Raw genomic sequence first — 115,343 nt, forward strand, 5'->3', positions numbered from 1 at the left:
TAAAACGCTTTCAGCGTATCGCGGTAATATTCCAGCAACGGCATATTTCCTAGAGCCTGCAAGAGAGGCTTGTCGTATTCGTCGACGAGCACGACCACCCCTCGTCCCGTCTGTTCGCATGCCCGGCGGATTATCCCGAAAAACCGCAGTGAAAGAGTCGTTTCATTCTCTCCTTTCCCGTAATCAGCTTCCCATCGTGTAAGTCGATTGCTTAGTATCGCGTCCAGCGCCTCCGGTCGGTCATACTTCTCCGCGTTCAAATCAAGGTGTAGCACGATGTGCGTGTTCCACTCGCTCTCCAGTTTCTCTACCGCCAACCCTTCGAACAATTCCCGTTTACCCTCGAAGTACGCCTCGAAAGTAGATAATAACAGACTTTTCCCGAAGCGTCTTGGACGGCTCATGAAATAAGGTTTTCCGTTGTTTGCAATTTGCCACATTAGTGCTGTCTTATCCACGTACATGTAGTTTTCGCGCCGGATGTTCTCGAATGTCTGTATCCCTATCGGGAGTTTTCTCTTTAGGTTGATCTCCATAATATACCGTTTAGCTTGTACACAAAGGTAGGAATAACAATTGAAAATTGAAAATGAAAAGATTCACATAAAGTCCGGGATTAAATTGTGGTACTATTCTCGATCATTTTTAAGATCCGTTTGTGATAACCGGAAAAAGGGAATAATAAATAAAATTCAAGCAAATAAAGATAATGTTGATAGTCGCCTTTGGCGAGTTGCAGGTTACAGGTTGCATTTGCCTTCGGCAAGTTACAGGTTACTTTTCTTGCGTTGTAGACTGTATTCCAGCTCCTCCTCTGTTTATAGAGGAGGTGGCACGAAGTGCCGGAGGAGTTTATTAATTAAGTGATTGATTGATTGATTTTAGATTGAATGATTTCTCCCCACTTGCCAACGCTTCGTTAATCGCTAAATCGGCAATCATTGAATCACTAAATCCAAGAACTCCCTCCCCCCTTCGGGGTATTGAGTCCGGAAACCGGTCTCGAACTGGCTCTTGTTCGACAGACAACGAGCAAGCTCTCTGTCTGTTCTCGCTTACTCGCCAGTTGCCCTCTATAAACAGAGGGAGAGCTAGTTACTCTCTCCGCTTTAGGAAATTTTTCATTTATAGCTATCTGGATTAATAATCTCTTTTAACGTGAAAAAAGATGTGTATGTAGCCCTTAATAGCCCGTATCCCAACCCTATTACTAAGGTAATAATCTCTCCTCTCCAGAGCCTCTTCGTTTCTCAAATAGAGCAGAAATATTCCCGTGTATTTATGCTCTGAAGAAGGTCTGGCAGGGCTACGAAAGAGGGGTATTATATCCTTGGAAATGCGATTGATTTTCAGTGTGATTTCATCGAGAAGCTAAGGTAATCCTAGGGTGATACTATCTCAACTTGCTTACAAAACACTTTTAACTCGGTTACAGGATTGTTTACCGACGGGGACGTAAGAGGCTTGTAAGTAGGTTGTAGCTATGTAGAGGTAGTATTACTTTAGGATTACCTTGGGATGATTTTAGGATACTTGTATCAAGAGTTCCAGATTTTCCATGAGTATTCGGCTTGGAGATGCAACATTTCCAGACCGTTGTGGACTTTGGCTCCTTGTTGTATGCCTTTTTGCATGAAAGTGGTAACGGCGGGGTTGTAAACTAGATCGAAAAGATAGTGATTGGGCGTGAGGTGCTCATAGGGGATTGGGGGACAATTTTCCACGTGCGGCCATGTTCCGAGCGGGGTGGTGTTGACAATCAGAGGGGTTTTGTCCAGTTGACGGATGATTTCCGGGTAACCGATTTCTATTCCCGTGGGGGTACGGCTGACGGAAGTGACGGCAACACCCAGAGAGGTCAAGGCATATTTGACGGCTTTTGCCGCTCCCCCGGTGCCCAAGATGAATGCCCGTTCCGGCACATGGGGGATGAAGTGAAGTAATGAATCTCGGAATCCTGCCATGTCCGTGTTGTGCCCGGTGAGGGAGAAGCCGGCAGGCGTATGCTCGACTTTTACCGAGTTGACGGCACCGATAGCCCGTGCCTCGTCGCTGATATTGTCGAGGAAAGGGATGATCTTCTCTTTGTAGGGAATGGTTATAGCGAATCCTTTCAAGTCAGGAGTTTCCTCGATAATTCGGAACATTCGGGAGATATCTTCCAATTCGAAATTCCGAAATTCGGCATTTATTTTTTCTGCTTTGAATTTTTCCGTGAAATAGGTTTTGGAAAACGAATGTCCCAATGGGAAACCGAGGAGACCGAAAAGATTCATGAGTTTGTAAAGTTTATAAGGTTTATAAAGTTTATAAAGTCATATTGCAGTTCGAGGTTTGAATATAGTGTTTCTACTTTACGAACTTTATGAACCTTATAAACTTTATGAACTATTTTTTTAGTGTTACGGCCAATCTTTCAATCCCCCAGATGAGGAGAAAACCGACAAGGCACATCAAGAGTACATGCCACGTGAGCGGATCGTTTCCCGCTTGTTCGAAAGTACCCGGGAGAACGTTTCTCTCGATCTCGAAAGAAGTGCCGTTAATTAATTCCGTGTCGGTAAGTTTCCAAGGCCATATTTTGTTTAAGGAACCTACCATGAAGCCGGTCAATAGGGCGACAGTCATGCTGTGGTAGTTTTTCAATAACCACGAGAGCAAGTGCGAGAAGGATATAATTCCGGCAACAGCTCCTACCAAAAACACGAGTAATATTCCGATATTGAAGTCGCTCACGGCGGTGATGATGTACTCGTATTTACCTAATAATAATAGTATGAACGCTCCCGATATTCCCGGAAGGATCATGGCACAGATGGCGATAGCCCCGGATAAGAGGACGAACCACCATGTTTCCGGTGTGCTGGTGGGGGTTAGCACGGTGATCGTGTACCCGACAACGGCTCCCACGACCAACGAGGTGATGGCAAACAAATCCCATTTTTTTACTTCTTTGGAAACGAGTAGTGCCGAGGCTATAATGAGCCCGAAGAAAAAAGACCAGATGTAGAGAGGATGGAATTCTAGTAGATATTTCATCAATTTTGCCAACGAGAATATAGATATCGCGATTCCTGCGACCACAGAAACCAGAAAATTACCGTTGATATGCTTCCAAAATTCTTTGAATTTGAATGTTCCCAAAAGACGCAATGCCTGTAAGTCAATGGAACGGATGGAATTGATTAATTCTTCGTAGATACCGGTGATAAATGCTATTGTTCCCCCTGATACGCCGGGAATAACGTCGGCAGCACCCATGGCACATCCTCTCAGCACTAGTAGTAGATAGTTTTTTTTCTTCTCCATGAACGAATTTATGATTTTAGATTTATGATTTTAGATTTACGATTTATGATTTATGATTTCATTCAAAAAGAATCGTAAATCATAAATCGTAAATCATAATTATTTTATTCGATTTTGAACACATTGCGATGTTCGAAACGTAACAAGTCAAAGACGGTTTTTACCGGGGTGAAGGTGGATAGCGGAACTTCAACAAACACGGTATTCCAGTTTGCCATCGCTCCATTCCACAACCCGGGAAGTTCTTGTACTTGTATGTCTTTTCCCTCGAAAGATTTACTGGTAATGAATCCTTGCGTGTTATCAATAAAGTCTTTCAGGTCGTACTTTTTACCTTTATAGTTATACGTGCTGCACACGATATCTACCGGGTTAAAGTGGGTCGATTGGGTGAATATTTTTTTCTGGTTCTTGTCTTTTTGGTTCACCTGTGCACTTTCCACGATCATCAAGCGTTTCCCGTGTTCAGCATCTTCCACCCAGAAGGGACCGCCACCGGGTTCACCTTCATTCTTAACCATCCCGCATACCCGTAATGGACGGTCGAGCAGGTTTTTCAAGTATTTTGCCCTTTCTTTCAAATTAGGGTGAACGAGGTCTTCCTTGGGTTTGTAACCGAGATTGTCATAGATAAATTGTTCGATTTCGTTCAGATTCTCTTCGGTAATACTGCTTTTCTTGTTCAAAATCTTCATGTAATCGAAGATTCTGGCTTGTGTTTTTAACAGAACCCCGGCGAGTATCTTTTTGTATTTCACGGTGTCTGCCTTGTTGCGATCGGGAGTAACGTTGTCTATGTTTTTGATAAAGATGAGGTCTTCTTTCAGATCGTTCAAGTTGTGAATCAAAGCACCGTGTCCCCCCGGGCGGAATACGATGTTACCATCGTTGTCCCGTAGCAGGTCTCCTTTCGAATCCAGACTGACCGTATCGGTCGAGGGCGATTGGATGGAGAACGTGATGTCGTACTTGAGATTGAATTTTTTCTGGTAATCTTTGAGCACGTGTTTCAAGAGGGCTTTGAATTTGCCCATGTGTTCTTCGGATACCGTGAAATGGATATGTGCCATTTTGCCGTCATTGGCATAAAGGGCGGCTTCAACCAAGTGTTCTTCCACGGCGGTACGGATGTGATCTTTATATATATGGAAATCGATCAGTCCCTTGGGCGTGGAATTATAGTTTAATCCCTTATTCGTCAAGATATATTCCAATATCGTGATGAGTTCGTTTTTCCAGAGAAGTTTGTCCAGATCGAAACGGTCTTTGTAGAGAGCTTCTTTCAAGTGGGTGTAAAAGGGAAACTCTTTTAGTTTTTCGAAGAAGGAGAATATGCTTCCCGGTTCTTTGTGCAACCGGAAATTCAGGTAGTCTTCGTCACTTCCCGTGTAGGTGTTTAAAAATGAATTTAATGTTTTGAACATGCGAGAAGCGGAACCGGATGCCGGAACCATCTTCATGATTTTCAATGTGTTTCTTTTCTCCTCGAAGATGCGAATGAATTCATCAGCCTGTTCGTCATTCAGACTATGGATCCCGTTACCTATTGTCGCCGCATCTCGGATTTGCACAAAATTGAAACCGTTCTTGAAGTTTTCAAGTTGGCTATCAATTTGTTCGGGCTTAATCCCCCTGCGCTTAAATTGCTTGAGATCACTTTTCGTGTACATAATTTCGGGTTTGTAGGTTATGTAATAATCCGGCAAGTTACGAATTTTTTTACAAAAAGCAATTTATTACTTTTTGTGTTACAGGTTACAAGTTGAGCCTTCGGCTCTGCAGGTTGCAGGTTTGTTGTTATTGTTTTTTGAACTTGTAACTTGTGAACCTGTAACTTGTGAACCTGTAACTTGTGAACCTGTAACTTGTAACATGGCGAAGACGGCAATTAGTTGTCGTCTTCGTCATATAGTTCTTCTTGATTTTCTAGCTCGGTTTCAAAGAAATCTTCTGCTTCTTCAAGTAGAGACTCGATATCGTCCGTGCAAAGAGGTTCTTCGTCAATCCAGTAAATTTTTTGGTTGCTGTAGAAACCGTCTATGTCACATTGGATAATACATTGAGGCTTTTCCGTGTGCACCACGTACACGAGATCGGGTGCTTCTTGGGAATTGTCCGCAATTAGAAATTTTGGTAACATGGTGTTATACTGTTTTAAAGTTTACGCGGCAAATATAGGAATAATTGAAAATCGAATATTGAAAATCGAAAATTATTTTAATGGAGGAGTTGAATAGAGAAAAAAATGTATCTTTAGGGCGAGAAATGGATTAAACGATTTCTTGATTGAGTGATTTGGAGATTTAAAGAATATGATAGCAGAAGGATTATTATCGAATGTGGTTCCGGTATTGAAAAAGAACGATACATGCGCCCAAGCACTGGGGTGGATGGATTTGTTCCGGGTATCCCATTTGCCGGTGGTTGAAGGAAGTTCTTACGTGGGTTTGTTATCAGATGAAATCATGTACGCGCACGGGTGTTTGAATGATCCGATCAATAGTTTGGAGATACCGAGAGAATCGACATTCGTGTACGATGATATGCATATTTATCACGTGATCGAGGTCGCGTCTTCCTTGGGATTGTCAATAGTTCCTGTTTTAAGCCGGAAAGAGGTTTATCAAGGTGCTATTTTGTTGTCGGATATTTTGCATAGCGTGGAAAAAATGTTGTGCGTGGATGATGCGGGTGGGATTATCGTGTTGGAGGTGAATAAAATTGATTATTCGTTGGCCGAGGTGGCGCAGATCGTGGAATATAATGAAGCCAAGGTGTTGAGTTGTTTCGTGACATGCACCCCGGACTCGAACAAGGTTGATATTACTGTCAAGGTGAATACGCCTAGGATTGAACCGATTCTGGATACCTTTGTCCGTTATCGTTACGTGATAAAAAGTACTTTTGTGCTGGGTGAAGATGTCAATGATGAATTGCGTGACCGCTATGGGCAGTTGATTAAGTTTATGGAAATGTAGAAAATTTAAAGTTTAGAATTGAAAGAGAGTTGGTTCGTGGAGGTGGAATCTAAAATTTAAGATCTAAAATAAATTAGATGTGTCTGAAAATTAATAGAGTGGCTATATACGGACGAGTGATCCATGAGGATTTTTTTCCTTATTTCAAGCAAATGTTACGTGATCTGGATGAGCGTGGCGTGAAGTTGTCTTGCTATCGGCCGTTTTTTGATTTCTTGAGTGAGAGGTGGGATGTTCATTCTTATTTTCAATCTTTCTATGATACGGATTTGGAGCCGGATACCGATATTTTATTTAGTGTCGGGGGGGACGGTACTTTTTTGGATTCAGCAGTCCGGGTGAAAGATTCCGGGGTACCCGTGCTTGGTATAAATAGCGGTAGGCTGGGATTCCTTGCCAATATCGCCCAAGAGGAGATTCCTCAGGCTATACAGTGGTTGTGTGCCGGGAAATGCGAGGTAGAGCAGAGAGCTTTGGTGAAATTGGAAATGGAAGACAATCCGTTCTCTAATTTTAATTATTCTCTGAACGAGATTAGCGTGCAGAAAACGGAACGCTCTTCTTTATTAAAGGTACACGCTTATATCGGGGGGGAATATCTCACGACGTATTGGGCGGACGGCTTGATAGTGGCAACTCCTACCGGTTCGACGGCTTACTCTTTGAGTTGTGGCGGTCCGATTATTTCCCTGAGTTCGGATAATCTGATTATTACCCCGGTAAGCCCGCATAACTTGAATATGCGTCCTTTGATTTTGCCCGGTGACGTGAAGATTCGTCTGAAAGTGGAAAGTCGTTCGGGTGATTTTATGGTGAGTGCCGATTCCCGAACTCGGACAGTGCCGGATCATTACGAATTATTTATCTCTTCCGGTGATTTCAAAATAAACGTGGTAAAGATGCCCGGGCATAGTTATTACGAGACGTTGAGAAATAAATTGAACTGGGGGGAAGACAAGAGGAATAAGAAGATTTAGTGATTCAATGATTGGCGATTACGTGATTAAAGAAAAACAAGTAATATAAAGATAAGGAAAACGTTATTAAATAATGAGTTGAAGAACGAGAATGTATGATTATTATGAGTAGAGAGAATATACCAGAGCACGTGGCAATTATTATGGATGGAAATGGCAGATGGGCAAAACAGCGGGGATTGGAAAGATGGGAAGGACACAAGGAAGGCGTGGAGGCCGTGAGGAGAGTTCTTGAGGCTGCCGGGAATGCCGGAGTGAAGTATTTGACTTTATACGCTTTTTCGATAGAGAATTGGAATCGGCCGAAAGAGGAGGTGGATGTTTTGATGGGTTTGATGGTGGATGCTATCGTCGCTGAAACGGATAATTTGATGAAAGAGGGTATACAAGTTCGGGCTATCGGGAATTTGACGGATTTGCCGGACAAGGTGCGGCAAAAGTTGAACGGGTTGATAGAGCAGACTGCTTCCAATCATCATCTGACGGTGGTGCTTGCCCTAAGTTATGGCGCAAGGTGGGAAATATTGAATGCCGCGAAACAGTTGGCAAAAGATTGCCAGACGGGTAAAGTGAAAGATGTAGAGGCGATTACAGGGGATGTTTTTTCCGATTATTTGACAACGGCGGGGATTCCTGATCCGGATTTATTGATTCGTACGAGCGGTGAATGTAGGCTCAGTAATTTTCTTTTATGGCAATTAGCGTATACTGAACTATATTTTCTTGATAAATTTTGGCCTGATTTTGAAAAAGAAGACTTATATTTGGCCATTCGTAATTTTCAAAAAAGAGAGAGACGATTCGGTATGACCGGAGAGCAACTAAAAAAGTGACTCAAATGACAGGAAAAATAACGCTTGTATTAATATTTATATTGTGTATTTGTGGAGCAAAAGCTCAAGTTGCAGATACTGTGCAGCAACAAGTTGATATCTATTATTCTTCCCCGAAGACCTATGAATTGGCAGGGGTAAAGGTTGTCGGCGGAGATTATGACGGGTTGGCATCCATAGCCGGGTTGACGATAGGAATGCCTATTCAAATTCCGGGTGAAACGATAACGAGAGCGATCAAGAGGCTTTACGATCAAGGTTTGTTTTCGAATATATCCATTGCTGTCGACCGGATTGAAGATGACAAGGTATATTTGACCATGTACATTCAGGAACGACATAAGCTTTCGAAGATCAATTACATCGGTTTGAAGAAATCCGAGGAAAACAAGATTAAGGAAAAAATGAACTTGGGGGTTGGGTCGCAGGTCACGGATTTCATGAAGACGACCTTGAAAAGCCAAGTCGAGAAATACTTGAAAGAGAAAGGATATTATAACACGAATATCAAGATTATTCAACGGGATGATCCAAAAGAGAAGAATTACGTGGTTCTGGATGTCATCGTGGAGAAACACAATAAAATAAAGATTGCCGACATTATCATTAACGGAAACGAACAAATGAAAGACGGTCGTCTGAAAGCTGCCATGAAGAAGACGAAAGAAAAATCATTGGTTAATTTCTTTAAATCGTCAAATTATATCGAGAAGAATTATGACGAAGATAAGTATCATCTTGTCGATAAATATAACGAGAAAGGTTTCCGCGACGCGGTGATTGTTTCTGATAGTGTTGTCCAGATATCCCCGAAACGGGTGAAGATCTATATCGATGTGCAGGAAGGAAATAAATACTATTTCAATAATATCTCTTGGGTAGGTAATACAATATATGATTCAGAGACGTTGAGCCGTATATTGAATATCAAAAAAGGAGATGTATATAATAGTAAGTACTTGAACGAACGTATTACCACGGACGAGGATGCCGTATCCAATATATACCAAAATAACGGGTATTTGTTCTCTCGTCTGATGCCGATCGAAACTATCGCGGGTGAAGATTCTATCAATCTGGAAATCCGTGTTGCCGAGGGTACTCAGGCCACGATTAACAAGGTGATTATTCAAGGTAATAACCGTACGCACGAGCACGTGATTCGTCGGGAATTGTACGTGTACCCGGGTGAGTTGTTCAGCCGTGAAGATATTATACGAAGCGCACGTGAATTGGCGAATATGGGACATTTCGATCCGGAACAAATAGCACCGGACTTGGTGAATGTTAATCAGGAAGCGGGAGCAACGGATGTCATATTCAAGTTAGTCGAGAAAGCGAATGATAAGATCGAGCTTTCGGGAGGTTGGGGAGCCGGTATGATCATCGGTTCGGTAGGATTGACCTTCACGAACTTCTCTATCCGTAATATTTTTAATTGGGATACTTATCGTCCTCTTCCGCAGGGTGACGGTCAGACGTTCAGTTTGAAGGCCCAGACGAACGGTAAATATTATACTTCATTCAGTTTATCATTCCGTGAACCTTGGCTGGGAGGAAAGAAACCGAACTCGTTGAGTGTTTCTTTGTATTTCTCTCGTCAGACAGGTTATTCCAGCAGTTACCGGAATTCTTATTACGCTCAGGCGGCGAACGCATCCGACTATTACGACACCCGTCAGTTGATGCTTACTTATGGATTCAGCGTGGGATTGGGACGTCGTATCAAGTGGCCGGATGACTGGTTCACGATGTATAACGAGATTTCATTCCAGAGATATCAGTTGAAGAATTGGCCTTACTATATATTTAGTAACGGAAATTCGAACAACCTTTCTATCGCCACGGTGATCAAACGGAGTTCTATTGATAACCCCTTGTTCACGAAAAGAGGTAGTGAGTTTACCTTCTCGTTGGCATTGACTCCGCCTTATTCTTTGTTCTCCAGCCGTCATTTCGAGGCAGAGAAAGATCAGATTAAATACAGGTGGATCGAGTACCACAAATGGAAATTCAGTGGAAAGATTTTCACTCCTCTGACTCATAGCGAGAAACGTCCTTTGGTACTTTATGCTTCTGCCCAGTACGGTTATTTGGGACACTATGATAAAAACCGGAAGTCTCCGTTCGAGGGATTCGAGATGGGAGGTGACGGAATGTCCGGTTATAGTTTGTACGGACGTGAATATGTCGGTTTGCGCGGTTACGAGAACGGATCATTGACGAATGCGGGTTCCAGCTTTATGGCTCCGCAAGGGTCTGACGCCAGCTTGTATTCCAAGTTCACGCTTGAATTACGTTACCCGATCTCTTTGGCTCAGTCGGCAACGATCTATGCTTTAGGGTTCTTGGAAGCAGGTAACTCGTGGTACGAACTGAAGGATTTCGAACCGTTTAACTTGTATCGTTCCGCGGGAGTCGGTTTGCGCGTATTCCTGCCGATGTTCGGTTTGCTCGGTATCGACTGGGGATATGGATTTGATGATGTACCCGGACGCTCCGGTGTCGGTGGTTCACAATTCCACTTTGTGTTGGGACAAGAATTCTAATATTTTAGATTTACGATTTCAGATTTTAGATTAATTTTTCACTTGAATCATAAATTGTAAATCATAAATTGTAAATTATAGCATACATTATGTATGCAGGCTAGGAATGGGAAATTAATTTTATTATTTTTGTGAGACATTTTAAAGACAAACATTATGAAGAATACAATTAAATTATTTGCCTTGGTGGCATTTATATTTGTAGCATTTGCTACTTCTGCTCAAACGGCAAAACCGATCAAATTAGGTCATCTTGACGTGCAAAAAGTGATGGCGATAATGCCTGAAACTAAGAAAGCTGAAGCTGAATTACAAGCAAAACAGGCAGAGATTGAAAAAGAATTAAGATCAATGACCGAGAATTACCAGAAGGAGATTCAAGAATATCAGGCGAATGAAAAAACATATTCAGAATTGACTCGTGCTAATAAAGAGCAGTCAATCAGAAGTCTGGGAGAGAGAATCCAGAGTTTCCGGGAGTTAGCCGATCAACAAATGCAAGAAACTTACAATAAATTGATGGGTGAGATCATGGATAAAATACAGAAAGCTACACAAGAAGTAGGTAAAGAGAATGGTTTTACTTATATTTTTACCCAGAATGCTTTATTGTATGCCGCTGATAATAGCGAAGATGTATTGCCCTTGGTAAAGAAAAAATTGGGACTTCAATAATCGTATATATAAAGTAAATAAAGTCGCCCGAAAGGCGGCTTTTTTTTTGCATTAATTGCGAATAAAAAGTATATTAGCAGCTATTAATTTAAATAAATTTAGATATATGCATAGTCCGATAGGGGTGTTTGATTCTGGTTATGGGGGGTTGACAATATTGAAAGATATTGTGAAAGAGATGCCGGAGTATGATTATATCTACTTGGGCGACAACGCTCGTACCCCTTACGGTACACGTTCTTTTGACGTGGTGTACAAGTACACGCGGGAAGCGGTGTTGAAATTGTTCGATATGGGATGCCGATTGGTTATCCTTGCCTGTAACACGGCTTCGGCAAAGGCGTTAAGGACAATACAACAAGTCGATTTACCGCGGATAGATGCCGGACGGAGAGTGTTGGGTGTCATCCGACCTAGCGTGGAGGCGGTCGCTGATTTTACGCGTAACGGGCATATCGGTGTACTTGCTACCTCGGGTACGGTGGCTTCCGAGTCTTATTTGCTTGAAATAGCGAAAATCCATTCTGGAAAAGGATTTGAAGTGACGCAACAAGCCTGTCCGATGTGGGTGCCTCTCGTTGAAAATAACGAGATTGATTCCCCGGGGGCAGCTTTTTTTGTGCAGAAATATATAGATCTTTTAATGCAGGCAGATCCCATGATTGATACGGTTGTACTGGCATGTACACATTATCCTCTTTTGCGCGGGGTAATTGACCGTTTTATTCCTCGGGGAGTAAAAGTTATTCAGCAGGGAGAGATCGTGGCCCGGAGTTTGAAGGATTATTTATATCGTCATCCTGAAATGGAAGGAATGCTTTCACGAGGGGGACAAGTGGAGTTCCTTACCACTGAAAAAGGAGGGATGTTTGATAAAATGGCAGCTTTATTTATGCAGGCGGATGTGGTGTCGCGGCATATAGAAATATAAGATTTACGATTTATGATTTACGATTTATGATTTATGATTTATGATTCGAGGGACAGGAGTGGGCAGGAATCTAAAATCTGAAATCAATAAATCTAAAATTGGAGATGGTTATGAACGAGCAGGAAATGATTAACGCGGCTTTCGAGGATTTGTTACAATCTTTGCGAAAGGGAACGACAGAAGAGAGTATAAAATTAATTCGCACGGCTTTCGAGTTTGCCCGGGAAGCTCATCAAGGGGTAAAACGGAAGTCGGGGGAGCCTTATATATTGCACCCGATCGCGGTAGCGAAGATTGCGGCTAAAGAGATCGGTTTGGGAACCAAGTCGGTTATCGCCGCGTTATTGCATGATGTCGTGGAGGATACGGACTACACGGTAGAGGATATTGCCAATTTGTTCGGGGCGAAGATTGCTTCTTTGGTGGACGGGTTGACCAAGATCAGTGAAGTTATGGGAAGTGATACCACCAAGCAGGCTGAGAGTTTTCGGAAAATGATACTGACTCTGGCGGATGATGTACGTGTTATTCTGATCAAGATTGCCGACCGTTTGCACAATATGCGCACGTTGGATGCCATGCCGGAACACAAGCAGGTAAAGATTGCCAGTGAAACCTTATATATATACGCTCCTTTGGCTCACCGGATGGGATTGCACGCCATCAAGACGGAGTTGGAAGATTTGAGTTTAAAATACGAAAATCCGCTTGAATATCAGGAGCTGGAAAAGAAAATTCATGCTTACCGGGACGAGAATACCGGGTTATACCAACAGTTCATAGCCCCCATTCGGGAACGCCTGACGGAAAGCGGTTACCAGTATGATATCACCGCCCGGACAAAGAGCGTGTATTCGGTGTGGTCTAAGATGCAGCGCAGGCATATTTCTATCGAGGAAATTTATGATTTACTTGCCGTGCGTATCGTGTTTGATCCCAAGGACAATCAGCCGGAGAAATGGCAATGCTGGAATATTTATTCTTTGATTACGGATATGTATAGCCCGAAGCCGGAGAGAATCCGGGATTGGGTGAGTGTACCCAAGGCAAACGGTTACGAGGCATTGCATCTGACGGTCATGGGACCCGGAGGTAAATGGATAGAGGTGCAAATCCGTTCCCGTAGGATGGATGAAATCGCGGAAAAGGGGTTAGCAGCCCACTGGAAATATAAAGGTGATAATGCCGAGGCAAGCAACGAGGTGGATAAATGGTTGGCGGGGATTAAAGAGATGCTGGAACAGCCCGGAACGGATGCTTTGGAGTTCTTGGACGAGTTCAAGCTAAATCTTTTCGCTAAAGAAATTCGGGTTTTCACTCCTAAGGGAGATATGAGAACCTTACCGAAGGGAGCGACCGTGTTGGATTTTGCTTATGACATTCACACGGAGATCGGGAACTCCTGTATCGGTGGAAAGGTCAATCATAAATTGGTGCCGATGAGCCACGTGCTGCAAAGCGGGGATCAGGTGGAGGTGTTGACAAGTGATAAACAGAAGCCGCAGAGTGATTGGTTGGACTTTATCGTGACGGCAAAGGCGAGGAATAATATATTGATGATTTTCCGTCGGGAGAAAAAGGAACAGGTGAAGATCGGAACGATGATGTTCGAGAACTTGTTGGAAGATATGAAATTGCCTTTTGGTACGGAGAACCTGAACAAGGCTCTGTTGCATCTGAAATTGGATAATAAAGATGATCTTTATGTCAGTTTGGCGAAAGGGAATTTGAGTGTCGAAGACGTGCGGAAGGCATTGAAGAAAAAGTCGGAGAATAAATTCGTGAAGTACTGGAAATTGCAGTTCTTCAAAAGCGATAAAGAGAAAGCCCCGGTCGAGAAAGAAGAAGGGAAGATCATTAATGACGTGACGGAAGATGCTTCGGATTTTATCATTGCTCCTTGTTGTCACCCGATTCCCGGTGATGATGTAGTCGGGATGAAGATCGAGGGAGATAAGATCACCGTGCACAAGCGTAAATGCCCGGAAGCCATACGACTGATGTCCAGTTACGGGGATAAGATTGTCCCGGTGAAGTGGGTTAGCCACAAGATCATGTCTTTCCTTGCGGTAATTAAATTGAACGGGATTGACAGTATCGGAATCGTCAGCGATATCACGATGATTATCTCGAAAGAGAGTAACGTGAATATGCGTACCGTGCATTTTGAAACGAAAGACGGGATATTCGAGGGAATGATTCATCTTTACGTGCATAACACTGCCGATTTGAACAATTTAATGATGAAAATCTCTTCTCTGAAGGGCGTCGAGAACGTTTCAAGAGTGGAGAATTTGGAAGTCTAAATTAAATTTCGTCTAAATAGTGAGTTTTCTTCGGATAAAAGTTGTAACTTAGCCATGTTGTAAATTGAATTAGCTTTGGACTCAATGGAAAAAATAAAGGAGACGGTAAAAGAGATTTTTACCACTTACCTGCAACAGCAAGGACATCGGAAGACGCCCGAGAGGTATGCCATTTTGGATGAGATTTATTCACATGCCGGGCATTTTGATATCGAATCCCTGTACGTTTTTATGAAGAACAAGAACTACAGGGTAAGCCGTGCCACTTTGTATAACACGATCGATTTATTGTTGGAATGTAAATTGGTTATCAAGCACCAATTCGGGAATAATATTGCGCAGTTCGAACGGGCTTATAATAACAAGAAGCATGAGCATATCGTGTGCAAGATATGCGGAAAAGTGGAAGAGTTCTCGGATTCCCGCTTGGAGGAGATCGTGGAACACGTGGAGGAGAAATATGATTTTTCCGTGCATCATCACATGCTTTATATTTATGGGATTTGTCACGCTTGCAAGTTGGCGGGAAAGAAATAAATATTATTTTTGCATGTTTGTTTTTTAAGAAGTTAAAATTATATCAGATGAAAGTAGATGTATTGTTGGGATTGCAATGGGGAGATGAAGGAAAAGGGAAAGTGGTTGATGTACTGACCCCTAGGTATGATGTCGTGGCTCGTTTTCAAGGAGGACCTAATGCCGGTCATACACTTGAATTTGAAGGGCAGAAATATGTACTTCGTTCCATCCCGTCCGGGATATTTCAAGGGGATAAGGTGAATATTATCGGTAACGGAGTGGTAGTTGATCCAGCTTTGTTTAAAGCGGAGGCCGAGGCTTTGGCCGCTTCCGGACATGATCTCAAAAAGAAACTTCATATATCAAAGAAAGCACACTTGATTCTGCCGACGCACCGGTTGTTGGATGCAGCTTACGAGGCAGCCAAAGGGGATGCGAAAGTGGGGACTACCGGAAAAGGTATCGGACCGACATACACGGATAAAATCAGTCGTAACGGTGTGCGCGTGGGAGATATCCTGCATGATTTCGAGAATAAATACGCTCGGGCAAAAGCTCGTCACGAACAGATATTGAAAAGTTTGAATTTCTCTTATGACCTGACGGGGATGGAGAAAGAATGGATGGAAGGTATTGAATACTTGAAGCAATTCCAACTCGTGGATAGCGAGCATGAAATAAATCGATATTTGGATGACGAGAAATCAATCTTGGCGGAAGGTGCACAGGGAACGATGTTAGATATCGATTTCGGTTCTTATCCTTTTGTGACTTCTTCCAATACGGTATGTGCCGGTGCTTGTACCGGGTTGGGAATAGCACCCCATCGTATCGGTGAAGTGTACGGAATTTTTAAAGCATATTGTACCCGCGTGGGAAGCGGACCTTTCCCGACAGAGTTGAGTGACGAAACAGGCGAGAAATTGTGTGACTTGGGACACGAGTTCGGTTCCGTAACCGGACGCAGACGTCGTTGCGGTTGGGTAGATCTGGTAGCTTTAAAATATGCCATCATGATTAACGGGGTGACTCAACTGATCATGATGAAGAGTGATGTGTTGGACTCCTTTGACACGATACAGGCTTGCGTGGCTTACGAGGTAAACGGGGAGGAAGTTGATTATTTCCCCTATGATATCACGGAAGGTGTAAAGCCGATTTATACCGAATTGCCGGGATGGAAATGCGATATGACTAAAATGACTTCGGAAGATGAATTTCCGGAAGAATTTAATAATTATCTGGCTTTCCTTGAAGAAGAAACCGGAGTGCCTATCAAGATTGTATCCGTGGGACCCGACCGGGGACAAACGATCGAGAGATATACAGAATAGTCCGTAAGGTCTAAAGTCCATAAGGTCTGTAAGGTCAGAAAGATGACTTTATGGACCTTATGGACTTTATAGACTTTCGACTATGTAGTATATACCTATTCCCACCAGATACCCGAGAGTAGCAATCCATGTAATGTGCTTGAGGTACCATGTGAAATTGATTTTTTCCATACCCATAACAACTACTCCCGCGGCAGAACCGATAATCAGAATACTGCCGCCTATACCGGCACAATAGGCGAGGAGTTCCCAGAAAGTTCCGTCCGTGGTGAAATTCATCATATAAGCGGAGAGGTGTGTACCGTCGGCATGAGTAAGCGGGTACATCCCCATGGCTGCCGCCACGAGAGGAACGTTGTCAATGACGGAGGAGAGAAAGCCGATAATCGTGTTGATAAAATAGACATTGTGTATTCGATCATTCAAGAAAGTTGCCATTTGGTCTAAAATTCCCACGACTTGTAATGCGGCAACGGCCATTAATATTCCAAGAAAGAATAGTAGTGTGGAATAGTCGACTTTCGAGAGAATGGAAGGAATGCGATGCGTGTTTTCTTGCGTGACATTCTTTTTGCGGTTGTATAGCATCTCCGTGTATATCCATACACAACCTAATGCAAACATGATACCCATGAATGGTGGCAGGTTCGTGAGTTCCTTGAACACGGGAACGAAGATCAGACTGCCGATGCCTAGAGCGAGAATCGTGATTTGTTCTTTGTGTGAAATACCCGGGAGATTCGAACGAATACTAGCGGATTGATCTTGAATTTCACCTTTCAACCAGAATGTCGCGATGCCGACGGGAATAAGTAGAGAAACCAGACTGGGCAGAAACAGGTGGCGGATAACGTTCATGGACGTGATATTGTTGTGAATCCATAACATGATCGTGGTCACGTCCCCGATGGGAGTCCATGCACCCCCCGCGTTGGCGGCAATAATGATGATACTGCCGAAAATCCAACGTTCTTGCTGATTTGTAACAAGTTGGCGCAGGAGCATAATCATCACGATAGCTGTCGTTAAATTATCCAGAACGGAAGACATGATAAAGGTGATGAATGCGATGAGCCAGAGTAGTTTCCGTTTGTTTCTCGTTGTGATGTGTTTGGTAATCAGATTGAACCCTTCGTGCGTGTCTACCCATTCGACAATCGTCATGGCTCCCAGTAAGTAGAATAAAATTTCCGCGGTATTCCCGAGGTGTTCTATAATTTGAGTATTTACATCCAGTTTTGTTTGAAACAAAGCGAATACCCATAACGTGATTCCCAAGATAAGAGCTATGGCGGTTTTGCTGACGCCGATTTGTCGTTCCAGTGCGATCAGAGTGTATCCGAGGATAAATGTGATAATGATGGTTAGTATCATGTCTGTGAACTTTTTGGACTGAATTGTATCTTTCATACGCAATTTTGCGTAGATTGGTTTATCTTTGTGGTGAACATGAGGTTAAAATAAAATGTAACACGATATGATGACATGGGATTTTTTCTTGCGGTTGTTGGTAGCCGGGATACTGGGGGCGCTGATTGGTTTGGATCGTGAGTACAGGGCAAAAGAAGCCGGATTCCGAACTCACTTCCTCGTTGCTTTGGGAAGTGCCCTGTTTATGATTGTTTCGAAATATGGTTTCTGGGATATCTTGGGGGACACGGGTATAGGACTCGACCCCAGCCGTATCGCGGCACAGGTGGTAAGTGGTATCGGTTTCCTTGGAGCGGGAACAATTATCATACAGAAATTATTTGTACGGGGATTGACCACTGCTGCCGGGATATGGGCAACTTCCGCTATCGGTTTGGCGGTAGGTGCCGGGCAATACTGGTTGGGAATATGCGCTATGTTATTGACATTATTGGGATTGGAAGGTCTGGGGTATTTATTCCAGAAGTTCAGCCAACGGAATGTTTTGTTAGTGTTCACAACGTCAAGTCAAGAAGTCATAAAAGAGATAACCGACGAGATCAAGCGGAAAAAACACCAGATAGGTTCTTACTCCACGGAGTCAGGTAAATTAGGGGATATAACCACTTACCGGGTAACTATGGTCATTCGGACGCATAAGACGGGAGATGAAACTTTATTGTTTCAATTCATTCAGCATCTTCCGGATGTGATTCTGGACAGAATGGAATAAAAAAGCGACCTTTCGGTCGCTTTTTTATTAGTTTCCATGTTTGGAATGTAATTTCAATCGCATCAGTCGGAGATCTTCTTCTGAATAGTCGCCGTCAAATTCATCGTAAGCGTCACCGATATTATCGCTTTTCGCTTCCATGAAATAATCCATGATTTCTTGTTGTTGTTCATCATCCAGAATCTTATTGATATAGTAATCAATATTCAGTTTTGTTCCGGAGAAGACGATGGCTTCCATTTCCTTGATGAGTTCTTCAAAAGTTAATCCTTCAGCAGAAGCGATGTCTTCCAAATCAATTTGGCGATCAATATTTTGAATGATATATACCTTGAATTTCGATTTGTTGGCAACTGTTTTTACAACCAGATCTTGGGCTCTTTCGATCTCGTTGTCTTCAACATACTGTTTGATGACCTCAACGAATTCCTGCCCGTACTTCTGGGCTTTTCCGGTACCGACACCCTGAATGTTGGCTAACTCTTCCAACGTGATCGGGTAATTGGTACACATGTCTTCCAAAGAAGGATCCTGAAAAATGACGTATGGCGGCAGGTTATTTTTCTTGGCAATCTTTTTCCGTAAGTCTTTCAGTATGGCAAACAGAGTGTTGTCAAGTGCTGATACACCTCCCTTTTCCTGAAGTTTCTCTTCAGATTCTTCAAAATTATGATCTTCCATCAGCATAAAGTCTTTAGGTTCCTTTAAAAACTCGTGGCCTTCTTTTGATAATTTGATGACCCCGTATTGTTCAATATCTTTCTCTATATAATTACTAATAAGCGCTCGTCTGAAAACCATGTTCCAGAATTGTGAACTTTTGTCGGAGCCGATACCAAAAGATTCCAGCTCGTCATGATGATACGATTTTATCATTGAATCGGTTTCCCCGATCAAGACTTTAACCAAATGATCGACCTTGAATTTTTCTTTTACTTCAAGTACGGCGTTGAGTGCGTCAATCAAGAATTCCTTGCCCTCGAACTCTTTCTTCGGGTACAGACAATTGTCGCAGGCGCCACAATTCTCCTCGTCATAATTCTCCCCGAAATAGTGTAATAACACTTTTCTCCGGCACAAGGATGTTTCGGCGTAAGAAACCGTTTCCATCAAGAGTTGCTTCCCGATTTCCTGCTCGGCGATAGGTTTGCCCTGCATGAATTTTTCCAACTTCTGAATATCTTTATAGCTATAGAATGTCAAGCAGTACCCTTCTCCGCCATCCCGTCCCGCACGTCCTGTTTCTTGATAGTATCCTTCCAGACTTTTAGGAATATCATAGTGGATCACGAAACGTACGTCCGGTTTGTCGATGCCCATACCGAAAGCGATCGTGGCTACAATCACGTTTACTTCCTCCATCAGGAATTTATCTTGATTGCTGCTACGGGCAGCGGCATCCATTCCCGCGTGATAACTGGCAGCTTTGATGCCGTTCACGCAAAGCAATTCCGTGAGTTCTTCCACCTTTTTGCGGCTCAGGCAATAGATGATACCGGATTTCCCTTCGTTGTTTTTTATAAACTTGATGATATCTTTGGCCGGATCAGTTTTAGGGCGAACCTCGTAATAAAGATTCGAACGGTTGAAAGAGGATTTGAAAACCTGAGCGTCGAGCATATCCAGATTTTTCTGAATGTCGTGTTGTACCTTCGGGGTAGCCGTTGCCGTCAAGGCAATGATGGGGGCTTTCCCGATTTGTTCGACAATCGGTCTGATTTTACGGTATTCCGTACGGAAATCATGTCCCCATTCCGAAATACAGTGAGCCTCATCAACGGCAAAGAAAGAGATTCGAACTTTACGGAGAAATTCGACATTACTTTCCTTGGTCAAGGATTCCGGAGCCACGTATAGTAATTTGGTCTTCCCGCTTAGGACATCCTCTTTTACACTCAAGATGTCACTTTTACTGAGTGAAGAATTCATGAAGTGGGCAACCCCCTCTGACGCGCTGAAGGAACGCATGGCATCTACCTGATTTTTCATAAGAGCAATCAAGGGAGATATCACGATAGCTGTTCCGTCGAGTATTAGTGCAGGTAGTTGATAACATAAAGATTTACCCCCTCCTGTCGGCATCAAAACAAACGTGTTATTCCCGGCAAGGACATTCTTTATTATCTCCTCCTGATTCCCTTTGAAACTATCAAAGCCGAAATACTCTTTTAATTTAGCATGTAAATCTATCTGCAATCCCATTGTTTTATTTAAATTTTCACACACCCTGTTTTTAGACGGGTGCGCAAATTTATAACTTAATTTGTTTTTCCAAACAAAATATTCAATAATAAATCTATCACCACTCGTTTTTAAGCTATCACAAAAAATGATACTTTTGTCCCTAGTAAAGTTATAGCAAAAAATGATAAGTACAATAGTTTTTTGTTTTTTTTGCTTGGTTCATGGTGTTAAATAGAATAATTTTAATCGAAAGAGATGGTAGATATAAAAGCATTTGCGCGAAAAGTAATTCAGGATGAGACAGAAGCCATCCAAAATCTGGCAAACTACATAGATGATGATTTTGAGGCTGTCGTTAAGTTAATTTATGAAAGTAAAGGGCGTGTCATCGTTACCGGGATAGGAAAGAGCGCGATTATCGCGACAAAAATCGTGGCAACGATGAATTCCACGGGTACTCCGGCGGTATTTATGCATGCCGCGGATGCTATTCATGGAGATTTGGGAATGATTCGGGAGGAAGATGTGGTGATTTGCGTGTCCAAAAGTGGAAATACACCGGAGATAAAAGTATTGATTCCTCTGATCCGTAACAACGGAAACAAGAATATTGTCGCGATGGTGTCCAATACAGACTCGTTTCTGGCGAAAAATGCGCTCTATATATTGAAGGCTAAAGTAGAAAAAGAGGCTTGTCCTTTAAATTTAGCTCCCACAAATTCAACTACGGCACAGTTAGTGCTGGGAGATGCATTAGCGATGTGTTTGATAGAATGTAGAAGTTTCTCTAGTAGGGATTTTGCCAGATATCATCCGGGAGGGACTCTTGGGAAACGGCTTTATACGCGGGTTGCAGACGTTTATGATGGTAACAATCGACCGAATATCAAGATCGAAGCCGGAATACGTCCGGTAATTCTAGCCATGTCGAAAGGGCGTCTGGGAGCCGTGGCGATCGTGGACGACGAAGAACATTTGCTCGGAATTATCACGGATGGGGACTTGCGACGGATGATGGAGAAGTACGAGGATGTCGACGGTTTGACGGCGGGAGATATCATGTCCGGTGCACCCAAAACGATTTCCGAGGAAGAGTTGGCTTATAATGCTTACCGGATGATGGAAAAAAATAGTATCACGCAGTTGGTGGTGGTAGATCGGGAGAATCACTATAAAGGAATGGTACACATACATGACATATTGCGCGAAGGAGTGGTATAATATTTGATTTTAAATTTTGAATTTTAGATTGAACGGAAGTCAGTTTGAATTTAAAATTTAGAATTTGAAATTTAAAATGAATAATTTCATGGGACGTGTAAAGTTGTGTTTATTATTTTTCTTGATGATATGGGTTTCTGTGTTGAACGCCCAGACAACAAAGGTGAGGGGAACCGTGACAGACGCGGAAACGGGCGAGCCGTTACCTATGGTGACATTATTATTCGTGGGTACGACAATTGGCGTGACAACGGATTTTGACGGGAATTACTATCTCGAAACGCGGGAGAACGTGAGCGAACTTATGGCAGCGTATGTGTCATACGAGAAACAGACGAAGCCGGTCAATAAAGGTGCTTTTAACACGATTGACTTTAAACTGGTTCCGATTGTCACCGGTTTGGACGAAGTGAAGGTGACACCGGGAGAGAATCCCGCCCACGCGATATTACGCAACATTTCAAAGAACAAGAAAAGAAATAATCCGGCAGAAAAAGAGGCTTACAGCTACTCCACGTACACGAAAATGGAATTGGATGTGGCCAACTTGAAACCCCAGTTCAAGAATAAAAAGTTACAGAAGAATTTCGGGTTTATTTTCCAGTACATGGATACGTCCGCGATCACGGGAAAAGCTTATCTGCCTGTGATGATCTCGGAGGCTTCGGCGGATTATTATTATCGGCGGTCACCCCGTTTGTCCCGGGAGATCGTGAAAGCGAGCCGGATTTCCGGTATTCAGGAGGATTACAGTCTTGCGCAGTTCACGGGACATTTACACGTGAACGTGAATTTGTACGATAACTATATCAATATTTTTGAAGTGAATTTTGTCAGTCCCTTGTGTGATCACGGTTTGCTGTATTACAAGTATTTTCTGGTAGATAGCTTGCAAAAGGAAGGCAGAAAAATATACAAGATTCGTTTTCATCCCAAGGGAAAATCTACGCCCGTGTTTGACGGGGAGGTGAATATCGACTCCACGACTTGGGCGTTAGAGTCTGCCCAGATGCGCATGATAAAAGGTTTGAACGTGAACTGGATTAAGGATCTGGCGATAGAAACGACGAATGAATTGATCAATGATTCGACTTGGTTCTTGAAACAGGATAAGATATTGGCGGACTTCACCGTGCAAATGCGGGATTCTTCCAAGTTGATTTCGTTCATGGGACATCGGCAGATAGACTATTCCAACGTGACCGTGAATGAAGCGATTCCGTCCGAGATTTTGAAACTGGACAGCGAAGTCACTATAAATAAGAATGTTCTCCAGAATGACGAGAATTATTGGCAGAATGCACGACCTTACCAATTGTCGGAAAAAGAACGGAATATATATAATATGGTGGATTCGATTAAAAATGTTCCTCTCTACCAGAATATATATGACATGATCCAGACGGTATTCCTTGGGTATTATAACACGAAATACGTGGGTTTCGGACCCTACTATAAGCTATATAGTTTTAATAAACTGGAAGGAAACCGTTTCCAGCTGGGGGCAAAGACAACCAGTGATTTCAGTAAGCGTATCCGACTCTCGGGCTACGGGGCGTACAGCACGAAAGACCAGAAATTCAAGGGAGGCGGTACCGTGGAATACATGTTTAATAACCAACCGACCTCGAAACTTACCGTGAGTGGCAAACATGACGTGTTTCAACTTGGTGCGAGCGAGAACGCGTTCACGACAGGTAATATATTGAGTTCGATTTTCTCCCGCGGGAATAACGAGAAGTTGACGATGATTAATGAATTTGATTTCCGTTACGAGAAAGAATGGTGGCAAGGATTTTCCAATAGTTTCGCTCTGGAATATCGTCAGATGTACCCGACGAAATATGTCGATTTTATTCGTCCGGACGGGAAGGAACTTAACCAGATACATACCACGCAATTCCGTTTGGGAACCCGTTTGTCGAAGAACGAGATCGTGGTGCGGCAGGATTTTGACAAAGTGTCCATGGGGTCGGATTTCCCGATCGTGGGTATTGACCTCGTGGCAGGCTTGAAGGGTGTACTGAACAGTGATTACGAGTATTACCGGGCGGAAATATCCGTGCAACATGACATGCATATTGCTCCTATCGGGTATAGTGACTTTATGATTACGGGTGGAAAGATTTTCGGGAAAGTGCCTTATCCTTTGTTGAAATTGCACGAGGGAAACGCTACCTATTTCTATGACCCGTATGCGTTCTCGTGTATGAATTTTTACGAGTTCGCGTCCGACCTGTGGGCGGCGGTATTCTGGGAACATCATTTCAGGGGATTCTTCTTGAGCAAGATCCCGTTGATGAAACGGTTGAAATGGCGTGAGGTCGTCACGGTGAAAGCGTTGTGGGGGCGGTTGTCCGATAAAAACAACGGTAGTTTATCCGATACCCGGGCTATACTATTGTTCCCGGAAGGTATGTCGTCCGTGTCCAAGCCTTATATCGAGGCGGGTGTCGGGGTGGAAAATATCTTGCGTCTGATCCGGGTGGATGCCATCTGGCGATTGACACACCGGGGCGACCGTTCGGGACAGAAAGTGGATAATTTCGCCATAAATTTCTCGATACATCTAAATTTCTAGTAATTTTCAATTTTCATTTTTCAATTTTCAATTGTAAAAGACTATCTTAGCGCGGTAAAACTGAACGATATGAAATTAAGAGCCGAGGACCTTGTAAAAAGATACAAAAGCCGAACCGTTGTAAAAGGGGTTTCCGTGGACGTGCAGCAAGGAGAGATCGTTGGTCTGTTAGGACCTAACGGGGCAGGGAAGACCACCTCGTTTTACATGATCGTGGGATTGATCAAGCCGAATGGCGGGCGTATTTTTTTGGATGACCGGGAAATCACGAAAGAGCCGGTGTACCGTCGGGCACAATTGGGAGTGGGGTATCTGGCGCAGGAGGCTTCCGTCTTCCGTCAATTAAGCGTGGAAGATAACATCAAAGCGGTGCTCGAAATGAGTACTTTCCCGAAAGATTACCAGCGCGAACGTCTGGAAGAGATGCTCGACGAGTTCGGTCTGCAACATATCCGGAAGAGTAAAGGGATACAATTGTCGGGAGGTGAACGTCGGCGCACGGAGATTGCCCGGGCATTGTCGATTGCCCCGAAATTTATCTTGTTGGACGAACCTTTTGCCGGGGTAGACCCTATCGCGGTGGAGGATATCCAGAGTATCGTGCAGAAATTAAAAGAGAAAAATATCGGGATTCTGATCACTGACCATAACGTGCAGGAAACATTATGTATTACCGATCGGGCTTACCTTTTGTATGACGGTCGTATCCTGCAATCCGGAACGGCAGAGGATTTGGCGAATGACCCGGAAGTTAGACGGGTTTATCTCGGTAAAAACTTCGAGTTGAGAAGAAAGAAATAAAAAAAGGGGCAAATCATTTTGCTTTTCATGAAAAAGCAATATATTTGCACCGTCAAAATAGCAAGCGGGCGTGGCGAAACTGGTAGACGCACTAGACTTAGGATCTAGTGCCGCAAGGCGTGGGGGTTCGAGTCCCTTCGCCCGCACTTGAAGAGAGGACCGCCTTAAACAAGGTGGCCTTTTTTGTTTTGTTTGTTTTATCATAAATAGTTTTATACATAGAGAAGTATGAATGTAACGAAAAACCAAATCGATGATCTTAATGCAACAATTAAGATTCAATTGGATAAGGATGATTACGCAACTCGCGTGAGCGACGCGTTGAAAGAATACCAGAAAAAAGCGGTGATCGACGGTTTTCGCAAGGGAAAAACTCCTTTCGGGATTATCAAAAAAATGTATGGTAAAGCCGTTTTGATTGAGGAAATCAACAAGTTGATAGGAGAGAGTCTGTCTAATTTTATCCAAGAGAACGATTTGCACATCTTGGGAGAGCCGCTTCCGAGCGAAACGGATCAGAAAGAATTGAATCTGGATGCTGAAAGTTTCGAGTTCGTATACGATATAGCTATGGCTCCCGTGATGAACGTGAAGTTGAGCAAACGGGAGAAAGTTCCTTATTACATCATCAAGGTGGACGAGGAAATGATAGACAAACAAGTTGAAAGTATCTGCAAGAACAACGGCGAATTGAGTCCCGTGGACGTGATCGAGGGATCGGAATACGTGAAGGGTGAATTGATCGAGTTGGGCGAAGACGGAAAACCGAAAGAAGGCGGAATCCGCGTGGAAGATGCTTCATTGTCTTTGGCTCACATGAAAGATGAAGAGCAAGTAAAACTTTTCGAGGGTAAGAAAGCAGGAAATGAAGTGGTATTCAATCCTTCCAAGGCTTATCCCAACAAAACGGATTACGCTGCTTTGTTACAAGTGAATAAAGAAGAGGCCGAACATATTACTTCTGATTTCTGCTTTATCATTAGCGAGGTTAAACGTTATATAGATGCGGAAGTAAATCAGGCTTTATTCGATAAAGTATACGGCGAAGGCAACGTGAAGAGCGTTGAGGAATTCCGTGCACGCGTGAAAGAAGATTTGGCTAAACAATTCAAAGCTCATAGCGAATATCGTTTGACGGTGGACGCTCGCGACAAGATGTTGAAGAAGAACGAAGACGTTGTTCTTCCTGAAGCATTCTTGAAACGTTGGATGTTAGCGACCAATGAAAATATGACTCCCGAAGCGGTCGAGCAGGATTTCAACGCTTACCGTGACGAGTTCAAATGGCAGTTGATCAAAGGCGACATGATCAAGGATAACAACCTTCGGGTAGAAGACGAGGATATGAAGGCTGTCGGTCGTGAAGTTGCTGCCGCTCAATTGCAACAATACGGGTTGTACGGTTTGTCAGACGAGCAATTGGACGGTTTTGCCGCTCGTTTGTTGGAGAACGAAAAACAACGTTCCAGCTTGTATGACCGTGCCTTGGAAAACAAGATTTTCGACACGATTAAAGAGAGCGTGAAATTGGAAGAACAAGAAATCTCTATGGATGATTTCGGTAAATTGTTCGAGAAGAAATAGATTTAATCTTTTCCGATATAAAACCCCGTCTGAGAAGGCGGGGTTTGTTTTTACCGGGCGATAAATGGAAAATATCGGTCACGTGAAAATCCACAAATCAAGCCAGAACATCCCACCACACGAAGTCCTTTTTCTACCGAAATCGACTCCTTCTCTCGATATTCAATCGTTGTTGAACCGTTGTTAGCACGTTTCGAAATGTCTGAACCCCGAATAAACAACAAACGAATGACAATATCAGCACCCGGGTGCTTCGTGTTCGTGTCGCTACTTGTACGAATTGCGTGAAGGAATATTCCTCTTGAGCGGAAGTTTGGGGAACAGTTTCCTGAAACGAACCAGATAAGTGGTTACGTTACTTCCGGCAATGATTAATGTTACAGCCAAAATGATCATTAATATACCGCAACTTAATCTCAGTGTCAGAGATTCCCCGAAAACGGTGACGCCGAAGAAGACTGCCGTCAGGGGTTCCAGAGCCCCAAGGATGGCGGTCGGGGTGGAACCGATGTATTGGATTGCCTGCGTGGTACAGAGGAACGATATAGCGGTGGGAAAAATGGCTAACGCGACCAAATTACCCCACAGGTACCATGTGTCGACAACATGAAGGCTTTGCCCGAAATCTACGCGGACGAAGAATAGCGAAAGCCCGAAAAGCAATACATAGAAAGTCAGTTTAAGGGTTGCTATGTCCTTTAGTTTCGGTCGGTTCACGCTTACGATATAAATAGCATAGGAGAGAGCCGATACCATAACCAACATGATGCCCGTCAGGTTGAGGGGGGTACCGTCGCCCCCTTTGTAAAGCAAGCCGATACCGCCCAATGCCAGCATGATACATAGGATTGTCTGTATGGTTAATTTCTCTTTGAAGAGAATAGCCATGATCAGCGCGACCATGATCGGGTAGACAAACAATAATGTCGATGCGATACCCGCTTCCATGTAGTTATAACTTTGAAACAGGGTAAGTGAGGATAGCGCCACCAGCAGTCCCATGATAATCAACGGTAATATCTCTTGCTTTTTCAGTTTGAAACTTCGTCCTCTCGCTTTGAGCATGATACCTAGCACGGGAATCGCGAACAGGTATCTGAAAAAGAGTACCGAATCCGGGTTCATGCCCGCCTCGTACAAAGGTAGTGCGAACAAGGGATTCATACCATAAGTCGCCGCGGCAACTGCGCCTAAAACATATCCTTTAGCCTTTACATTCATAACATCGGAATTAGGCGACAAAATTACTATTTTCTATTCGTGTTGATATCCTTTTTTGAAATAAAAAAGGCATGCATCGAATGCACGCCTTCTAAATAAGCATTATTGAATGTGAGAGTTATTTCATGTTTAATTGAGCGCGGGTGATGTACTTCTCGATCTCTCTGGCTTCCATGGATGCCGGGTATTCTTTCTCCAGTTTCTCGTACATCGCTAATGCGTTCTTGTAGTCTTTTGCTTTTTCGTATGCCAGTCCGGCTTTCATCAAGATAGAAGGGGTGGTCAACAGATTCGTGTTGTCACTACTTGCTTTCTGGTAGTATCCGGCAGCTTTCTTGTATTCGCCCAATTGCATGTAGGCATCCCCGATATTGGCCTTTGCCAAAGTGGAGAATATCATATCATCGGTCGAAAATTTCTCGAGGTATTTAATGGCATTCTGGTTGTCACCCAAGTATAGATAGCATAAACCAGCATAATATTTAGCGAGGTTCCCGCTGGGAGTGGAACCGTAGTCCTCGATAATCTGCAAGAAACCGGGATTGTTGATGTTTCCGTTAAGGGCCAAATTGAAAGAATCTTTTTCAAATAAAGTTTCTGCCACGAACATTTGCTGAAGAGCCTCTTTTTCGAGGGGTTCCTTGTAGAATTTGTGGTAGCCGAAAATAGCGGCAATAACGATAATAACAACAAGAAGACCTCTGACCAATAATTTTGAGTTTCTCTCGATAAATTGTTCTGTTGAGATCGTGGCTTCCTCAATCTGCTCGAAGCCGTCCGCACGTTTCTGGTTATTTTTTGACATTGTTATATGTTTTTATTATTTACTTTTTTATTCCTACGACGCATCCATCGTCAACGTGCAAAATTAGTTTTTTTTTTGATAACAGAAGGGGGACAGCGAAATTTTATGCAAAAAATTATACATTCGTCGGAATCTAAGCTTCTTTTACTTACTTTTGGTGATCGGTCGCGGGTAGACGTTTTATCTTGCGATTTATAACCAGTAACCATTTATTGGCATGATTTTAAAGGATTTGAATATTGTCAACTACAAGAATATCGCCGAGGCAAGTATCGCTTGTTGCCCGAGATTTAATTGTTTTATCGGGAATAACGGGGTGGGGAAAACGAATATTCTGGACGCCGTGTATCATCTCTCCATGTGCAAGAGTTATTTCAATTTGCCCGACGCGCAAAGTATCCGGCATGGGGAGGCTTTTTTCGTGTTGGAAGGGATGTACGAGCGGGACGGGGAAGACATTGACGTGTATTGCGGGGTGAAGAAAGGGGTGAAGAAAGTATTCAAGAAAAATAAAAAGTCGTACGAACGGCTTTCGGATCATATCGGTTTATTGCCTCTGGTCATGATTTCCCCGGCAGACGTGATTCTGATAGACGGGGCCAGTGAAGAACGGCGTCGTTTTATCGACGGGGTGATCAGCCAGTGTGACAAAGAGTATCTACAAGTACTGATCCGGTATAATCGGGTGCTGGCGCAACGGAACAGTTTCTTGAAAGAATATGCCGGAATGCCGATAGATGCTGATATGTTATCCGTGTGGGATGAACAGTTGGCTGACAACGGTCGGGTGATTCTGGAACGGCGCCTTGCGTTTATCACGGAATTGGCGGAGGTTTTTCAAGTGTATTATGATCGGGTGGCGTTGGGAAGAGAAAAGGTAACCTTGGAGTACTCCACCACGATAAAAGAAAATGATTACCTGCAATCGTTGCGCGGTAGTTTCGAGCGGGATAGAGTGTTGACTTACACGACGGTGGGGATTCACCGGGACGATATCACGCTGAGTATAGAAGGGTATCCCGTGAAGCGGTTGGGTTCGCAGGGGCAGAAAAAGAGTTTTCTCACGGCTTTGAAATTTGCCCAGTTCGCTTATCTGGCTCAACAGAAAGGGGTAAAGCCTTTGCTGTTGCTCGATGATATTTTTGACAAATTGGATGCTGACCGGGTGAGCCAGATTATTCGCATCGTGTCGGAAGAGAATTTCGGGCAAGTTTTTATCACCGACACGAACCGGGGGCATATTGATGAAATATTGCGATTGCACGCTATTGATTATAAAATCTTTAAAGTCGATCAAGGGGTTATCAGTGATTTTAAATTTTAGATTTATGATTTCAAATTGATTAGAAAGTAGTATTTTTGTAGAATAACCAATAAAATAAAGAACGTGAAGCAGGGAAAGACTTTGACAATGGATGAGTTGGTAGAAATGTACTTGGAAGAGATGGGATTATCCCGTCAGTTCAAGGAGAGAGAGGTTTGTCAGGTTTGGCCGGAGGTTGTGGGGGGAATGATTGCTTCCCGGACGAAAAGTATACGGATTACAGACGGGAAGATTTTCGTGAGTTTCACTTCTTCCGTGGTGAAAAATGAAATACTGATGGTGAAGGAAGGGCTGATAAAAGCCTTGAACGACAGAATCGGTAGTGATATAGTGAAAGATATTATAGTGTTCTGAAAGGGACATTTAATGCAAAAGATAAATGAGATTAATTGACGCGAATGATTTATTGACAGCCCCGTGGGGTTTAGAGCGTTTCAGGGGAAGTTTGGTTTCCAAGTTGGTCATGTACCTGTTGCGGCTGAACAAGTTGGATAAGCTGAGCACGAAGGTGAACAGTGATGATCCCGAGCTGGTGATCGATAGTTTGATGGAGGCTCTGGGGGTAACCGTCGAGATAAACGAGGAAGATCTTGAAAAAATACCGAAGGAAGGGGCGTTTATCACGGTGTCCAATCATCCGTTCGGGGGATTGGACGGTATTATTTTGATTAAGTTATTGTGCAAGATTCGTCCGGACTATAAAGTGATGGCGAATTTCCTGCTGAAGAAGATTACCCCGATACAGGATTACGTGCTGGGGCTGGAACCGGCTTCCCGTCGGAAAAACCCGAATACCCGGGTGATCAAGGAGGCCGTGCGTCACGTCATAGATGGTAAACCGTTGGGTATATTCCCGGCGGGAGAGGCTTCTACTTATCAAGTGGATTCGAATCATGTCGAGGATAAGGAGTGGGATACTTCCGTGTTGAAATTGGTCAAGATGGCGAGAGTCCCGGTCATTCCCATTTATTTCAAGGGTTCGAACAGTTTGTTGTTTTACCTGTTGGGACTGATTCACCCGATGTTGAGGAATATGAAGTTGCCTTCAGAATTATTGAATAAGAAGAATCGGGTGGTGAAATTGCGAATCGGGAACCCTATCGGTTTGGATTCGCAGGATTCATTCCATGATTTATCCCAGTACGGGAAATTTTTACGTGCCAAGACCTATTTACTTGGCTCGGCACTAGAGGTAAAGAAGTTTTTCATTAAATCACAAAAAGCTATGCCTAAAGCGGAACCTATTGCGGCGGAAACGGATAGTGCGGTGTTGAAGAAGGAGATCGCGGGCATCGCCGACGATTACTTGTTATTTAACATGAAGAACTACGATATTTATTGCTCCCCGTCCGTGAAGATCCCGAACGTGTTGAACGAGATCGGGCGTTTGCGGGAACTCACGTTCCGTGCTGTCGGCGAGGGGACAAATCGTAGTATTGATTTGGACGAGTTTGACTTGTATTATTATCATCTTTTTATCTGGGACAAGGAAGAGGAGAAGATAGTGGGTGCTTACCGCGTGGGAAAAGGGAAAGAAATTATCGACCGCTACGGGATAAAAGGATTTTATATTCATACCTTGTTCAAGATGCGGAAGGAGATGCTGCCGGTATTGTACGAGTCCATTGAATTAGGACGTTCTTTTATCACGGAGGAATATCAACGGAAGCCTCTTCCCTTGTTTATGCTGTGGAAGGGTATTCTTTATTTCTTGTTGAAGAATCCGGAGTACCGTTATTTAATAGGTCCCGTCACGATTAGCGGGAAATACACGGAAGCCTCGAAGGAGTTGATAATGAAATTTATTCAAGCGAACCATTATAGCCACGAGTTAGCGAAATACGTGGTACCGCGTTCAAAATATCAAGTACATTCGGAGGAACCCGGGGTACAGGTCATGTTGGATGCGGCACGGCAGGATATTGGCGTGTTGGATAAGATGATCGGTGATATAGAGCCGTCGAGTGATAAATTACCGGTATTATTGAAAAAATATATTTCTCTGAATGCTAGAATTATCGGTTTTAATATTGATCCGAAATTTAATATGTGTTTGGACGGTTTACTTATTTTAGATATTTTTGACGTGCCGATGAAGACGATCGAGTCGCTGTCGAAGGAGATTAACGACGATACGATATTGAGCAGGTTCTCATCGGATAACGTGGAATTATAAAATTTATGGATTTTGTGATTGCCGATTTGATGATTCAGTGATTGAAAATCACTAAATCTAAAATCTAAAATCATTAAATCTAAAATTAAAATGGGATGTACGATATATTGTATCTATTCAAGGGAATGCTGGTGGGACTGATGGTATCTATTCCTTTAGGACCCATGGGGGTGTTGATTATCCAAAAGACGCTGCATAAAGGAGCGTTATCGGGTTTTATCGCCGGGATGGGTGCGGCTTCGGCCGACCTTTTCTACGCTGCCGTGGCGGCATTCGGGTTGGGATTCGTGATTAATATCGTACAGGCTCATGAGTTGTTACTACAAATTATAGGAGGGATATTCCTGATCGTGATAGGATTGAAGATTTATTTCGACAACCCGATACGGCAGATTCGCCAGCGTCGTCAGGGACGGGTGAGCAAAACCGGACTTTTGGGTGATTATCTCTCGCTTTTCTTTCTGACGGTTTCCAATCCCATTACGGTGGTGGTGTTCATGGCGGTTTTTGCCGGGATGTCGGTGTTCGGGGAATCGTCTTCTTTGCTGGGAGAAGTGTTGGTGGTTGCCGGCGTGTTGTTGGGCGGTGGTGTGTGGTGGTACACGCTTTCCACGCTGGTGAATATTTTCCGGAAGAAATTCCGTTTGCGCGTACTTATCACTATTAACCGGGTATCCGGGATGATAATTACTATATTGGGGGCTTTGGTTATTCTTTCTGCTTTTGCCCCGTTCAAGAATTTAGTGATTCAGTGATTGCTGATTTATCCTTGCTTGACTGTTAGTTAATGGGTGGGTAACCTTTGCTTAACCTCATGGACGTATCATAGACGTATCATGAACGTAGCATCAACGTAAATTTGCGTTGATGCTACGTTCATGATTGGATAGTGTTTGGTGTTTATGGTTAGGGAAGGGTTAAGCGAGGGGTGGGGACGTGGAGTGTTTCGATTGAAAATGTTGCGAGTCGCCCCATGCGCCATAGGCTACTTCGCAGCCGCTTTTAAGGATGCTTTCTTCCAGTTTGCGCATGGATTCTGCCGCTCCTTCATGGATGCCCGGTTTGTTCTCGTAGAGTTTATAAAGGGTTCGGTTTGTCGTGGGAGTAATATTGGGCATGACAACGTTAGCTCCTATTTCCAGCGCTTTTTCCCGACCGTCCGCTTGTATGGCTTGCAAGGCGGTGGTTGCCGCGATATTGATGTCCGGCATGAGTAGGCGGAGGGCAGCTACCATGTGGATAGACAGGCGTAGGCGTTCTTCCAGGGGAAGTAACAAGTGGCGGTGTTGATATAACGGGGTGGCGTGGTGTTCCAGATAGGGACCCATGCCCACCATGTCGATATCCATGGATTGTAGAAACAATAAATCATTTGCCAGATCGGTGATGGTCTGAAAGGGAAGACCAATCATGACTCCGGTTCCCGTTTGATAACCTGTTCGCTGTAACCTTTCCAAGCATTTTAAACGGGTGGCGTGGGAATGTAGTGCGTTGTTCGGGTGGATTTTCGCGTAAAGTTCCGGGTTGGAAGTTTCGATACGTAGCAGGTAACGGTGTGCGCCCGCGTCAAACCAACGCTTGTACGTGTCTTCCGTTTGTTCCCCGAGGGAGAGCGTGATTCCCAGTTCGTTATTACTGTTTTTTTTGATTTCTTTTAATAAACGGGTGATGCGCTCCGTGAATTCCCGGTCGGAACGCTCCCCACCTTGAAGCACGATAGAACCGAACCGGTGCGTGTACGCGAAATCTGCCGCCTCGAGGATTTCCTCGTCCGATAAAGCATAACGTGCCGTTTCCGTGTTTGATTTCCGGATACCGCAATAGAAACAGTCCTTGGTGCAGATGTTGGATATCTCGATTAACCCCCTCAAGTACACCTTGTTCCCGATGGTTTGATTTTTTATTTCTTTTGCTTCTGCGTAGAGCCGTTCTTCATCTTCTCCCCGGCAAATCAACATCTTTTCCAGTTTTTCTATCATGTGTGAGTTTATAAAGTTTATAAGGTTCGTAAAGTTTATAAGGTATTTTACAAACTTTATGACTGGAAAGGCTTAGCCTTTTCTAAGAACAAATTTAGTAAAATCAACTCTTTTTCCTACTTTTGTAAAAAGGAAAATTAAGGCGATAAGGAACTTTATAGACTTTATGCACCTTATAAATTTTATAAACTGCTTTGACTATGGTGAAAAGAATTGCGTTAATCATATTGGGTGTTGTTCTCTTGGGGGGAATCTTGGTTGCGTTATGGTGGGTGAACGAGCGGGAGCGGGATGCTGATGTCCCGAAAGAGTCGTTTATCCCTTATAATTCTGCCGTGGTGGTTAATGTAAATTCCAACGCGAAGCTGTCACCTAAAATCGAGAAAGCTTTCGAGAAAGAGATAGCGGCATACAAGTCCGGTTTGGCGCACCGGGTGGTGGATACTTTGTTGAAGCAACGTTTGGTTGATTCTGCTTCACACGTGCTGGCGTTTCGGGTAGAGGGGAAACAGGCTGTTCGTGGTCTGTACGTGTTGAGCAGGAGCGGGATGTTTGCTCGCGGAGAGGTAAATAATTTGTTGTCGAAGATGTTTTCGACGGGGGAAATACAGGAACGGAAATACGATAACCGGTATTTGTACTCCGTGAGGCGGGGAAAAGAGAGCGTGTGCTATGCCGTGATTGGCGGTATGGTGCTCGTGTCGGATTCCGAGTTGTACGTGGAGGACGCTGTCAAACAATTGAATGACAAGAGCGAGGGTAAGAAAGATGATGCGCCCCGTTACGCGAACGTGAACCGTTATTTTTCAGCGGGGGCGGGATTGAACGTGTTTTTGAATACGACCTGTTTCACGGATGTATTGCCGCTGTTGTTGCAGAAAGATTTTATATCCAAGCAGACCGATATATCCAAATGGTTTCAATGGGGAGCTTTGGACGGGGATGTCAGTGCTGATGGAATCAGTTTTAACGGGTTCATGCATTGCGACGGTTTGCGAGCCTCTTATCCGGCCGTGTTGAAAGGTCAGACACCTAAAACATTGCGTTTGGACGGGGTGTTGCCTGTCGATGCGAAAAGCGTGAGTTTCTTGACGTTGAGTGACGTGAAACTGTATTTGGATGCTTTGGATACCTATCGTTACGGGGCGGGTAAAGCGGAGAGGGTGCGGAAGCGGAAGCAGGAATTTGCCCGTCTGTTCGGGGAGAAGAGCGAGGCAGAATGGCAAAATCTGTTGAAAGGAGAATGGGGAAAAGGGGTGCTTGCCTATGATGCGTCCCGGAAAAAAGATGACGGGATAATTGTCGTGCACGTGAAAGCGGGAAGCCTCGCGAAAGAGTTGCTCGACAGGATGCTGAAATCGTATGCGGCAAAAACGGGAGTTGGTGATGGTTCTTTAAAATGCACTTTTCAACTGGATAAAGATAAAACGGTCGGTTATTTCAAAATGCCCGTGCCGGATTTTGCCGGGGTGCTGTGGGGCTATATGTTTGACGATATCGCGACGAATTACGTGCTGGTGGAAGATAATTATGTCGTTTTTGCTTCTTCCGAGCGGGCGATACAATCTTTTGCCAAAGATTATATGCGTCGGTTGAGCGTGCGGGATCAGGAATGGTACAAGAAATCGCGAGGCAAGTTGTCGGCGAGGTTCAATTGGATGTATTTGTCGGAGATGACTTCCATGTTGCCTTACTACGAGAATATCACGAAAGGGGTATTGCATAATCTGTTGGAACGGAATAAAGAGAATATGGAGGTATTTTCCTCTTTAGCGTTACAGTGGGTATGCGAGGGCAGTATGTTCTATCACACTTTATTCTTGAGCACGGAAGAGGTGGAGCAAAAGCAGGCTCAAGTGATGTGGCAGACCAAACTGGATGGCAAGCTCACGATGAAGCCCGCTATCGTGACAAATCATAACACGAGAGAACGGGAACTTTTCGTGCAGGACGAGAGCAATACGATTTATTTGATCAATGACGTGGGGCGTATTCTTTGGAAGTTGCCGATAGAGGGGAAGATTAACAGTGAAATTTATCAAGTGGATATGTTCAAGAACGGGAAATTGCAATATCTTTTCTCCACGCCGACTCATCTTTACTTGATAGACCGGAACGGGAATTATTTGCCCCGTTATCCGTTGGTGTTCAAATCTCCTTGCGAGCGGGGTATTTCGATAGCCGATTACGAGAACAACAAGAATTACCGGATTTTTGCCCCGGGAGCGGATCATAATATTTATCTCTACGAGTTGTCGGGTAATTTCGTGAAGGGATGGGATACGCCGAAAAGTGATAATGATATTGTATCGAAGATTTATCATTTTCGGGTAGAGGGAAAAGACTATATCGTGTTTGCCGATCGTTATCGTTTGTATATCCTTGACCGACGCGGAAAAGAGCGGGTGAAGATATCCACCTTGTTGAATTTACCGATGAACACGATGCTCTACTTGACCAAGCAGGGAGGAAATTCCCGGATTGCTTTCCCGGACGCTAACGGAGAGATTTTGTTGGTCGATCTCCGGGGAAACCTGCAACGGGTGAAGGGTGAAAAGATGACCGGCGGTGGCTGGCTGAACGTGGAAGACGTGAATAGTGACGGACGGGACGAGTTCGTGTACACGTCGGGAAATACTTTGCGAGTATATGACGGTCAAGGGAAGTTGCTGACAGAACGCCAATGGGATAATGCCGCGTTGGGCTACCCGTACACCTATCGTTTCTCCGCCAGAGATGCCCGAATCGGTCTATTGGACGAGCGAGGGGAACGTTTATTTCTGCTCGATATGAAAGATATGTCAAAAGGATTTCCTATTCGCGGAAATTCACCTTTTTCGATCGCTTTCTTCGATCAGGGAAATGCTTCCGGGTTCTACTTGTTTGCCGGGAGTGACGGAAATCATATTATAAAGTATAGGGTGCAACGATAAAAGTTATATATTTGTCCGAGTTTTACGAAAGTCGGTGATGTTATGAGTAGTGGTAATAATTTTGATACTTTTTTCAAATCTTTTTTCAATCCGGTTTGTTTGTTTATCGAACGGGTAATGGGAGAGGAAGAAGGAGTTACCGACTTGGCTCAAGACGTTTTTTTGAAGGTGTTCGAACGATGGAAAGAATTTGACTCGGAGGAGAATGCGAAAGCTTTTTTATTTGTTTCTGCCCGTAATATTTGTTTCGATCGGTTGAGGCGAAAACAAGCGGAGAGTAATTATGTTTCCCGTTATTTGCAAGAAAATGAATTTAAGACTTCTACCTTTTTGCAAGAGGTGATGCGTCAGGAAACTTTTCGTATTCTTTATTCAGCTATCGATAGTTTGCCGGAACAAACCCGGCAGGTGATTTTATTGGGGATGGACGGGAATTCCAATCAAGAGGTGGGGGAATTGCTCGGGGTGTCGATTAACACGGTTAAGACGTTGAAAAAAAATGGATATGCTGCACTTCGGGAAATATTATCTAAAGAATATTTAGTCTTGTTATTGATTTTGTTGGAAGAATTTTAAAAAAATTACTTCTTCATTCACCCGTTTTTTTGGAGGTTACGTCTTTACTTGTAAAATAATGACGCATGAAGAAAGATTTAATAGATACGTTTAAAATTTCTCGTTTGGTTGCTGCGGATATAGCCGGATGTCTTGACGATACGGGACGTCGTGAATTGGATGCGTGGCTTCGAGAGTCTGATGAAAATCAGGCCGTTTATCGGGAGATAAGGGGGGATTTCGAGAAAGGAAAAAGGCAATGGCCTTATTCCGAGAGACAGGTGGAGCAACAGTTGGCGATGTTTCATCGATACAGGCGGAAGAAGATTTCTCGTGGAATTGGTGTTTGGTGGCGATATGCGGCGGTGTTGGTATTGCTACTTGGCATAGCCGGAGTGATTCGTTGGCAAGTGGGTAGTAGAGAGAGTGAAAAAGAGCTTGTTCCCATTCAAATGGCTCAAGGAAATGCCGTGTTGGTTTTATCAACGGGTGAGAGAATCGCGTTGGATGATACGTTGCGCTCGGTGAGAGGAGAGGCATCCGTGGATATTCGGGTTGCTGATCAAAAGGTTTCTTACCGGAAAGAGAATGAGTCTGCGCTTGAGCAAGTGTATAATACACTCGTAGTTCCTCGTGCCGGAGAGTTTAAAGTGGAGTTGGCTGATGGGACAAATGTGTGGTTGAATGCGCAAAGCGAGTTGCGCTATCCAGTGCAATTTTGTGGTAAACAGCGGGTTGTTTATCTGAAAGGAGAGGGGTATTTCGAGGTGGCTTCCGATCGGGAGAAGACTTTTATAGTGAAGACTTTTTCGGATGTTGATATAAAAGTGTTGGGGACAAAATTCAATGTATCGTCTTACGAGAATGATGCCTACGTGACGACCACGTTGGCGGAGGGGAGCGTGGAAGTGGTTATGTCGGGTGAAAGCGTGCGGATTTCTCCCGACGAGCAATTGGTGTTCAATAAAAATAATAATTCGTTCCGCCTTCGTGAAGTGGATGCATCTATTTATTCTGCGTGGAAGGATGGTCTTTTTATATTTGAAGATCAACGGTTAGAACAGATTATGGAGCGATTGAAACGTTGGTACGAGATGGATGTATTTTATTCCGGTGAAGAGGTGAAGAACTATCAATTCTCGGGTGATTTGAAAAAATATGACAGCTTCGAGAAGATTGTAAAGATGCTTGAAGAAGTGGCGGGTGTGAAAATAGATATTAAAGGTAAATGTGTAACAATCGGGGCTAAATAGAAAAACGGAAAGGCTCCTACCCCTTTCCGTTTCATGAACATTTAGTCCATAATTATAAATTCAGTATTACAAAACTATGAAAAAAAAGCGAATGTATGCATACCTTCGGGGAAGGTGCGTGTTAAAAATTTGTAAGATTATGAGATTTGGAATTTATTTGTTGTTGTTGACCACGTTTGTCGCGAATGCCAATGGTTTTTCCCAGAATACTAGGGTTACTTTGGATTTGAAACAGCGTTCGATGCTGGAAATTATTCAAGAGTTGCGCAAGACGTTTGATTATCGTTTTCTGTACAGGGGTGAGGATTTGGAAAAGTGTGGAAAACGGGATTTGAAAGTGAAAGATGCCGGGGTAGATGAGGTAATGAATCAGTTGTTGTATGGTACGGGTTTGACTTGGCGGTTAGAAGATGGTGTAGTATTAATAAAAGCATCGCAAGCAAAGGCTGTGGAACCGGAAAAGAAATCTATTCGTTTGAAAGGATTCGTGTACGACACGAAAAAGCAACCGATTCCGGGAGTGACGGTGAAGGTATCCGGAGTGGCCTTGGGAACGTCCACGAATGCAGACGGGTGGTTTGCCTTGGATTTACCCATGCTGAAAGGGACGTTGGAATTTTCTTTTATCGGTTTTAAAAGGGAAACGTTGGACTTTTTCGAGAGAACGGCAAAGGATACACTTCGTGTTACTATGAAAGAGGAGAGTCAGGAACTGGATGAGACTGTGGTCGTGGCGTTCGGTACGCAGAAAAAAGAGAGCGTGGTATCGGCTATCACGACGGTACGTCCGATGGATTTGAAATCCTCAAACAGTGACTTGACTTCAAGTTTTGCCGGTAAAATCGCCGGAATGATCGGTTGGCAAACGGGAGGTCTTCCAGCTGCCTTGACCGAGGAAGAGATGAATACAAAATTTTATATCCGTGGAATCACGTCATTTCAGACCGGGGCGAATATAGACCCGTTGATCCTGTTGGACGGAGTGGAATCTTCCAAGTTGGACTTGGCACGCATTGCCCCGGAGGATATTGAGTCTTTCAGCGTGATGAAAGATGCCTCAGCCACGGCTATGTATGGTGCCCGTGGAGCGAATGGTGTGATTTTAGTGACCACGAAGAAAGGACAGGAGGGAAGCGTGTATGCGAGTGTGCGTTATGAATCAATATTTTCGATGCCTACGAAAGAACTTGATGTCGTGGATCCCATTAATTACATGAAAATGTATAATCAGGCATTATTGTCACGTGATCCGTCAGCGACTCCTAAATATAGCGTGGAACGGATAAATCGTACAATTTCGGGTAAATATCCTTCTTGGGTGTATCCTGCTAATGATTGGTATAAGATGATGTTTAAGGATTATAATACAAATCACCATTTGGGTGTGAATATTCGTGGTGGTGGTAAAGTGATCCAATATTATGCTTCCGTGAATTACAATCGTGATATGGGTATGTTAAAAACAGATAAGTTAAATGATTTCGATTGTAATATCACGAATAACCAAACTTCGTTCCGTGTTAATTTGAATATAGATTTGAAGGCAGGTATCAAGTTGCTTGTGAATTCATCGACGACAATAGACAAATACCATGGACCGTTACAGAATGTTGCTCAGGCTTACCAATTGGCATTTAATGCTTCTCCTGTTGATTTTGCTCCTCTTTATCCGGGGGACGATACATATAATTGGCCACATCTTCGTTTTGGTTCTACATCATCGAATCAAATTAACCCTTATATGCTTTTACAGAAAGGATACTTGGAAAGAACTCGCTATTCGACGACCAATCGGGCTGAGTACATTCATAATCTTTCCACTTTAATTAAAGGTTTGGAGGTCCGTGCGAGCGTGTCGGTTGCACAGTCCGGTTATTATACTACCGGATATTCGACAGATCCGGCTCGGTATTCCTTGTTAGATTATGATTTTGAAACTGGTAAACATATATTGAATGCTATTTCAGCCGGTAACCGGACTTTGTCGTTAGACGATAAATCGACTAAGTCAACAACAGATACGCGGGTAACGTATGAGGCTCGTCTATTGCATACGGCGGCTTGGGATGAACATCAGACGTCTTTAACAGCGGTTTTTCAAGCCACGGAACATACCTATACTCCGATTGAGATGGCATTGGACGGAATGCCTCAACGAAATTTGACATTCTCTATGCGTGGAACTTATGGTTTTAAAGATCGTTATTTTATTGAAGGTAGTTTCGGTTATAACGGTTCCGAGCGTTTTGCCAAGCACAATAGGATGGGGTTCTTTCCTGCGGTAGGGATGGCTTGGGTGACCTCTAGTGAACCTTTCATGTCATCTGTTTCTTCCGTGATAGATTTTTTGAAATTTAGAGCATCTTACGGTAAAGTAGGTAATGATGGGATTATATCTTCTCCTCGTTTTGCTTATGCGCCGTCGTTTGGTGCTTCTTCCGGGTATTTTGATCCACAAGCAGGAAGTGGGGGACGGGCTGAGCTAATGCCGCAACAGGTTATCAATTACGGTAATGATAATATTAAATGGGAAATAGCCGAACAATTGAACTTTGGGTTGGAAACGAAATTTTTTAAAGGGCTCGTGGAATTGAACATTGATGCTTATCAAGAGATCCGGCATAACATTATTGGCTACCGTTCAAACATTCCCGCCAATACAGGTATTGCTTACGAGCAATTGGCAAATATCGGCAAGAGCCGTTCTCGGGGAATCGATTTTTCTGGTAAGATTCAGCACGCTTTTAACAAAGACTTATGGGTGATTTTGAATGGTACGTTTACTTACAATAAAGTGATTTACAGGGCAATCGAGGAAGCAACCGAAAAGCCAGATTGGCAACGAAAAGTAGGTAAGGAGATTTCTCAACCTATGGGGTATATCGCGGAAGGACTATTTCAAGATGAGGCTGAGATAAAGAACTCTCCGAAACAGAACGGGGATGTGATGCCTGGTGATATTCGCTATCGGGATATTAACGGGGATGGATATATTGATGTGAACGATGCCACGTTTATCGGTTTTCCGGAAACACCGGGAATCATATACGGGTTCCAGGGGTTCGTTAACTATAAAAATTTCGAGTTTAATTTTGCATTCCAAGGTGCGGGAAGACGTTCCTTTTTTATGGATCCGCGTAAATTATCTCCTTTTGTTGATGACCATGCCATGTTGACGGCTATTTATAAAGATCACTGGTCGGATGACAATATGGCGAAAAAACCTTTCTGGCCACGTTTGTCCACGTACAATCTGGTGGCTCATAATCCCGAGGAGGATTGGTACAATTCCAAGGCGGTGGAAACGCGCAAGAGTACTTATTTTATGCGTTCGTGTCATTTCTTGCGTTGTACGTCGCTGGAGTTGGCATACAACATGCCGCAAAATTTAATGAAACGTTGGAAGTTGCAGAATATGAAATTCTTTGTGCGTGCAAATAATCCTTTCCTGTTCTCGAATTTTAAAGTATGGGATGTAGAGTTGGGAGAAGACGGATTCAATTATCCGATTCAGAAGACTTATGCGTTAGGTTTAAATTTTAGTTTTTAAATTTTAATACGCAATCGCGATGAAATATATAAATATCATATTATTAGTGGCTCTTTTTTCTGCCTGTAATTATTTGGATGTTGTTCCTGAAAATGATATAGAAACAATTGAAACTAATTTTGAAAAAAGAGAGAGTGCTACCAAGTGGTTTAAATATTGCCACACGTTTTTGAATACTTATAGTTCTTCTGTTATTAATAATCCCGCGTATATGGGAACTGACGAGGTGGTTGCCGGAGATTTTATTCGAAGATATGGTTGGAATTATACCGGTTTGTTTATCGGTGATGGTTTGCAAATGGCGCAGAATCCGTATGGAGATATTTGGAGGAAAGATGCGGTTTATTGTGCTATTCGTTATTGTAATATTTTCTTGGAAAAAGTATGGGGGGTATACAATATGGAAGAACACGAGAAAATATTATGGTCGGCAGAGATTAAAGCGTTGAAAGCGCATTATTATTTCGAATTATTCCGGCGTTACGGTCCGATTATTCTTGTAGATGAAAATGTGGATGCTAATGCCGGTATTGAAGAAATGCAGCAATCTCGCCGTCCCGTGGATGAGGTCGTGGGAGAGATTGTACGTTTGTTGGATGAAGCGATGAAAGATTTGCCAGCAAGAAGTATGAAAGATTTTAGTCGTTGGTCTTATCATAGTTTGGAATCGGCTGCTACGTTGAAAGCGATGGCGTTGTTTTATGCTGCTTCTCCTTTGTTTAATGGTAACCCTGCTTACGTTAATTTCAAAAATAAAGATGGAGAACAATTATTTAACTCTACTTATGACCCGGAGAAGTGGAAAAGGGCTGCATTGGCAATCGATACGGCAATTATTATTTGTAATTCGGGGGGTAGACGTTTGTTACGCGGTGAAACCACTGATTTGAAAAATGTTATGGCGACTATCGAGGAGTCGACGATGGCTCAAGGTTTTCTTAATGATGAGGCTATATTTATGGTACAATATTCTTACCCGGGACGTCAGTTGCATTCTTGGACCGCATGGACAAGACCTCTTTTTTTGAGTGGAGCGCCGGATCATAATAGCGATTTGCTTGGAAGTGTTTCCCCAAGTATGAAGATGGTGGAAATGTATTACACGGAGAACGGATTACCCATCGAGGAAGATGTGACTTGGGATTATATGGGACGTTATCAATTAGGGAGTGAGACAGATAAGAAGTATCATGAGGTTGTGTCTTCGAATGAAGGGGTGTTGAATTTGCATCTTCGTCGTGAACCGCGTTTTTATGCCCACGTGGCTGCTGACCGATGTTATTTCCAACGTGGAACATCAATTTCGGCTGAAAATGATATCGTGCGAGCTTATCAAGGTGAGCGTTGGGGATCACCGTACACGACAATCATAAGTTCTGAGGCGCAGAATTTATCGGGATATTGGATGAAAAAAGGGTCGCGTTCGTCTATCAGTAATGTCGGTTACAAAAATGGAGGTTTCACGACAGAAGAGGCTTGCGTGCTTATACGTATGGCAGATCTTTATTTGATGCGAGCCGAGGCTTGGAATGAATATCTGGATAAGCCGGATGAGGAACATGTGTACGCCCCGTTAAATGAGGTGCGTACTAGGGCTAACGTGTTGCCAGTGGAAGAGGCTTGGAGGCAATATGCGCGTCACCCGGAAAAGGTAACAACAAAAATTGGTATGCGAGAAATTATTCGTCGGGAATGGGATATCGAATTTGCTTTTGAAGGACGGCGTTTTTGGAATTTACGACGTTGGTTGATCGCTGAAAAAGAGTTGAATGCTAAACTTTACGGTTGGAATATCACGGGTACAACGGCAAGACAATTTTATAATAACTTTGACGGTCCTGTTGTGGTGTGGGCGAAACGACAATTTATAGCTCCTCGTGATTATCTATTCCCAATCCGGAGCGAGGAGATTCTTATTTCGGGATGTGTGCAAAATCCCGGTTGGTAATTTATTAAAAAGAAGACTATGAAACAGATATTATTTTTATTATTGTTTGTTTGGGCTTTGAGTGCTTGTCAAGATGACGATGTTTATTTTGATGTTTCTATGCCCGTGGAGGATATTTCCTTTACCCCGATGGCGGGTGGGGCTATCATGCATTATAAATTGCCTTCGAATGCTGATATCCTTTATGTCCACGTGCGTTATAAAGATGTTATGGGACAAGAGGTATTAGTATCTGGTAGTTATGCTTCCGATTCGTTAATCTTGGTGGGATTCAATAAAGCTGAAAAGAATGTACCGGCCCGAGTGACATTATGTAATTATGATGGTGTAGAATCAGCACCCGTGAATGTGACGTTTGATACGAAAGACTCCGGACCTTATGCATTGTTTGATTATTTGGATGTAAAAGCCGATTGGAATGGTTTCTCTGTGGTTTACGATATTCCAGAATCGGCAAATGGATTAGGACATGTGTTTTACGTGGGAGAGGATCCTATGACAAAACAACCGGATACGCTTTTAATGAGTACTTTTGTTTTGTCCAAGAAATGTGATACATTGAAATTTCAATTTCAACAAAGTCGGGAAGACTATGATATCGTAATCCGTACAGAAGATTTTCGTGGTTATATGGTGAGAGAAAAAGTATGGCCCAAGATAAAGCCTTATTTGATGGAAAAGTTGGAACCAGTAGATTTTGATTTTCTTGATCCGGTCGGTTTATCGAATGAGGCTCCTGAATTTAAATTGGGCAAACAATATTTGTTTGATGGTGATAAGAAAGGTGAAGCGGTATTAGGTATGATTGCGACAGATAAAAATTATTATACTTATTTGGCCGGTCCTAATTGTCTAGGTAAGCCTTTATTCATTCTTGATATGAAAGAATCTAAAAATCCAGTGGAATTACGTTTATATGCCATGTTGTTTGTAAGGACGTTCGCTGATAAAACTTTTGATGATGTTTATGGTGATATTTGGCGAATGAATTATGCAACAAAATTGCCTAGTAGTTTAACTCTTTACGGTTCAGATAATATGGATGACGATACTTCTTGGGAGGAGCTTGCTTCTTTCGAACAAGACAGGCAAATGGATGCGTCCAAACGTTGGTGTGAGCGTGCAAATGATGTCGGGTCATTTCAAGAATATAAGATTCAATCTCCAAGTGTTTTGAACTTGGCAGAACCTTGTTATTTGAGTTTGAAGTGTCCGGGAAGTGTTCCCGGTGAAGGAAGAAAAAAATACCGTTATCTGAAACTCGTGGTCAATGAAGTGTTTTATGCATCTCGCGGATTGTCTGAAACAATTGTAGGTAACCCGGAGAAATATGTGACATTGCATGAATTGGAGATTTATACTGAAAAAGAGGATTAAATTATGACAGTAAGAATATATACATGGTTACTTTTAGCATTGTCCGTTATGGTGGGATGCGAAAGTTTGGAAGATACTTATGCGGATCATGCGGGTGTGGTTCGCTATTTGGGAAAATGTCAGAATGTGTCGGTAACTCCCGGTTGGAATAGATTGATAGTGAAGTGGGAGAATCACGTGGATCCCGTGATCGAGAACATTAAAATAGAGTGGAAGCTGGACGAGGAGGTCAAGGAAGTGATATTGGAAAAAGGAACAACAGAGTATAGTATTTCTGACTTGGAAAATGCGGTTTACGAGGTATCTGTTTACTCGGTGGACAAAGATGGAAATTTGTCATTACCGGAAATAGAGCATGGGCGTCCTTATACCTCAGGACATGAAAGCATTCTCACTTTTACTAATCTACTGGAGAAGTATTTCTTTGTTGGCAATCGGTTACTGATTATCTTTACCGATTGGCAGAGTGGCGTGGAATCGGCGAGTTTACATTATTATTCAGGAGGAGAATTGATAACGAAAGTTTTGGATAAAGATTTTCTTGCTGCGAACAAGTGTTGGTTGGTACCCGATAAAATTGACTTTGATACTCCGGTCGTGTTGAAGCGTTCTGGTCGTTTGACTGGTTGCGACGATTTAATAGAATTTGCTCCCTACGAGTTGTCGCACAATAAAATGTTTACCACGGAGTTTCGGCAATTGTGTAAGAGGAATTATGGGGTAAACATGCTTACAGATGAATTTATAAATTCAGTGGAAGAGTTGCATTACGATTACAACGTGGGAACGTTCGAGGATATTCTGAATTTCCCAAACTTGAAGAAACTCGTGTTGGGTAAGAACCGTTATTTGGGGAATGAGTATTTGGATTTGTATAAATCGTCTAGTACGGTGACGGAACGGGAACGGAGTGAATTGGCCATTCGATTGGCTCACGAGGTTTTGGGAATAACTATCGACAGTTACAACGAGCATTATTTTCCGCGCGGGACGTTTGATTTTGTGAATTATTTGGGTAATACCTCTTTGCCAGAATTTTCTTTCTTGGATGCAGCGGATTGGACTTACGAGTCTACACCGTTGGATGGAGTGGAAGGGATCGAGGCTTTGTTCGATGATAAATCAACAGAGGGCTGGGTGAAAGCATTCTTTAGGAGCACAGGACTCACTTACGAATTGATTGTTGATATGCAAGAGGTGCAAGAGGTGAACGGATTGCAAATTTCGCAATTCTCGGCTGATCCTCAAAGTACGAACACTAAGACTCACTATATTGATTATCTTGCCAAGGAAATTACGATAGAGGTAGCGGAATATGAAAACGAATGGTTCACTCCTTTTGACATGGCGGAACAAGAGGTGGCTAACACGAGTGGTGAAACGACGATTTTCAAGTTCACGTCACCTCAACGTGTGCGCTATATGAAATTCAAGATGTCACAACAGCGATGTGGAATTAATAGTTTTTATTACGGGATCTCTTTGGGAAAAATACGTGTATTTTAAATAAGAACATATTTTATTGAAGTGTCCCCTAAAAGTTCTTTGTACAACTTTTAGGGGACACTTCATTTTAAGCACTTTTAAATATTTCAAGTTTGTTTGAAATTACAAAGCCTCGATTTCTTCCAAAGACAACCCGGTCACTTGGGCAATGGATTCCGTGGACATGCCGAGTACTTTCATATTGCGGGCTACTTTTCGTTCACCTTCTTTAATACCTTCCTTGATACCCTTTTTAATACCTTGAGCTAATCCTTGTTGCTCGGCGCTGTAAAATAATGTTTTTTCCGTGCTAATGGTATCCCAGAATTTTTCATAGCCAAGAAGTTGCGCGGGAGTAAATGCCGCTTCCTCGATAGCTTTGACAGCTTTGTTTACCTCTGGGTTGGATAATAAATCTTCAGGTACGAAAACGGTGTGTTCGTCAATTTCCGTGAGGTATCGTAGCCAGAGAGCCTGCATTTTCTTTTCGGTATAGGTGTGCGGTGTAAATTTGGGTAGTTCCACGAACACGAGTTGTAAGCCATTAATCACTTTGTTGGAATCCTTGTCATGCACGAGTTTGTAGTGATGATAATATTCCTTCATCTCCGGTTCGAAAATATCGTTCACGAGATTGAGTGAATAAACAGGTTGTAACAAGTGATAATTTTCCCCGTTGCCGATTTGTCGCACGTAGGCTTTCGAGGCGTTGAATAATACCCTGTACTTGAATTCCGGCGACCATATCATTTGCATCTCGACGATAAATTGCCTTCCCAACTTGTCTTTGCACCTCACGTCAACAATACTGTTTTTTTTCCATGGATTGTCGGGCACCATTTCAGTCGGCAAATACTCTATGTCCGTGATTTCTTCCCCGGGAGCGAGAGGAAGCAAGGCGTTGAGTAAACTCATTACCAAATCGGGATGTTCTCCAAATACCCGTTTGAATGTTAAGTCTGCTTTGGGGTTCAAGTATTTCATGGCGTCTTGTTATTTATTTGTTTTTCAATCAATACAAAATTAAGGATTTAAATTGAATCTTGCAATTATAGCTGGTATGGAATCAGGTATGTTTTTCGTTGAGAACGGGAAGAAAAGAGGGTGAGAATAGGAAGAGAACGGGCTACAACTCCAGAGATACTCTCGAGTACCACCCGACTAACACCGGATACGTCCATTGGAATACGATTTGTATAGTGATGGAGTTGTTCGGGTGAATCTTTATCATATCAAGATTTCTTCCCGTTTACGTGGAAAATTGGACGAGAAGCATGGATGATTTATTTTCTTTTTTTGTTTGCTTGTTTTTTTAGTAGATTTTTTTAATCTTGTGAAGATTACATGACTAACGAAGATACTTATGGAGAGTTGGGGGAAACAGACGTGTAGAATCTTGAAAGAGATTCAGAAACAAATTGCGGAGAGTACATCGTTTTCGTGTGCTGGTATCAAGCTGATTGCTTGGGTACTTATGTGAATGAAGAAATAAAGATACGATAACAGATGAATAATTGGGGATTGACACCAAAAGTTATAGGGATTGAACGCCACCGTTTGCAGACGGACGGGGAAGGGGTTTCCACGTTGGTGGCGTTTCATGGTTGCCCGTTGCGTTGTCGGTATTGTTTGAATCCGCAATCGCGGGATGAGGTTTGTGTGGGAGAGGAGGAGATTGTTGTCAAAGGTCGGGTGACGGATAGTGTGGGGAACCCGTTGGTGAGCGCGCGTATCGTGGAAAAGGGGACAACAAGGGGTACATGTAGTGACAAAGATGGGTGTTTTAAGTTACGGGTGTCGGGCAGGTTACCGATATGCATTTCGTACGTGGGATATGAAACGAAAGAGGTTTGGGTGCCGAAGTGTGGGTTTTCTGATTTGAGGGTTGTGTTGAATACTGAAGTCATAGCATTGAATGAAATTGAATCAGATAATTATTTGCGTGTCCATAAAAAGTATGTTTTAACAGGGGCGGTTGTTACCATGGGGCATCGCCTTTATAAGCAGACGGAACGTTTCGGGTAGAAGGGCGTGTGGTGGATGAGAACGGAATCCCTTTGTTGGGTGTTGAAATCTATCGTAAACGGTGTAAAAAAGAAATCCACGTGTGTTATGTCAAGCATAAGGGAGAGTTTGAGTTTCCCTTGAAACGGCGTAGGCAGCTTTGGTTTGTTAAGGAGGGGTATTTGCCGCAGAAGGTGAAGGTCAAGAAGAAAAATGCCAAAGGTTTGCAGGTGGTGCTGAAAAGAGAAGAATGATTTTGCAGGTGAGTGGATATAAATTAACCCCGGAAGTTCGATAACGACTTCCGGGGTTAATTTGTTTTATTTTTACGGCTTTCGGTAAATATTATAGCGCATTGGCATCAACCACCACGTCTTTGCTGTATTCACCGTTAGCTAATTTTTGAGCCACGTTTTTGAACGCTTTCACCGTGTAGTCCACATCTTCCAGCGTGTGCATAGCGGTCGGAATCAGGCGGAGTAACAATTGTCCTTTCGGGATTACGGGGTAAACCACGATAGAGCAGAACAAGTTGTAATTCTCACGTAAATCCATAGCCACTTGGGTACCCTCGGCAACGCTACCGGACAGGTAAACGGGGGTTACAGGTGAATTGGTAACACCGATGTTCAGTCCGTCTGCTTTCAAGCCGGCTTGCAAGGCACGAACGATAGTCCATAATTTTTCACGTAACTCCGGACGGGTTCTCAATAATTCCAATCGCTTGATCGCACCTTCAACCATCGGCATCGGGAGTGACTTGGCGAAAGTCTGAGAACGCATATTGTATCTTAAATACATACAGATGTCTTCATCGCAAGCGATAAATGCTCCGATACCTGCCATCGCTTTGGCGAAAGTGGCGAAATAAAGATCGATTCCGTCCATTACCCCGAAATGGTCGCCCGTTCCGGCTCCATTGGGCCCCATGGTTCCGAAACCGTGAGCGTCATCCACGAGTAAACGGAAGTCAAAGTCTTTCTTCATGGCAACGATTTCGTCCAATTTACCGAGGTCGCCGGCCATACCGAATAGACCTTCGGTCACAACCAAGATACCGCCACCGGTGTTCTCAACCCATTTGGTTGCTCTTTCCAGTTGTTTGCGGAGGCTATCCATGTCATTGTGCTGGTACACGTATCTTTTCGCGGGAGATAAGCGAAGACCGTCCATGATACAAGCGTGGTCTTCCGCGTCATACACGATACAATCGTGACGGCTGGTCATGGCGTCGATGATTGACACCATTCCTTGATAACCGAAGTTCAGCAAAAATGCATCCGGTTTGCCGACAAATTCAGCTAACTGTGATTCCAGATACTCGTGACGAGAAGTCTGTCCGCTCATCATACGAGCACCCATCGGGTATGCCATCCCGTATTTTGCAGCGGCTTCAGCGTCCGCTTTCCGAACTTCCGGGTCGTTAGCAAGACCGATATAATTGTTCAAACTCCAGTTTAATACTTCCTTACCGCGGAATTTCATGCGAGGACCTATTTCGCCCTCTAATTTCGGGAAAGAGAAATAGCCATGAGCTTGTTTGGCATATTGACCAATGTTTCCCTTCTGTTTTCTTACTCTTTCAAAAATGTCCACTTTGATAATATTTTGAAATTCTTAATTTTGTATTTCTAATATGGAAACAAAGGTAACTAAAAAAATGTATTCCGAATAGGTTCTGCCGAAAAGTTGTGGGGCAGGGAAACGAAATACGCTTAAATACTTAGTCTTTTTTTCGCCGGTGGCGAAAGTTACAAGTTGCAGGTTACAAGTTCTTCATCCTAAATTTTAAATTCTAAATTAAATAAAAATCCTTTTGTAGATTGATTTTATTCATATATCTTTGCCTGATGCAAAAAAGGCACTTTATGATGAAGAATTTTATAGGATTTCTGCTTGTAATATTTTTGATGAGTTCATGTGGTGAATACCAGAAACTTCTGAAGAGCGGTGACAATCAACAGATTTATAAAAAAGCTGTGGAGTACTATAACAACGGGGATTACACGAAAGCGTCCAACTTGTTTGACGCCGTTCGCTTGGCTTTCCGAGGAAACACGAGGGGGCAAAGTGTGGCCTATTACCGGGCGTTCTGTAGCTTCAACCAGAAAGATTATGAAGTTGCTGCCGAGTTGTTCAAAAATTTCGTGTCACAATACCCGGAAAGTTCTTATGCTGAAGAATGTCTTTACATGATCGGGTATTGTAATTACAAGGCATCCCCGAAAGCCCGTCTGGATCAGACGGTGACTCAAAGTGCTATTGAGAGTTTCAATTTGTATTTAAGCCGTTACCCCAACAGTACCCGTAAGGAACAGATTAACGCGTACATGGATGAAATGCGGGATAAATTGTCATATAAAGATTATCTAAGTGCCCGGAATTATTACTTGAGAGAAAGATATAAAGCTGCCGTGGTGAGCTTGGAAAACTGTTTGAGAGATTATCCCGGTTCCAAATACCGTGAGGAAATCATGTACATGTTGTTCAATTCCAAGTACGAGATGGCTGTAAATAGTGTCGAAGACAAGAAATACGAGCGTTACAACGCGGCGAAAGAGGAGTTCTATTATTTCGAAGAGGAATACCCGGAAAGCCGCTATGCCAAAGAGATGGCTAAGAAGTACGAGGATATCAACGAGTTCTTGAAAACGTATGATATCAATGAAGAGGATGATTAACCAGATAAAATAATAATATTCAAATTAACCATGGTAGATTTTAAGAAAGTTAAAGCGCCGAATAATACTATTACTCGCAATCCGGCTGTATTGGCTAGTAAAGCTGATAATATTTACGAGGCTGTTGCGGTAATCGGTAAGAGAGCTAATCAGATTTCGGTTGAAATGAAAGAGGAGTTAAGCAGGAAACTTCAAGAGTTTGCCTCTTATGCGGATAATTTGGAGGAGATATTTGAAAATCGGGAGCAGATAGAGATTTCCAAATATTACGAGCGTTTACCTAAACCGGTATTAATTGCTACTCAAGAGTTCGAGGACGGGGATATCTATTTCCGTGCATCGTCCAAGGACAAGGTTGAGGCAAATAGTGCGGGAGAGGAATAGTTCGATTTTTAAAAGAATAATATACCTGAAAGTGATCCGCTTTCAGGTATTTTTAGTTTTGAACGCGTTATGCTAAAAGGGAAACATATTATACTGGGAATTACGGGTAGCATTGCGGCTTACAAGGCCGCAACGCTAACTCGTTTGCTCGTGAAAGAAGGGGCTACCGTGAAAGTGGTCATGACACCGTTGGCGAAAGAGTTCATCACCCCCTTGACGATGGCCACGTTGTCCAAAAGTCCGATTATGGTCGATTTTTATAATCCGGAAAACGGGGATTGGAACTCTCACGTTGATTTGGGATTGTGGGCGGATCTTTATTTGGTGGCGCCCGCCTCGGCTAACACGATCGGGAAAATGGCGAACGGGATAGCCGACAATCTGCTGCTGACGACTTATCTTTCCGCCAAATGTACGGTGATGGTTGCCCCGGCAATGGATTTGGATATGTATCGTCATCCGGCGACGCAACGAAATCTGGAGATATTAAGGTCATTCGGGAATATTATTATTGAACCGGAAAGTGGAGAACTTGCCAGTGGATTGATCGGGAAGGGAAGAATGGAAGAGCCGGAACAAATTGTCGAATTTTTGAAAAGGCATTTTGAACGGCAGGAAGATTTCAAGGGAAAGAAAGTGTTGATCACGGCGGGACCTACTTATGAAAAAATTGATCCGGTTCGTTTTATCGGGAATTATTCTTCTGGTAAGATGGGAATAGCTTTGGCGGAAGAGTTAGCGGGACGCGGGGCAGAGGTATTGCTTATTTGTGGTCCCGTGAATCAGAAGACAAGTCACCCTGCTATCCGTCGGGTGGATGTGGAGTCCGCTTCACAAATGTGTGAGGTTGCCGTGAAGGAATTTCCCGGTTGTGAGTTGGCTATATTAAGCGCGGCGGTAGCTGATTTTACCCCGAAAGAGAAAGCAAATTGCAAGATAAAACGGGAAAAGGAAGATTTGCTACTGGAATTGATGCCGACTCAAGACATTGCGGCAGAGTTGGGACAGATGAAAAAGGATTCGCAATTGCTGGTGGGATTTGCGTTGGAGACGAATGACGAAGAGAGTAACGCGCGTTCTAAAATGCAGCGGAAGAATTTGGATATGATCGTGCTGAATAGCTTGAATGATAAAGGGGCCGGTTTCGGTGGTGATACCAATAAGGTTACAATCATGCACCGGGAGGGAGGAAAGAACGTCTACGAGTTGAAGACGAAGGTAGAAGTGGCAAAGGATATTGCGGATCAAATAGCTGCAAGATACGTTTAACTCAGTTCGTAATAAAGTCCATAAGGTCCATAAAGTCCGTAAGGTCGAATGTCCATGGACTCCTGCGGGCGCTTTATTTACGGTAGCTTTGCTGCCGATGAATATTATCCGAAGGGCGTCTATGACTTTATGAACTTTATAGACCTTATAAACCTTTGACTGAAAGGGCAAATACTTTTGCCCTTTTCGATGGGTGAAATATTTTGAAAAATAAAAATGAAAATCACTTTGTTCGGATAGAAATTATATCTAATTTTGTATTCCGATATGAAGATAGAACATCAAAATATTCGGCGAAGATTGTTATTATGCCTACAGTTCAGGCAAAAACATGATCGTTGCTGTTTTAAGATACAGAAAACCAACATTGTCGTTAGTTGACAACGTTGGTTTTTTTTTTATGGATGAGAAAGAACATAAACACTTAAATGTAGCAATATGAATAAACGTAGCTTAGTATCCATTACCGACTACTCGAAAGAGGACATTCTGGAAGTATTGAAAATCGCTTCTGAATTTGAGAAAAACCCGAATCGCAATTTGTTGGAAGGGAAGGTAGTAGCATCATTGTTTTTTGAACCGTCTACCCGTACGCGATTAAGTTTTGAAACGGCCATCAGTAGAATGGGAGGCCGCATCGTGGGATTTTCCGATGCATCGTCTTCCAGTACAACGAAAGGAGAATCTTTGAAAGATACGACCAAGATGGTGGATAACTACTGCGATCTGATCGTGATGCGCCACCCGTTGGAGGGAGCTGCCCGTTTCGCGAGTGAAGTTGCCAACGTGCCGGTGATTAATGCCGGTGACGGGGCCAACCAACACCCGACGCAGACGATGTTGGACTTGTACTCGATATACAAGACACAAGGTACGCTTGAAAACTTGAATATATTCATGGTGGGTGACTTGAAGTACGGGCGTACGGTTCACTCTTTGCTACAAGCCATGAGTCACTTTAACCCCACTTTCCACTTTATTTCACCGAAAGAGTTGGAAATGCCTCAAGCTTACAAGTTGTTCCTCGACAAATTGCACATTCCTTATTACGAGCACTCGGAATTGGACGACGTGATTAATGACGCGGATATTCTCTACATGACTCGGGTGCAACGCGAGCGTTTCGCTGACCCGTTGGAATACGAGAAAGTGAAAAACGTGTATATACTGAAGAATTCCATGTTGGCAGGAACAAAAGACACGATGCGTATTCTCCACCCGCTACCCCGTGTGAACGAGATTGACGAGGATGTGGACGACAACAAGAAAGCATACTATTTCCAACAGGCTCTGAACGGTGTGTTTACCCGTCAGGCAATTATTTTCAAGACATTAGGTTTAAAATGGTAATTAAAGAAGAAAAAGATATGGCAGCAAAAAAAGAATTACAGGTGAGCGCCGTGGAAAACGGTACGGTAATAGACCACATTCCTGCTGGTAAATTGTTTGACGTGATCAACGTGTTGGGGATCCAAGATTTGGAGAACACGGTTACTTTCGGGTATAACCTTGTTAGTAGTAAGCTGGAGAAAAAAGCGATTATCAAAATCTGGGATAAATTCTTGAAGGATGATGAGGTGAATAAATTGGCTTTGGTTGCTCCTACTGCCAAAATCAATATTATTCGGGATTTTGAAGTAGCAGAAAAGAAAGCGGTGATGGTACCGGAGCACGTGGAAGGCATTGCTAAATGCGTGAACCCGAAATGTATCACGAACAACCAGAAGGTACGTACGAAATTTGATGTGGTAGGTAGTTCTCCGATCGTTTTGAAATGTCATTATTGCGAGAAATTGACCGATCAAGAGCATATTGTGATTATCTAATATAGACACTCGAAATTGAAAATGAGGCTGACCGCTTGCCGGAAAGCCTCATTTTGTTTTTATCAGACAGGGTTATTCCTTCTTGACCGATTTTTCTTTTTGTTTTATTTTCACGGACTTGCTGGCTGTAAATTTGATGTAATCGTAGGGTAAATAGGTTTCTACTTTGTTCGTTGCCAGGTTGAAACGTTCTCTTTTCTTTTGCTGTTTCACGCTTAAGGTTCCGAAATCTTGAATAGTTATCTTTTCTCCAGCTTCTAAAGATTCCAGAATGCAAGAGATGAAAGTGTTGATAACAAGAGTAGAAACTACTTGGCTTTGCCCGCATTTCTCGGCAACTCTTTTGGCTAATTCTCTTTTGTTCATAATTAATTCTCGCGTGGTATTTGAGTTTATATTTTAATTTTGAATGATTTAACGCTATTTTGGCAATAATCTGTCAAAATATTCGTTCATTTGCACAGACAAATATACCAATTTTTGAAAAAACTGAGTCAATCGTTACTAAAAATATTACGTATAAGTCGTTAGATTGTAAATTCAAATAGCTAAAATATCTGTTATCCACGCTAAAATGGGTGTCCAATTAAACGAACGTTTTTATTGACAACTGTATTGCTGTGTATTTGATGATTATGACTTTGTAGTTATAAAATTGCGACCCTTTGTCTGAAGGTTCATATTTTATTTTTAAAGTTTTGATTATGATAATAGGTTATTTGCGGGTCAGCACGGGGAAGCAACATGTTGAAAACCAAAAAGAAGAAATTCAGAAATTCGCGGCCCGAAGGAATTTGAAAATTGATAAATGGGTAACAGAAGTTGTTAGCGGTAAAAAGAATGAACACGATCGTAAGCTTGGAAAACTATTGAAAAGTTTAAGGAAGGGAGATGTGTTAATTGTGACGGAATTGTCCCGTCTAAGTAGGACTTTGTTGAATATCATGTCTATCCTGCACCGTTGTTTGGAAAAAGAGATTATCATTTATAGTACGAAAGATGGCTACGCTTTTGATAATAGTATAAACAGCAAGGTGCTGGCATTTGCGTTTGCGCTGGTGGCAGAGATAGAGCATAACTTGATTTCTATGAGAACGAAAGAAGCGCTGGCGCATCGGAAGTCGGAAGGTGTTCGCTTGGGACGTCCCCTTGGGGCTATAAAACAGCAAGTTATATTGGAGAACAAAGAAGAGATACATCGCTTGTTGAAGAGTGGAGTTTCGGTTTCGGCTGTCTGCCGGATGTATAACGTATCGCGGGAAACATTCTATACCGTGAATCGGAAACATCCATTGATATAATAAAAAGGCTGCCAAAAAAGTGAATTGGCAGCCTCGTTTTGTTTTACAAACGTGTAAACTTTATTACTCTTCCAAGAAGTTAGGATACATATAATTTGTAGCCGGTACAAATGTTTCTTTAATCGCTTGCGGGGAAACCCAACGCAGTAAATTAAAGATTGTACCTGCTTTATCGTTTGTTCCGGATGCACGTCCGCCACCGAAGGGTTGTTGGTCAACAACCGCACCTGTCGGTTTGTCGTTGATGTAAAAGTTCCCGGCGGTATGTGTCAGACGCTCTGTCATTCGCTCGATATTAGTCCGGTCTTTTGAGAAAATTGCTCCGGTAAGAGCGTAAGTGGAAGTTTTATCCAGAATATCCAGTGTTTCATCCACTTGTTCCGGATCGTAAACATATGTCGTGAGAATCGGGCCGAACAGTTCCTCGCGCATAGTGATATAATCCGGTTTAAACGCTTGGATTACGGTCGGTTGTATGAAATATCCCGCACTCATATCATAATGACCGCCGGCAATAACTTCGGCATCAGACGATTTGTTCGCTTCGTCAATAGCGTTGGCTAATTTAACGAAAGAAGCCTCGTCAATAACAGCATTCACGAAATTCGTGAAATCTTCGACACCGCCTACTTTGATAGCAGCCAAGTCTTTTTGCACGTAGCTTTCGACTTCCGGCCAGATATTTGAAGGTATGTATGCACGCGAAGCGGCAGAACATTTTTGTCCTTGATACTCGAAGGCTCCCCGTACGATAGCGGTAGCTACTTCTCTCGGGCAAGCTGTCGGGTCAGCGAAGATATAATCTTTACCTCCGGTTTCACCAACGATTCTCGGGTAACTCCGGTATTTGTCGATATTCTTCACGATGGTAGCCCAAATGTCGTTGAATACTTGGGTGGAACCGGTGAAATGAATACCTGCAAATTCTCTATGTGAGAATATCACTTCGGAAGCCGTAGGCCCGGAACAGTACACCAGATTGATTACACCGTCGGGTAAGCCTGCTTCTTTCAGGATTTCCATGATCAAGTGAGCGGAATAAACCGCGGTCTTCGAGGGTTTCCACACGCAAACATTACCCATAAGAGCAGGTGCTCCCGGAAGGTTTCCGGCGATAGAGGTAAAGTTGAACGGGGTTAATGCAAAGATAAATCCTTCCAACGGACGCCAAACCGTACGATTCCAGATCCCGGGGGCAGAATTCGGTTGCATGTGATATATTTCATACATATTCTTCACGTTGAAACGGAAGAAGTCGGCTAACTCGGCGACAGCATCAATCTCGGCTTGAAAAGCATTCTTGGATTGTCCTAACATAGTCACTGCGTTCATTCGTTGACGGTAGGGACCCGATAACAAGTCGGCAGCTTTCAAGAAAATTGCGGCACGGCTCTCCCAGCTCATTTTTTCCCATTCCGGTTTTGCCTTTAACGCAGCGTCAATAGCCATTTGCACGTGGCTCGCGTCACCTTGGTGGTAGTGTCCCAGCAAATGATGGTGATCGTGCGGCGGACGGATATCCATTAATTTATCGGTGCGGACTTCTTTGCCCCCGATGATCATTGGAATATCCACAACTGTAGCACGCAAAGCATTAAGTTGTGACTTCAACTCTTTTCTTTCCGGAGAACCCGGCGCGTAGCTCTTGATGGGTTCATTGGTAATGTTAGGTAATTTGAATACTCCTTTGGACATATTTTATTCTTTTTTGTAGTTAGTATTTTTCAAGATTTCCCAAATATACAAAAATATTTTAAGGATAAAACATGACATATGTTAGTTTTCGCATTTTTAAATGTAAATTTAGTTGTTTCGTGCAACAAAATAAGTTTCGTATATTTGCATCCGTTAAATACGGAAGGTTTCAATTTTCAAGTTATTGTAATGATTTCAATTAATAATGTAAGTGTTTTATTCGGAGATTACGCATTGTTGGATTCCATCTCGTTTCTGGTAAACAAAAGGGACAGAATAGGTCTGACCGGACGTAACGGGGCGGGCAAGTCTACTTTGTTGAAAATTCTTGCCGGGGTGCAGGAACCGTCCGAAGGAAGTGTGTCGATGCCCTCCGGTTTGAAGGTCGGTTATTTGCCCCAGACGAAAGTGTACGCGGAAGGGAAAACCGTGCGGGAAGAGGCGGGGACGGCTTTCAATGACGTGTTGGGATTGCAACGGGAAGTGGAGAGATTGCATGCCGAATTGGCGGAAAGGACAGATTACGAATCCGACAGTTACATGTCTTTAATTGATAAATTGAACGAGAAAACCGAGATGTTGCATATGCGGGGAGCCGATAATATGAACGGAGAGGTTGAGGTCGTGTTGAAAGGATTGGGATTTCGTCAAGAAGATATGGATCGTCGTTGTGAAGAATTCAGTGGCGGGTGGCGTATGCGTATCGAGTTGGCGAAGATATTATTGGCACGTCCGGATGTCTTTTTATTGGACGAGCCGACGAACCACTTGGATATAGAATCCATTTCATGGTTGGAATCATTCTTGCAGGGATACCCGGGGGCGGTAGTGCTTGTTTCGCACGACCGGGCTTTTTTGGATAATATCACGAGCCGTACTGTCGAAATATCTTTGAGTAAGATATACGATTATAAAGTATCTTACACGAAATTTACCGAATTGCGCAAGGAGCGGATCGAGCAGCAATTGCGTGCTTACGAGAATCAACAGAAACAGATTAAAGATACGGAAGACTTTATAGAGCGTTTCCGCTACAAGGCGACGAAAGCGGTACAAGTGCAATCGCGCATCAAACAACTGGAAAAGATAGAGCGGATTGAAGTGGAACAGGAGGATTCTGCGCGAATTAACGTGCGTTTCCAACCGGCTGTACGTTCGGGTGATGTGGTGGTGAGCGGTCGTGATTTGACGAAAGCTTATGGCAATCACGTGGTATTGCGGGAAGTGAATTTGGACGTGTTGAGAGGGGAGAAAGTGGCTTTCGTGGGAAGGAACGGAGAAGGAAAAACCACTTTAGTGAAAATGATAATGGATCAGATCCCTTATGAGGGGACGCTAAAGATTGGGTATAACGTGAATATCGGGTACTTCGCTCAAAATCAGGCGGATTTGCTTGATCCCTCGTTAAGTGTACTCGACACTGTGGATCAAGTGGCAGTCGGGGATATACGGAAAAAGATACGGGATATTCTGGGGGCTTTTTTATTCTCGGGAGAGGATGTTGACAAGAAAGTGAAAGTGCTTTCCGGGGGAGAACGAACCCGGCTTGCTATGGTACGCCTGCTGTTGGAACCCTACAATGTACTGATTCTCGACGAGCCGACGAACCATTTGGATATGCGCACGAAAGACATTTTGAAAGATGCCTTGAAGAAATTCGACGGTACCGTTATCGTCGTATCGCACGACCGTGATTTCTTGATCGGGTTGGCTGATAAAGTGTATGAATTCACGAATAAGAATATAAAGGAATATTTGGGTGGGGTGACTCACTTCTTGGAAGCGAAAAAGCTAGAGTGTTTCCGGGAGTATGAACAGATGCATCCCCGGAAAGTGCAGGTGGAAGAGAAGGTGGCAGAACAACCCGTTTCCGAGAATAAAGCTGCTTTCGAGGAACGTAAACAGTGGAATAAGGAAATCAAACGTTCGGAGGTGAAAATTGAAAAATCGGAGTTGGAGATTGCCGATTTGGAACAAGCGATAGTGGATGCCGAGGGAAAAATGGCAACAGGGACGATTAGCGATGAGCTACTGAAGACGTATGATGAAGCGAAAAAACGCTTGGAAGCGTGTATGAGAGAGTGGGAAGAAGAGAACGAACGCTTGGAGATGCTGAAATCGAAGGTCGGGAATTAATCGGCAATCGTCAAATCACGAAATTATTAAATTGTAAATTGAATAGGTAAGATGGCAAAGTTTAAACAAGAATGTATTTTCGGAATCCGTGCCGTACAGGAGGCGATACAGGATGAAAAAGAGATTGATAAAGTAATGTTCAGACAAGGGATAAAGGGTGATTTATTCCAACAGTTGTTCGCGTTGGTGCGTGAACGTCAGATTCCGTTCCAGTATGTTCCGGAAGAAGTATTTAAACCGTTTGCCGGACGCAACCATCAAGGGGTGTTGGCTGAGGTTTCCCCGATACCTTATCAAGATATCGATGAGGTAATCGGTAGCGTGGTTGCGGCAGGAAAGACCCCGTTCGTTTTGGTGTTGGACAGAATCACGGACGTGCGCAATTTGGGCGGAATTGCTCGTACGGCGGAATGTGCCGGGGTGGATGCGATTCTGATTCCCAACAAAAATTCAGCGAAAATATCATCCGATGCCATCAAGACATCAGCGGGAGCGTTGTATCATTTACCGGTGTGTCGGGAGAAGAACCTGAAGAAAACAATCCGGGAATTGAAACGGAGGGGATTGACCGTGTTTGCCGCCACAGAGAAAGCCGATAAGTTCTACACCGAGGCAAACATGAAAGACGGATGCCTGCTTATCATGGGATCGGAGGATACCGGTATAGATGAAGAGTTGTTGGCTTTGGCGGACGAACGTATCAAGATACCCCAACTCGGTAAAATCGAATCGCTGAATGTTTCCGCTGCCGCGGCTATATTGATGTACGAAGCCGTACGACAGAGGTCGTAATTTATTATCGATTGTATAACCTTGAGTCGGTAAAGGATTCCCGTTTGGTCAGTTTCAAGTCTCTCAACATGGAAGAACGCACGTGTATCTCGAAGTTGTAGGACTGGTGCTGACCGAATGGCATACAATTGAATACCATTTCCCAACAATGCAAGTCCCGCGTGATACTGAAACTTGTTGAGGTAACTTCATTGGCTTTGAAATCATATCCCGATTGGAAAGATATTTTCCATTTCGGTGTCAACGAGAGATCTCCGTTGATACTTAAAATTTGTCGAATATCTCCTTTTCCCTTGGGGGAGGCCGAAGAGTAAGTTTTGGTATAATTCAGGTTGTACCCCAGACTCAGGTTCCAAGGAACATCAAAATCCATATAGTCATCGTAATAACCGCCCACCATTTCGTTTTTCTTCTCTTTGTTTTTACCGTTGTCACCCGATAGACTAAAGTTACTGGATATGGTAGCGTTTGTCAATCGCCCGATTCCACCGTGGTATTTATTGATTTTACGTCCGTTCCCATCGACAGCGTAAGGATCCAACGTTCCGGAGAAGTTCAAATCGACCTTATTGTTGAATACTTTGGTACGGGCGCTTAAACCGATAGTGGAAAATCTCATGCTATCCGCGAAAGGATTGTAAGAAACCCTTATCTGGAAACTCTCCAGTAGTTTTACTTTTTTGAATTGCTCATCCCCGGTCGTGTCATTATCGTTACGGACTTTCATCTCGACATTGTTGTCCAAGCTGAAACTGATGCTTCCCGATTGTGTGCCGATAGTCGTCTTCGGGGTATAAGGCAATCCCTCGTGAATAGCGTATTCGACGTATTTTTCCCCGTCAAAATATTCCTTCGTGTATTTGCCCAAAGGCTTTAACGCAGGCGTGTAGGACGCCGAGAAAGACGGGCGTATCATGTGACGGATAGCGGCAACCTTACTGCCCGGTTTGAACAAGAACATACCGTAAATGGTCGGCGTGTAGCCAATGGAGGCACTTGCCGAATAGTCATGCGAATAGTTCATACCCGGTATGACTCTTTTGACAACTTGTCCCCCGGCACGGCTGGTATCCGGTATCCATATTTTCTCGAAAGTCTTCGTGTTGAGGTACCCGTTATAGTTTAGAGAAGGGGTAAATGTCACGTCTTTTGCTATTTTGAAAGACAAGCTAAGCGGGATATTGTGCTTGAATCCGTTGTCCCAATCTCTTTCAAAAGATGATTTGAATAGTTTATCCTCTTTTGTCTGGATATTGTTTCTCAGTTCTGCCGAGTAGGAGATGCCGATATTGTCGTACCATTTCATTTCCCCCACCTTGTCTTTTTTACGGAAAGGATAGATTTGTGTCATGCGCAAGCTGATGTTTGGTAGCGTGAGGGAGATAGAGGTGTCCCGACTGTTCTGGCTGTGGCTGAGTGAGCCGCTTAAACTGAAAGGACTTTCCGGCCATTTCTTGCTCCAAGATATACTGGATTGCTTTCGTTGATTGGCAATATCATTTATATTGTTTCCGTTATAGTAATTATTGCTCGCGGAAGACATATCCACCGATGCCGAGAAAGAACTGTAAGGGTTGGCTTTACCGTCTTGCGAGTGAGTCCAGCGGACAGACCAGTCGGAAGATTCCTGATAGTCGGGCAGACCTTTTTCGCTCACGTGGTTCTTACTCATCGTGGCGTTGAATTGCCCGTTGTATTTATATCTTTTTCTATACGTGGTGGCGTATTGCAATCCCCATGAACCGTTGGTATATATGTCCCCCGTGAGAGTCATATCAATATAGTCATTGATATAGAGGTAATATCCACCACCCCGCAGGTTGAAACCTCTCATTCGTTCTTCCCCGTATGTCGGCATGATGATACCTGACGTCCCCTTGTTCGTGATCGGGAAGAAACCGAACGGGATAAACAAGGGCAGGGGAACATCTTCGAGTTCCAAGTAGGTGAAGCCCACGAAGATTCTTTTGTCTTTAATCATTTTCGCCCGGCTCATCCGAAGACGGAAATGAGGATGGTCATGATTGTCACACGTGGTATATGAACCGTGTACCACGCAATACACCGAGTCGCTCATCTTTTTCGTGGTTTGTCCCTGCACGTATCCTTCGCCTTCTTGCGTGATGATTTCTGTAATAAGTCCTTTTTTCGAATCAAAATTATATCTCAACTCTTTTCCCTCGAATTCTTGTGCCCCGTCTTTGAATTTCGGGGTACCTGTAAGTTCTCCGACGGAATCGGGAACCCCGGTAGCGTATGCTTCTTTTTTTTCCATATCCAGTACGATATAATCAGCCTTCAGTTCGCTCGTGAGGTATTTCACGAACCCGTTACCGTACAAGTAAACTTTCTTGCCGTTGATGGAAAATTTCACGGAGTCGTCCGCGTTATAAGTGATTAAATCATTAAATAACGGTTTTGAAACCGTGGAGTCATTCCGGATCGTGTCAATTGCCATACCTGTTGAATCATACACGATACGAATGCTGTCGCCCGGTTGCCCGGACGTGTCGCGGGCGAGGACGGGAAGTCTTTTAGGAGTCGGAATCGTGGTATCGAGATTGATGACAGGCCACTGATCTCTGACTTCTTTCGTGGTGTCACTGACAAATACATCAATTCCGTCTCCGAAAAGAAGCTCGGATGCAACACCGTTGGATGATAGTATTATCGGCAGGGCGATCATCGTTAAAATGATACATTTCTTAATAAAAAGCCCTGTATATAATCTAATTTGCAATTTAATATATTATTTTTGTGACTAATATTGCATGACGCATATAGCATTTTTGCTTTGCAAATGTAAGAAATAATGGTTGTTAATGGTCATGATTCTTTTTAAAAAGTTTTAAATACATGATAAATCAGTGCAGGTTTGTAGGTTTCTTGTTGGTTATCTTTCTGTTAGGGGGAATAAAAACTCTCGATGCTCAAGATAATTTGGGTAGAATTACTTGTATTTGTATTGACGCGGGACACGGGGGGAAAGACCCGGGTGCGATAAGCGGACGCTTGAGAGAGAAGGATATAACTTTGGCTGTTGCCTTGAAGTTGGGGAAAATGATAAAGGATGCTTATCCGAATATCAAAATAGTGTATACCCGAACAAAAGATGTTGCGGTGGACTTGAGGGAACGGGGAAGAATAGCGAATAAAGCAAAAGCGCAGTTGTTCATTTCCATTCACGTGAACAAGTTTTCCAAGTCTACCGTGCGAGGGGTAGAAACTTACGTGTTGGGATTGCATAAATCGGAAGCGAGTTTTCAAGTTGCCATGAAAGAAAACGAGGCGATTCATTACGAGGAAGACTATTCGGTGAAGTACGACGGCTTTGATCCCAAGAAAGCAGAGTCCTACATCATGTTCAATTTTCTGAAGAACAGTCATTTGAAAAATAGTATGGAATTTGCGGCTCCCGTGCAGAATGAACTGGTGAAACGCACGAAAATGCCGGACCGGGAAGTACGGCAAGCCGGGTTTATCGTTTTGATGGATGTCGGGATGCCTGCCGTGTTAATAGAAACGGGTTTTATCTCGAACCCGCATGACCAGAAAATATTGACGTCGGAATCCGGGCAGACAAATTTGGCGCGTGCTATTTTTTCGGGATTCCAATCGTATAAAAATAATGTGGAGCGGAATAGTGTCGTGATAAAGGTGGAAAACCCTGTCACTCAGTCTGAAGAAAAGAAAGTAACCGGAACGGAGAAGAAAAAAACGGAGAATGTTGTTGCTCCTCAAAATAAAAATGACTTATTTTACGCTGTTCAAGTAGCCTCGTCCAAGACAAGAATCAAGGATTTCGAGTATCTGAAGTTGAAAGAAAAGATAGAGGAGTTGAAAGGAGAAGAGCGTTACCGTTATTACGTTGGGAAAACTTCTACCTACGAAAAAGCGTTGGAAAACCAGAAGAGTACCCGAAAGGTGGTGAAAGACTGTTTTATCATTGCTATATATAAAGGTAAACAGATAACGGTCGCGGATGCAAGAAAAATAGAACAAAAGAAGTAAAGAATAAAATTATACTCATGAAACTAAAAAGAGAAGCCAAACTGGCATTAACTGCAATAGCTGCGGTGCTTATTTTAATCTGGGGAATCAATTTTCTGAAAGGCTCGTCATTATTTGAATCCAAAAGTATATTTTACGGGGTATATAATAGCGTGGAAGGATTGAAAGTATCCAGTGGTGTCGTGTACCGGGGATATCAGGTGGGGCAGGTCATCTCTATTCAGTTCACGGGTGAACGGTATGATAAAGTGCTGGTGAAGTTCTCCGTCAACAAGGGATTGGAGTTACCTTCCAATAGTTTGGCGATGATTCAGAGTGCCGATCTGATGGGTTCCAAGGTGGTGGATTTGATTCCGGGCGATTCTCCCGTTTTTGCCGTTAGCGGTGACACGTTGACTTCTAAAATAGAACAGGGATTGATGGAGCAGGTAAGTCGTCAAATGCTGCCTTTAAAGCAAAAAGCGGAACGTCTTCTGGGTTCTCTCGATTCCGTTATGGTTATTGTACAAGGCGTCTTCAATGAAGAAACCAAAAAGAATTTGAGTAATAGTTTTGCCAGTATAGATCGCACTTTACGGAATCTTGAAGGTGCTTCCGGTAATTTGGATACACTGATGCAGTCGGAATCTGCGCGTGTCAGCGAGATATTGCGGAATATAAATAGTATTACGGCCAATCTGTCGGATAACAATGAAGAAATATCCAATATACTGGGTAACTTCTCGGCGATCAGCGATTCCTTGCGTGGTGCCAGTTTGGGTGAGATGTTGACTAACGTCGATAATATACTTGCACATGTTGATACGATCTTTGCTAAAATAAACCGGGGAGAGGGAACGATTGGTGCTCTCGTGAATGATAATGACCTTTATTATAATCTGAATCAAGTGAGTGAAAATCTCAATCGTCTGTTAGTCGAATTCAGGTATAACCCAAGACGCTTCATTAACCTTTCCTTAATAGATTTTTCTTCCGGCAAGATCGGCTTGGATGAGTACGGAATAGTGATTTTCGAGTCGTCCGAACGTCTGGATATAAATTCGGAATTATATGTACAAAACTCTGGATTAAAGGAGATTAAGTATAAAGATAAGTATCTGTATATAATTGATAGTTTCAAGAAATTGAAAGCCGCGCAACGGAAATTAGATGATGTTATGAAACGTTACAAAGACGCTTATATAGTTAAAATTGACTTTGTCTGAAAAATAGAATGATTCTAAATAATGCATGTAAGGCATCTATTTTTATTAACATAAACCGAAACTTTTTAAAACTCTATTTTGATATTTCGAATCAATTTTTAGACCTAAGACTTAAAGCTTTATCTAGGAAAATCGCTCAAAATATTGTTACGTTTATGTTAAGATTACAAAGGCAATTTTGTAATGCGGTCAATATGTAACAAATGAATTAATCTATTGAGTGTTAGTGTGTTATGTCTAAAAGATTGATACCTAACCCGTAAGCCATTCTTGGTAAAAAGCAAGCAAAAGGCTCATTTTTTTTAGAGAAATATTTTTTCGAATTTAGCGTTCTATTTCATATAGGATGAATAGGGAATAAAACGATATATATAAATGAAAAGGGATTGTAAAAGTGTTTGGTCGGAATGTCTGGACCTAATTAAAGAACAAGTGGCGCCAAGAACATTTAAAACGTGGTTCTTGCCTATACGTGCTTTGAACTTTCAGCAGGACGTGTTGACAATTCAAGTTCCGAGTCAATACGTGTACGAGTGTCTGGAAGAACACTTTGTGGAGATTTTGCGGAAAGCTATTCGTACCGTGATCGGTCCGAAAGCTAAACTGGAATATTCTGTTGTGGTAGAGGAGAGTCACCCTCGTGACCCGATATCAGTGACGATGTCTTCTACGCACGTGAAGAAGGTTGAGCCAAGTACCGTTTATCTGAACGGTAAAACAGGAGATAATGCCCCGAAAAATCCTTTTGAGCGTAATAATAATCGTGTACAGATTGACCCGCAACTGAACCCTTCCTATACATTGGATAGTTATATAGAAGGTAGCTGCAACCGGTTGGCAAAATCTGCCGCGGTAGCTATTGCCCAGAATCCCGGTGGAACGGCTTTCAATCCTTTGTTGATATACGGGGGCTCCGGTTTGGGTAAAACGCATCTGGCACAGGCAATTGGTATGGAAGTAAAGCAAAACCACCCGAATAAGGTGGTGTTGTACGTGACAACCAATGTCTTCCAGACGCAATTCACGGAAGCCGTGCGCAAGAACGAGATTAACGATTTCTTGCACTTCTATCAATTGATAGATGTGTTGATTCTGGACGATATTCACGAGTTGGCGGGGAAGACTGCCACGCAGAATACGTTTTTCCATATATTCAATCATTTGCATCAATCCGGTAAACAATTGATATTGACATCCGATCGTTCCCCGGCAGAATTGAGCGGTTTGGAAGAGCGTTTGCTCTCTCGTTTCCGCTGGGGATTGTCGGCAGAGATAAAAGCCCCGGATTACGAAACGCGGGTAGCGATAGCCCGATACAAAGCCCGTAAAGACGGTATTGATTTCTCCGACGAGATATTGGAGTATATATGTAAATACGTGTGCACCAACGTGCGGGAATTGGAAGGAGCCATGATTTCTTTGTTAGCTCAAGCTACTTTTAATCATCGGGATTTGACGATAGATGTCGTTAAGGATATTTTGGGTAAAATGGTCAAAGACCAGAAAAAGGAACTGACCGTGGAATATATACAGGAAGTTGTTTGCCAACACTTCAATATGGCACCCGAACTGTTGCAGGAAAAAACACGCAAACGGGAAGTGGTGCAAGCCCGCCAGTTGGCGATGTATTTCAGCAAGAATTACACGAATGCCTCGTTGGCTTATATCGGGAAGCTGATAGGACGTAAAGATCACACGACGGTATTGTATGCCTGTAAGGCTGTCACCGACATGATGGAAACGGATCGTGCTTTCCGTGCCCAAGTGGAAGAGTTGCAAAAGAAACTCTATTGCGCGAATTAATTTCTCATGGAAGAGGATAAATATAGAACAGTAAACGCGATTGCCGAAGGCCTGTACAAGGAGAAAGGCAGTCGCTTTATTTCTTTTATTTACCCGGTGAAGACAGAGGAAGAGATTAAAGATATCCTGACAGAGATAAAAACCAAGTATTATGATGCCCGTCATCATTGTTATGCCTATTGTCTGGGGGCAAACCGGGAACGCTTTCGGGCGAATGACGACGGGGAGCCTTCCTCCACGGCAGGGAAACCCATTCTGGGACAAATCGTATCCAACGATCTTTCCAATGTTCTCGTGGTTGTCGTGCGTTATTTCGGGGGGATAAAACTCGGTGTATCCGGTTTGATTCAAGCGTACAGGGATGCCGCCGCCAATGCCATCCTCCATGCCGAGATTGTCGAACGCACGGTGGATGAAGAAATTCGTATCCGTTTCACCTACGTGGTGATGAATGACGTGATGAAAGTACTGAAAGAAGAAGAACCGGAAGTGCTATCCCGGAATTTCGAAATGGAGTGCGAAATGACTCTCTCTATCAGGCAGAAAGATATGCCCCGGTTGAAAGAACGCTTGTTGAAAATAGAGTCGCTCGCGATTGAAGAATAGTTCGTGAAAGCTTATCCGTGTTGTATCGCCATATTTTTTTCATAAAAAAAGCCCCTTGTCTTTGGGAGTTTAAATAGAATTACTATCTTTGCATCCGCAATTGAGAAACACAATTGAAGGATTCAATAGCTCAGCTGGTAGAGCACAACACTTTTAATGTTGGGGTCCTGGGTTCGAGTCCCAGTTGGATCACCGAAGAGTCTGAAAATGACTACATTAAAAAGATAAAGCCTAAGAATTAGATTATTTTTAGGCTTTTTTTTATTTCCTTAAAGACCAAATAAGTCCTTGTTTAGTTCATGATTTCGATCAATGTCGATAGTGTCCTCTGCATAGGTGAATTCGGTGATAATGGGAAAATCTTCCAGCTCAAGTGTGCTGTTTCATTTCGAATCGCGCACGCATCGGATTGGTCCTGCTACTGATTTTACATAGTAGAAATAGAATTGATATTCGAATATATGGAACAGGCTATGATCCTTATGGATATGTAAAATATTCACTCGGTTATCTGTGTCCGTGGTTGCATTATGATAGTTTCCGCAACTATTTGAACGAATGCCTCCTCCATCACCTACACGTGTTCCCTGTACCGGAAAATAAGATGTCGGACCGTCTTTCCATTGCTGCATATACATATTCATTCCATATCCGTCTGGAAACTTGTCGTCATAATTGATATCACTCATAGATCCCGGATTGAGTCCTGTATTTGTAAATTCGAGCCACAATTCACCCGAGGCAACCCTCCAGCCCGTGGGGCAGGGGTCGAAAATGGATTTTTCCGTTCCGTAGTTATCGTATATGTGTACATTATTATTTTGATTAATCGTGTAGCCCTTCATTCCCTCGGAGGCTGGTTCCAGTCCACCCCAAAGTTTATTGTCGCTTTCTCCTACCGGACACCAGTCTCCATTATTGAAATAGCTACTCTTTGTTTGTACATAAGATTCACCTCGCTTCACCTCGTTTGTTCCACAGATGAAAACCGTGGGGTTGGCTATGGCGTGTCTGATGGCTCCGGTTAGGGTATTTCCAATCACCGAATGGAACAGCTTGTTTTCATCGATATCGGATGTCTTGTGCACTTCAATCTGGTTGGAGCTGTCATAGTGTATATCTGTATGTTCGTCATTATAATCCTGATATGCATTTGTAATATTGCGTAAAGGAGGGAACGGATCTTTTCGTCCCCATTGATACAACATACCGAAAGCCTGTGTCATTTCATTCGGATACCGATAAAGACCATTTCCTGTACCTTTTTGATTCTCCGCCAGCGCACCGAGGTTGCATGGCATAACGGCATAGCCTTGAACGCGTGGCTTCTCGGGATATATGCCGTTCTTGTCCCAATCGTATGTGTAATAAGTAACGGCTTTGCCGAGATTGTCCGGTTCATGGTCAGTAACCCAGATGTGCCAAGACCATATAATGTTTCCCTTGCTATTGTAAGCACCGATCAAGGCATTCCCTTTCTTTTGTGTTCTAACATAGATTTTCTGATGAATGTCGCCTGTGTTCTCACCGAGTTGCACCAGCGTTCCATTCGTATTATCACCGATACAGTCTTTGGTTTGCCAGATAATGCCGACACGGGCTATTTTCAGGTTCTCGTCATGAGGGCTTAAATAGTCTGCAAAATTGTATCCGCCTCCTGTCTCTACACGGTAATAGGGTTCAAAAGAGAGGAAACCGTTGGGTTTTACAACAAAACAATTGGACGATGGATTGTTTTGGCCTTTTTCTCCTGTGATAGTCAACGTTATGCGGTAAACTTGATTACGTTGTATATTAAAATTATTAAGTGAGTTTCCCCCGGGATAAGCTACATAGAGATATCTTTCGCCACCGATTTCGGTGGTTATATCCACCACAAGTGCGTTGGAGGGGGCGGCATCAGACTTGTTACCACCCTGAGTTTCTGTTTCCCCTTGCAGGTTTTCCGGGACATAGAAAACAGCCCATTCCTTATCTTCATTCTTTTCCAAGTCCGAAGCGGCAAAGGCTATAGAGCTGAATGTTGTTCCATCAGGGAATGGAACCGCATTCATCGGCTCTTCCTGTCCATCTCCGGCCAGTGTCTCCACCCGGCAAATATTGGGAATTTGTCTTACGTTGACATTGTTCAGTTCCATTCCAGCCTTCAGCATTTCTACTTTTACTTTGAGTTTAGCATACATACGTGTAACCGGTACAGTGACCGTAATACCTGTCGTTATCTCAACCTCCTCGCTTGCTCCGGCCATTGGGATCGACACCTTGTCTATCGACCGAGCCGGGAAAGCGGTAGGCAAGGTTTGCTTTTTCAGTTGTTCCAATTTTTTGAACGTTTGCCATGAAGCATCCGTGCCATCGTTAGCCCAGTTGTCATAGCCCGTGTTGGTTACGACATATACGATGGATGGAACTCCTGCTTTCAGATATACGGGCAGGTCTTGCAACATCGTTTGGTCATTGATGGTGTAGTAACGAGGCTTTATCAACAGTTCTTGTGTTGTTGCGTCATATTGGAATACCCAGATGTTGTGTATCTCTTTTTCTTCCGAAGTCTCCTTTTCGGGAGTGCTGCTTGGTATGGATGCCCTTGTATTTGCTTTTGTCCCAATGACAAATGCATTGACGGACAAATTCAATACAGCTTCCGTCAGTTCGCCCTCATCAAGGACTGTTCCGTTTGTTTCACTTGCCTCCGGTTGAAGTTCGTCTATGCAACTACCCATTGTGATGGTTGCTAATAAGAGTACGAGTAAGAAGTAATGTTTCATATCAGTCAAAAGTATATTCGTTGTCATAAGCATATTTCCATTCCTGCACGTTCACCGAGAGTCTGTTGTTGCGGACAGTGATGGTGAAACGGTAGAGGTTATTGCGGGTGACGTTGAAACGCTGGGCATTGTCGTTATTATCTGTCTTGCCACTCTCGTCGTATCTCGCGAAATAGACTTTGTGCGGTTCGTCCTCACCGGTCTGGGCATCGAGTCTTGCTTCAATGCACGAGTATTTGTCGCCTGCGTTAATGTTTTGGTATTCGGGCAGGTAGGCAATCCATTTCTCGTATTTGTTTCCGTCAGTATCTATCCACCGGTTTGCGAAGTGAAAATTTTGTATTTTTTCTTCCGTGTCGTTGCTGTTCTCCACGAGGTGCAAGTCACTAACATAATCACTGTTCCACTCACCGCCGTGATCGTAGTCCTCTTGCGAGAAAACGTCTTTCGGGGCACAGTATCCCTTTTTATTATAGCGACGGATTTTCACCTCGCTGAATGATAAGTCGAAATGTTCGTCCGTTTTGAGTATCACCTCCACCTTTGCCATGGCACGGAGCAAGGTGACAGGCTCGGGTAGCAATGTGGCCTCTCCGGGCTTGAACTCTATATTATCGTATTCGTGGACACCATAGAAAGGAATTAGCCGTTTCGGTCCCAACTCGAAAGAAGAAAAACTATCGAATTGTCCCCATCCGGCATCACAGATGTCCGCGAGTAACGTTTCTCCGGTCTTCATCATATCATCGCCATATTGCGGCCAGTTGGCAAGTACGACCATCTTGAAGTTTTCGTGATTGGTCAAAGAGGCGGGAGCCTTGCCAAGCACGCTGTAATCCCGGTAATCGCTTCCTTCGGTCACCACGAAACCGGACGGTTCAAAACGGGCGATGAACTTATTGTCTGAAGTGAAGAAATAAATCCTGTAGTTGTTGTTCTCTATGTCTATATAGTTTTCATAGGTATCGCCGACCTCGTAGCCTTCAGTGGCCTTTGGGCTTCTTGCGGGTAATCTGAGGCCGATGCTGAGAGTTGTTTCTTTATCGGGTATATCGAAGGTTTCCGTGTCATGGCTACACGAGGTGTTCCACAACCCAAGAAACATCAGAGTTCCCGTGATGATATGTTGTGCCACATTTTTCATTTGCATTCCTCCTATTACAATTCGCTGTTTTGCAGTACTACTTTCCAAGAGTTGATATAAATGTAGGCATCAAGCCAACGCTCACCTTCATCGAGGAAAAACATCATGTCGTACACGTCCTGCCTGTCGAGATACTCTTGATCGCCCATATCCCGGTTATAGAAACCTTTCACGAGCAAGGCATAATCGATAAGGGGAATGGAGAAAACTGTTTTTCCTGTTTCCTTGTTGGTCACGGTGAGCCGTTTTTCCTGTCCTTTCACTAGGCGCGGCACGGTCAGTTCAGCTATGGTCGCACTGAAAGCGGTACGAGGTGCGGTCTGTGTTTCTTCGGTCTGGGAGTCCATGCCCGCTTCCCCGGAGTCGGTATGCCATGCGTAGAAAGTCACCGGCTCGTCGGGCAGCAGCGTGTTGTCCCAATCCATGCTTCCGTTAGTGCCGGTGATAGTGAAAACGAATTTGTCTTTGTCCACGGCTTCTCCCGAAAGGTGTTGTAATACCACTCGCACGTTGTTGGTGTTCTTCACCAGCGGTACGGTATAAGTGTACGTACCTTCGGTTTCACCGAACGTCTGTTCCGGCAGCCAGCCGTGGAACAAGCGATCGAGATCTTCGGTAACGAATGCCTTGTTCTCGGCATCGTGTTGCCTTTCAAGCGTGCAGGTCAGTTCTTTGCCGACGGTTGTTTCCGGTATCGAGAAAGAGCCTTTGTCGGTAGTACCACACCAAACAAGCAGGTCGTATTTGCCCGGTTCTACATCTACAGTCATGACATAGCCATCGGTTGCAAGGGCTTCTCCTTGTTCTGTACGTTGCCAAACCACTCTGCCGTCGGCAGCGAGCAGGTAAAGTGTCACTACGTTCACCTCGTGGGCAAAAGCATCGGCAAACTTCATGTTGTAATCGTAACGGAACTTCACACGGTAGTTTACCGAGCAATCACCCTCACCGTCATAGATTAAGCTGTTGCAGGCGTATAGCATCGAAGCGCAAGCGATGGCTGCCATCAACTTGCAGCTTGTTTTTCTTATGTAAGACTGTATATCCATTTGACTTATGTTGTTTTATTCTCTCTATAAGCGCTTTTCTAAAACCATTCCATGCGGGGAAAAACCTCATGGAATGGTTGTTTGTAAGATAAGGATTACTTCAAGCAAATTAAAGTTCCACGTTTTGGCTGACAATTTTCCAAGAGAGGATATTGATTTTCGCACCAACGTAATAAGTGTCACCGTCCGGATCGCCGGGAACGATTCTTTCGTCTTCGTCAAAAATACCTTTACCAATCTTTTCCAATTTGTCGATGGTAACTACATAGTGGTGATTGCGCACCACGCCGTATTTGGCTTCTGGAATAGTTCCGTTTGCCGCGATAGCGCCATTGTTGAGGTGTTCGATAGGAATATTGTAGTACATCAATCCGCCGTTGTAAGCAATGGCGCCCGCGGAAGCAGCAGCCAAATTATCGTTAAGACCGGTGATGCTTTGATTCGAGTAAGTGGTGCCGTCTTCTTCATATAACGGGGTTGCATTCTCATTCGTAAATACCACTTTCACTTTCCCGTCACCCACGTTCTCCAACTTCACATACTCTCTGCCAATTTGGGTATATTTAGTATTACCTTTATCATCTTTGCCGTCTTCATACCACACGTTCAGTTGGTTCTTCGTCTTCAGTATGTTAAGCACGTATTCGAGAAAAGAGTCTTGTTTGAAAAGCACACCGTTGTAACGTACGAGGTCTAGTGCATTGCCGCTTGCATCGCAAACCTTGGCTTTCAACAAGATGCTTGTGACGGCAGAAGGAAAGTTGGCGGTAACGATGGTATTCGTGTTGGTGTTCTCGGCGCAATAGGCAGGGGCTTCCAATTCGGTTAAGTCATTTTTCAAATCGACATAGTTCAGGTATTGGGAATTGGCAGGGATTCCTGCGGCATTTTCAGGATAGCCGGAAAAACCGTAGTTGAATGACTTGCTCCAATGGCTACGGTAGTCGGTCGGTCTGTTCCATGTAAAGCCCAAAGCATCATTCGTCCAAGTTACATCCATGTTCTTGACCATGTATGATTTCTTCGCCGTGGCATTCAATTTCCATCCGAGCAATTCCACGTAAAGGTCTTCCGAAGCGATATTACCGCTTCCGGCCGAGTTGTCTTCGCCTGCCACGGTGACTTTTATCGGGTAACGTCCGTTTGCATCCTTTGGGAGTTCTCCGGACACATTCAAGGTTACTTTGGCTGCCAGACGCTCCACGTAGACAGTCATTGCGTTAGTAATGACATTCACGTCCGTTACCGGTTCAAGAGAGAAATTTTCCTCTTTAACTTCCGTCACGAAATATTTTGCCCGATTAGCTTCGGTGTAACTCGTGGTACTCATCGTAAAGTAATTGGTCGTGACGTCATTGGTGGTTGTCGGGTAATAAATGCCTTCCGCGTTATTGTCCGCGAGTGCCGTTTGCATTTCATCGAGCGTTTTCCCATACACGAAGTTATCCGGTTTGTTAAGCACCGTTACCATGTACTTGGGATACTCCTTTTTGTCCAGCCCTTGCAGCACAACAACATTGTTGCTCTTGAATTCAATGTTTTCGGCTGGGGTTGTCACTGAGGCGTTGCCATCCGTCCAAACATCGCCTTGCGTTACGAATACGCCGTCGGCATCATAAAAATAAAAGTAAACGTTTTTTACGGACTGTTCGTTTGTTCCGTATTCAAAGTCACCTTCTTGCGCCCTTGTAAGGGAGCTTGCATCGGCGAGGCGGATATTGATGTACGCTTTATCGCTTGTGAAAACATTCGGCGTTTCATTTAGAATGAGTTCCGATTCATCGTTCGAGCATGCACACAATGCAGTACACGCGAACAGACCTAAAAATAATTTATTCATCTTCATAATGTGTATAATTTGATTTTATTAATGATATATTTTCTTGTTCGTATTTAGTGTTTACCATTTTCAAGCTGTTCAAGCGTGGTGCAGGCTTGCTCTAGTCCTAGTGATTTCGCCTCATTCAAGTAACGTCGGGCATTGTCGTAATCCTTTTGCCGGATGGCCAGTGCACCTCGGGCATAAACAGCTTCGGGTGAATTGCCCGCCTTGGCAAGGTAGCGCTTTGCGCCTGTGAGGTCGTCACGGCGCATGGCGGCATTGGCGGCGTTCAGGTTGGCAATGGAGTCATCCGGGAACATGCGCACCGCTGTCTCAAACACCTCGGCGAACTCATCCGTACCGGGTTCATACTCCTGTGCGGCAAGGTAAAATTCGTTCAGGCTCAGTTTCTGCGGTCGTTCACGCATGATTCTTTTTATCTCCTCCACGTCGCTGTAACTGCGGATGGTATAGGATATGCGGTAGTCGGTGCGGCGCAACGCCGGATAACAATTCTGTAACAGGAAGCGGTATTCCGCCGGATAGTCATGTTTTATTTTCAGTTCTTTGGCATCCGGTTTCAAGTCGCTGTCTATCAAAGCTATGATTTCCGTGCGGTGTTCAAGGTTCGACCGTTCCACGTAGCGGCGCAATCCTGCCCAATCTTCCGGTTCGTGGTCGGTTATTATTACATCACCTTCAAACCGGTAGAGTTGCTGTATATGTTTCTTCAATGCGGCGGTACGTCCGATAGCCAACTCTTTATTATGCGCGTAAGGACTTTCGGGCGAAGCGTAACCTTTCAGCCATACCGAAGTGATGGTTATGTCTGCATCGCTTCGCACGGAGTCTATCGATGACTGTATTTTCTCAAGTTCGGCGGCGTTGTGTCGATAGTTCGGATAAATCACCGTTTGATCTACCGGAAAGTCGATGAATGCCGAGCCTTCGAGTGAATCCCGTTTTTCGATCAGCCCTTGCGGATGTGCATATACCAGTTCGGGGAAAAATGCCTCTGTGTGTCGTCCGAGCGTACCATTTTGCTCTGCCAACAAAGTGTGGCAACACCCGTAGTCGCTGCGGCGAAGCAATAGCACGCAGCCGTTCATCCATTCGGCGTATGGTACCATGTTATGATATTCGATGGTATTGGGCTTCTCCGAGACCTTGTAGCTCTTTTCATCCTTACCCGACAGCATACTCTCGCCGTTGCGTATATAGAAGTAGTAACGGCGTCTGCCGTAGATCCCTACCGATTGCAGGTCGAGCGAGTCGTTACCATTGACTAGCCATGGTGTAAGAAGCACAGCACGATTATTGTCCACGTCGAGTCCGGACAAATCCAAAAGCATATCTATGGTGATGTACTTGCCGTTACGTTCTATTCTAAGATTTTCCACGGAAACATCATCCACGATATCTTCTTTCCGCGTGTCGGTTCCGGTTTGCGCTTCCGTTACCACAACTATGCCCAAAAAGGCTGATAGGATACATAATGTCTTTTTCATTTTGCACACGATTAAAATACATAAACAAGATTAATAGCCGCTTTCGTCGGTCCCACGTAGTGGTGCGGCTTGTTCCTTTCTGTTCTTCTGCCGCACCCGGCACACTCGAAGCGGTCATAGCGTGTATAGGAATATCCAAAGCCAATTTCCGCCTCAAGATTCCAATGCCGTCCCAGTATCCACGTGTAACCATAAGCGATACCTGCACCGACGAACCAGCCCTGATAACGGGAATCCTTCAGTTTGCGGGCATCCGTGCCGAGGAAGTTGATTCTTCCGTCAAAACCTCCGATGTTATACTGTCCGCCATGAATGTGAGCACCCACAAAGTGCCCCGAGAACCGGTCGCAGAACCAGTATCTGACTTCAGGTTGAACAGCCCAGTGTTTCCAGTGCCGGTCGTGCGAGAGCGTCCACGCGTTGAACTGTCCCGTAACGTCCAAAGTCCATTTAGGCGCGAATCCGACCTCTATTCCAAAATTCGGGTTCAGGAAAGCGTCCGCCAGAACATTACTCTTGACAGCCACGTTCTGGGCTTTGACACCCTGCGTTATACCGGCGATGGCAACTACCAGCAGAACAAACATTCGTTTTATAATTCCATAGTTCATACTTTATTGTTATAGTTAATAATTCCATTGCAAACTTTACTGTCTGTCCTTGTATTAGGCTTAAGAGGGCAGTTGCAGTTTCCTTGCTTTCTTTTTTATTCTACACAAAGAAACGATGCGTTTGTTGTCGCGTAATGCCAAAACGTATAAATCATTATTGGTAAAATCGTAATGTTCATTATATGCAAACTGCAATTTTGTAACGGATATGTCAAATCATAAAAGTCAAACTCATTTTTTTAACGTACGGAATCATTATTAACAGTTATAATGCCTATAAGTACAGTAAATTAGATTATCTTTGTATATCACAATGCCGGAGTGTATATGGCTGTCTACCCAAGCAATTTTAGTCACCGGGAAAAACCGGCAGAAATATACATTCGAGAAGAATAATTTGAATTCGATTGACATGGGAGCATTTGTCACATATAGCAACTTGATAACCTATATTTTACCAATATTTTGTTCGGCCATATGTTCAGTCTTTACCTTATTACTGTTATTGAATTATCGTAATCTTGCCGAAAGGAAATTAAGGCGGGTAGTGAGTATTTATTGTATTCTGATAGCCGTATGGTGGTCATCCGTTTTGTGGCATGCTCTCTCTGGCGATTCGATATTCCTTCCGGTCGATATTCCTTTTGCCCTGTCATATATCTACATTCCCGTATTGTTCTATAACATTGTTTATTACTTGACCTATTTAGAGGACAAAAGAAATTTTCCCGTGCTGAATTACCTTTGGCCGGTACCCACGTTGGCAATAATCTTGATAGCGGCAGTCCGAGTATCGCCTCTCGGGGAAGAAATTTTTACCGGATTGTCATTGTTCGAGCGATATATGGAGTTTTTTATATTCAGCTCTTTACTGCGGTTTGTCATGGCGGTTGTCTATATCGTTCCGACCGTCCTGTTATTGTCGCGGTATTATAAACAGACTGTACTTCAAAAGACCGACACGGATCGAAAATATCTCAGTATAAAATCATCACGTTGGCTCATCGTGTTTTTCATACTTTCCATCGCGATATTGCTGATTGCGTTTTTGCCTATGTTGGTCGGCACAAGCCAATGGCTTATCCGGCTGAACGCGTTATGCATTATGGCACAGGAAATATTGCTTGTATACCAAGTTATCCGTAGACAATATCTCTCTTACAAAACATTCGATTTGTTTCCGACCAACGAAAAGAAAACAGGAAACAACGGTTTGAGTGCCAAACAGCGCCTTGCGCCGGACAACGCACGCGGACAATTGAACAAGAGGGTATTCGAAAACTATTTGTCTCAACAAAAACCATATCTCGATCCTGATTTCAAACTGATTGATATGGCTGAGGTGATGGGGGTAAACCGTACTATCATGTCCAATTTTATCAATCAAACTTATGGCATGAATTTCAGGCGTTACTTGAACCAGTGGCGAATCAAGGAGTACCAGATTTTGATAGAGCAGCCTTCGAACGAACGTAAAAATCCGTATCAGGTAATGGTCATGGCGGGATTCAAAGACTCCAGACATTTTCAGCGTGCGATCCAATTGGAGAATACATATAAAGAACAATCTGACCAAGAACCATAAATAAATAGAAAGGATGAATCAAGATATCGGACGTGCAATAGTTTTTTCAATACCCGTGGTAAGCGCTGCGGTCAGCTTGATCATGATTTTGCTCGACATAACCCGCTCTTCCAATACGGTCAACCGGAAGATACATTACAGCATACTCACTGTATACTGTCTGATCATGCTGTACTGGAGCGGACTGGTTATGCATTCCATTGCCCGTGACGCTTTCATAGCATACCTGCCTGTTTTCTTTTCCTCGTTCAGCTTTATTCCCATATTTTTGTACTTGATCACCTATATTATTACGGGAACAGGCGAACGGAAACGTTTCCCCGCATATCATTTCATCCTTCCGTCGTGTTTGACCGTCACTATCTACGTGGTAGCCTTTATAGTGCCGTTCCGGCAACGATGGACAGCTATTTATGATAGCGATACAAGTTTGACAACCGCGATTATTGACATCACGTTTGTCGTCTGTATTGTGCTGAGCGTTTTATACTCCGGGTTGAGCTTGCTCCGCATAAAGTCGTATAAACGTCAGGTAACCGATTATTCCGCTGATATCTACCGGATGTCGTTGGATTGGTTGTCCTTTATTATCCTTTTTAGAGTCGTGCTGCAAACCTTGCCGATAGCCGGATTAATATTGGGCATCGAATTATTCAATAAGGTGGGGGGAATCTGGGCATTTACAACATTGCCGGCGGTCTTTACCCATATCGTGCTGTGCCTGAATATCCTTTCGGAGAATTACGTGATTATCGAACCTATTACTGCCAAAGAAAAGGAAATGACCGCTTCGGGAAATTATGCGCAACTGGGGCGGCAGCGGGTAGAGGAGTATTTGGAGAATAAGAAGCCTTATCTAAATCCGGAATTCAAAATAACCGACATGGCCAAAGACCTTATTTCCAACAGGACATATATATCGGCTTTCATCAACCGAGAATATGGCATGAATTTCAACCGTTTCGTCAATAATTACCGGCTGAAGGAAGTAGAAAGATTACAGTCGGAGGCCGTACAAAGAAAGCAAAAAATATCTTCGTTGGATATTGTTATCCATGCCGGGTTCAGTAATTACCGCAGTTATTTCCGGGCTAAGAAAATGGTGAAAAACGATGCCATTCCCATAGAATAAAATGTAGTTAGATTTTCAGTAACGGTAGCTGATTCAGCATATTTTTGATTTTGATCGCGATACGCGGCATAGGTTCTGCCACGGTAAGGCCGACCAAATCGTATTCGGCGGCGATATCGTTTATTACCCGGACGACTTCCTTTATTTTCATTCCGTTAGGTTCTACTCCCACGCCCGCGATGATTTCAGCGGGATCCAGTACATCCAGATCGAAGTGGACGACTACTTTAGATGCTCCGCTTGCTTTCAGCCATGCCATGATCGCGAGGCTGTTATCTGCCACTTCACCGGGGGAGAGTCCTTTTATTCCCAGTTCCTTTTGCCGTTCCTGCATACCTTTATCCCATGAACGAACGCCGACGCTCAACGCTTTCGAGGTGTCAAATTTACCGGGCAATGTACCGATGATTTCCTCGTCGCCCATTCCGAGGCAGGCCGTCAGCGCCATGGCGTGATAACCTTTGTAGATTATTTTTGTGGTAAAAAGAAATTATGTACGAGAGAAAAATACCTTTTGATATCGACTGCGGGATAAAAATAGCCATGGAAGTCATGGGAGGAAAGTGGAAAAGCTGTATTATTATAGAATTGGACAAGGGAGCCAAACGTCCCAGCGAATTGCATCGGTTGTTCCCGGATGCCAATCCCCGCGTGATTAATCAACAATTGAAGGAACTTGAAAAGTACGGCATTATCGAGAAGAAAATATATGCCGTACTTCCGCCTCATTCCGAATATTCGCTCACGTCGACGGGCAAAACACTTATCCCTGTCATTGACAAGCTGGAAGAATGGGGGGATTTTTTCCGCCCGACGATGAAAAAGATTCTTGAGGCAGAGGGGGGCTTCTAATTCGCGAAACTTGTGTCGGGGAGCGAAGCGGGTGCCGTGCACGAGCGGGAAGCCCGATTATAAAGCTCTTCGCAATGAAAATGAACACAAAGCCATAGCCCATGCAAGTTTGGCTTTCGGTTTAATGAAAACGTTGCATTTCCTCTGTGCCGGCTCCTGTACCTTTATACTTGTTTTCCTTGTGGTTGAACCGGTAACTTACGGTCAATTTGATTTGGCGCGTATTGTCTTTGACAGCCCGATATTCCGAAGTTTTTCCGTCATAGAAATAAGAGGCATCTCGCATGGTATGGAATAGATCGTTGCCTTCGAGCAGAATATTCCATTTGCCTCCTGCAAACTCTTTGTTGAAACTGGCATTCATATACCAAGAAGATTTCATCTTTCTGTTCTGAATATAACCGTCGCTGTCCCAACCACCGTCGATACGAAGTAAAAAAACTGCCGGCAGTGTAATGGCATTTTCCCAGCTCAGATGGAGGAGCGTTCCGTCCATGTTTTTCGGCTTGCCCAGATATTCGATGTCTAACCATTGTGTGTTGCCGGCGACCGACCACTTGGGCTGCCATACCCCGAAAGTAGGGGCATAGGCGGCTGAAAAAAACAACTCGTCGCGCGATTTTTCGTTTCGGAATTTATTGACGGTAATCTTCGGATCGGCGTCCAACTGCTCGAATGCGAAAAAAATATCATCCTTGTAGTGGTTGTAGCCGACCAGAACTTGCAGGTTGTTTCGCCAGATTGCCCCGAAACTTACGGAATTGATATAGGTGGGTTGCAGATCGGGAGTTCCGCTCAGATACGTGAGTCGGTTGCCGTAACTTACCGCACTGTTTAGCATTTCGTACATGGGACGTATCGTCTGAATACGATAGTCCAGCGACAACTGTGTCTTGCCGACGGCGGCATTCAGCGAGACGGAAGGGAAGAAATTGTCGTAAAACTTGCTCCGGTCGGCTTGAAACAGCCCGTTCTCATAAAAATCATACGTCACATGTTCATAGCGGAACCCCGCATTAACGTTTACCGGTCCGAAAGCCGCTTCGTAGCCCGTGAATACGGCCACGTTTCCGTCGGTTATCTTATCGTCGGAAGCTGTGATGATTTCTTCGAATCCGCTCGACTGCGACCGTCTGTACGTGTCGGTATATTCCGAACCCAGCGACAGCTTTCCTTTCCACACGGGATAGGAAAGCACGAGCTTTCCTGCAAACAGGCGGTTGGTGTAGTTGTCGCTCGTTCCTAAGAGATAATCCTCGTGGTTCAGGCTTCGGTCTGCCACCTCGCTGCTCCCGCTGCCGTCGCCCAGCAAAGCATCGGCATTGAAATCGATAGTCAACTTGCCGACCTCTCCTGCATAGTAAGCATTGACGTGATGGGTCGACGATTTTTGCATTGCAGTTTCCGATGTATTCCAACTGTCAAATGGGCGGTCATCGATAAATACGTCCGTCAGATTCCGGTTGGCGGTTTTATAGCGTGGCATCGAGGTCAGTTCGTACATGCTTCCGAGCGAGTGGCGGGAGTTGATTTCATAATTGGTCCCTATCTGTCCGAAATAACCTTGATTAGAGCCTTTGTCTTCCGATGTAGCAGCCTGTGTCCATCGTTCATCAACACGAGTTTCGATGTCGGTGACAGCCGTTTGGTGAGGATGTGTCAGGTCGTAACGGAACGAACCGAAAAGCGAAAGGCCGCCTTGTCGGTAATTCATGTCTAATTGTTGGGACGTGTTGAATTTATCGGCATAATCGACCTCCGAACTGACGCTTATCCCGAAACCATCATCCGAATTTTTCTTTGTCTTGATTTTCAATACCGCTCCAACAGAAGCATCGTATTCCGGCCCCGGATTGGTAATGAGCTGTATATTTTGAATAGCGTCCGACCGAAGTCTTTCGAGTTCCGATTGGTCGCGCACCATGCGGTTGTTGATATAAACGACGGGAGCGCCTTTGCCGATGACCTCGAATGTACCATCGATTTTTTTGCGGATGCCCGCCAGATGTCCGATTACGTCTTTTGCGGTTCCGGCCTTGCCGAGCACATTGTTTTCCACTTGCGTGGAGATACCTCCCGCAATAGCCTTGTATTTTGGGCGGTATCCGGTCACGATCACATCGCCCAATTCCAAAACATCCGGCTTCAAGACGATCGTTCCCAAATCGCACGGAGCGGATTCGAGCGTGCGGGTTTGAAATCCAATGAACGATATTTGCACCATATATGTTCCCGAATCGGCAGCTTTCAATGAAAAACGACCGTCTTCTCCGGTGATTCCTCCTTGAATCACTGAGGAATCGGTTTTATGGTACAGGGCAACAGTTGCATAGCCGACGGGAACGGCTTGTTCGTCTACAACCTTGCCCGTAAATACTTGGGCAGAAGCACCCAATGATAAGAACAGCATCCCTACGGACAACCAAATGCGAATTGTTTTTTTTCTTGGTTTCATAATTGTTGTATTTAAATTGTTTATAGACCATTTGGTCTAATTGTCCCTATGTGAATTTCCGCCGAATACAATTCGACGAGTCTACGATAGGATGATTTTAATATGTATTATTGCGTTATCAGCGCATAAAGACTTTCCCAGTCGCGTTTGATATATTTCAAAGTGTCTATGTTGCAAAGGCTTTTCAATTGTTTGGAACTTACGCCTTCATATACGTCCATAAACAATGCAACGATTTCTTCGTCGGGTAAGTTGGTCGCTATCTCACCACGCTCCCGGCCGACTGCAAGAGCTTTTCCCCATGCCTCGCGCTCCCGCTGTTCCTGATCCGAAATCATCTTTCCCAGTGCCGGTATGCGCATGGAGGCTTGTCCAATCAATATCTGCACTTTGAATTTTTCGCCCAGTCCCGACATTTTGCGGGCTGCTTTTTCACGTACATGGAATAGGGAATCGATAAAACTTCGCACCGACTCGTAAGACAAACGGCTGTGATTGATCGTCATATAGTTCACGATCAAGTATCTGGCCGATTCCTCGAACACAGTCTCCTTGTTCTTGAAGTGATAATAGAAAGTGCCTTTGGCCTGCCCCGAAGCATCCAGAATATCCTGCATGGTGATTTCCCGATACCCCTTTTGGAGGAACAGGCGCAAGGCGGCAAGGAGAATAATATTTTTCGTATCGTTCATATTAAAGAGTGATATAATCTTTATTAGACTGTTTGGTCTACAAAAGTAGAGCGTTTATTTTTATTTTCAAAATAATCGGGCTATTTTTTTGAGAAACAAGAAATTCACCTGCACATTTTTTTTGTGAGCAGGTTTATTTCTTTTTTACTCAATATGTGTCTTCCTGAAGTAGGTTTACTAATTGTGAGAGTAAACTTTTTCAGGATAATATAGATTCGTGTTTGTAACTCTTGTTTATACTTTTGATTTATTTCCCTGAAAGTAGATGGAGGAAGTTCGACATTCTCGTTATATTGGGCGATTGTCAAAATGGAATGGTGAGAAGATTGAACTTTTTCCTCTTGCGTTCAAGCTAAAATAAGTTAAATAATAAGTATATATTGTATATATACATTATAGTTGATTTATAGCATCTCCAATTCAACTCCTATTCATCTCCTATTCATCTCCTATTCATCTCCTATTTTAAAGGTATAGAAATAGAAATTTAATTGCAATTAAATAAAATTTGATAATAGCAAAATATATGGAATATTTATTATTAATTCTTGTTAGATAACTGAATAGGGCAGTAATTTATCACGAACAGAGGAGGAAAACAGTGAAAGGTATTTTGATACCCTGTTTCGTGCAGGTTAGATACCGTTTTTAGGTCGTTGTGTGAAGATTCATAATAGAAGTGCAATCTTCTGGTTGTAATAGCTTTTTAAGTTCTTCCATATCAGGCAGGGCATTTCTTAATCGTTCAGGCATATCTGATGCTGTCTTGTATGTCGCAACTTCCATAGATTTGTCATAATCCTTAACGGCATATTTCACATACGCTTTATCTGCGCTCTTGCATAAAACAATACCAATCGAAGGATTTTCATTTGGTTTGCGGACAAAATCGTCAAGTACACGAAGATATATATTCAGTTGTCCCAAGTATGCCGTTTTGAATGCTCCTGTCTTCAATTCTATTGCAACTAGTGAGGATAATTCACGATTAAAGAAAAGCAAGTCTATTATATGAGTATGCCCTAATGCTTCAACACGGAACTGATTTCCAATGAATGTAAAATCCCTGCCAAATGTCATAGTGAGATTCTTGATATTCTGCATAATCTTGTTTTTTCATAAAATGTCCGCATGTTTTTCAAATTGCGTTCAGAAAAGCCTCTAAGTCCGGGTAATTCCATCTGCAACTTGTTACTGAAATGCTATTCGTGTTCCCGGGTGAAGCGAAAGATCTCTTGCCAACAGTGACTTTTAGGGGATCTTTCGCTTTGCTCCCGGGGTACAAACGGGACTTTCGGGGCAACCTCTTGAAGCCGAGATCAGCGATTCTCTTTCCGCTTCTTTACCTCGTCCACGAGTTTTGAAAAGGTTTTGTCTTTTTTACGCTTTTCGTGCTCGGAAGTAGAGAAATGCCATGCTTCTCGCCGGAGTTTCATGTAGCTTTTGTATGCCTCGATATCTAATATACCGTTGTTTATTGCTTCCAGAACCGCGCAGCCGGGTTCGTTCGTGTGCGTGCAATCCTTGAAACGACACGATTCGGCATAGTCCGAAATGTCCAGCATTTCCGCTAAAGAATCGGGATTGTCAATTGCCAACCCGAATTCCCGAACACCGGGTGTGTCAATCAGTATGCCCGAGCCGTCCAGCAATAGCATTTCGCGGCGTGTGGACGTGTGACGTCCTTTTCCGGTGGATTGGCTTACGTCGGACGTGAGCAATACCGATTTCTCGCTAAGGGCGTTAATCAAGGAACTTTTCCCGACTCCCGAAGAGCCGACAAATACCACTGTTTCGCCTTCCTTTATGGATTCCCGTAACCGGAGTATAGTTTCGGGATGATGAATGCTCGTGAAAAACACGGGCATCCGGCAGGCGCTGTGCTTCAACGCTTCTTCCACTTCCCGTCTGTCAAAACCTAAATCGGCTTTGTTGAGTACCAGCACGGGTTTGATGTTTTCTTCCAGTATTTGAATCATGAAGCGTTCAACCCTGCGGAGGTTGAAGTTATCGTCAAGACTCTGCACGATAAATGCCTTGTCAACATGCGCGGCAATGGCTTGTTTGTCGGCTACTATCCCGACTTTCTTGCGATACAGAGTTCGCTTGCGAGGCAACATATCGACGATTATTCCTTTGTATTCATCGAACGGTTGGAAAATCACCCAATCACCCGTGCAAGGCAGTTCAAAGTCCGATTTGCCGAACATCATGTTTCCCGTTAGTTCACATTGAAATATCCCGTTTTCGGAAATCACTTCATAACAAGTGCGGTGTACGATAGCCACTCGCCCTCGTGGCAGAGTGGCGTAAGTATTTAGATTATTCATTGTTTTATTTTTTTCGCGATGTAAAATACATAACCGTAGAATTCTTTATACTTGCGGTATAGTTCCTCTTCGTGGTGCGAGGAGGTGATGAGTTCTTCGGCGGTTTTATTTCCCGGGTATTTGGCCGTGAATTTTTCTCTTGCTTTTACCAGTGGGGCATAATAATGATCTGTCCAGCAAGTTGTAGGCAGAATGAAGGAAGCGACGAGAAGATACCCTGCTTTCTGTATTCGGGCTACTTGATGGGGAATCGTGTCTATCTCCGGGTAGGCTTCCATCCAGAAATCGTGAATTTCTGCGGGGCGTTCTTCGGTAAACCATGCGCTTTCGGAAACGGCGATGTATCCCCCTGTTTTCAAATATTTGCGCCACTCGTTCAGTCCTCGTTCAAACCCGATGTTATAGATAGCTCCTTCCGACCAGATTAAGTCAAGTTCTTCCTCTCTGAAAGGAAGGTTGTCCATCGAGCCGACGATTCCTTTTACTCGATGCTGAAGATTCAATTTTCCGGCGTTATGGTTGAACCGGTCAATGAATCCCGGGAAGAAGTCAAGACCTGTAATGTGTCCCGGGGCGTGCTGAGCCAATACCATTGTCTGACCACCCGTGCCGCAACCCAAATCGGCGATGCGGGATTGGTCGGAAAGATTGTCTATAAAGCCCAGCGCTTTAAGGGTTGCTTCGGGACTTCCGGGTCCTTGACGTTCTGTACTTAGGAAATATTCGCAGATTAAATTGAAATCGAATTCGTGAATTGTTTTATTTTCGTTACTCATTTTCTTAACGTATACGGTATACAAGCGAAAGCATAATTAATGCTGTCATTATTGTATACGGGTTAAAAACTTAATTAATACAATAGATAATATACTCGAATGGAATTACTCGAGAATAAACGAAGGGGACAACCTGTACGGGAAATACAGATTGTTTACAATACCAAATCCGAAATAATAAATAAACTATTAAACATCAAATAATTTTTAGTGTTACAAATATACGCGGAATTTAGGTTCGTTGCAAGCTAAAACTGTAATAAAATGGAAATATAATGCGGAAACGAGTGTTTCGCCCGTGCTGGGGAAGGGGTGTCGGGATTGTGACCGGATTTGAAGAGAGGCGTTAAAATAACGTGGGGTCGCTTCGCAGGCTTTTCATTTCCCGCTCTTTTATCACGTCGTCTTCCAGAACGTGTCCGACGAGTTTGGGCGAATGTTTGTCGTGCCGTTCCGTGTTGCGTGACAGTTTCCCTTTGCCCGTGTTGGCGTAACAGTATATGCAACCGTTGAGGCAGGAGTCATATGTGCCGATGTCAATGCTCTCGATACATTGGCATATATCCCGTTGATTCTTGTCCTTTCTTGCCGTGATCGGGTAACCGATAATCCTTTCTATCAGTTCTTTGTCGATGCACATTCCGGCGGGAATGCCCATGTCCCGAAGATCGACTTTCACGGTACACGTGTCGAGGTGTATCGTGTCGGGGATTGTCTGCACGAAAGAGGCTGCCATTTCCCGGATTTCTTCCATGGATAGGGGGTGAATGTCATGTCGCGTGACGGCTTGCCGGACGTGGGTGTAGTGATCGATAAAGCCGAGCATGCATCTTTCCGTGTGGTCTTTCAGTCGCGAGGCGATAGATGCGAATGCTTCTTCGTGGAATCGCGTGTTATACTTGGAGTTCGTCAATATGGGATCGTACCGCCATATCACTTTTTCTTTGCCGATCTTTTCGGCAAGGCGTTTGAATGTGTCGATTCTCCGTTCCAAGGTGGGAAGGTTTCCTTCAATCTCTTTCCCGTAAGGGTTGAGCGTGAATTGGAAATAATACTTGAAATCCTTTAAGGCGTCCAGTTTATCGAGCATCGGGGCGGCATTCTTCGTCCAGAAAACCATACAGTCGACGACATCCGGCGTGAGCCGTACTTGGCTGATCTGTTTCGGGTTAAAAGGGTTTGGAACGAGTATGTACCCTTCCTTTACTCGGTTGACGAACCATTCCGAGTAAAAAGAGGGGATGTCTGTTCTTCTGCTGGCACTGATGATCATATAGTAAAATTACTATTTTTCATCGGGTGGTGCAATCTTTCCGGTATAAATAATCTAAAAAGGTCTTTCGGGATTACTTCTTCACGGCGGACACGAGCAGCATCATGGGGCGGCGCAATTCGTCACGCATTTCCGGTATGCTATCCAAAAGGGCTTCGTCCGGTTCCGGTTCGACGAGTCCCGTGATTATGAAACCGTTTTGAATCAGTCCATTCACGTATGTTGTTAGAGTTTTGTGGTATTTGACGACTTCTTCGCCAAGGAAAATTGCTTCTCGTTTCCCTTCCGTGAAATAGCGGTCTACCGGCCAGTGAAGTTTGTTCCTCTCTTGGTCGTGGTACCAATCCTGACTTCCGTGGGCGGTGAACACGGGGTGTTCGACGGAGAACACGAATGTGCCGCCGGGGATAAGGCAACGGTGTACTTTCTCGCAAATATCCTGAAAGGATTCCAGATAATGGAATGCGAGGGAACTGATAACGATGTCGTGGGTCTCAGGAGGGTAATCGTAATCCTCGATAGCCATGCGGCGGTACTCGACACGAGGGGAGTTGTTCCGTTCGCGGGCTTCTTCCAGCATTTTTTCCGAGAGGTCGATGCCGAGTACATGGGATGCCCCGTGTTCAACGGCGTATCGGCAATGCCATCCGAAACCGCATCCGAGGTCTAATACCCGTTTCCCCTTGAAATCGGGTAACATTTTTTGCAGTGCGTGCCATTCTCCGGCGCCTTTCAGTCCGTACACGGAACGGGACATTTGGCTGTATTGATTGAAGAATTTGTCGTTGTCGTATTTGTTTTCTTTCATGCTTACCGGATGAAATTAGTCATGATCTTTTTCTCCCCTTCGGGTGGAGTGAGCGTGTCTTTCGTCTGCTCTCTCATTTTCATCAACCAAGCCATATTTCTCCCTAGTGTCCGCATGATTTGTAGCCCTTCGTTGTCTTGAATGACTTCTCCGGCTTTCAACCCGTGGATAATATTCCAGTAATTGGAGGTCGGCACGAGCATTTCGGAATACGTGAGGTAATGATTCAGCCCGTCCAGCGTGGCAGAACCGCCCGAACGGCGAACGGCAACAATGGCAGCCCCTACTTTATGGCGGAACCAATTACCGTTTGCCCCGGCAACGTAAAAGGCGCGGTCGAGGAAGCATTTCATTGTTCCGGCGATACCAGAATAATGAACGGGAGAACCGAGAATCAGCCCATCGACATCTTTTATCTTTTGCAGCAAGTCGTTAAGCGTGTCCGTGGTAATGACGCATCGTTCGTTATGATTCTTGAAGCACATATTGCATCCCATGCAACCGTGTATCTTCTGGCTTCCGACTTGAAGTATTTCAAATTCGATGTTTTCTTTCTTTAGTTCCTCCCCGATGACTTTCAGGGCTTGAAACGTGTTGCCTTGCGGGTGCGGACTCCCGTTAATTGCGATTACTTTCATTTGTTCGTGTTTTTGTTGTTCGTGAGTCTTTTTACGTGTGTTGTCGGTAAATGTTGGGTTATTCTCTGCCTCCCGAGGCATATTCGCCCGGGCATATATCCATGACTTCCCGTTCGGGTTGGATTAATGCCGATTCATGTTGGCATTTCCATCGGATTTCAGCATCCATTTTTTGCCCGTTGAGTCCGGCTATCGTTTCATCGTCTTGGATCGGGTTGTTTTTGGTAAAGATGTAAGCGGCCACATTATAGGCGTGGTCTACCACGGCATTGGGGTCAAGTTCATGGAAATGGTATTGAACGTCGGGAAGACCGATGGCATACAAGCCGAGCGAGTCGACCAACATATCGTTTGTTCCCTGAATGTTGAAGAACCGGACATTTATCCCGAAATGGAGAAACCGACACTCTTCGTTCCACGGGTTATCCAGCACTTGTTCCCGGGTGAGTAGTTTGCCGCTTGAAGGAACCCATACGGCGATACAATCCGGAAATAGTTCAAGCGTTGTTTCTAGCCAGCCTGTCAATAGTTCGCAGCGTTCTTTATATTCCAGCCCCGAGGCGAGGAAGTCGGAAAGCATGAGTTTGTATTTGCAGGTCGCCAGTATTTCTTCGTTGTTCGGGCAATCCCATAATTGACTGCGTTGCATCTGGTCGATCGTGCCCGCGTCGAAATTTTCAAAGTCGGACATGAGTACTTGCGCGGGTACTTTCTGATTGTCCTTGTATTCTACAAGGAATTTCCACACGGCGAAAGTCGATAATGATTCTTTCACGTCTGCCACGATGTCTGTTTTCCCGAAGCGGGCATTTAAAGCTTCTTGTATTACTTTGCCTTGCGGACGATTTTCCCTCTCCTTGAATAACAGATGAATTTGGAATATGTGCTGAAATTCTCCTTTTGTATCTAAATTTTGTTTGAACACTTCGTTCTTGTTTTCTGCCGTACTCATATATCGTGAATGTTTGTCAATACTTGTTTGACAAACATACATCTTTTTGTGGAAGATTCATAGTTTTTGTCGCTTTAGTCGTTCAACAACTCTTTGTATAGTTCGTACAGGTTGTCCCGCAGGTAGAGTACGGCGTATCTTTTTCGGGATATGAGAGTGTTGACCGGGATTCCGGTCGATGCGGAGATTTCTTTAAAGGAAAAGCCTTGTAGTTCGGTTAGTTCGAATACGGTGCGTTGTTCCTCGGGGAGTTCCGCCAAAGCCTTGTCCAGTTCCTCCCACACGAGGGCGCGGGTGTATTCTTTCTCGGGAGAGGTATCCGAATTGAACAGGTATTCGGATACCTCTTTTAATAGTAAGTGTTCTTCGTATTCCCCGTCTGGGGTTGTCAGTTTTTCTTCCTTGTATTTTCGGCTCCTGTCGATGATTAGGTTGCGGGTGACGGAGTACAGCCACGACGAAATCTGCTCGATGGGATGAGCCACGGGGTCTGTTTGAAGGAGTTTGTAGAACACGTCCTGCAAGATATCTTCTCGGTCTTCTTTGCCGGAAACCCGTTTGGCTATGAAACCTTTTAGTTGCGACTGGTATTTCTTGAAGATTGTCGATATGTCCATTTCGGAAAAGGGTATATATCTGTTCAAACTTGTTCTTGCCCGCCGGTTTGTTCTTTTTTGCCGAAAAAGCGGTCATTGAATAATTCATGATGTTCCTCGAAACGTTGACGGATGAAATCCTTGCGTTCTTCCGGTGACATGTTTTTGAATTTTTCCCGGAAAAGATGAGGATGCTCGCCGTGCGGCATCCCGAATCCGTGGTGCCCGAAACCGTGACGACCGAAGCCCCCGAAAAATAGCCTGCTCAGGATGAAGAGTCCGAGGGCTTGCCAGTAGCTGATGGCAGACCAACCGATGATAGAGGGAATCAGCCAGTTCCACAGCAGCATGATGATGGCCGGAATAGCGGCGAGGGCAAAGAGCATAAACAGCACGTGTAAGCCTTTTCTGTGTTTATTGTTTTTCATGGTATTCGATTTAATAGGTTGTATAAATGTAATATATTTTCGTGAAGTCCTGTAAAAAGTGGACGGATAAAGTGAGTAGGGCGATGACGCCAAGCGTGACGATAAACGGTATCACCGCCCTTACTTCCCGGATTATTACTTTATTATGGTTTCTCATGTTCGTTTCTTTTTTTATAGTTACTCTCGGATTGCAATCCTTTCTATTGTTATAGACGAACGAGAGGAAAGAATATTTTAAAATAAGTCATCTTTTTTTCGTGAAAGGTGTAAAATCTCTTGTAATGTACTATTTTTACACGTGTAAATACGAGATGAGATGAAATACGAATTGAATGATAAACCGGGGCTGTTGCCCATGTTGATGTACGGGTTGCAATGGTGGATCGTTTCTCTGCCTTGCGTGGTGATCATGGGAATTATCGTTTCGAAGCTGCATTACACGGACGTGGCGGAACAGACTTTCTACCTGCAAAAGTTGTTCGGGATCATGGGCGTGGCGATGGTCGTGCAAGTGTTGTGGGGGCATCGGTTGCCGTTGGTTATCGGTCCGGCATCCGTGTTGTTGATTGGGATTCTTGCTACTGTTTCAGCGGGAATTTCCGCCATATACACGGGGATTCTGGTCGGGGGACTGGTGTTGACGGTATTGGCGTACAGTGGTTGGTTGGGAAAATTACAGTTTATTTTCACGCCTCGCGTTGTCACGGTCATTCTGATATTGATTGCTTTCACGTTGACTCCCGTTATTTTGAACCTTGTCATGGGAGATACGGCGCACGGGTTGTTCAATTTGTTTTTCACGTTGCTCATCGTGTTTGCGTTGGTTATCGGGAATAAGTTTTTACGGGGGATATGGAAGTCTACCACGGTGTTGTGGGGGATAGTCGGAGGGGCGCTGGTGTATTATCTGGTGAATGGTTTTCCCGTGTTACCCTCGACGGGGACGGAAAGCCAAGTATCTCTGTTTAATTTTTCACTGGATTTTGAGGCGGGGACGATATTTTCGTTTTTGTTCTGTTACGTGGCACTTATCGTGAACGAGTTGGGGTCGATTCAAGCCGTGGGATATATGTTGCAAGCCGATAACCTGAATAAACGTACAACCCGGGGCGTGGGGGTTGTCGGGATCATTAACGTGTTGTCGGGATTGTTCGGGGTGATTGGTCCCGTGGATTATTCCATGAGCCCGGGAGTGATCGCTGCCACGGGGTGTGCCTCTCGCTATACCTTGATTCCGGCGGGTATCGGTTTGATAGCGTGTGCTTTTTTTCCGGCTGTGGTCGGGTTGTTGGTAACGTTGCCGGGGGTGGTCATGGGGGCGATATTGCTTTACTTGATGGCGACGCAGTTGGCGGCGGGGATGCAAATGTTGGTACGTGAACGGGCGATCACGGATTTCGATAGCGGCGTGGTGGTCGGTTTGCCCCTGATGGTGGCTTTGTTGCTGTCTTTCGCTCCCTCGGAAGTGGTGAATCTTATACCTTCTTTGTTTCGCCCGATCGTGGGAAACGGTTTCGTGATGGGAGTCGTGTCCGTGTTGATTCTGGAGCATCTGATCTTTAGAAAGAGCAAACCCGCGCAAGGGGCGTGACGTATACACGGGGAAAAAGAAGATTTGTATGAAAGGAATTTATATCTATCATAGCGGATTTGCTCTTTTGGACGAGGGCGTTACCGTGATTATCGATTATTATAAGGATTCGGCAAACCCGCCGTTGACGGGTGTTGTGCACGGGGAGTTATTGGGGCGTCCGGGTAAACTCTACGTTTTGGCATCCCATGTCCATGCCGATCATTTTAACCCGGAAGTGTTGACTTGGAAACATTCACGACCTGATATTCAATATATTTTCTCTAAAGATATTCTTGAAGTGGGACATGTCGGTTTATGGGATGCCTGTTATATCGAGAAGGGTAACGTGTGGACAGACGGGATACTGGAAATAGAGGCGTTCGGTTCCACGGATGCCGGGATTTCATTCTTGCTGCGCTTACGCGGGAAGACGGTTTTTCATGCCGGGGATTTGAATAATTGGCATTGGAAAGAGGAGTCGACCGGGGAAGAAGTGCGGGAAGCGGAAAGCGCGTATCTGGCTGAACTCGATACGCTCGTGCGGAGAACGGATAGCATGGATTTGGTTATGTTTCCTGTCGATCCCCGTTTGGGGGAGGACTATATGTTGGGGGCGAAGCAATTTATAGATCGGTTCCGCGTGGGAACGTTTGTTCCGATGCATTTTGACGACGTTTACGATAAAGCGAATGCTTTACGGGAATATGCCGGGGAACGAGGCGTTCGTTTCGTGAGTTTGGAGTATAAAGGAGAGGAGTTTATGATTTAAGATTGGGCGATTTACGATTGCCGATTCTGTGATTGTATGAATTTTTAAATTTTAAATTGTTGTATTATGGAGATTAAAAGTCGGTTTGACCATTTCAATTTTAACGTGCTTGATTTGAACAGAAGCATTCATTTTTACGAGAAAGCCTTGGGATTAAAGGAAGTCCGCCGGATGGAAGCCAAAGACGGTTCCTTTATTCTTGTGTATATGGGTGAGGAAAAGACCGGGTTCCTGTTGGAATTGACGTGGATGCGGGATCGGAAAGAACCCTACGACTTGGGAGAGGGGGAATTTCACCTTTGTATGCGTGTTCCCGGCGATTATGATGAGGTACGGGCATACCACAAGCAAATGGATTGCGTGTGCTACGAGAATACCGATATGGGGCTTTATTTTATTGCTGATCCTGACGGGTATTGGATCGAGATACTGCCGGAATAAGATTTTGTGATGATTCAACCGGAAGTCTATAAAATTTTGCTTCCTTTTATAAATAATTAGGAATATAGGTAATATCCATTCCATAATCGTGCGGTTGCCCGCTTGACGGATCAGCGTGTTCAAGTAACGTAGCGTGAGGTACAGGTGGTCGGCATAAAACGCCACATTTATTAGGAACGAATAAGTTTTATTCGGAAATAAATGTGTTCGGGAATAATATATTTCTTTACATTTGTAATGTGGAATTTAGATAGCTAGTATGACGGAGCGAGTAAAATATGATGTAAATCAGTTGGTACAAGATTTGAAAAAGGGGTACGAACCGGCTTTTGATTACCTGTTTACAACCCGTTACGAGGACTTGTGCCGTTTTGCACGGGCTTTCGTGGGATCATATGACGTGGCGGAGGATATCGTGCAGGATGTTTTTGTCCGGATATGGGAGAATAACTTGAAGATTAGCAGCGATATTTCACTGGATAGTTATCTTTACGTGGCGGTGCGAAACGGTTGTGTCAGTTATGCGCGCCGTCAAAGACCTCACGTGGGGTTGGAGGCGTTGTCGGAGATGGAAACAGAAGAGATTTTGGCGGAGGATTGGAAATACGTGTGGGATGCTGTGGAAAGTTTGCCGGAGCAATGCCGTGTTGTTTTAAAATTGGTCGTACTCGAAGATATGAAGTACGCGGAGGCGGCAGAGAAACTGGATATTTCGGTCAATACGGTCAAAACGCAAATGAAGATTGCTTACCGGGAGTTGAGAAAGAAATTTACGTCGGGAGAGATTTCTGTTTTATTCTATTATTTTTATGTGGGTGAGGGGTTTAATGAGCGGTAATTTATTTTCTTGAAAAATATTCTGTTTTCTTTTCACCCTTTTTTTATTCTTGTGCGTCCTCTCACGAAGAATATAAATCAGCTTGTTATTTTATGAACGAGAGAATAGAAGAATTATTGGTTAAAAAGATTGACGGGGAGCTTTCTGCTGCGGAGGAGAAGGAATTGTCCGGGTGGTTGGCAGAGTCGGAGGTTCACGAACGAATCTTGCGGGAATTTGAAGCGGTGCGGCAGCGGTTGTCCGTGTTGCGGGAAGAATTTCACCCGGATGTGCAAGGACGTTTGCAGTCGGTTAAGAAGCATAAAAAACGACGGGTGCGGTTTGTTGCGGGGTGGATGCGTTATGTTGCGGTCGGTATTTTACTCGTGAGCGTGGGGAGCTACTTGTTGTGGAATGATGGGAAAAATAAAGAGGAGGAACATCGTATTTTCGCGAAAGTGGCGGTGCCCGGGAAAGAACAGGCGTATTTCGAGTGGGCGAACGGGGTACAAGTGGCAATCGACGAAACGATGAAAGATACTTTGCTGACTGGGGACGGGGGAGCGGTAGTGCGGGTGGATTCCAACCGGGTGTTGCGTTACGAGGGAGGGAATAATGATGAAGGATTGGAACGGCGGGTGCATAAATTGGTGATCCCGAATGGAGGGGAGTATCGAATGGTGTTGGAAGACGGGTCGGTTGTTTGGTTGAATTCCGCTTCTTCGCTGGAAATACCGGAACGCTTTGCCGCGGGAGAGAGAAGGGTACGATTGGTGGGAGAGGCTTATTTTAAAGTGAAGAAAGATTCATCAAGACCGTTTTACGTGGCAACGGAACGTGCTGACGTGTGCGTGTTGGGTACGGAGTTCAACGTTTCAGCTTACGAGGAAGATCGTGATGCGGTGATGACGCTCGTGAACGGGGCGGTGCGGGTGGATGCCCGCGGGGGAGAGTCGGTGGTGTTGGAACCGGGACAACAGGCGTTGACTGCGGGTGGAAAAATTGAGGTGCAGGATGTCGATGTGTCGTATGTCACGTCTTGGGTGAACGGGAAGTTTAGTTTTGATAATTCCCGTTTGGAAGATATCGCCCGGCAGGTTTCCCGCTGGTATGACGTGAAAATATCTTTTGATGATGATGATTTGAAAGATATTCGTTTTTCCGGGGCGATGTTGAAATTTAGACCGTTGAGCGATTTGATCGAGATGATTGAGGCAACGAGTTTTGTGCGGTTTAGCGTGAAAGGAGAAAATATTATAATATCTGGAAAATAAAAATCGAGGAAGTGGCTAGACTTCCCCGGTTTTGAGTGGTAATTGCTTTGTTACTGTTTGAGAGAGAACAAAGCTATGTATAACCTTAAATGCAAATATATGGAAAATAATCGAGAGCCTAACCGGTTTACGCGGTTAGGACGAAAAAAAATGTTATCGATGATGCGTTTGGCTGGTTTTTTTTGTTTGTTGAGTATCGTGTGCGGCGTGCAGGTGGCACATGGGCAGGAACGTAGGGTTTCTTTGGAAGTGAAGGATACTCCGATCAATCAGGTGCTGCGTATGTTGGGAAAAGAGTTCGGGAAGGATTTCTTTTACAGTAATGTGCAGGTGGATATGAATGAAAAGGTGAACGTGAAGTTAGTGAATGCCACTATTGACGAAGCGTTGAAACAGGTGTTCGCGGGGAAGCAGGTGCGGTACGAGGAGAAGGAGAATTTCGTGTTGATTTTGGAAATTCGGGAAGTAAAGAAAGACACGAAAGTGCCGGAAGTGCGCGGTGTGGTGTACGATGACCTGAACGAGCCGTTGCCGGGAGTAACGATTATGCTCAAGGGAACAAGTACGGGTTTCGTCAGTGATGCGGATGGAAAATTCAAAAGTGCGTTGACGATGAAATTACCCATAACTTTGGTATTCTCTTTTATCGGTTTCGAAACTCAGGAAGTTGTGGTAACGGATAGCACGCGGGAGGTGACCGTGAAGATGAAACCTGACGTGAAACAAATGGAAGAGGTGGTCGTGACGGGATACGCTAACGTGAAAAAGTCCAGTTTTACCGGAAACGCGGTAAGGGTGGATAAAGAGGAGTTGTTCAAGGTATCGCCGACCAACATGATCGATGTGTTGCAGGTGTTTGATCCTTCATTGCGTATCATGAAAAATAACGAAATGGGAGCAGACCCGAATACATTGCCGGAGTTTTATATCCGGGGACGTTCCGGTATCGGGGTGATGGATTTGGATAAGGAGAGCCTTTCCGAATCGGCTTTGAGTAATAATCCCAATTCACCTATTTTTATTATGGACGGTTTCGAGGTGACGGTGCAAAAGGTGTATGATTTTGACCCGAACCGTATAGAGAGTATCACGATATTGAAGGATGCCGCGGCTACGGCTATTTACGGTTCCCGTGCGGCTAACGGTGTGGTGGTGATTGAAACGGTGGCGCCGAAACCGGGACAGTTGAACGTGATGTATAATTTCACGGGTGCGCTTACCGCTCCGGATTTGTCGGATTATAACCTGATGAGTGCTAAAGAATTGCTCGAGGCTGAGCGGTTGGCAGGGTATTATGAACCGACTTCCAACATTAATTCGTCTTATACTCTTTTAAGCGAGTACGAGGCAAAGTTGTCGAACATTATTCGGGGGGTAAACACGGACTGGTTGTCACAACCTTTGCAGAACGAATTTAATCATAAACATAGTCTTGCCATTCAGGGTGGTTCCGAGAATATGCGTTTTAACGTGGATCTGAATTACGATAACCAGAATGGAGTGATGAAAGGATCTTTCCGAGAGCGCTTGGGAGCTGGATTTTACTTGGATTACCGTATCGGCGGGATGCAGTTGAAGAATCAGATTGCTTATATGGTCACGAAATCAGAAAATTCTCCTTATGGAAATTTCAATGATTACACGAAGAAGTTGCCGTATGATGAGTTGAAGGATGCGGATGGAAATTATGTCGAGCAGACAAGACTTTGGCATGGGGGTATGAGTGGCACGAAAAATCCGTTGTACGAGGCGAAAATGTTGAAGAGTTTTGATAAAAGTAAAATACAGGATTTGACGAATAATCTGAGTTTGAACTGGTATATCACGAAGAGTCTTTATTTTAAAGGACAGGTGGCAGTAACTTTGACCGATACTGAAACAAAAATTTTTAAAGACCCGCTTTCTTCTTCGTTTTACAACGTGGATGATGACAAGAAAGGTTCGTTGAATTTGAGTAAGAGGAAACTGGTGAAATGGAATACCAATTTCGTGTTGAATTACGTGCAGGCGATAAAGAAGCATAATATGAATTTTTCGTTGGGATTGAACACTAACACGGAGAGTACGAATAGTTCGGTGGAGAAATATTTGGGATTTCCTTCGGGTGAATTGAATACCCCGGCTTTCGCGGAGAACGTGGATGATGTACCCACGTATTCGGATAATAAAAAGCGGCTGTTCGGGGCGTTTGTTTCATTAAATTACACGTATAACGATATTTATTTACTTGATGCCTCGTGGCGTCTGGACGGTTCGTCCGAGTTCGGGGCAGACAAGAAATATGCTCCGTTTTATTCCGGGGGTGTCGGTTTGAACGTGCATAATTACGAGTTTATGAAAGTGCAGGATGTAGTGAGCTTGTTGAAGATCACGGGGACCATGGGAGTGTTGGGAAAAACAAATTTCCCCGCTTACGCTGCCAAGCATACTTATGATGTTACGAATTCGTATTATTCCACGGGTGGCGGTATTTACTTGCACTATATGGGAAATGAGAATTTGAAATGGGAGCGGACTTTTTCCCGTGATTTGAAATTGGAGTTGGGTTTCTTGAATGATGCGATTTATACGAAGTTTACGTGGTATAATAAAAAGACCAAGGATTTGATCACGGATGTGACGATTCCTACCCATACCGGTTTTACTTCTTACAAGGATAATATGGGTGAGGTGGAGAATAAGGGATTCGAATTGGATGTCCGTTTTAATATTCTCCAGAATAAAGATTGGATGGTTGCCGTGTTCGGGAATCTGGCACATAACCGGAACAAAATATTGAAGATTTCTGAATCCTTGAAGGCGTATAATGAACGGGTAAACGAGAAATTTGATGAATACTTTGATAACGTTTTCAGCAAACAGGATTTGAAGTATAGCAAACCTTTGCTGAAATACGAGGAAGGTGGTTCTTTGACGGCTATTTACGGGATGCGTTCTTTGGGAATAAACCCGAGTAACGGGAGCGAGTTGTTTCTTGACCGGAGTGGTCAGGTCATTCAGGAGTGGACCTCCAGCCAACAATCTATTTTAGGTGACACGGAACCGGATGCAACGGGTTCTTTCGGGGTGAATTTGCAGTGGAAGCGGTTCACGTTATTTGCCACGTTTATGTATGAATTCGGGGGACAAGTGTATAACCAGACTTTGGTTGATAAGGTGGAGAACGTGAAGTTGTACGAAACGAATGCGGACAAGCGTGTTCTCACGGAGCGATGGGCAAAGCCCGGGGAGTTGACTCGTTTGAAGTCAATTAAAGACCGGAATAACGTGACACTGCCAACCTCTCGTTTCGTGCAGGATTACAATATGTTGAACTTTAATTCACTCACGGTAGGGTATGATTTCGATAAAGACTTGTTGAAGAAAATGCGAATGAGTATGTTGCGGTTATCGTTTAACATGAAGGATATATTCACGATTTCGAGCGTGAAACAGGAGCGGGGGTTGTCTTATCCCTTTGCCAGAACTTTTAATTTGACCTTAAATGCAAGTTTTTAAAATAGATGATTATGATACGATATAATTACTTGTTGTTGTTGATGCTGTTCGGGTTAGCGGCGTGTAATAGTTGGTTGGACGTGGAGTCGGATAATCAGGCGAGTGACGAGAAGACATTTAAGGATTACACGGGATTCCGAAGTGCTTTGAACGGAGTGTATTATAAGTTGTCCGAGCCGGAAATGTACGGACGGGAGCTTTCATGGGGATTTCTCAGCGTGTTGGCACAAACTTATGAGGCTGGGGATGTCAGCCAAAATGATGCTTATAAAGCGGCAGTTGTTTATGATTATAATTCAAAGGATGTCAAAGATGTTATCTCAAAGATCTGGAAGGGTGGATATAATGCTATCGCGAATTGCAATAAATTAATTGCGGAGATAGAAGCTAAGGATGCCTCTTTCTTTCCTTTGGGTGAATGCGAACGAAATTTGATATATGGCGAAGCCTTGGCGTTGAGGGGATACCTGCACTTGGATTTGTTGCGTATGTTTGCCCCGGCTCCGGCGACCGGTGACAACGGGGCGTATATTCCTTACGTGACGGTTTACCCGACGCATTATGAATCCGCTTTGCCGACTTCAGAGGTACTTCGCCTTGCCAAGGAGGATTTGTTGAAGGCAAAGGAGCTTGTGGCGCAGAATGATACATTGAACGATGAGATGGCGTATGCCAATCGTTTTGTCGCGGAGGATTCCGGAAACCGTTTTTTCAGTTTCCGGGGAACCCGAATGAATTATTTGGCCGTGTGCGGGACATTAGCGCGTTTGTGCTTGTACGCGGGTGAAAATGAAGAGGCTAACCGGTATGCGTTGCACGTGTATGAGTTAGTAGAAGCTAAGGAGGATTCGTGGGATATTTATTTTACTTCATCGTCGGATTTGAATGTTTCCGGCGTGAATAAATACGTGAAAGCGTATAATGATATTCTGTTTGCATTTTATAATAAAAAGCTGACGGAAGATGTGGAGGATTTCACGGAGGCGACCGGTAAGCCCAAGATGTTGTTGAAGAATGCCGGCAGTCTGTTCGGGGACAGGGGCGACGGGGATGATTATCGCCAATATCTTGTCGATTGGACTATTGATGCGAATCGTTCACAGAAGTGGTTGGATTTGGGTGCATCGGAAAACTTTTTGAGAGTGCAATATGCTTTGATTCCGGCGTTGAGATTTAGTGAAATATGCTATATCCTTGCAGAAACAACGTATGGTTCTGCTGCCGGTAATGCTGCTGCCGTGAAGTATCTGGAGGAGGTGCGGGGAGGACGCGGGTGTAAGCGTAATATCCCGGAAAGCGTGTCCGCCAGCACTTTCAAGGAGGAGTTAATCTGGGAAGGAATGAAAGAGTATCTCGCTGAAGGACAGACTTTTTTTATGTTTAAACGTTTGAACCATCCGGTGTTGAGCGGAAGTGAATCTGTCACGTTGGGAAATTCGTTCGTGTTGCCTTTGCCGGACGATGAAAAGGTGTTTTAGATTTTAAAAGACGAGTTATGAAAAAGATATATGTATTTATTTTAAGTGTATTCCTGTTGGGAGCGTGTTCAAAGGAGAATATTCCGATGTATGATACCGTGAATTATATCCAGTTTTCGGATACTTACCGGGATTCGATGGATATTTCGTTTTTCTTTTACGGGAATGCGGAGCAGATTGAGATTCCGGTAGAAGTGGAAATGCTGGGAAATCTGTTCTTGGAAGACCGGTCGTTTGTTATCGAGCTGGATAAAGACTTGTCCACGGCAACGGATGAACATATTGTACTTCCGGAGTATTATGTTTTTCGTAAGGAACACGTGAAAGACACGATTTCGTTGGTATTGAATAACCCCGGGGATACTCGCGTGCGAATCGTGTTGGCTATCCGGGGGAACGGGGCGGATGTTTTGGCGGGGGAATACAGTTATCAATACAAGATTATTAATTTGAGTAGTGAGGTGTCGATACCGGAATGGTGGGATGGGGATGTAGAGAAGTCTTTTCTCGGTACTTATTCGATTCCGAAGTATCAATTGTTGATTAAGGTGACCGGGGAGGGAGATTGGACTAATCTGGATGCTTCAACGAGAAGGGCTTACGCGTTACAGTTAAAGTATTATTTGCGTGAGATGGAAGACAAGGATGAAGTTGTGCTGGATGTAGATGGTAAAGCTATGACGGTAACAGTAATTGGATAATAAATCGATAGAATATGAAAATGAAAAATGTAATATATCTGTCTTTGTTAATGATGGTAGGATTGTTTTCCTGTATCAAAGACGAAGGTAATTATAAATACGAAGCGATACGAGACGCGAAGGTTTCGTTTGAAACTTACACGGTGAATTGTTTTGTGCATGATGAAGTGAAGGTTGAGCCTAAAATCCGGTTTGGTGAAGGTGACTCCACGGATTTCTCGTACGAGTGGCGTGTTGATTATGAGGTCGTTTCCACGGAGCGGGTTTTGGAATTTACCCCGGAACAAGCAAAAACGTATGCCTGCCGGTTAGCCTTGAAGGATAACCGTAATGGGAAAGTGTATAGTGGCACGATGTCCATTGTTGCGGCGACGGTGTATCAATCGGGGTTCTCTATCCTGTATGAAGAAGGCGGGGTGTCAAAACTGGGGCATATAAATTTACCTAGTGTTTCCCAAGATGAAGAGTATCATGCTTATTATGATTTGTACCGGGAGGCAAACGGGGAGGATATGGGTTCGGAACCGGTGAAATTGGTTCAGCATTTCTTTTGGAATGCGACTAATTATTGTAAATGGTCGGAGTTGCTGGTTATTCAGAATGGCGGGCAGGGACCCGTGGAATTGAACGGTAACACGAACGAGAAAGAGGTATTGACCCGTGAGGAGTTCGTGGGAGGAAATCCCCCGGAGAATTTTAAATTGGTATCCGCGTTTTACCCGTTCTACATGAATATCGTGTTGAGTGAGGATGGGAAAATTTATACCCGTTTCTTCAACGACCCGAAGAGTATGGGGTATCACTCCGCGGCTTACAATAATGTTCCTGTATATATTAATAAAGGGTATAAAATCGGTCAGATTATTGAAACGGCACACCAGTATCTCAAGCATTTTCTTTTGTATGACGAGTTGAACGGGCGGCTGATTCACGTGAGAAGTGCTTATTACACGACGGCAGAAGAGTACAGGGAGTTGCAGTACACGGGGACTTATCCTGCCGGTTTTATTCCGGTGAATAATTTGGGTGATTATGAGTTGGTATACGGTGCGGCTTACGGTGGCACCATGCAAGGAAGTACAAAGTATGCCTTGATTTTACGGGACGGGGACGATTGGAAAGTGGAAACATTCGGGATTGCAGCCAATGCGTTGGGGGTGATTACGTTGGATGCGTTGGATAAATGTCAGACGTTCTCCGGCAAGACGGATGGATACGTGACGGATAAAAGCATTTTCAGGATATTGAGAAATCGTACCTACATTTTTTTCTCCGGGGGAGCGAATAATGACGAATTGTATTATTACGATCTGAGTACCGGGAAATCATATCATTATACCTCTTTGAACGGACGTGCCATTATGGCTATGCACCCAGCCGAAGGGAATAAGGAGTTGGGTGTAGGACTGGAAGACGGGACGTTCATCCTGTTTAACGTTGAAGATTCGGTATTGAAAGCGGGTGAGCCTGTCGTGCTGTATGAACAGGGCGGTTTCGGTCGGATTGCCGATGTGATTTACAAGTATAAATTATCAGGTCGGGATATGTAATTGCAGTATAGTTTTCTAAAATCGGTTTACCCGATTTTAGAAAACTACTCCGGTATTGTAACACAGTTATTTATACTTTTTATGCTGAATAGTATTTCTATGTCAGAAGGGATTGTTGTGTAGAAAGAGATTTGGAATATAAATGGAATTGTGGTACAAACGGGAGAATCAAAAATTAATTGGGATGTTTAAATATTGAAGTTATGATATTGAAATCAATTGTATTTGTATTAATATTTCTTTCTTTGAGTGTTGTGTCTGCAGAGGGTAAAGGGCGGAAGAAGAAACAAGCGACCAAAGAGGTAAAAACGGAAAGTGCTTACCAACGCTTTTTTAAGGGGAAGTCGTGCGAAACAAAGCGAGGTTTAATCACGTTGCACAAAATGGACGGGAAGATCTATTTCGAGTTACCGTTGAATTTGTTGGGGAAAGAGATGTTGCTTGGTTCGACGATTAGCGAAATCACGAATAATGATTTCGGGAGCGTGGGAGAGAAACCTAAAGAACCGCTGCACGTGGTGTTTACCCGCCAAGACTCGATAATTAGCTTGCGGGAGGTGAGTGCGGTATATTATACCACGGAGGAGAGTATAAGGAAACGTTTGGAAGAGAGTTTCAAGCCGGCTATTATTTTGAATCTTCCGGTGAAGGTGTACTCGGAAGACAGTACGGCAGTCGTGCTGGATTTGACCGATTTTTTATTGAGTGATAACGAGGGATTATCTCCCTTTTCCCTGTTTGCACCGATCAATAGTGGCAGGCGTCGGGTGGACAAGGAGTTTGTGAAGAAAAATTCATTTATCGGGGAAATTAAGGCTTTCGAGGATAATTTTAGCATACGCTCTTCTTTGAGTTATTTGGTTACCGTGCGGAATCAAGAGCGGGTATTGTTTCAGAAAGTACCTTTTACCGCGGTGATGACACGTAGTTTTATTTTGTTGCCGGAAGAACCGATGCGTCCCCGTATGGCAGATCCCCGTATTGCTATATTCTATCAGGCAAAATATGAATTTAATTCAAAAAAGAGTGGTGTCGATTTTCGTTACTATGCTAATCGTTGGCGGCTTGAACCTGCGGATGAGGCGGCTTATCGTGCCGGACAATTGACGGAGGTGAAGAAACCGATTGTGTTTTACGTGGATAACGCATTCCCGGAGAGTTGGAAGAAATACATCAAGCAAGGGGTAGAAGAATGGCAGAAAGCCTTTGAAAAGATCGGTTTGAAAAATGCGATTATAGCCAAGGATTTCCCGGAGAATGATCCGGAATTTGATCCGGAAAATCTGAAATATTCTTGTGTACGCTATTCTCCCTCGTGGACACCTAACGCTATGGGACCCTCGTGGACAGATCCCCGGACGGGAGAGATTATCAATGCTTCGGTTTATTTTTATCACAATATAGCTCAATTGATTCAAAATTGGCGATTCGTACAGACGGCTCAGGCGGATGCTGACGTGCGGAGGATGCAGTTGCCGGAAGAATTATTGGGTGAGAGCATCCGTTACGCTATTGCGCACGAGGTAGGTCATTGTCTGGGTTTTATGCATAATATGAGTGCTTCTGCCGCAATCCCCACGGATTCTTTGCGTTCGCCTTCTTACACGCAAAAGTACGGGACAACTCATTCAATCATGGATTATGCCCGGAACAATTACGTGGCACAACCGGGAGACAAGGAGAGGGGTGTGAAGTTGACGCCGCCTCATTTGGGTTTGTATGATTATTTCACGATAAAATGGTTGTACACGCCTTTGTTGGACGAGAAGACCACGGACGAGGAAGTGCCTGTTCTGGATCGTTGGATTGGCGAGAAAGCGGGCGATCCTATATATCGCTATGGAAGACAGCAGATAAACTCTCGTTGGGATCCGAGTTCTTTCGAGGAAGACTTGGGAGATGATCCGATAAAATCCTCTGCGTACGGGATAAAGAATTTGAAATATATTTTGGCGAACCTGAATGAATGGGTAGAGGCAGAAGATAAAGATTATGCGTTTCGCCAACAGATTTATAACGAGATTGTAATGCAGTATTTCAGGTATTTGAATAATGTTATTTTTAATATCGGCGGTATTTACTTGAATGAAAAATATGCCGGGGATCCGATACCTGCTTATGCTTTAGTTCCTAAAGCCAGACAAAAGGAGGCTTTGGTGTTTTTGTTGGATCAGTTGAAAGAGATGGCTTGGATTGATGCGAAGGATTTCAAGGATGGTCTGCCGTTGATGAGCGATATTTCGGGAGATATGGAAAATGCTATTTTCAGGGGACTATTGTCTCGGTTGAACGCGTTAGCCGTGTGCATGGAACAGTCGAAAGAGGAGGCTTATTCTACTCGGGAGTATATGAATGATTTGTATGAATTTATCATGGCTCCTACCAAGAAGAGAAATTCTCTGTCTGAAATTGAAAAACGATTGCAAATCAAGTATTTATCGTTTTTGGTGTCTGCTTCCGGCGTGGAAGTGAAAGGAATGGGCGGCTCGCCTTTCGCGTTCTCCCGTGACGGGATGATTGAGGTTATGGATTACGTGCAAGAGAATAGCCGGAATATTTATGGCGAGTTGCCTGACGAATATCTGGGTATGTTCGCGCGTAGGGGATGTTGTTTCGCTCCGGAGGAAATTAGCGGTTTCGGTAGAACGACGAACCTGAACAGACCGAATGTTTCTATCGGGACGGATTGTTTCTTGATGTTGAAAAAGACCTTGGCTTTATTGAAAAGCCGGATGAATACGGCAACAGAAGATACTCGATTGCATTATCAGTTGTTGGTTTATAAATTGGAGAAGGTTTTTAAGAATAACTGAGACGGGTGATTATTAACAGTAAACTAGTTGTCATGAAAAATATCATATATATAGTGTTTCTTCTTTCGATAGTTCTGTGTCCGTTCGAGGGCAGCGGGATGGTGCGGGAGAAGAAGGATACGGGTAAGAATAAAAATTCGGCTTATCAGAAACTCTTTGATGGTAAGAGTGTAAAGACGGCAAAGGGTGTAATGACGATTCATTACGCGGGGGGAAATGTATACGTGGAGTTTCCCTTGGATTTGTTGGGCAAGGATATGTTATTCGCTTCGTCGATAGAGAACACGAGTGATAACGGAGAGGGAGTTGTCGGGCAATTTGCCGGGACTCCTCAAGTGTTCGTGTTCACGAAAGAGGGAGAGCACGTGCAGGCTCGTTTGCGGCAAGGTGCTCCTGTCGGTAACGGTAGTGGAGATGCTAACATGGAGAGTGCTTTAGAGAAATCTTTTATGCCGGGGGTGTACGCTACGTTTAAAATAGAGACTTACACGCCGGATAATCGTGCCGTGGTGTTGAATATGACATCTTTTTTCTTGGAACACACGGCGTTCACGAATCCGTTTTCCGTTCAGGCTGCCAATTCTGTATGGGGATTCGTCGGGCGGAATCAAAAGTATAAAGCGAACCGGAATTTGTTTCAAGAGGTCAAGGCGGATGGACGGAGCGTTACCGTGGTTTGTGAATCGGGGTATGATGTGGATCATATCGTGGTAGGCTCTGTAACAAGACAGAATATAAAAGTTTCCGTAACATTTAATAAAATGTTGGTGGTTCTGCCCGAAGATAAAATGACACCTCGTTATGCTGATTCTAGGATTGGGGTAAGTTTCGTGACAATTCCCGAAATCGGGAAAGAAAAATCAATATTGACAAAGAAGCATCTAGCCAGACGTTGGCGAGTGGAGCCGAGTGACGAGGTCGCTTATTGGGCCGGGCAGGTCGTGGAACCGAAAAAGCCGATCGTTTTTTACTTGGATACGTTGATGCCGGAAAGTTGGACGAAATATGTTCGTGCGGGTATTGAAGAGTGGAATAAGGCTTTCGAACGTATCGGGTTTAAAAATGTACTGCGTGCTGTTCCTTTTCCCGGAACTTCAGATTTTGACGCGGGGAATATTCAGCATTCTGTGATTCGTTATTCTCCGACCTCTCCGAATATGTATCGTCCCCAACAATCTATGCTGGTGGATAACCGGAGCGGGGAGATTCTTAACGCATCGTTGTATTTACATCATCATTTTTTGTTCATACTGCATCGGGACAGGCTTCTATACACGATGGCGGCAGATCCGGAAGCACGTAAAGCTGTTTTGTCAGAGGAGGTGATGGGACAATTGATAAAGAGTCAGATGATTCGGGAGATCGGTTCGTGTTTGGGATTGAGATCCAATTTGCGGGCATCTTCTGTTTACCCGGTTGATTCGTTGCGTTCCGCGACTTTCACGAGGGAACACGGGTTGTCACCCTCGATAATGGATATGGTGCCGTATAATTATGTCGCTCAGGAAGAAGACGTGAAAAATGGCGTGATGCTGGTACAAGACAAGCTGGGGGAATACGATTATTACGCCATAGAATGGTTGTATAAACCGATTCGAGGGGTGAAGAATGCGGACGAGGAACGTGATACTTTGGATCGTTGGATTAAAGAATCCCGTCTGGATATAGCTAAAACATACGGGCATACCCCTTTTACCTCGAATGTTTACGATCCCCGAATATTGAGTGAGGATTTGGGAAACGATCATGTTAAAGCGGGGGAATATCTGATAAAGAATCTGAAAAAGTCGATGGCTCATTGTCGCGAATGGTTTGCCGAAGAGGATAAAACACTGGAACTCCAAAATAAGTTGTATGTTTTTATACAAGGACGGTATATGGACGGGTTGAACCGGATTGCATCCTATATCGGCGGTATGTATATCAATGAAGGTAATAGCGATGAGAATGTACAGCATTATGCGGTTGTTCCTAAAGCCAAACAACGGGAAGCCATTAATTTCTTGTTGACACAGGCTAAAGATTTGGAATGGTTGGATAATCAAGAATTAAGACATGACCTGCGGGTGAGCTCTTCCGCCGTGCAACAAAAACGGATGGATATTTTTGGATTGTTATTTTCCCGTTGGTATATGGTTATTATGAGTTCCCGTAAGGCAAGCGGGGGATATACCGCGGACGAGTACATGGATGAATTGTACCGGATGGTGTGGGAGGGTACCATAAAACGTAGAAAATTGGATCCGTTGGAAAGGGATTTCCAGATGGCTTTCTTGGCTGCTGTGATTGCTTCTTCGACGGTAACGGAAGATGCCGCGAAACTGGATGCACACACGAAAGCGTTGGCACAGGGAATAAGCAGTGGCAGACAACTTTATGACCCTATTCTTTGTGAAAAGATGGAGCGGATGCAGGTAGAAAATATTAGTGGATTCTATGCGCAAGAGGGGATTAAGGTAAATACATTGTCACGTTCTCATGTCTTTTACCAAATGTTGCTGAAAATCGATGGTATGGTGAATAATGCCATGAAAACAAGCACGGGAGAAATGAAGGACTATTACGAGTATTTACATTATAAAATCAGACAGGCTTTGGATGTAGAAGGTATTCGTTAGAGAAAGTTGTTTAAAAAGAGAGTTGCAATATGTCAGAAATATTGCAACTTTTTTTCACCCTTTTGGGGTATTCGAGTGTCTTTTTAAAGTAGTCGAGTAACAGGAAATTTTAATTAATGCTGATGAGATGAAATTGAACGTACTTTTATTGTGTCTGGGAACTATGCTGGTAAATGAAGAAGAAAAGAAAAGTCCGGTGGATTACGTGAATCCTTTTATCGGGACGAAAAGCATGGGACATACTTTCCCGGGGGCTTGTGTTCCGTATGGTGCGGTACAGTTAAGTCCCGATACGGAGAACGTGCCGCATAATATTGATGGTGTTTACCGGAAAGATACTTATCGATATTGTGCCGGATACCAGTATGATGATCTGACGATTGTCGGGTTCAGTCACACACATTTGAGCGGGACGGGACATTCGGATTTAGGTGATGTGCTTTTGATGCCGACAGTCGGGGAATTGAAATTAATTCCCGGTACGGCGGAACAGCCGGAAGAGGGGTATCGTTCCCGGTTTTCGCACGATCAGGAAAAAGCCTTACCCGGCTATTACGAGGTGATGTTGCAGGATTATGACGTGAAAGTGCAGTTGACAGCGACGGAACGGGTGGGGATTCACAAATATACTTATCCGTCAGGAGTGGAAGAAGGTCATGTGATAGTGGATTTGTTGCACGGAATATATAATTATGACGGGAAGGTATTGTGGGCGAATCTCCGGGTGGAAAATGATACCTTATTAACAGGATACCGGATCACGAGGGGATGGGCTCGGACGAATTACACTTATTTCGCGATAACGTTCTCCAAACCGATACGGAATTACGGGCACGAGAATTTCGAGGAGGTGGACTATAAAGGTTTTTGGCGTCGGTTTGATGAGAAACACAATTTCCCGGAAATGGGCGGTAGGGGCATTGTGGCATATTTTGATTTCGACTTACACGATAGCCCGGAACTGGAGGTTAAGGTGGCTCTTTCGTGCGTGAGCACGGAAGGTGCGTTGAAAAACTTACAGGCGGAAGCGGCAGGTGTTGACTTTGAAACGTTGGCGGCACGTGCCGGAGAGAAATGGAACAAGGAGCTTTCGGTGATTGAGGCTCGAGGAAGTCATGACGAGTTGTGTATGTTATATACCTCGTTGTACCACACGATGATAAATCCGTCTGTTTACATGGACGTGGATGGACAGTACCGGGGTGTGGATCACATGATTCATCAGGCGGAAGGTTTTACCAATTATACCGTTTTTTCTTTGTGGGATACCTATCGGGCTTTGCACCCGTTGTTTAATGTGATCAACCGGGAGCGGAACCGGGATATGGTGATGTCCATGTTGGAGCATTACCGGCAGAGTGTACACAAGGCTTTGCCCGTGTGGTCGCATATGGGTAACGAGAACTGGTGTATGATCGCTTATCACGGGGTTGCCGTCGTGGCGGATGCCGTGGCGAAAGGTATCGAGCTGGATACGGCGTTGGTATTGGAGGCGATGAAGAACAGTTCGAATATTCCGTATTACCAGCATACCCGTGAATACGTGGAAAAGGGGTACGTGCCTGTGGATAAAGACGGGAATGGTGCTTCAATCACGCTGGAGAACGCGTATGACGATTGGGCGATATATCGGACGGCGAAGGCGGCGGGGAACGAGAATATGGCTCACGAATACGAAAGCCGGGCGATGAATTACCGTAATCTGTTTGACGAACGTTTGGGATTTGCACGTCCCCGCTTATCCGACGGGAGCTGGAAAGAGCCGTTCGATCCGTTGGGCACGCATGGCGAAGGATTTATCGAGGGTAATTCGTGGAATTACTCGTTGCACGTGCCGCACGATGTAAACGGGTTGATCCGTTTGACGGGAGGGGAAAAGCGTTTTGCCGAACGGTTGGATAGCTTGTTCACGATGCATCTTCTGGAAAAATATTATGCCGATACGGAGGACATCACGGAAGAGGGGTTAATGGGGAATTACGTGCACGGGAATGAACCCAGCCATCACGTGTTGTATTTGTACGCTTGGACTTCTCAACCTTGGAAGACGCAGTTCCGGGTGCGGGAAGTGATGAACCGTATGTACAGGAATAAAATCGACGGGTTATGCGGTAACGACGATTGCGGGCAGATGTCTGCTTGGTATATCTTCTCGGCTTTAGGATTTTATCCTGTCTGTCCCGGGACGGATCAATACGTGTTGGGTGCTCCTTACCTGCCCTACATGAAAATACGTTTGGAGAATGGCAACACGTTTGAGGTGCGTGCGTCGAAAGTGGATGACAAAAACCGATACGTGCAAGCTGTCCGGTTGAACGGGAAACCGTATGATAAGGCTTATATAACCCAACGGGATATTATGGCGGGAGGGGTGTTGGAGTTTGAGATGAGTAATCGTCCCAACCGAAATAGGATTTACACGGAAGATAATAAACCTTATTCCTTGACACGATGAATATAAAGATAATCATATGTTGGTGTATCTTGGGAATGGCAAGTTCCTGCGGATGCAAAAAGAATAGCCCGAAAGCGGGAGAAGTTGTGGATTGGTCTGCCTATGACGTGGGACAAGTGGAGTTCCGGAATTTGTCGCCGGAAACGGAAGGGGCTGAATTATACGCCCACATCGTTCCCCATCCCGAACAATTTATGCAGGAATGCGCCCGACAAGTATTGAATACACTCTATTTTTCACCAGCGGATAGTATTCCGGGAGTGAGATGGATTACTTATATATTAAAGTCTTATGACGGAATATCGGCGAAAAGCGGTAATCCGCCCTCGATCACGATTACTTACAGCACGGATTGGGTGGAGAAAAGTTACAAGGGAAACATGGATGCGTTGGTGCGGGAAAACCGGGGAGTACTCTGGCATGAATTGACACACGGGTTTCAATTGGAACCGCAAGGGATAGGAACTTACGGGACAAACAAGACTTTTTGGGCTTTCATCGAGGGGATGGCGGATGCCGTGCGTTACGTGAATGGCGGTTTCACTTTGGACGACCGCCCTAAGGGAGGACATTACATGGACGGGTATCGTACAACGGGTTTCTTTTTGGCTTGGTTGACGCAGACGAAAGATTCGGATTTTTTGCGTAAATTTAACCGCAGTACTTTGCACGTCATTCCTTGGTCTTTTCAAGGTGCGATTCAATATGCTCTCGGGGAGGGATATGACATAGACCGGCTTTGGGAAGAATACATGAACGCGATGGGAGATAAGTAGAGGCGTACAAGAAACTGGAGAGGTGTAATATAATACGTTGTGTTTATGAGATATTATGTTTGTGTTTTAGTTTGTTTGTGGCTCGGCGTGGGTATTCCTGCGCGAGCTCAAACTGTTTTTGAGCCCGTGGAGTACGTGAATCCGCTTATGGGTACACAGTCCACGTTCGAGTTGTCGGCAGGGAACACTTACCCGGCGATTGCCCGTCCGTGGGGAATGAATTTCTGGATGCCCCAGACGGGGAAAATGGGCGACGGTTGGGCTTATGTCTACACGGCAAACAAGATACGGGGATTCAAACAGACGCATCAGCCGAGTCCATGGATTAATGATTACGGTCAATTCTCGCTGATGCCCGTGGTCGGGAAACCGGAGTTCGAGCAGGAGCGGCGTGCCAGTTGGTTCTCGCATAAGGGGGAAGTGGCGAAACCTTATTATTACAAGGTTTATCTTGCGGAGCACGATGTGGTGACGGAGTTCACGACGACAGAGCGGGCGGCTCTTTTCCGCTTTACTTTTCCGGAGAACGAACATTCGTATATTGTTGTCGATGCTTTTGACCGAGGTTCATTTGTCTGTATCGAGGGAGATAACAAGATCGTGGGATACACTACTCGGAATAGTGGCGGTGTGCCGGAGAATTTCAAGAATTACTTCGTGATAGAATTTGATAAACCATTCGAGTATAAACACACGTTTGTCGACGGGAAACTGAGTGACGATTCAGTACAGCAATCCCATCACGTGGGAAGCGTGATTGGCTTCCGAACAAAAAAGGGGGAGAAGGTTCACGCCCGCGTGGCATCTTCATTTATAAGCCCGGAACAGGCTGAATTAAACTTGAAAGAGTTGGGAAACGACGATTTCGAAACCTTGGTCGGGCGGGGTAAAGCGGCATGGAATAAAGTGTTAGGAGCTATTCAGGTAGAAGGAGGTTCGTTGGACCAATACCGGGTGTTTTATTCTTGCCTCTACCGTTCGGTACTTTTTCCCCGTAAGTTTTATGAAATAGATGCGGAGGGAAACACGGTGCATTACAGTCCATATAATGGAGAGGTGTTGCCGGGATATTTGTACACGGATACGGGATTCTGGGATACATTCCGTTGTCTGTTTCCCTTGTTGAATCTGGTTTATCCTTCCCGGAACAAGGAAATACAGGAGGGATTAATTAATACTTACAAGGAAAGCGGCTTTTTCCCGGAATGGGCAAGTCCGGGACACCGGGGATGTATGGTCGGGAATAATTCGGCTTCCGTGCTCGCGGATGCCTATTTGAAAGGCGTGCGGGTGGCTGACGTGGAAACACTGTACGAGGGGCTGATACACGGCACGGAACACGTGCACCCGAAAGCCTCTTCCACGGGACGTTTGGGACACGAGTATTATAATACATTGGGATACGTGCCTTACGACGTGGGGATAAACGAGAGTGCCGCGCGTACATTGGAATATGCTTATGATGATTGGTGTATTTATCAATTAGCAACGAAGTTAGAGCGTCCGGCAGAGGAAGTGGAGCGATTTGCCCGACGGGCGATGAATTATAAACATTTATTCGACCCTGAAACCAAGTTAATGCGGGGAAAGAATCAGGATGGCACTTTTATGACGCCCTTCTCTCCCCTGAAATGGGGTGACGCTTTCACGGAGGGGAATAGTTGGCATTACACGTGGTCGGTATTCCACGACCCTCAAGGGTTGATTGATTTAATGGGAGGAAAAGAGTCTTTCGTGCAGATGCTGGACTCTGTTTTTGCCGTGCCGCCCCTGTTTGACGAGAGTTATTACGGGGGAGTGATTCATGAAATCCGGGAAATGACCGTCATGAACATGGGGAATTACGCTCATGGAAATCAACCTATACAGCACATGATATACTTGTATAATTATGCCGGACAACCTTGGAAAGCGCAG

Annotated in this window: 87 protein-coding genes, 2 tRNA genes and 3 pseudogenes (1 of these 92 running past the window's edge); 58 read left to right on the forward strand and 34 right to left on the reverse strand. The window is 44.1% G+C overall.

From position 1 onward, the window contains the following. From L0M98_RS12990 to L0M98_RS13010, 5 genes are all read right to left on the reverse strand, one after another. On the reverse strand, positions 1-536 hold a 536-nt coding region (locus tag L0M98_RS12990), incomplete at its 3' end, for an AAA family ATPase (protein ID WP_227216701.1). Between the two features lie 1,002 nt (positions 537-1,538). After that, a complete protein-coding gene (locus L0M98_RS12995) occupies positions 1,539-2,276 on the reverse strand; it encodes a shikimate dehydrogenase family protein (protein WP_186978488.1) in 738 nt (245 codons plus the stop codon). 112 nt (positions 2,277-2,388) lie between these two features. Continuing rightward, positions 2,389-3,309 carry a DUF368 domain-containing protein gene (locus L0M98_RS13000; RefSeq protein WP_227216700.1) on the reverse strand — a complete coding sequence of 307 codons (921 nt, stop codon included), beginning with the start codon at positions 3,307-3,309 and terminating at the stop codon, positions 2,389-2,391. A gap of 104 nt (positions 3,310-3,413) precedes the next feature. Continuing rightward, positions 3,414-4,979: a DUF4301 family protein gene (locus tag L0M98_RS13005; protein ID WP_227216699.1), complete on the reverse strand. Its 1,566-nt coding sequence runs from the start codon at positions 4,977-4,979 to the stop codon at positions 3,414-3,416. Between the two features lie 218 nt (positions 4,980-5,197). Then, positions 5,198-5,449 carry a hypothetical protein gene (locus L0M98_RS13010; protein ID WP_099293959.1) on the reverse strand — a complete coding sequence of 84 codons (252 nt, stop codon included), beginning with the start codon at positions 5,447-5,449 and terminating at the stop codon, positions 5,198-5,200. 172 nt (positions 5,450-5,621) lie between these two features. Between L0M98_RS13010 and L0M98_RS13015 the strand changes: the two genes are divergently transcribed. The 9 genes from L0M98_RS13015 to L0M98_RS13055 all read left to right on the forward strand — a co-directional run bounded on the left by L0M98_RS13015 (position 5,622) and on the right by L0M98_RS13055 (position 16,411). Further along, on the forward strand, positions 5,622-6,287 hold the full coding sequence (locus tag L0M98_RS13015) for a CBS domain-containing protein (RefSeq protein ID WP_099293957.1): 666 nt from the start codon (positions 5,622-5,624) through the stop codon (positions 6,285-6,287). A 77-nt stretch (positions 6,288-6,364) separates the two neighbouring features. Next, positions 6,365-7,264 carry an NAD kinase gene (locus L0M98_RS13020; protein WP_227216698.1) on the forward strand — a complete coding sequence of 300 codons (900 nt, stop codon included), beginning with the start codon at positions 6,365-6,367 and terminating at the stop codon, positions 7,262-7,264. Positions 7,265-7,368: 104 nt separating this feature from the next. After that, positions 7,369-8,097, forward strand: coding sequence for an isoprenyl transferase (locus L0M98_RS13025; protein ID WP_186978485.1), 729 nt, complete (start codon positions 7,369-7,371; stop codon positions 8,095-8,097). A gap of 5 nt (positions 8,098-8,102) precedes the next feature. Beyond that, complete coding sequence (locus L0M98_RS13030) at positions 8,103-10,646, forward strand: BamA/OMP85 family outer membrane protein (RefSeq protein WP_227216696.1); 2,544 nt, start codon at positions 8,103-8,105, stop codon at positions 10,644-10,646. Between the two features lie 156 nt (positions 10,647-10,802). After that, positions 10,803-11,321, forward strand: coding sequence for an OmpH family outer membrane protein (locus L0M98_RS13035; RefSeq protein WP_099293951.1), 519 nt, complete (start codon positions 10,803-10,805; stop codon positions 11,319-11,321). Between the two features lie 106 nt (positions 11,322-11,427). Beyond that, positions 11,428-12,252, forward strand: a complete 825-nt coding sequence (murI, locus tag L0M98_RS13040; RefSeq protein WP_099293950.1) for a glutamate racemase — start codon at positions 11,428-11,430, stop codon at positions 12,250-12,252. A 110-nt stretch (positions 12,253-12,362) separates the two neighbouring features. Beyond that, positions 12,363-14,558 carry a RelA/SpoT family protein gene (locus L0M98_RS13045; protein WP_227216695.1) on the forward strand — a complete coding sequence of 732 codons (2,196 nt, stop codon included), beginning with the start codon at positions 12,363-12,365 and terminating at the stop codon, positions 14,556-14,558. An 84-nt stretch (positions 14,559-14,642) separates the two neighbouring features. Next, positions 14,643-15,095, forward strand: a complete 453-nt coding sequence (locus tag L0M98_RS13050) for a Fur family transcriptional regulator (RefSeq protein ID WP_099293947.1) — start codon at positions 14,643-14,645, stop codon at positions 15,093-15,095. A gap of 47 nt (positions 15,096-15,142) precedes the next feature. After that, positions 15,143-16,411 carry an adenylosuccinate synthase gene (locus L0M98_RS13055; protein WP_227216694.1) on the forward strand — a complete coding sequence of 423 codons (1,269 nt, stop codon included), beginning with the start codon at positions 15,143-15,145 and terminating at the stop codon, positions 16,409-16,411. Between the two features lie 66 nt (positions 16,412-16,477). Here L0M98_RS13055 and nhaD read toward each other — a convergent pair whose 3' ends face one another. After that, positions 16,478-17,821 carry a sodium:proton antiporter NhaD gene (nhaD, locus tag L0M98_RS13060; protein ID WP_317198048.1) on the reverse strand — a complete coding sequence of 448 codons (1,344 nt, stop codon included), beginning with the start codon at positions 17,819-17,821 and terminating at the stop codon, positions 16,478-16,480. A gap of 70 nt (positions 17,822-17,891) precedes the next feature. Between nhaD and L0M98_RS13065 the strand changes: the two genes are divergently transcribed. Next, entirely contained in the window at positions 17,892-18,554 is a 663-nt protein-coding gene (locus L0M98_RS13065) for an MgtC/SapB family protein (RefSeq protein WP_176555178.1), read from the forward strand. Positions 18,555-18,581: 27 nt separating this feature from the next. Here L0M98_RS13065 and recQ read toward each other — a convergent pair whose 3' ends face one another. Further along, the gene (gene recQ, locus L0M98_RS13070) at positions 18,582-20,756 is read right to left on the reverse strand and encodes a DNA helicase RecQ (protein ID WP_099293941.1); all 2,175 of its coding nucleotides are present in this window, start codon (positions 20,754-20,756) and stop codon (positions 18,582-18,584) included. Positions 20,757-20,993: 237 nt separating this feature from the next. Here recQ and L0M98_RS13075 point away from each other — a divergent pair, with 237 nt between their 5' ends. The 5 genes from L0M98_RS13075 (at position 20,994) to tig (ending at position 26,925) form a co-directional block, all read left to right on the forward strand. Beyond that, positions 20,994-21,959, forward strand: coding sequence for a KpsF/GutQ family sugar-phosphate isomerase (locus L0M98_RS13075; protein WP_227216693.1), 966 nt, complete (start codon positions 20,994-20,996; stop codon positions 21,957-21,959). Between the two features lie 88 nt (positions 21,960-22,047). Further along, complete coding sequence (locus tag L0M98_RS13080) at positions 22,048-24,540, forward strand: DUF5686 and carboxypeptidase-like regulatory domain-containing protein (RefSeq protein WP_186978505.1); 2,493 nt, start codon at positions 22,048-22,050, stop codon at positions 24,538-24,540. 69 nt (positions 24,541-24,609) lie between these two features. Then, positions 24,610-25,341 (forward strand): LPS export ABC transporter ATP-binding protein, encoded by a 732-nt coding sequence (gene lptB, locus L0M98_RS13085; protein WP_099293939.1) that lies wholly within the window; start codon positions 24,610-24,612, stop codon positions 25,339-25,341. Between the two features lie 64 nt (positions 25,342-25,405). Continuing rightward, positions 25,406-25,487, forward strand: a tRNA-Leu gene (locus L0M98_RS13090). An 82-nt stretch (positions 25,488-25,569) separates the two neighbouring features. Beyond that, entirely contained in the window at positions 25,570-26,925 is a 1,356-nt protein-coding gene (tig, locus tag L0M98_RS13095; RefSeq protein WP_099293938.1) for a trigger factor, read from the forward strand. A 267-nt stretch (positions 26,926-27,192) separates the two neighbouring features. Here the strand turns inward: tig and L0M98_RS13100 are convergent, their stop codons facing one another. Then, entirely contained in the window at positions 27,193-28,146 is a 954-nt protein-coding gene (locus tag L0M98_RS13100; RefSeq protein ID WP_227216692.1) for a DMT family transporter, read from the reverse strand. 118 nt (positions 28,147-28,264) lie between these two features. Further along, complete coding sequence (locus L0M98_RS13105) at positions 28,265-28,951, reverse strand: tetratricopeptide repeat protein (protein WP_186978477.1); 687 nt, start codon at positions 28,949-28,951, stop codon at positions 28,265-28,267. A gap of 217 nt (positions 28,952-29,168) precedes the next feature. Between L0M98_RS13105 and recF the strand changes: the two genes are divergently transcribed. The 4 genes from recF to L0M98_RS13125 all read left to right on the forward strand — a co-directional run bounded on the left by recF (position 29,169) and on the right by L0M98_RS13125 (position 33,206). Then, positions 29,169-30,275, forward strand: coding sequence for a DNA replication/repair protein RecF (recF, locus tag L0M98_RS13110; protein ID WP_227216691.1), 1,107 nt, complete (start codon positions 29,169-29,171; stop codon positions 30,273-30,275). A gap of 63 nt (positions 30,276-30,338) precedes the next feature. Continuing rightward, positions 30,339-30,629, forward strand: a complete 291-nt coding sequence (locus L0M98_RS13115; protein ID WP_227216690.1) for a DUF721 domain-containing protein — start codon at positions 30,339-30,341, stop codon at positions 30,627-30,629. Positions 30,630-30,654: 25 nt separating this feature from the next. After that, entirely contained in the window at positions 30,655-32,451 is a 1,797-nt protein-coding gene (locus L0M98_RS13120; RefSeq protein WP_099293933.1) for a lysophospholipid acyltransferase family protein, read from the forward strand. Positions 32,452-32,546: 95 nt separating this feature from the next. Then, positions 32,547-33,206, forward strand: a complete 660-nt coding sequence (locus tag L0M98_RS13125) for a LysE family translocator (RefSeq protein WP_099293932.1) — start codon at positions 32,547-32,549, stop codon at positions 33,204-33,206. 162 nt (positions 33,207-33,368) lie between these two features. Here the strand turns inward: L0M98_RS13125 and hydE are convergent, their stop codons facing one another. Further along, the gene (gene hydE, locus L0M98_RS13130; RefSeq protein WP_227216689.1) at positions 33,369-34,430 is read right to left on the reverse strand and encodes a [FeFe] hydrogenase H-cluster radical SAM maturase HydE; all 1,062 of its coding nucleotides are present in this window, start codon (positions 34,428-34,430) and stop codon (positions 33,369-33,371) included. Between the two features lie 200 nt (positions 34,431-34,630). Between hydE and L0M98_RS13135 the strand changes: the two genes are divergently transcribed. The 7 genes from L0M98_RS13135 (at position 34,631) to L0M98_RS13165 (ending at position 47,552) form a co-directional block, all read left to right on the forward strand. Beyond that, on the forward strand, positions 34,631-37,363 hold the full coding sequence (locus tag L0M98_RS13135; protein WP_227216688.1) for a WD40 repeat domain-containing protein: 2,733 nt from the start codon (positions 34,631-34,633) through the stop codon (positions 37,361-37,363). Between the two features lie 42 nt (positions 37,364-37,405). Further along, positions 37,406-37,939, forward strand: a complete 534-nt coding sequence (locus tag L0M98_RS13140) for an RNA polymerase sigma factor (RefSeq protein WP_227216687.1) — start codon at positions 37,406-37,408, stop codon at positions 37,937-37,939. Positions 37,940-38,004: 65 nt separating this feature from the next. Beyond that, positions 38,005-39,171 (forward strand): FecR family protein, encoded by a 1,167-nt coding sequence (locus tag L0M98_RS13145; RefSeq protein WP_227216686.1) that lies wholly within the window; start codon positions 38,005-38,007, stop codon positions 39,169-39,171. 139 nt (positions 39,172-39,310) lie between these two features. After that, on the forward strand, positions 39,311-42,721 hold the full coding sequence (locus L0M98_RS13150) for a TonB-dependent receptor (RefSeq protein WP_227216685.1): 3,411 nt from the start codon (positions 39,311-39,313) through the stop codon (positions 42,719-42,721). A gap of 19 nt (positions 42,722-42,740) precedes the next feature. Then, positions 42,741-44,669, forward strand: a complete 1,929-nt coding sequence (locus tag L0M98_RS13155; protein ID WP_227216684.1) for a RagB/SusD family nutrient uptake outer membrane protein — start codon at positions 42,741-42,743, stop codon at positions 44,667-44,669. Positions 44,670-44,687: 18 nt separating this feature from the next. After that, positions 44,688-46,046, forward strand: coding sequence for a DUF4959 domain-containing protein (locus tag L0M98_RS13160; RefSeq protein ID WP_227216683.1), 1,359 nt, complete (start codon positions 44,688-44,690; stop codon positions 46,044-46,046). A gap of 3 nt (positions 46,047-46,049) precedes the next feature. Beyond that, complete coding sequence (locus tag L0M98_RS13165; protein ID WP_227216682.1) at positions 46,050-47,552, forward strand: DUF4998 domain-containing protein; 1,503 nt, start codon at positions 46,050-46,052, stop codon at positions 47,550-47,552. A gap of 102 nt (positions 47,553-47,654) precedes the next feature. Here L0M98_RS13165 and L0M98_RS13170 read toward each other — a convergent pair whose 3' ends face one another. Further along, positions 47,655-48,515, reverse strand: a complete 861-nt coding sequence (locus L0M98_RS13170; protein WP_227216681.1) for an Rpn family recombination-promoting nuclease/putative transposase — start codon at positions 48,513-48,515, stop codon at positions 47,655-47,657. A 522-nt stretch (positions 48,516-49,037) separates the two neighbouring features. Here L0M98_RS13170 and L0M98_RS13175 point away from each other — a divergent pair. Beyond that, positions 49,038-49,442: pseudogene (locus L0M98_RS13175) on the forward strand (carboxypeptidase-like regulatory domain-containing protein); the annotation flags it as partial. Positions 49,443-49,567: 125 nt separating this feature from the next. After that, positions 49,568-49,789, forward strand: a complete 222-nt coding sequence (locus L0M98_RS13180) for a hypothetical protein (RefSeq protein ID WP_227216679.1) — start codon at positions 49,568-49,570, stop codon at positions 49,787-49,789. Positions 49,790-49,880: 91 nt separating this feature from the next. Here L0M98_RS13180 and L0M98_RS13185 read toward each other — a convergent pair whose 3' ends face one another. Then, positions 49,881-51,131, reverse strand: coding sequence for an aminotransferase class I/II-fold pyridoxal phosphate-dependent enzyme (locus tag L0M98_RS13185; RefSeq protein WP_186978463.1), 1,251 nt, complete (start codon positions 51,129-51,131; stop codon positions 49,881-49,883). Positions 51,132-51,403: 272 nt separating this feature from the next. On the opposite strand from L0M98_RS13185, the gene L0M98_RS13190 reads away from it, so the two are divergent. The 5 genes from L0M98_RS13190 to pyrI all read left to right on the forward strand — a co-directional run bounded on the left by L0M98_RS13190 (position 51,404) and on the right by pyrI (position 55,695). Further along, positions 51,404-52,216, forward strand: coding sequence for an outer membrane protein assembly factor BamD (locus L0M98_RS13190; RefSeq protein WP_227216678.1), 813 nt, complete (start codon positions 51,404-51,406; stop codon positions 52,214-52,216). Between the two features lie 30 nt (positions 52,217-52,246). Further along, positions 52,247-52,600 (forward strand): DNA-directed RNA polymerase subunit omega, encoded by a 354-nt coding sequence (locus tag L0M98_RS13195; protein ID WP_099293907.1) that lies wholly within the window; start codon positions 52,247-52,249, stop codon positions 52,598-52,600. A gap of 69 nt (positions 52,601-52,669) precedes the next feature. Then, on the forward strand, positions 52,670-53,869 hold the full coding sequence (coaBC, locus tag L0M98_RS13200) for a bifunctional phosphopantothenoylcysteine decarboxylase/phosphopantothenate--cysteine ligase CoaBC (RefSeq protein WP_227216677.1): 1,200 nt from the start codon (positions 52,670-52,672) through the stop codon (positions 53,867-53,869). A 438-nt stretch (positions 53,870-54,307) separates the two neighbouring features. Continuing rightward, positions 54,308-55,219 carry an aspartate carbamoyltransferase gene (gene pyrB / locus L0M98_RS13205; protein WP_186978461.1) on the forward strand — a complete coding sequence of 304 codons (912 nt, stop codon included), beginning with the start codon at positions 54,308-54,310 and terminating at the stop codon, positions 55,217-55,219. Positions 55,220-55,236: 17 nt separating this feature from the next. Then, entirely contained in the window at positions 55,237-55,695 is a 459-nt protein-coding gene (gene pyrI / locus L0M98_RS13210; protein WP_099294725.1) for an aspartate carbamoyltransferase regulatory subunit, read from the forward strand. 72 nt (positions 55,696-55,767) lie between these two features. Here the strand turns inward: pyrI and L0M98_RS13215 are convergent, their stop codons facing one another. Continuing rightward, positions 55,768-56,061, reverse strand: a complete 294-nt coding sequence (locus L0M98_RS13215; protein WP_099293902.1) for an HU family DNA-binding protein — start codon at positions 56,059-56,061, stop codon at positions 55,768-55,770. 338 nt (positions 56,062-56,399) lie between these two features. Between L0M98_RS13215 and L0M98_RS13220 the strand changes: the two genes are divergently transcribed. After that, on the forward strand, positions 56,400-56,996 hold the full coding sequence (locus L0M98_RS13220; protein ID WP_227216676.1) for a recombinase family protein: 597 nt from the start codon (positions 56,400-56,402) through the stop codon (positions 56,994-56,996). Positions 56,997-57,059: 63 nt separating this feature from the next. Here L0M98_RS13220 and pruA read toward each other — a convergent pair whose 3' ends face one another. Next, complete coding sequence (gene pruA / locus L0M98_RS13225) at positions 57,060-58,691, reverse strand: L-glutamate gamma-semialdehyde dehydrogenase (protein WP_227216675.1); 1,632 nt, start codon at positions 58,689-58,691, stop codon at positions 57,060-57,062. 189 nt (positions 58,692-58,880) lie between these two features. Here pruA and L0M98_RS13230 point away from each other — a divergent pair, with 189 nt between their 5' ends. Both L0M98_RS13230 and rlmB read left to right on the forward strand, forming a co-directional pair. Further along, positions 58,881-60,827 carry an ABC-F family ATP-binding cassette domain-containing protein gene (locus L0M98_RS13230; protein ID WP_227216674.1) on the forward strand — a complete coding sequence of 649 codons (1,947 nt, stop codon included), beginning with the start codon at positions 58,881-58,883 and terminating at the stop codon, positions 60,825-60,827. Between the two features lie 51 nt (positions 60,828-60,878). Beyond that, positions 60,879-61,619 (forward strand): 23S rRNA (guanosine(2251)-2'-O)-methyltransferase RlmB, encoded by a 741-nt coding sequence (rlmB, locus tag L0M98_RS13235; RefSeq protein WP_227216673.1) that lies wholly within the window; start codon positions 60,879-60,881, stop codon positions 61,617-61,619. 4 nt (positions 61,620-61,623) lie between these two features. On the opposite strand, the gene L0M98_RS13240 is transcribed toward rlmB, so the two are convergent. Next, positions 61,624-64,359 (reverse strand): putative LPS assembly protein LptD, encoded by a 2,736-nt coding sequence (locus tag L0M98_RS13240; RefSeq protein ID WP_227216672.1) that lies wholly within the window; start codon positions 64,357-64,359, stop codon positions 61,624-61,626. A 116-nt stretch (positions 64,360-64,475) separates the two neighbouring features. Between L0M98_RS13240 and L0M98_RS13245 the strand changes: the two genes are divergently transcribed. The 5 genes from L0M98_RS13245 (at position 64,476) to L0M98_RS13265 (ending at position 69,436) form a co-directional block, all read left to right on the forward strand. Then, positions 64,476-65,630 carry an N-acetylmuramoyl-L-alanine amidase family protein gene (locus tag L0M98_RS13245; RefSeq protein ID WP_227216671.1) on the forward strand — a complete coding sequence of 385 codons (1,155 nt, stop codon included), beginning with the start codon at positions 64,476-64,478 and terminating at the stop codon, positions 65,628-65,630. Between the two features lie 17 nt (positions 65,631-65,647). Then, positions 65,648-66,835, forward strand: a complete 1,188-nt coding sequence (locus L0M98_RS13250; protein WP_227216670.1) for an MlaD family protein — start codon at positions 65,648-65,650, stop codon at positions 66,833-66,835. A 375-nt stretch (positions 66,836-67,210) separates the two neighbouring features. Next, positions 67,211-68,638 carry a chromosomal replication initiator protein DnaA gene (gene dnaA / locus L0M98_RS13255; protein WP_099293894.1) on the forward strand — a complete coding sequence of 476 codons (1,428 nt, stop codon included), beginning with the start codon at positions 67,211-67,213 and terminating at the stop codon, positions 68,636-68,638. 6 nt (positions 68,639-68,644) lie between these two features. Beyond that, a complete protein-coding gene (locus tag L0M98_RS13260; protein WP_227216669.1) occupies positions 68,645-69,244 on the forward strand; it encodes an IMPACT family protein in 600 nt (199 codons plus the stop codon). 119 nt (positions 69,245-69,363) lie between these two features. Further along, positions 69,364-69,436, forward strand: a tRNA-Lys gene (locus L0M98_RS13265). Positions 69,437-69,627: 191 nt separating this feature from the next. Here L0M98_RS13265 and L0M98_RS13270 read toward each other — a convergent pair. The 6 genes from L0M98_RS13270 to L0M98_RS13295 all read right to left on the reverse strand — a co-directional run bounded on the left by L0M98_RS13270 (position 69,628) and on the right by L0M98_RS13295 (position 78,146). Continuing rightward, entirely contained in the window at positions 69,628-71,967 is a 2,340-nt protein-coding gene (locus L0M98_RS13270; protein ID WP_237961725.1) for a DUF4906 domain-containing protein, read from the reverse strand. Positions 71,968-72,013: 46 nt separating this feature from the next. Then, positions 72,014-73,156, reverse strand: coding sequence for a hypothetical protein (locus L0M98_RS13275; protein ID WP_227216667.1), 1,143 nt, complete (start codon positions 73,154-73,156; stop codon positions 72,014-72,016). Between the two features lie 14 nt (positions 73,157-73,170). Then, complete coding sequence (locus L0M98_RS13280; RefSeq protein WP_227216666.1) at positions 73,171-74,205, reverse strand: FimB/Mfa2 family fimbrial subunit; 1,035 nt, start codon at positions 74,203-74,205, stop codon at positions 73,171-73,173. Between the two features lie 109 nt (positions 74,206-74,314). Further along, positions 74,315-76,051, reverse strand: a complete 1,737-nt coding sequence (locus tag L0M98_RS13285; RefSeq protein ID WP_227216665.1) for an Mfa1 family fimbria major subunit — start codon at positions 76,049-76,051, stop codon at positions 74,315-74,317. Between the two features lie 47 nt (positions 76,052-76,098). Next, positions 76,099-77,535 carry a DUF3868 domain-containing protein gene (locus L0M98_RS13290; protein WP_227216664.1) on the reverse strand — a complete coding sequence of 479 codons (1,437 nt, stop codon included), beginning with the start codon at positions 77,533-77,535 and terminating at the stop codon, positions 76,099-76,101. Positions 77,536-77,546: 11 nt separating this feature from the next. Further along, complete coding sequence (locus L0M98_RS13295) at positions 77,547-78,146, reverse strand: DUF3575 domain-containing protein (protein ID WP_227216663.1); 600 nt, start codon at positions 78,144-78,146, stop codon at positions 77,547-77,549. 412 nt (positions 78,147-78,558) lie between these two features. Between L0M98_RS13295 and L0M98_RS13300 the strand changes: the two genes are divergently transcribed. Further along, on the forward strand, positions 78,559-79,731 hold the full coding sequence (locus L0M98_RS13300; protein WP_317198049.1) for a helix-turn-helix domain-containing protein: 1,173 nt from the start codon (positions 78,559-78,561) through the stop codon (positions 79,729-79,731). Between the two features lie 13 nt (positions 79,732-79,744). Next, positions 79,745-80,863: an AraC family transcriptional regulator gene (locus tag L0M98_RS13305; protein WP_227216661.1), complete on the forward strand. Its 1,119-nt coding sequence runs from the start codon at positions 79,745-79,747 to the stop codon at positions 80,861-80,863. A 7-nt stretch (positions 80,864-80,870) separates the two neighbouring features. On the opposite strand, the pseudogene L0M98_RS13310 reads toward L0M98_RS13305, so the two are convergent. Continuing rightward, positions 80,871-81,329: pseudogene (locus L0M98_RS13310) on the reverse strand (arginase family protein); the annotation flags it as partial. Between the two features lie 26 nt (positions 81,330-81,355). On the opposite strand from L0M98_RS13310, the gene L0M98_RS13315 reads away from it, so the two are divergent. Further along, complete coding sequence (locus L0M98_RS13315; protein WP_186978450.1) at positions 81,356-81,715, forward strand: winged helix-turn-helix transcriptional regulator; 360 nt, start codon at positions 81,356-81,358, stop codon at positions 81,713-81,715. Between the two features lie 121 nt (positions 81,716-81,836). Here the strand turns inward: L0M98_RS13315 and L0M98_RS13320 are convergent, their stop codons facing one another. From L0M98_RS13320 to L0M98_RS13375, 12 genes and pseudogenes are all read right to left on the reverse strand, one after another. Then, positions 81,837-84,170, reverse strand: coding sequence for an outer membrane beta-barrel family protein (locus tag L0M98_RS13320; RefSeq protein WP_227216660.1), 2,334 nt, complete (start codon positions 84,168-84,170; stop codon positions 81,837-81,839). A 107-nt stretch (positions 84,171-84,277) separates the two neighbouring features. Next, positions 84,278-84,862 (reverse strand): TetR/AcrR family transcriptional regulator, encoded by a 585-nt coding sequence (locus tag L0M98_RS13325; protein WP_227216659.1) that lies wholly within the window; start codon positions 84,860-84,862, stop codon positions 84,278-84,280. A 648-nt stretch (positions 84,863-85,510) separates the two neighbouring features. Further along, positions 85,511-85,969 (reverse strand): annotated as a pseudogene (locus L0M98_RS13330) (PDDEXK nuclease domain-containing protein); the annotation flags it as partial. Between the two features lie 212 nt (positions 85,970-86,181). After that, positions 86,182-87,192, reverse strand: a complete 1,011-nt coding sequence (rsgA, locus tag L0M98_RS13335) for a ribosome small subunit-dependent GTPase A (RefSeq protein ID WP_227216658.1) — start codon at positions 87,190-87,192, stop codon at positions 86,182-86,184. After that, positions 87,189-87,968, reverse strand: a complete 780-nt coding sequence (locus L0M98_RS13340; RefSeq protein ID WP_186978439.1) for a class I SAM-dependent methyltransferase — start codon at positions 87,966-87,968, stop codon at positions 87,189-87,191. The genes rsgA and L0M98_RS13340 overlap by 4 nt, the downstream gene beginning before the upstream one ends. Before the next feature lie 346 nt (positions 87,969-88,314). Beyond that, complete coding sequence (locus L0M98_RS13345) at positions 88,315-89,241, reverse strand: DUF1848 domain-containing protein (RefSeq protein WP_186978438.1); 927 nt, start codon at positions 89,239-89,241, stop codon at positions 88,315-88,317. Between the two features lie 73 nt (positions 89,242-89,314). Beyond that, positions 89,315-90,049 carry a class I SAM-dependent methyltransferase gene (locus tag L0M98_RS13350; protein ID WP_186978437.1) on the reverse strand — a complete coding sequence of 245 codons (735 nt, stop codon included), beginning with the start codon at positions 90,047-90,049 and terminating at the stop codon, positions 89,315-89,317. Positions 90,050-90,051: 2 nt separating this feature from the next. Further along, positions 90,052-90,687, reverse strand: a complete 636-nt coding sequence (locus L0M98_RS13355) for a flavodoxin family protein (protein ID WP_227216657.1) — start codon at positions 90,685-90,687, stop codon at positions 90,052-90,054. Between the two features lie 58 nt (positions 90,688-90,745). Next, positions 90,746-91,639 carry a DUF4261 domain-containing protein gene (locus L0M98_RS13360; RefSeq protein ID WP_227216656.1) on the reverse strand — a complete coding sequence of 298 codons (894 nt, stop codon included), beginning with the start codon at positions 91,637-91,639 and terminating at the stop codon, positions 90,746-90,748. Positions 91,640-91,713: 74 nt separating this feature from the next. Beyond that, on the reverse strand, positions 91,714-92,256 hold the full coding sequence (locus tag L0M98_RS13365; RefSeq protein ID WP_227216655.1) for an RNA polymerase sigma factor: 543 nt from the start codon (positions 92,254-92,256) through the stop codon (positions 91,714-91,716). 23 nt (positions 92,257-92,279) lie between these two features. Further along, the gene (locus L0M98_RS13370; protein ID WP_227216654.1) at positions 92,280-92,663 is read right to left on the reverse strand and encodes a hypothetical protein; all 384 of its coding nucleotides are present in this window, start codon (positions 92,661-92,663) and stop codon (positions 92,280-92,282) included. A gap of 10 nt (positions 92,664-92,673) precedes the next feature. Then, positions 92,674-92,820 (reverse strand): hypothetical protein, encoded by a 147-nt coding sequence (locus L0M98_RS13375; protein WP_176555142.1) that lies wholly within the window; start codon positions 92,818-92,820, stop codon positions 92,674-92,676. 159 nt (positions 92,821-92,979) lie between these two features. Here L0M98_RS13375 and L0M98_RS13380 point away from each other — a divergent pair, with 159 nt between their 5' ends. The 14 genes from L0M98_RS13380 to L0M98_RS13450 all read left to right on the forward strand — a co-directional run. Further along, on the forward strand, positions 92,980-94,254 hold the full coding sequence (locus L0M98_RS13380) for a uracil-xanthine permease family protein (protein WP_227216653.1): 1,275 nt from the start codon (positions 92,980-92,982) through the stop codon (positions 94,252-94,254). Between the two features lie 28 nt (positions 94,255-94,282). Then, the gene (locus tag L0M98_RS13385; protein WP_227216652.1) at positions 94,283-95,005 is read left to right on the forward strand and encodes an MBL fold metallo-hydrolase; all 723 of its coding nucleotides are present in this window, start codon (positions 94,283-94,285) and stop codon (positions 95,003-95,005) included. Between the two features lie 66 nt (positions 95,006-95,071). Further along, positions 95,072-95,446 (forward strand): VOC family protein, encoded by a 375-nt coding sequence (locus L0M98_RS13390; RefSeq protein WP_227216651.1) that lies wholly within the window; start codon positions 95,072-95,074, stop codon positions 95,444-95,446. A 259-nt stretch (positions 95,447-95,705) separates the two neighbouring features. After that, positions 95,706-96,284, forward strand: coding sequence for an RNA polymerase sigma-70 factor (locus tag L0M98_RS13400; protein WP_227216650.1), 579 nt, complete (start codon positions 95,706-95,708; stop codon positions 96,282-96,284). 92 nt (positions 96,285-96,376) lie between these two features. Beyond that, positions 96,377-97,537, forward strand: coding sequence for a FecR domain-containing protein (locus L0M98_RS13405; RefSeq protein ID WP_227216649.1), 1,161 nt, complete (start codon positions 96,377-96,379; stop codon positions 97,535-97,537). A 99-nt stretch (positions 97,538-97,636) separates the two neighbouring features. Continuing rightward, positions 97,637-101,035 (forward strand): SusC/RagA family TonB-linked outer membrane protein, encoded by a 3,399-nt coding sequence (locus L0M98_RS13410; protein WP_227216648.1) that lies wholly within the window; start codon positions 97,637-97,639, stop codon positions 101,033-101,035. Positions 101,036-101,046: 11 nt separating this feature from the next. Then, entirely contained in the window at positions 101,047-102,513 is a 1,467-nt protein-coding gene (locus tag L0M98_RS13415; protein ID WP_227216647.1) for a RagB/SusD family nutrient uptake outer membrane protein, read from the forward strand. A gap of 17 nt (positions 102,514-102,530) precedes the next feature. Continuing rightward, positions 102,531-103,214: a DUF4843 domain-containing protein gene (locus L0M98_RS13420; RefSeq protein ID WP_227216646.1), complete on the forward strand. Its 684-nt coding sequence runs from the start codon at positions 102,531-102,533 to the stop codon at positions 103,212-103,214. 14 nt (positions 103,215-103,228) lie between these two features. Then, positions 103,229-104,764 (forward strand): PKD-like family lipoprotein, encoded by a 1,536-nt coding sequence (locus L0M98_RS13425; RefSeq protein WP_227216645.1) that lies wholly within the window; start codon positions 103,229-103,231, stop codon positions 104,762-104,764. A gap of 203 nt (positions 104,765-104,967) precedes the next feature. Beyond that, entirely contained in the window at positions 104,968-107,577 is a 2,610-nt protein-coding gene (locus tag L0M98_RS13430; protein ID WP_227216644.1) for a zinc-dependent metalloprotease, read from the forward strand. A gap of 32 nt (positions 107,578-107,609) precedes the next feature. Continuing rightward, positions 107,610-110,195, forward strand: a complete 2,586-nt coding sequence (locus L0M98_RS13435; RefSeq protein ID WP_227216643.1) for a zinc-dependent metalloprotease — start codon at positions 107,610-107,612, stop codon at positions 110,193-110,195. Between the two features lie 127 nt (positions 110,196-110,322). Continuing rightward, positions 110,323-112,650: a GH92 family glycosyl hydrolase gene (locus L0M98_RS13440; RefSeq protein ID WP_227216642.1), complete on the forward strand. Its 2,328-nt coding sequence runs from the start codon at positions 110,323-110,325 to the stop codon at positions 112,648-112,650. A gap of 35 nt (positions 112,651-112,685) precedes the next feature. Next, entirely contained in the window at positions 112,686-113,426 is a 741-nt protein-coding gene (locus L0M98_RS13445; protein ID WP_370645660.1) for a basic secretory protein-like protein, read from the forward strand. A gap of 45 nt (positions 113,427-113,471) precedes the next feature. Continuing rightward, positions 113,472-115,343 carry the 5' portion of a GH92 family glycosyl hydrolase gene (locus L0M98_RS13450; RefSeq protein ID WP_227216640.1) on the forward strand. 408 nt of this gene lie beyond the right edge of the window, so 1,872 of the gene's 2,280 nt are visible here — the first part of the coding sequence; its start codon is at positions 113,472-113,474; the stop codon falls past the right edge of the window.

It is taken from the genome of Butyricimonas sp. DFI.6.44, from assembly GCF_022132345.1.
Classification (GTDB): Bacteria; Bacteroidota; Bacteroidia; order Bacteroidales; family Marinifilaceae; genus Butyricimonas; species Butyricimonas muris.

Bases quoted from the DNA above. Each gene is read 5' to 3' on its own strand.
- L0M98_RS12995 (WP_186978488.1), bottom strand. From the start codon at position 2,276: ATGAATCTTTTCGGTCTCCTCGGTTTCCCATTGGGACATTCGTTTTCC.
- L0M98_RS13000 (WP_227216700.1), bottom strand. From the start codon at position 3,309: ATGGAGAAGAAAAAAAACTATCTACTACTAGTGCTGAGAGGATGTGCC.
- L0M98_RS13005 (WP_227216699.1), bottom strand. From the start codon at position 4,979: ATGTACACGAAAAGTGATCTCAAGCAATTTAAGCGCAGGGGGATTAAG.
- L0M98_RS13010 (WP_099293959.1), bottom strand. From the start codon at position 5,449: ATGTTACCAAAATTTCTAATTGCGGACAATTCCCAAGAAGCACCCGAT.
- L0M98_RS13015 (WP_099293957.1), top strand. From the start codon at position 5,622: ATGATAGCAGAAGGATTATTATCGAATGTGGTTCCGGTATTGAAAAAG.
- L0M98_RS13020 (WP_227216698.1), top strand. From the start codon at position 6,365: ATGTGTCTGAAAATTAATAGAGTGGCTATATACGGACGAGTGATCCAT.
- L0M98_RS13025 (WP_186978485.1), top strand. From the start codon at position 7,369: ATGAGTAGAGAGAATATACCAGAGCACGTGGCAATTATTATGGATGGA.
- L0M98_RS13030 (WP_227216696.1), top strand. From the start codon at position 8,103: ATGACAGGAAAAATAACGCTTGTATTAATATTTATATTGTGTATTTGT.
- L0M98_RS13035 (WP_099293951.1), top strand. From the start codon at position 10,803: ATGAAGAATACAATTAAATTATTTGCCTTGGTGGCATTTATATTTGTA.
- murI (WP_099293950.1), top strand. From the start codon at position 11,428: ATGCATAGTCCGATAGGGGTGTTTGATTCTGGTTATGGGGGGTTGACA.
- L0M98_RS13045 (WP_227216695.1), top strand. From the start codon at position 12,363: ATGAACGAGCAGGAAATGATTAACGCGGCTTTCGAGGATTTGTTACAA.
- L0M98_RS13050 (WP_099293947.1), top strand. From the start codon at position 14,643: ATGGAAAAAATAAAGGAGACGGTAAAAGAGATTTTTACCACTTACCTG.
- L0M98_RS13055 (WP_227216694.1), top strand. From the start codon at position 15,143: ATGAAAGTAGATGTATTGTTGGGATTGCAATGGGGAGATGAAGGAAAA.
- nhaD (WP_317198048.1), bottom strand. From the start codon at position 17,821: ATGAAAGATACAATTCAGTCCAAAAAGTTCACAGACATGATACTAACC.
- L0M98_RS13065 (WP_176555178.1), top strand. From the start codon at position 17,892: ATGACATGGGATTTTTTCTTGCGGTTGTTGGTAGCCGGGATACTGGGG.
- recQ (WP_099293941.1), bottom strand. From the start codon at position 20,756: ATGGGATTGCAGATAGATTTACATGCTAAATTAAAAGAGTATTTCGGC.
- L0M98_RS13075 (WP_227216693.1), top strand. From the start codon at position 20,994: ATGGTAGATATAAAAGCATTTGCGCGAAAAGTAATTCAGGATGAGACA.
- L0M98_RS13080 (WP_186978505.1), top strand. From the start codon at position 22,048: ATGGGACGTGTAAAGTTGTGTTTATTATTTTTCTTGATGATATGGGTT.
- lptB (WP_099293939.1), top strand. From the start codon at position 24,610: ATGAAATTAAGAGCCGAGGACCTTGTAAAAAGATACAAAAGCCGAACC.
- tig (WP_099293938.1), top strand. From the start codon at position 25,570: ATGAATGTAACGAAAAACCAAATCGATGATCTTAATGCAACAATTAAG.
- L0M98_RS13100 (WP_227216692.1), bottom strand. From the start codon at position 28,146: ATGAATGTAAAGGCTAAAGGATATGTTTTAGGCGCAGTTGCCGCGGCG.
- L0M98_RS13105 (WP_186978477.1), bottom strand. From the start codon at position 28,951: ATGTCAAAAAATAACCAGAAACGTGCGGACGGCTTCGAGCAGATTGAG.
- recF (WP_227216691.1), top strand. From the start codon at position 29,169: ATGATTTTAAAGGATTTGAATATTGTCAACTACAAGAATATCGCCGAG.
- L0M98_RS13120 (WP_099293933.1), top strand. From the start codon at position 30,655: ATGAGATTAATTGACGCGAATGATTTATTGACAGCCCCGTGGGGTTTA.
- L0M98_RS13125 (WP_099293932.1), top strand. From the start codon at position 32,547: ATGTACGATATATTGTATCTATTCAAGGGAATGCTGGTGGGACTGATG.
- hydE (WP_227216689.1), bottom strand. From the start codon at position 34,430: ATGATAGAAAAACTGGAAAAGATGTTGATTTGCCGGGGAGAAGATGAA.
- L0M98_RS13135 (WP_227216688.1), top strand. From the start codon at position 34,631: ATGGTGAAAAGAATTGCGTTAATCATATTGGGTGTTGTTCTCTTGGGG.
- L0M98_RS13140 (WP_227216687.1), top strand. From the start codon at position 37,406: ATGAGTAGTGGTAATAATTTTGATACTTTTTTCAAATCTTTTTTCAAT.
- L0M98_RS13145 (WP_227216686.1), top strand. From the start codon at position 38,005: ATGAAGAAAGATTTAATAGATACGTTTAAAATTTCTCGTTTGGTTGCT.
- L0M98_RS13150 (WP_227216685.1), top strand. From the start codon at position 39,311: ATGAGATTTGGAATTTATTTGTTGTTGTTGACCACGTTTGTCGCGAAT.
- L0M98_RS13155 (WP_227216684.1), top strand. From the start codon at position 42,741: ATGAAATATATAAATATCATATTATTAGTGGCTCTTTTTTCTGCCTGT.
- L0M98_RS13160 (WP_227216683.1), top strand. From the start codon at position 44,688: ATGAAACAGATATTATTTTTATTATTGTTTGTTTGGGCTTTGAGTGCT.
- L0M98_RS13165 (WP_227216682.1), top strand. From the start codon at position 46,050: ATGACAGTAAGAATATATACATGGTTACTTTTAGCATTGTCCGTTATG.
- L0M98_RS13170 (WP_227216681.1), bottom strand. From the start codon at position 48,515: ATGAAATACTTGAACCCCAAAGCAGACTTAACATTCAAACGGGTATTT.
- L0M98_RS13190 (WP_227216678.1), top strand. From the start codon at position 51,404: ATGATGAAGAATTTTATAGGATTTCTGCTTGTAATATTTTTGATGAGT.
- L0M98_RS13195 (WP_099293907.1), top strand. From the start codon at position 52,247: ATGGTAGATTTTAAGAAAGTTAAAGCGCCGAATAATACTATTACTCGC.
- coaBC (WP_227216677.1), top strand. From the start codon at position 52,670: ATGCTAAAAGGGAAACATATTATACTGGGAATTACGGGTAGCATTGCG.
- pyrB (WP_186978461.1), top strand. From the start codon at position 54,308: ATGAATAAACGTAGCTTAGTATCCATTACCGACTACTCGAAAGAGGAC.
- pyrI (WP_099294725.1), top strand. From the start codon at position 55,237: ATGGCAGCAAAAAAAGAATTACAGGTGAGCGCCGTGGAAAACGGTACG.
- L0M98_RS13215 (WP_099293902.1), bottom strand. From the start codon at position 56,061: ATGAACAAAAGAGAATTAGCCAAAAGAGTTGCCGAGAAATGCGGGCAA.
- L0M98_RS13220 (WP_227216676.1), top strand. From the start codon at position 56,400: ATGATAATAGGTTATTTGCGGGTCAGCACGGGGAAGCAACATGTTGAA.
- pruA (WP_227216675.1), bottom strand. From the start codon at position 58,691: ATGTCCAAAGGAGTATTCAAATTACCTAACATTACCAATGAACCCATC.
- L0M98_RS13230 (WP_227216674.1), top strand. From the start codon at position 58,881: ATGATTTCAATTAATAATGTAAGTGTTTTATTCGGAGATTACGCATTG.
- rlmB (WP_227216673.1), top strand. From the start codon at position 60,879: ATGGCAAAGTTTAAACAAGAATGTATTTTCGGAATCCGTGCCGTACAG.
- L0M98_RS13245 (WP_227216671.1), top strand. From the start codon at position 64,476: ATGATAAATCAGTGCAGGTTTGTAGGTTTCTTGTTGGTTATCTTTCTG.
- L0M98_RS13250 (WP_227216670.1), top strand. From the start codon at position 65,648: ATGAAACTAAAAAGAGAAGCCAAACTGGCATTAACTGCAATAGCTGCG.
- dnaA (WP_099293894.1), top strand. From the start codon at position 67,211: ATGAAAAGGGATTGTAAAAGTGTTTGGTCGGAATGTCTGGACCTAATT.
- L0M98_RS13260 (WP_227216669.1), top strand. From the start codon at position 68,645: ATGGAAGAGGATAAATATAGAACAGTAAACGCGATTGCCGAAGGCCTG.
- L0M98_RS13270 (WP_237961725.1), bottom strand. From the start codon at position 71,967: ATGGGTAGTTGCATAGACGAACTTCAACCGGAGGCAAGTGAAACAAAC.
- L0M98_RS13275 (WP_227216667.1), bottom strand. From the start codon at position 73,156: ATGAAAAATGTGGCACAACATATCATCACGGGAACTCTGATGTTTCTT.
- L0M98_RS13280 (WP_227216666.1), bottom strand. From the start codon at position 74,205: ATGGATATACAGTCTTACATAAGAAAAACAAGCTGCAAGTTGATGGCA.
- L0M98_RS13285 (WP_227216665.1), bottom strand. From the start codon at position 76,051: ATGAAGATGAATAAATTATTTTTAGGTCTGTTCGCGTGTACTGCATTG.
- L0M98_RS13290 (WP_227216664.1), bottom strand. From the start codon at position 77,535: ATGAAAAAGACATTATGTATCCTATCAGCCTTTTTGGGCATAGTTGTG.
- L0M98_RS13295 (WP_227216663.1), bottom strand. From the start codon at position 78,146: ATGAACTATGGAATTATAAAACGAATGTTTGTTCTGCTGGTAGTTGCC.
- L0M98_RS13300 (WP_317198049.1), top strand. From the start codon at position 78,559: ATGGGAGCATTTGTCACATATAGCAACTTGATAACCTATATTTTACCA.
- L0M98_RS13305 (WP_227216661.1), top strand. From the start codon at position 79,745: ATGAATCAAGATATCGGACGTGCAATAGTTTTTTCAATACCCGTGGTA.
- L0M98_RS13315 (WP_186978450.1), top strand. From the start codon at position 81,356: ATGTACGAGAGAAAAATACCTTTTGATATCGACTGCGGGATAAAAATA.
- L0M98_RS13320 (WP_227216660.1), bottom strand. From the start codon at position 84,170: ATGAAACCAAGAAAAAAAACAATTCGCATTTGGTTGTCCGTAGGGATG.
- L0M98_RS13325 (WP_227216659.1), bottom strand. From the start codon at position 84,862: ATGAACGATACGAAAAATATTATTCTCCTTGCCGCCTTGCGCCTGTTC.
- rsgA (WP_227216658.1), bottom strand. From the start codon at position 87,192: ATGAATAATCTAAATACTTACGCCACTCTGCCACGAGGGCGAGTGGCT.
- L0M98_RS13340 (WP_186978439.1), bottom strand. From the start codon at position 87,968: ATGAGTAACGAAAATAAAACAATTCACGAATTCGATTTCAATTTAATC.
- L0M98_RS13345 (WP_186978438.1), bottom strand. From the start codon at position 89,241: ATGATCATCAGTGCCAGCAGAAGAACAGACATCCCCTCTTTTTACTCG.
- L0M98_RS13350 (WP_186978437.1), bottom strand. From the start codon at position 90,049: ATGAAAGAAAACAAATACGACAACGACAAATTCTTCAATCAATACAGC.
- L0M98_RS13355 (WP_227216657.1), bottom strand. From the start codon at position 90,687: ATGAAAGTAATCGCAATTAACGGGAGTCCGCACCCGCAAGGCAACACG.
- L0M98_RS13360 (WP_227216656.1), bottom strand. From the start codon at position 91,639: ATGAGTACGGCAGAAAACAAGAACGAAGTGTTCAAACAAAATTTAGAT.
- L0M98_RS13365 (WP_227216655.1), bottom strand. From the start codon at position 92,256: ATGGACATATCGACAATCTTCAAGAAATACCAGTCGCAACTAAAAGGT.
- L0M98_RS13370 (WP_227216654.1), bottom strand. From the start codon at position 92,663: ATGAAAAACAATAAACACAGAAAAGGCTTACACGTGCTGTTTATGCTC.
- L0M98_RS13375 (WP_176555142.1), bottom strand. From the start codon at position 92,820: ATGAGAAACCATAATAAAGTAATAATCCGGGAAGTAAGGGCGGTGATA.
- L0M98_RS13380 (WP_227216653.1), top strand. From the start codon at position 92,980: ATGAAATACGAATTGAATGATAAACCGGGGCTGTTGCCCATGTTGATG.
- L0M98_RS13385 (WP_227216652.1), top strand. From the start codon at position 94,283: ATGAAAGGAATTTATATCTATCATAGCGGATTTGCTCTTTTGGACGAG.
- L0M98_RS13390 (WP_227216651.1), top strand. From the start codon at position 95,072: ATGGAGATTAAAAGTCGGTTTGACCATTTCAATTTTAACGTGCTTGAT.
- L0M98_RS13400 (WP_227216650.1), top strand. From the start codon at position 95,706: ATGACGGAGCGAGTAAAATATGATGTAAATCAGTTGGTACAAGATTTG.
- L0M98_RS13405 (WP_227216649.1), top strand. From the start codon at position 96,377: ATGAACGAGAGAATAGAAGAATTATTGGTTAAAAAGATTGACGGGGAG.
- L0M98_RS13410 (WP_227216648.1), top strand. From the start codon at position 97,637: ATGGAAAATAATCGAGAGCCTAACCGGTTTACGCGGTTAGGACGAAAA.
- L0M98_RS13415 (WP_227216647.1), top strand. From the start codon at position 101,047: ATGATACGATATAATTACTTGTTGTTGTTGATGCTGTTCGGGTTAGCG.
- L0M98_RS13420 (WP_227216646.1), top strand. From the start codon at position 102,531: ATGAAAAAGATATATGTATTTATTTTAAGTGTATTCCTGTTGGGAGCG.
- L0M98_RS13425 (WP_227216645.1), top strand. From the start codon at position 103,229: ATGAAAATGAAAAATGTAATATATCTGTCTTTGTTAATGATGGTAGGA.
- L0M98_RS13430 (WP_227216644.1), top strand. From the start codon at position 104,968: ATGATATTGAAATCAATTGTATTTGTATTAATATTTCTTTCTTTGAGT.
- L0M98_RS13435 (WP_227216643.1), top strand. From the start codon at position 107,610: ATGAAAAATATCATATATATAGTGTTTCTTCTTTCGATAGTTCTGTGT.
- L0M98_RS13440 (WP_227216642.1), top strand. From the start codon at position 110,323: ATGAAATTGAACGTACTTTTATTGTGTCTGGGAACTATGCTGGTAAAT.
- L0M98_RS13445 (WP_370645660.1), top strand. From the start codon at position 112,686: ATGGCAAGTTCCTGCGGATGCAAAAAGAATAGCCCGAAAGCGGGAGAA.